General features: G+C 72.7%; 98 protein-coding genes, 1 tRNA gene and 2 pseudogenes (2 of these 101 cut by a window edge). 55 read left to right on the plus strand and 46 right to left on the minus strand.

Annotation, left to right across the window (positions count from 1 at the left end; translation table 11 throughout):
* Window positions 1–667, minus strand: the 5' portion of a protein-coding gene (locus tag EF879_RS10465; protein WP_370375489.1) for a dolichyl-phosphate-mannose--protein mannosyltransferase. 1,112 nt of this gene lie to the left of the window's left edge; only the first 667 of its 1,779 coding nucleotides appear in the window; its start codon is at window positions 665–667; its stop codon lies off the left edge, out of view.
* Between the two features lie 37 nt (window positions 668–704).
* On the opposite strand from EF879_RS10465, the gene rsmI reads away from it, so the two are divergent.
* Window positions 705–1,553 carry a 16S rRNA (cytidine(1402)-2'-O)-methyltransferase gene (gene rsmI, locus EF879_RS10470; protein WP_123558335.1) on the plus strand — a complete coding sequence of 283 codons (849 nt, stop codon included), beginning with the start codon at window positions 705–707 and terminating at the stop codon, window positions 1,551–1,553.
* A 54-nt stretch (window positions 1,554–1,607) separates the two neighbouring features.
* On the opposite strand, the gene EF879_RS10475 is transcribed toward rsmI, so the two are convergent.
* A complete protein-coding gene (locus EF879_RS10475) occupies window positions 1,608–2,738 on the minus strand; it encodes a hypothetical protein (RefSeq protein WP_148086404.1) in 1,131 nt (376 codons plus the stop codon).
* A 159-nt stretch (window positions 2,739–2,897) separates the two neighbouring features.
* On the opposite strand from EF879_RS10475, the gene metG reads away from it, so the two are divergent.
* Entirely contained in the window at window positions 2,898–4,706 is a 1,809-nt protein-coding gene (gene metG / locus EF879_RS10480) for a methionine--tRNA ligase (protein ID WP_123557335.1), read from the plus strand.
* Between the two features lie 228 nt (window positions 4,707–4,934).
* Here the strand turns inward: metG and EF879_RS10490 are convergent, their stop codons facing one another.
* Both EF879_RS10490 and EF879_RS10495 read right to left on the minus strand, forming a co-directional pair.
* Complete coding sequence (locus EF879_RS10490; RefSeq protein WP_123558337.1) at window positions 4,935–5,756, minus strand: ABC transporter permease; 822 nt, start codon at window positions 5,754–5,756, stop codon at window positions 4,935–4,937.
* Window positions 5,757–5,852: 96 nt separating this feature from the next.
* Complete coding sequence (locus EF879_RS10495) at window positions 5,853–6,869, minus strand: ABC transporter substrate-binding protein (RefSeq protein WP_123557339.1); 1,017 nt, start codon at window positions 6,867–6,869, stop codon at window positions 5,853–5,855.
* 352 nt (window positions 6,870–7,221) lie between these two features.
* Here EF879_RS10495 and EF879_RS10500 point away from each other — a divergent pair, with 352 nt between their 5' ends.
* Entirely contained in the window at window positions 7,222–7,470 is a 249-nt protein-coding gene (locus EF879_RS10500) for a hypothetical protein (protein WP_123557340.1), read from the plus strand.
* Between the two features lie 2 nt (window positions 7,471–7,472).
* Window positions 7,473–8,423: an LLM class F420-dependent oxidoreductase gene (locus EF879_RS10505; protein WP_123557343.1), complete on the plus strand. Its 951-nt coding sequence runs from the start codon at window positions 7,473–7,475 to the stop codon at window positions 8,421–8,423.
* Between the two features lie 61 nt (window positions 8,424–8,484).
* On the opposite strand, the gene EF879_RS10510 is transcribed toward EF879_RS10505, so the two are convergent.
* Window positions 8,485–9,723 (minus strand): hypothetical protein, encoded by a 1,239-nt coding sequence (locus EF879_RS10510; protein WP_123557344.1) that lies wholly within the window; start codon window positions 9,721–9,723, stop codon window positions 8,485–8,487.
* A 149-nt stretch (window positions 9,724–9,872) separates the two neighbouring features.
* Between EF879_RS10510 and EF879_RS10515 the strand changes: the two genes are divergently transcribed.
* Complete coding sequence (locus tag EF879_RS10515; RefSeq protein WP_123557346.1) at window positions 9,873–10,775, plus strand: TatD family hydrolase; 903 nt, start codon at window positions 9,873–9,875, stop codon at window positions 10,773–10,775.
* Between the two features lie 111 nt (window positions 10,776–10,886).
* Here EF879_RS10515 and EF879_RS10520 read toward each other — a convergent pair whose 3' ends face one another.
* From EF879_RS10520 to EF879_RS10550, 7 genes are all read right to left on the minus strand, one after another.
* A complete protein-coding gene (locus EF879_RS10520) occupies window positions 10,887–12,011 on the minus strand; it encodes an Lrp/AsnC family transcriptional regulator (RefSeq protein WP_123557348.1) in 1,125 nt (374 codons plus the stop codon).
* A complete protein-coding gene (locus tag EF879_RS10525) occupies window positions 12,008–12,862 on the minus strand; it encodes an alpha/beta fold hydrolase (protein WP_233604372.1) in 855 nt (284 codons plus the stop codon). Before EF879_RS10525 ends, EF879_RS10520 begins: the two co-directional genes overlap by 4 nt.
* Window positions 12,859–14,025: a Xaa-Pro peptidase family protein gene (locus tag EF879_RS10530; RefSeq protein WP_123558339.1), complete on the minus strand. Its 1,167-nt coding sequence runs from the start codon at window positions 14,023–14,025 to the stop codon at window positions 12,859–12,861. Before EF879_RS10530 ends, EF879_RS10525 begins: the two co-directional genes overlap by 4 nt.
* Window positions 14,026–14,027: 2 nt before the next feature.
* On the minus strand, window positions 14,028–14,909 hold the full coding sequence (locus EF879_RS10535; RefSeq protein WP_123557352.1) for an ABC transporter permease: 882 nt from the start codon (window positions 14,907–14,909) through the stop codon (window positions 14,028–14,030).
* Window positions 14,906–15,871, minus strand: coding sequence for an ABC transporter permease (locus EF879_RS10540; RefSeq protein WP_123557353.1), 966 nt, complete (start codon window positions 15,869–15,871; stop codon window positions 14,906–14,908). Before EF879_RS10540 ends, EF879_RS10535 begins: the two co-directional genes overlap by 4 nt.
* A 77-nt stretch (window positions 15,872–15,948) precedes the next feature.
* On the minus strand, window positions 15,949–17,559 hold the full coding sequence (locus tag EF879_RS10545; protein ID WP_123557355.1) for an ABC transporter substrate-binding protein: 1,611 nt from the start codon (window positions 17,557–17,559) through the stop codon (window positions 15,949–15,951).
* Complete coding sequence (locus EF879_RS10550; RefSeq protein WP_123557357.1) at window positions 17,559–18,767, minus strand: dipeptidase; 1,209 nt, start codon at window positions 18,765–18,767, stop codon at window positions 17,559–17,561. Before EF879_RS10550 ends, EF879_RS10545 begins: the two co-directional genes overlap by 1 nt.
* Window positions 18,768–18,982: 215 nt before the next feature.
* Here EF879_RS10550 and EF879_RS10555 point away from each other — a divergent pair, with 215 nt between their 5' ends.
* The 7 genes from EF879_RS10555 (at window position 18,983) to EF879_RS10585 (ending at window position 26,486) form a co-directional block, all read left to right on the plus strand.
* Entirely contained in the window at window positions 18,983–20,014 is a 1,032-nt protein-coding gene (locus EF879_RS10555; protein WP_233604373.1) for an ABC transporter ATP-binding protein, read from the plus strand.
* A 133-nt stretch (window positions 20,015–20,147) separates the two neighbouring features.
* Complete coding sequence (locus EF879_RS10560; RefSeq protein ID WP_123558341.1) at window positions 20,148–21,299, plus strand: ABC transporter ATP-binding protein; 1,152 nt, start codon at window positions 20,148–20,150, stop codon at window positions 21,297–21,299.
* A gap of 142 nt (window positions 21,300–21,441) precedes the next feature.
* Window positions 21,442–22,317 carry a 16S rRNA (adenine(1518)-N(6)/adenine(1519)-N(6))-dimethyltransferase RsmA gene (gene rsmA / locus EF879_RS10565; RefSeq protein WP_123557361.1) on the plus strand — a complete coding sequence of 292 codons (876 nt, stop codon included), beginning with the start codon at window positions 21,442–21,444 and terminating at the stop codon, window positions 22,315–22,317.
* 131 nt (window positions 22,318–22,448) lie between these two features.
* The gene (locus EF879_RS10570; RefSeq protein WP_123557363.1) at window positions 22,449–23,417 is read left to right on the plus strand and encodes a 4-(cytidine 5'-diphospho)-2-C-methyl-D-erythritol kinase; all 969 of its coding nucleotides are present in this window, start codon (window positions 22,449–22,451) and stop codon (window positions 23,415–23,417) included.
* A gap of 34 nt (window positions 23,418–23,451) precedes the next feature.
* Window positions 23,452–25,266, plus strand: a complete 1,815-nt coding sequence (locus tag EF879_RS10575; protein WP_123557365.1) for an ABC-F family ATP-binding cassette domain-containing protein — start codon at window positions 23,452–23,454, stop codon at window positions 25,264–25,266.
* 132 nt (window positions 25,267–25,398) lie between these two features.
* Complete coding sequence (locus EF879_RS10580) at window positions 25,399–25,854, plus strand: DUF4383 domain-containing protein (RefSeq protein ID WP_123557367.1); 456 nt, start codon at window positions 25,399–25,401, stop codon at window positions 25,852–25,854.
* A gap of 158 nt (window positions 25,855–26,012) precedes the next feature.
* Window positions 26,013–26,486, plus strand: coding sequence for a DUF4383 domain-containing protein (locus tag EF879_RS10585; RefSeq protein ID WP_123557370.1), 474 nt, complete (start codon window positions 26,013–26,015; stop codon window positions 26,484–26,486).
* A gap of 55 nt (window positions 26,487–26,541) precedes the next feature.
* Here EF879_RS10585 and EF879_RS10590 read toward each other — a convergent pair whose 3' ends face one another.
* Complete coding sequence (locus EF879_RS10590; protein ID WP_123558343.1) at window positions 26,542–27,240, minus strand: TetR/AcrR family transcriptional regulator; 699 nt, start codon at window positions 27,238–27,240, stop codon at window positions 26,542–26,544.
* A 133-nt stretch (window positions 27,241–27,373) separates the two neighbouring features.
* Entirely contained in the window at window positions 27,374–28,345 is a 972-nt protein-coding gene (locus tag EF879_RS10595; protein ID WP_123557372.1) for an acyl-CoA desaturase, read from the minus strand.
* Window positions 28,346–28,760: 415 nt separating this feature from the next.
* On the opposite strand from EF879_RS10595, the gene EF879_RS10600 reads away from it, so the two are divergent.
* From EF879_RS10600 to cysN, 8 genes are all read left to right on the plus strand, one after another.
* Window positions 28,761–28,832, plus strand: a tRNA-Gln gene (locus EF879_RS10600).
* 130 nt (window positions 28,833–28,962) lie between these two features.
* Window positions 28,963–30,477 (plus strand): bifunctional UDP-N-acetylglucosamine diphosphorylase/glucosamine-1-phosphate N-acetyltransferase GlmU, encoded by a 1,515-nt coding sequence (gene glmU, locus EF879_RS10605; RefSeq protein WP_123557374.1) that lies wholly within the window; start codon window positions 28,963–28,965, stop codon window positions 30,475–30,477.
* A 51-nt stretch (window positions 30,478–30,528) separates the two neighbouring features.
* The gene (locus EF879_RS10610) at window positions 30,529–31,509 is read left to right on the plus strand and encodes a ribose-phosphate diphosphokinase (RefSeq protein ID WP_123557376.1); all 981 of its coding nucleotides are present in this window, start codon (window positions 30,529–30,531) and stop codon (window positions 31,507–31,509) included.
* Between the two features lie 394 nt (window positions 31,510–31,903).
* Window positions 31,904–32,581, plus strand: a complete 678-nt coding sequence (locus tag EF879_RS10615; protein WP_123557378.1) for a 50S ribosomal protein L25/general stress protein Ctc — start codon at window positions 31,904–31,906, stop codon at window positions 32,579–32,581.
* A 111-nt stretch (window positions 32,582–32,692) separates the two neighbouring features.
* Entirely contained in the window at window positions 32,693–33,283 is a 591-nt protein-coding gene (pth, locus tag EF879_RS10620; RefSeq protein WP_123557380.1) for an aminoacyl-tRNA hydrolase, read from the plus strand.
* Window positions 33,284–33,441: 158 nt separating this feature from the next.
* Window positions 33,442–34,305, plus strand: a complete 864-nt coding sequence (locus tag EF879_RS10625; protein ID WP_123557382.1) for an inositol monophosphatase family protein — start codon at window positions 33,442–33,444, stop codon at window positions 34,303–34,305.
* 81 nt (window positions 34,306–34,386) lie between these two features.
* Window positions 34,387–35,298, plus strand: coding sequence for a sulfate adenylyltransferase subunit CysD (gene cysD / locus EF879_RS10630; RefSeq protein WP_123558345.1), 912 nt, complete (start codon window positions 34,387–34,389; stop codon window positions 35,296–35,298).
* Window positions 35,298–36,587 carry a sulfate adenylyltransferase subunit CysN gene (cysN, locus tag EF879_RS10635; RefSeq protein ID WP_123557384.1) on the plus strand — a complete coding sequence of 430 codons (1,290 nt, stop codon included), beginning with the start codon at window positions 35,298–35,300 and terminating at the stop codon, window positions 36,585–36,587. The genes cysD and cysN overlap by 1 nt, the downstream gene beginning before the upstream one ends.
* 18 nt (window positions 36,588–36,605) lie before the next feature.
* On the opposite strand, the gene galK is transcribed toward cysN, so the two are convergent.
* On the minus strand, window positions 36,606–37,748 hold the full coding sequence (gene galK / locus EF879_RS10640) for a galactokinase (protein WP_123558347.1): 1,143 nt from the start codon (window positions 37,746–37,748) through the stop codon (window positions 36,606–36,608).
* A gap of 198 nt (window positions 37,749–37,946) precedes the next feature.
* Between galK and EF879_RS10645 the strand changes: the two are divergent.
* Window positions 37,947–39,055: pseudogene (locus EF879_RS10645) on the plus strand (hemolysin family protein).
* Here EF879_RS10645 and EF879_RS10650 read toward each other — a convergent pair.
* Both EF879_RS10650 and EF879_RS10655 read right to left on the minus strand, forming a co-directional pair.
* A complete protein-coding gene (locus EF879_RS10650) occupies window positions 39,048–40,316 on the minus strand; it encodes a hypothetical protein (protein ID WP_123557387.1) in 1,269 nt (422 codons plus the stop codon). The pseudogene EF879_RS10645 and the gene EF879_RS10650 overlap by 8 nt on opposite strands.
* A 3-nt stretch (window positions 40,317–40,319) precedes the next feature.
* A complete protein-coding gene (locus EF879_RS10655) occupies window positions 40,320–41,039 on the minus strand; it encodes an RNA polymerase sigma factor (protein ID WP_233604374.1) in 720 nt (239 codons plus the stop codon).
* Window positions 41,040–41,360: 321 nt separating this feature from the next.
* Here EF879_RS10655 and trpS point away from each other — a divergent pair, with 321 nt between their 5' ends.
* From trpS to EF879_RS10675, 4 genes are all read left to right on the plus strand, one after another.
* Window positions 41,361–42,386, plus strand: coding sequence for a tryptophan--tRNA ligase (gene trpS / locus EF879_RS10660; protein WP_123558349.1), 1,026 nt, complete (start codon window positions 41,361–41,363; stop codon window positions 42,384–42,386).
* Between the two features lie 117 nt (window positions 42,387–42,503).
* The gene (locus tag EF879_RS10665; RefSeq protein ID WP_123557391.1) at window positions 42,504–43,058 is read left to right on the plus strand and encodes a 2'-5' RNA ligase family protein; all 555 of its coding nucleotides are present in this window, start codon (window positions 42,504–42,506) and stop codon (window positions 43,056–43,058) included.
* Window positions 43,059–43,183: 125 nt separating this feature from the next.
* On the plus strand, window positions 43,184–44,185 hold the full coding sequence (locus EF879_RS10670; RefSeq protein WP_305036045.1) for a YihY/virulence factor BrkB family protein: 1,002 nt from the start codon (window positions 43,184–43,186) through the stop codon (window positions 44,183–44,185).
* An 18-nt stretch (window positions 44,186–44,203) separates the two neighbouring features.
* Entirely contained in the window at window positions 44,204–44,641 is a 438-nt protein-coding gene (locus EF879_RS10675) for a hypothetical protein (protein ID WP_123557394.1), read from the plus strand.
* 290 nt (window positions 44,642–44,931) lie between these two features.
* Here EF879_RS10675 and EF879_RS10680 read toward each other — a convergent pair whose 3' ends face one another.
* Window positions 44,932–45,615: an alpha/beta fold hydrolase gene (locus EF879_RS10680; RefSeq protein WP_123557396.1), complete on the minus strand. Its 684-nt coding sequence runs from the start codon at window positions 45,613–45,615 to the stop codon at window positions 44,932–44,934.
* Between the two features lie 107 nt (window positions 45,616–45,722).
* Between EF879_RS10680 and EF879_RS10685 the strand changes: the two genes are divergently transcribed.
* The gene (locus tag EF879_RS10685; protein ID WP_123557398.1) at window positions 45,723–46,691 is read left to right on the plus strand and encodes a YafY family protein; all 969 of its coding nucleotides are present in this window, start codon (window positions 45,723–45,725) and stop codon (window positions 46,689–46,691) included.
* Here the strand turns inward: EF879_RS10685 and EF879_RS10690 are convergent.
* Both EF879_RS10690 and EF879_RS10695 read right to left on the minus strand, forming a co-directional pair.
* The gene (locus tag EF879_RS10690) at window positions 46,682–48,307 is read right to left on the minus strand and encodes a glycoside hydrolase family 13 protein (RefSeq protein ID WP_123557400.1); all 1,626 of its coding nucleotides are present in this window, start codon (window positions 48,305–48,307) and stop codon (window positions 46,682–46,684) included. The genes EF879_RS10685 and EF879_RS10690 overlap by 10 nt on opposite strands.
* 115 nt (window positions 48,308–48,422) lie before the next feature.
* Entirely contained in the window at window positions 48,423–49,493 is a 1,071-nt protein-coding gene (locus EF879_RS10695; protein ID WP_123557402.1) for a LacI family DNA-binding transcriptional regulator, read from the minus strand.
* 190 nt (window positions 49,494–49,683) lie between these two features.
* On the opposite strand from EF879_RS10695, the gene EF879_RS10700 reads away from it, so the two are divergent.
* The 3 genes from EF879_RS10700 (at window position 49,684) to EF879_RS10710 (ending at window position 53,470) form a co-directional block, all read left to right on the plus strand.
* Window positions 49,684–50,931 (plus strand): maltose ABC transporter substrate-binding protein, encoded by a 1,248-nt coding sequence (locus EF879_RS10700; RefSeq protein WP_123557404.1) that lies wholly within the window; start codon window positions 49,684–49,686, stop codon window positions 50,929–50,931.
* An 8-nt stretch (window positions 50,932–50,939) separates the two neighbouring features.
* Window positions 50,940–52,556, plus strand: a complete 1,617-nt coding sequence (locus tag EF879_RS10705) for an ABC transporter permease subunit (protein WP_123557405.1) — start codon at window positions 50,940–50,942, stop codon at window positions 52,554–52,556.
* Window positions 52,557–52,657: 101 nt separating this feature from the next.
* Window positions 52,658–53,470 (plus strand): sugar ABC transporter permease, encoded by an 813-nt coding sequence (locus tag EF879_RS10710; protein ID WP_233604427.1) that lies wholly within the window; start codon window positions 52,658–52,660, stop codon window positions 53,468–53,470.
* 14 nt (window positions 53,471–53,484) lie between these two features.
* Here EF879_RS10710 and EF879_RS10715 read toward each other — a convergent pair whose 3' ends face one another.
* The gene (locus EF879_RS10715; protein ID WP_233604376.1) at window positions 53,485–54,231 is read right to left on the minus strand and encodes a DUF305 domain-containing protein; all 747 of its coding nucleotides are present in this window, start codon (window positions 54,229–54,231) and stop codon (window positions 53,485–53,487) included.
* A 217-nt stretch (window positions 54,232–54,448) separates the two neighbouring features.
* On the opposite strand from EF879_RS10715, the gene EF879_RS10720 reads away from it, so the two are divergent.
* The 8 genes from EF879_RS10720 (at window position 54,449) to EF879_RS10755 (ending at window position 63,879) form a co-directional block, all read left to right on the plus strand.
* Complete coding sequence (locus EF879_RS10720; RefSeq protein ID WP_123557409.1) at window positions 54,449–54,790, plus strand: hypothetical protein; 342 nt, start codon at window positions 54,449–54,451, stop codon at window positions 54,788–54,790.
* 329 nt (window positions 54,791–55,119) lie between these two features.
* Window positions 55,120–56,184, plus strand: coding sequence for a BMP family protein (locus tag EF879_RS10725; RefSeq protein WP_123557411.1), 1,065 nt, complete (start codon window positions 55,120–55,122; stop codon window positions 56,182–56,184).
* A 293-nt stretch (window positions 56,185–56,477) separates the two neighbouring features.
* Complete coding sequence (locus EF879_RS10730; protein ID WP_370375490.1) at window positions 56,478–58,031, plus strand: ABC transporter ATP-binding protein; 1,554 nt, start codon at window positions 56,478–56,480, stop codon at window positions 58,029–58,031.
* Window positions 58,028–59,455 (plus strand): ABC transporter permease, encoded by a 1,428-nt coding sequence (locus tag EF879_RS10735; protein WP_370375475.1) that lies wholly within the window; start codon window positions 58,028–58,030, stop codon window positions 59,453–59,455. Before EF879_RS10730 ends, EF879_RS10735 begins: the two co-directional genes overlap by 4 nt.
* Window positions 59,456–59,514: 59 nt before the next feature.
* Window positions 59,515–60,792, plus strand: coding sequence for an ABC transporter permease (locus tag EF879_RS10740; RefSeq protein WP_123557415.1), 1,278 nt, complete (start codon window positions 59,515–59,517; stop codon window positions 60,790–60,792).
* A 30-nt stretch (window positions 60,793–60,822) separates the two neighbouring features.
* The gene (locus EF879_RS10745) at window positions 60,823–61,527 is read left to right on the plus strand and encodes a cytidine deaminase (protein WP_123557417.1); all 705 of its coding nucleotides are present in this window, start codon (window positions 60,823–60,825) and stop codon (window positions 61,525–61,527) included.
* Between the two features lie 130 nt (window positions 61,528–61,657).
* Window positions 61,658–62,938 (plus strand): thymidine phosphorylase, encoded by a 1,281-nt coding sequence (locus EF879_RS10750; RefSeq protein WP_123557419.1) that lies wholly within the window; start codon window positions 61,658–61,660, stop codon window positions 62,936–62,938.
* 260 nt (window positions 62,939–63,198) lie between these two features.
* Window positions 63,199–63,879, plus strand: coding sequence for a DUF4272 domain-containing protein (locus tag EF879_RS10755; RefSeq protein ID WP_123557421.1), 681 nt, complete (start codon window positions 63,199–63,201; stop codon window positions 63,877–63,879).
* A gap of 74 nt (window positions 63,880–63,953) precedes the next feature.
* Here the strand turns inward: EF879_RS10755 and EF879_RS10760 are convergent, their stop codons facing one another.
* Window positions 63,954–64,862: a putative RNA methyltransferase gene (locus EF879_RS10760; protein WP_123557423.1), complete on the minus strand. Its 909-nt coding sequence runs from the start codon at window positions 64,860–64,862 to the stop codon at window positions 63,954–63,956.
* An 89-nt stretch (window positions 64,863–64,951) separates the two neighbouring features.
* Between EF879_RS10760 and EF879_RS10765 the strand changes: the two genes are divergently transcribed.
* From EF879_RS10765 to EF879_RS10785, 5 genes are all read left to right on the plus strand, one after another.
* On the plus strand, window positions 64,952–66,028 hold the full coding sequence (locus EF879_RS10765; RefSeq protein ID WP_123557425.1) for an adenosine deaminase: 1,077 nt from the start codon (window positions 64,952–64,954) through the stop codon (window positions 66,026–66,028).
* Window positions 66,029–66,596: 568 nt separating this feature from the next.
* Window positions 66,597–70,052 carry a sensor histidine kinase gene (locus EF879_RS10770; protein WP_123557427.1) on the plus strand — a complete coding sequence of 1,152 codons (3,456 nt, stop codon included), beginning with the start codon at window positions 66,597–66,599 and terminating at the stop codon, window positions 70,050–70,052.
* Window positions 70,049–70,453 carry a roadblock/LC7 domain-containing protein gene (locus EF879_RS10775; RefSeq protein ID WP_123557429.1) on the plus strand — a complete coding sequence of 135 codons (405 nt, stop codon included), beginning with the start codon at window positions 70,049–70,051 and terminating at the stop codon, window positions 70,451–70,453. Before EF879_RS10770 ends, EF879_RS10775 begins: the two co-directional genes overlap by 4 nt.
* Before the next feature lie 107 nt (window positions 70,454–70,560).
* The gene (locus EF879_RS10780) at window positions 70,561–70,941 is read left to right on the plus strand and encodes a DUF742 domain-containing protein (RefSeq protein WP_123558355.1); all 381 of its coding nucleotides are present in this window, start codon (window positions 70,561–70,563) and stop codon (window positions 70,939–70,941) included.
* Window position 70,942: 1 nt separating this feature from the next.
* Window positions 70,943–71,530 (plus strand): ATP/GTP-binding protein, encoded by a 588-nt coding sequence (locus tag EF879_RS10785; RefSeq protein ID WP_123557431.1) that lies wholly within the window; start codon window positions 70,943–70,945, stop codon window positions 71,528–71,530.
* A 245-nt stretch (window positions 71,531–71,775) separates the two neighbouring features.
* Here EF879_RS10785 and EF879_RS10790 read toward each other — a convergent pair whose 3' ends face one another.
* From EF879_RS10790 to EF879_RS10800, 3 genes are all read right to left on the minus strand, one after another.
* The gene (locus tag EF879_RS10790; protein ID WP_123557433.1) at window positions 71,776–72,987 is read right to left on the minus strand and encodes an ABC transporter substrate-binding protein; all 1,212 of its coding nucleotides are present in this window, start codon (window positions 72,985–72,987) and stop codon (window positions 71,776–71,778) included.
* Window positions 72,988–73,478: 491 nt separating this feature from the next.
* Window positions 73,479–75,749 carry a transposase gene (locus tag EF879_RS10795; protein WP_233604377.1) on the minus strand — a complete coding sequence of 757 codons (2,271 nt, stop codon included), beginning with the start codon at window positions 75,747–75,749 and terminating at the stop codon, window positions 73,479–73,481.
* A gap of 58 nt (window positions 75,750–75,807) precedes the next feature.
* Window positions 75,808–76,779 (minus strand): DNA primase, encoded by a 972-nt coding sequence (locus EF879_RS10800; protein ID WP_123558356.1) that lies wholly within the window; start codon window positions 76,777–76,779, stop codon window positions 75,808–75,810.
* 152 nt (window positions 76,780–76,931) lie between these two features.
* Here EF879_RS10800 and EF879_RS10805 point away from each other — a divergent pair, with 152 nt between their 5' ends.
* The gene (locus EF879_RS10805; RefSeq protein WP_123557436.1) at window positions 76,932–77,294 is read left to right on the plus strand and encodes a PadR family transcriptional regulator; all 363 of its coding nucleotides are present in this window, start codon (window positions 76,932–76,934) and stop codon (window positions 77,292–77,294) included.
* Window positions 77,295–77,427: 133 nt separating this feature from the next.
* Here EF879_RS10805 and EF879_RS10810 read toward each other — a convergent pair.
* The 9 genes and pseudogenes from EF879_RS10810 to deoC all read right to left on the minus strand — a co-directional run.
* Window positions 77,428–79,413: pseudogene (locus EF879_RS10810) on the minus strand (amino acid ABC transporter ATP-binding/permease protein); the annotation flags it as partial.
* Window positions 79,320–81,155 carry a thiol reductant ABC exporter subunit CydD gene (cydD, locus tag EF879_RS10815; RefSeq protein WP_123557440.1) on the minus strand — a complete coding sequence of 612 codons (1,836 nt, stop codon included), beginning with the start codon at window positions 81,153–81,155 and terminating at the stop codon, window positions 79,320–79,322. The pseudogene EF879_RS10810 and the gene cydD, both read right to left, overlap by 94 nt.
* Complete coding sequence (locus tag EF879_RS10820) at window positions 81,152–82,231, minus strand: cytochrome d ubiquinol oxidase subunit II (RefSeq protein WP_123557442.1); 1,080 nt, start codon at window positions 82,229–82,231, stop codon at window positions 81,152–81,154. Before EF879_RS10820 ends, cydD begins: the two co-directional genes overlap by 4 nt.
* A gap of 11 nt (window positions 82,232–82,242) precedes the next feature.
* A complete protein-coding gene (locus tag EF879_RS10825; protein WP_123557444.1) occupies window positions 82,243–83,487 on the minus strand; it encodes a cytochrome ubiquinol oxidase subunit I in 1,245 nt (414 codons plus the stop codon).
* Window positions 83,488–83,676: 189 nt separating this feature from the next.
* Complete coding sequence (locus EF879_RS10830; protein ID WP_123557445.1) at window positions 83,677–84,600, minus strand: M56 family metallopeptidase; 924 nt, start codon at window positions 84,598–84,600, stop codon at window positions 83,677–83,679.
* A 5-nt stretch (window positions 84,601–84,605) separates the two neighbouring features.
* The gene (locus EF879_RS10835; protein ID WP_123557447.1) at window positions 84,606–85,061 is read right to left on the minus strand and encodes a BlaI/MecI/CopY family transcriptional regulator; all 456 of its coding nucleotides are present in this window, start codon (window positions 85,059–85,061) and stop codon (window positions 84,606–84,608) included.
* Window positions 85,062–85,159: 98 nt separating this feature from the next.
* A complete protein-coding gene (locus EF879_RS10840) occupies window positions 85,160–85,984 on the minus strand; it encodes an aldehyde dehydrogenase family protein (protein WP_123557449.1) in 825 nt (274 codons plus the stop codon).
* Complete coding sequence (locus EF879_RS10845; RefSeq protein WP_123557451.1) at window positions 85,977–87,407, minus strand: aldehyde dehydrogenase family protein; 1,431 nt, start codon at window positions 87,405–87,407, stop codon at window positions 85,977–85,979. Before EF879_RS10845 ends, EF879_RS10840 begins: the two co-directional genes overlap by 8 nt.
* Before the next feature lie 2 nt (window positions 87,408–87,409).
* A complete protein-coding gene (deoC, locus tag EF879_RS10850) occupies window positions 87,410–88,369 on the minus strand; it encodes a deoxyribose-phosphate aldolase (protein ID WP_123557453.1) in 960 nt (319 codons plus the stop codon).
* A 135-nt stretch (window positions 88,370–88,504) separates the two neighbouring features.
* On the opposite strand from deoC, the gene upp reads away from it, so the two are divergent.
* Together upp and EF879_RS10860 are read left to right on the plus strand one after the other, a co-directional pair.
* Window positions 88,505–89,137, plus strand: a complete 633-nt coding sequence (upp, locus tag EF879_RS10855) for a uracil phosphoribosyltransferase (protein ID WP_123557455.1) — start codon at window positions 88,505–88,507, stop codon at window positions 89,135–89,137.
* 115 nt (window positions 89,138–89,252) lie between these two features.
* On the plus strand, window positions 89,253–89,933 hold the full coding sequence (locus EF879_RS10860) for a GPP34 family phosphoprotein (RefSeq protein WP_123557456.1): 681 nt from the start codon (window positions 89,253–89,255) through the stop codon (window positions 89,931–89,933).
* 87 nt (window positions 89,934–90,020) lie between these two features.
* On the opposite strand, the gene EF879_RS10865 is transcribed toward EF879_RS10860, so the two are convergent.
* Both EF879_RS10865 and EF879_RS10870 read right to left on the minus strand, forming a co-directional pair.
* Window positions 90,021–91,691 (minus strand): phospho-sugar mutase, encoded by a 1,671-nt coding sequence (locus tag EF879_RS10865; RefSeq protein ID WP_123557458.1) that lies wholly within the window; start codon window positions 91,689–91,691, stop codon window positions 90,021–90,023.
* A gap of 114 nt (window positions 91,692–91,805) precedes the next feature.
* The gene (locus EF879_RS10870) at window positions 91,806–93,836 is read right to left on the minus strand and encodes a serine/threonine-protein kinase (protein WP_123557460.1); all 2,031 of its coding nucleotides are present in this window, start codon (window positions 93,834–93,836) and stop codon (window positions 91,806–91,808) included.
* 265 nt (window positions 93,837–94,101) lie between these two features.
* On the opposite strand from EF879_RS10870, the gene EF879_RS10875 reads away from it, so the two are divergent.
* Window positions 94,102–95,685 (plus strand): methylmalonyl-CoA mutase, encoded by a 1,584-nt coding sequence (locus EF879_RS10875; protein ID WP_123557462.1) that lies wholly within the window; start codon window positions 94,102–94,104, stop codon window positions 95,683–95,685.
* 461 nt (window positions 95,686–96,146) lie between these two features.
* Window positions 96,147–97,430 (plus strand): amidohydrolase, encoded by a 1,284-nt coding sequence (locus EF879_RS10880; protein ID WP_123557464.1) that lies wholly within the window; start codon window positions 96,147–96,149, stop codon window positions 97,428–97,430.
* A gap of 108 nt (window positions 97,431–97,538) precedes the next feature.
* Here EF879_RS10880 and EF879_RS10885 read toward each other — a convergent pair whose 3' ends face one another.
* Window positions 97,539–98,576, minus strand: coding sequence for a DUF4349 domain-containing protein (locus EF879_RS10885; RefSeq protein ID WP_123557466.1), 1,038 nt, complete (start codon window positions 98,574–98,576; stop codon window positions 97,539–97,541).
* A gap of 141 nt (window positions 98,577–98,717) precedes the next feature.
* On the opposite strand from EF879_RS10885, the gene EF879_RS10890 reads away from it, so the two are divergent.
* The 3 genes from EF879_RS10890 to EF879_RS10900 are packed head-to-tail and all read left to right on the plus strand — an operon-like array spanning window position 98,718 to window position 101,183.
* The gene (locus EF879_RS10890; RefSeq protein ID WP_123557469.1) at window positions 98,718–99,347 is read left to right on the plus strand and encodes an MBL fold metallo-hydrolase; all 630 of its coding nucleotides are present in this window, start codon (window positions 98,718–98,720) and stop codon (window positions 99,345–99,347) included.
* A gap of 15 nt (window positions 99,348–99,362) precedes the next feature.
* On the plus strand, window positions 99,363–100,382 hold the full coding sequence (locus tag EF879_RS10895) for a hypothetical protein (protein ID WP_123557471.1): 1,020 nt from the start codon (window positions 99,363–99,365) through the stop codon (window positions 100,380–100,382).
* 42 nt (window positions 100,383–100,424) lie between these two features.
* Window positions 100,425–101,183 (plus strand): hypothetical protein, encoded by a 759-nt coding sequence (locus EF879_RS10900; protein ID WP_123558358.1) that lies wholly within the window; start codon window positions 100,425–100,427, stop codon window positions 101,181–101,183.
* A 94-nt stretch (window positions 101,184–101,277) separates the two neighbouring features.
* Here EF879_RS10900 and EF879_RS10905 read toward each other — a convergent pair whose 3' ends face one another.
* A complete protein-coding gene (locus tag EF879_RS10905; protein ID WP_123557473.1) occupies window positions 101,278–101,733 on the minus strand; it encodes a gamma-glutamylcyclotransferase in 456 nt (151 codons plus the stop codon).
* A 106-nt stretch (window positions 101,734–101,839) separates the two neighbouring features.
* On the opposite strand from EF879_RS10905, the gene EF879_RS10910 reads away from it, so the two are divergent.
* Window positions 101,840–103,243: an NAD(P)H-quinone dehydrogenase gene (locus EF879_RS10910; RefSeq protein WP_123557475.1), complete on the plus strand. Its 1,404-nt coding sequence runs from the start codon at window positions 101,840–101,842 to the stop codon at window positions 103,241–103,243.
* 354 nt (window positions 103,244–103,597) lie between these two features.
* On the opposite strand, the gene EF879_RS10915 is transcribed toward EF879_RS10910, so the two are convergent.
* Window positions 103,598–104,047 carry a DoxX family protein gene (locus EF879_RS10915; RefSeq protein ID WP_123557477.1) on the minus strand — a complete coding sequence of 150 codons (450 nt, stop codon included), beginning with the start codon at window positions 104,045–104,047 and terminating at the stop codon, window positions 103,598–103,600.
* Window positions 104,048–104,134: 87 nt separating this feature from the next.
* Between EF879_RS10915 and EF879_RS10920 the strand changes: the two genes are divergently transcribed.
* On the plus strand, window positions 104,135–104,710 hold the full coding sequence (locus tag EF879_RS10920) for a TetR/AcrR family transcriptional regulator (RefSeq protein WP_123557479.1): 576 nt from the start codon (window positions 104,135–104,137) through the stop codon (window positions 104,708–104,710).
* Between the two features lie 69 nt (window positions 104,711–104,779).
* Here the strand turns inward: EF879_RS10920 and EF879_RS10925 are convergent, their stop codons facing one another.
* Both EF879_RS10925 and EF879_RS10930 read right to left on the minus strand, forming a co-directional pair.
* Window positions 104,780–106,219: a GuaB1 family IMP dehydrogenase-related protein gene (locus EF879_RS10925; protein ID WP_123557481.1), complete on the minus strand. Its 1,440-nt coding sequence runs from the start codon at window positions 106,217–106,219 to the stop codon at window positions 104,780–104,782.
* 91 nt (window positions 106,220–106,310) lie between these two features.
* Entirely contained in the window at window positions 106,311–108,080 is a 1,770-nt protein-coding gene (locus tag EF879_RS10930; protein ID WP_123557483.1) for a biotin carboxylase N-terminal domain-containing protein, read from the minus strand.
* A gap of 212 nt (window positions 108,081–108,292) precedes the next feature.
* On the opposite strand from EF879_RS10930, the gene EF879_RS10935 reads away from it, so the two are divergent.
* The 3 genes from EF879_RS10935 to EF879_RS10945 all read left to right on the plus strand — a co-directional run bounded on the left by EF879_RS10935 (window position 108,293) and on the right by EF879_RS10945 (window position 111,052).
* Window positions 108,293–109,033 (plus strand): PadR family transcriptional regulator, encoded by a 741-nt coding sequence (locus tag EF879_RS10935; RefSeq protein WP_233604378.1) that lies wholly within the window; start codon window positions 108,293–108,295, stop codon window positions 109,031–109,033.
* Window positions 109,034–109,160: 127 nt separating this feature from the next.
* Complete coding sequence (locus tag EF879_RS10940; protein WP_123558360.1) at window positions 109,161–110,114, plus strand: ATP-binding cassette domain-containing protein; 954 nt, start codon at window positions 109,161–109,163, stop codon at window positions 110,112–110,114.
* A 173-nt stretch (window positions 110,115–110,287) separates the two neighbouring features.
* Entirely contained in the window at window positions 110,288–111,052 is a 765-nt protein-coding gene (locus EF879_RS10945; protein ID WP_123557487.1) for an ABC transporter permease, read from the plus strand.
* 74 nt (window positions 111,053–111,126) lie between these two features.
* On the opposite strand, the gene EF879_RS10950 is transcribed toward EF879_RS10945, so the two are convergent.
* The 5 genes from EF879_RS10950 to EF879_RS10970 all read right to left on the minus strand — a co-directional run.
* Complete coding sequence (locus tag EF879_RS10950) at window positions 111,127–111,810, minus strand: nucleoside triphosphate pyrophosphatase (RefSeq protein ID WP_123557489.1); 684 nt, start codon at window positions 111,808–111,810, stop codon at window positions 111,127–111,129.
* A gap of 193 nt (window positions 111,811–112,003) precedes the next feature.
* Window positions 112,004–113,158, minus strand: a complete 1,155-nt coding sequence (mycP, locus tag EF879_RS10955; protein ID WP_123557491.1) for a type VII secretion-associated serine protease mycosin — start codon at window positions 113,156–113,158, stop codon at window positions 112,004–112,006.
* Entirely contained in the window at window positions 113,155–114,561 is a 1,407-nt protein-coding gene (locus tag EF879_RS10960) for a hypothetical protein (RefSeq protein WP_123557493.1), read from the minus strand. Before EF879_RS10960 ends, mycP begins: the two co-directional genes overlap by 4 nt.
* A complete protein-coding gene (locus EF879_RS10965; RefSeq protein WP_148086405.1) occupies window positions 114,561–115,040 on the minus strand; it encodes a hypothetical protein in 480 nt (159 codons plus the stop codon). Before EF879_RS10965 ends, EF879_RS10960 begins: the two co-directional genes overlap by 1 nt.
* A gap of 123 nt (window positions 115,041–115,163) precedes the next feature.
* Window positions 115,164–115,343 carry the 3' portion of an acyl-CoA carboxylase subunit epsilon gene (locus tag EF879_RS10970; RefSeq protein ID WP_123557497.1) on the minus strand. Its footprint extends 48 nt past the window's final position, so 180 of the gene's 228 nt are visible here — the last part of the coding sequence; its start codon lies off the right edge, out of view; its stop codon occupies window positions 115,164–115,166.

Raw genomic sequence — 115,343 nt, forward strand, 5'->3', positions numbered from 1 at the left:
AGAAGCTCAGGAAGATGTCGAGCAGCGCGGTGCGGGACAGCACCAGGTGGTACCCGTCCAGGGCCAGCAGCAGGCCGGCGGTGCAGCCGAGCACGGTCGACCGGAACATCCGCCGGGCGATCCGCACCAGCAGCAGCACGGAGAGGGTGCCGACGATCGCGGCCGCGATGCGCCAGCCCAGCTCGTTGTAGCCCCAGATCCGCTCGCCGAGCGCGATCATCCACTTGCCCAGCGGCGGGTGGACGACGTACGCGGCCCGGTTGTGCTCCTCCTCCCACTCGACGCCGTGCTGCAGCAGCTCGTACGCCTCGGTGGCGTAGTAGACCTCGTCGAAGATCTTGCCCTTGGGGTTGCTCAGCCCCACCATCCGCAGGATTCCCGCGATGAGGACGATGACGCCGGTGGCCAGCCAGGACCACGGGTCGAGCCGGGTCTCCAGCGGTGCGAGCCGGCGTCGGATGATCGCCGGCACCCCCGCGAGCGGGCGGTCGGTCCGGTCGCCCTCGGCGGGTTGCCCGCCGGAACCGTGTACGGTCACCTCGACCGCCGGGTTCGTCGGCGATCCGGCCTGTCCCAGGACCTCGGTCTGCGCTGTCGACGCCAGAGTCACCCCGTGATCGTAGGCTGCCAGGCAGTGAATTGGGGCACGACGCTCGCGAACTGCGATGACATGTATCGATGGAGGGGTCGGTTTCGTGAGGGAAATGCCCGGTGAGGGCCGGCTGGTCCTGCTCGGCGCGCCGCTGGGCGATCCGGCGGACGCCTCGGCGCGGCTGCGCGACACCCTCGCCCGGGCCGACGTGGTCGCCGCCGAGGACACCCGGCGGCTCGCCCGACTGGCCCGCGACCTCGGGGTCGCCGTCGGCGGCCGGATCGTGTCGTACTTCGAGGGCAACGAGGAGCGGCGCACCCCGGAGCTGGTCGAGGCCGCCCTCGGCGGCGCGCTGGTCGCGCTGATCACCGACGCCGGGATGCCGAGCGTCTCCGATCCCGGCTACCGGCTGGTCCGGGCCGCGCTCGACGCGGGCGTGCCGGTCACCGCCGCTCCCGGGCCGAGCGCCGTCACCACCGCGCTCGCGCTCTCCGGACTCCCCACCGACCGCTTCTGCTTCGAGGGCTTCCTCCCCCGCTCCGGCGGCGGACGCCGAAGCCGGCTGCGGGCGCTGGCCGCCGAGGAGCGGACCCTGGTCTTCTTCGAGGCGCCGCACCGGGTGGCGGCCACCCTCACCGACCTGGCTGCGGCCTTCGGCCCGGGCCGGCCGGCCGCGCTCTGCCGCGAGCTGACCAAGACGTACGAGGAGGTGCTGCGCCGCCCGCTCGGCGAGCTGGCCGCCTGGGCCGCCGCCGGTGAGCCGCGCGGCGAGATCACGCTGGTGGTGGCGGGGGCTCCGGCAGCCGCCGCGCCTCCGACCGACGCGGAGCTGCGGGCCGCGGTCGCCGAGCTGGAGGCCGCCGGTACGTCCCGGCGCGACGCCGTCGCCGCCGTCGCCGCCGAACACGGCCTGCGCCGCCGCCACGTCTACAACGCCGTCCACCCGCCCGCCGGCGCCTGACCCGGCCGGCCCGGTTGGTGGCGTGCCCGTGCGGCGTGCCGGCCCGGCGGGCGGTCAGTACGCGGCGGCGAGGAAACCGGCGGTGAGCAGGAGCGGCCCGGCGTAGCTGACCAGGGCGGCCCGGCGTCGGCCGTTCCGTTCCGGGAACCGCAGCGCGCCGCTGCACCAGCCCGTCCCGACGGTGCAGAGCAGGACCACGCCGAGTCCGAGCGACCAGTGCAGGTGTAGCGTCCCGGTGCCGGCGCCGACGTACGCCCGGGTGCGTTCGGCGTCGATGATCCGGGCGGGCAGCTCGAAGCCGACCTTCTCGGCGCCGCCGGTCACGCCCACCAGCCGGACGTCCCGGGCGAGAAGGACGCCGTCGGTGGAGACGAACTCGCCACGGCAGTGCAGCCCGAGGCCCCGACCCCGGCAGCTCTCGACGACCACCGTGCCCCGCTCGCCGTGCCCGACCGCGAGCCACCAGGGTTCGGCGCTGACCCAGGCGAAGAAGCTGGCCACCAGGCAGAAGAGGATCACGCCGGCGAGTCCGAGGGCCGGGTGCGGTGGCGGCTTCGGTGGCCTCGGTGGCCGGGGCGGGGCGGCCTCGCCCGGTCGGCGCTTCGGCCGGCCGTACCAGGTCCGGGGTGTCGGCTCCACCGGGGTGCCGTCCCAGTGGACCTCCTCGATCGGCAGCCAGAAGTCGTCGTCCTGGGCGGTGTCCGCCGTATCGGGGGCCTCCGGGCCGGTCCGGGCGGCCGGCGCGTTCCAGGGCGGCCGATTGCGGGGGGTGGCCCGGGGCGCCCGTTGCGGCAGCATGGCGAGCGGGGCGCCGGTGGTCGGCTCGATCGCCGACGGGTTCGGCAGCGTGCCGGGGGCGCTGAGCCACGGCGAGCCGAGGGCCGGTGCGGCGCCCCGGAACGGGGCGGCCGGGGCGGGCTCGTACCGGCGCACCTCCTCTGCCGGGGTCCGGGGCGTCGGCGCCGGCCCCGCCTCAACCACCGCCGACTCCGTCCCGGGTGGCAGGACCTCGCCGGCCGGTGGTGGTGCCTCGTCCGGTGGTGACGTCTCGCCGGGCCGGGGCAGGGCCTCGCCGGCCGGTGGTCCGGGCTCGTCGGGAGGTCGCGAAGCGTCGGCCGGCACCCCGGCCCCGGTCTCGGGTGGGGGTGTTTCCTCTGGTTGCTGCCCACCTGAGCTGCCCGTCACCACTCTATTGGACACCGGAACTACGCTCCGGAAGTGAAAGCGCACTCCGCGTGTCTGTGTCGGTTCAGTCGGAAATCCGCCACTTCCGGCGGGGCGGCCCGGGCGGCGCCGAGACGTTGGTTCGCGGACGCCCGACGTCGGTCACTAGGCTTGCTCCACATGAGTTACGTTCTCGCGGCGGTCGCCTGGCCGTACGCCAACGGCCCGCGCCACATCGGTCACGTCTCCGGCTTCGGCGTTCCCTCCGACGTGTTCAGCCGGTACATGCGAATGGCGGGGCACAACGTACTCATGATCTCCGGCACCGACGAGCACGGCACGCCGATCCAGGTGCAGGCGGACAAGGAGGGTGTCACCCCCCGCGAGCTCGCCGACCGCTACAACCGGGTGATCGTCGAGGACCTGCACGGGCTGGGTCTGTCGTACGACCTCTTCACCCGGACCACCACCCGCAACCACTACGCCGTGGTGCAGCAGATCTTCGAGACGCTGCACCGCAACGGCTACGTCGTGCCCAAGGTCACCATGGGGGCGATCTCCCCGTCGACCGGCCGAACCCTGCCGGATCGCTACATCGAGGGCACCTGCCCGATCTGCGGCTACCCCCAGGCGCGCGGCGACCAGTGCGACAACTGCGGCAACCAGCTCGACCCGGTCGACCTGGTCGACCCGCGTTCCAAGATCAATGGCGAGACCCCGCAGTTCGTCGAGACCGAGCACTTCTTCCTCGACCTGCCGGCCTTCGCCCAGGCGCTCGGGAAGTGGCTGGACAGCCGGGAGGGCTGGCGGCCGAACGTGCTGCGCTTCTCCAAGAACCTGCTCGACGACCTCCAGCCCCGGGCGATCACCCGGGACCTCGAGTGGGGCGTGCCGATCCCGCTGGAGGGCTGGCGCGACCGCTCCGACAAGCGCATCTACGTCTGGTTCGACGCCGTGATCGGCTACCTCTCCGCCTCGATCGAGTGGGCCCGCCGCTCGGGCGACCCCGAGGCGTGGCGCCGCTGGTGGTCGGCGGACGAGCAGGGCGCCGGCGCGGACGCTCGCGGCTACTACTTCATGGGTAAGGACAACATCGTCTTCCACTCGGTGATCTGGCCGGCGCTGCTGCTCGGCTACGACGGCGAGGGCGACCGGGGTGGCGAGCCCGGCGAACTGGGCCGGCTCAACCTCCCGACCGAGGTGGTCTCCAGCGAGTTCCTGACCATGGAGGGGCGCAAGTTCTCCTCCTCGCGGCAGGTCGTGATCTACGTCCGCGACTTCCTGGAGCGGTACGACGCCGACGCGCTGCGCTACTTCATCGCCGTCGCCGGTCCGGAGAGCAACGACACCGACTTCACCTGGTCGGAGTTCCTCCGCCGCAACAACGACGAGCTGGTCGCCGGGTGGGGCAACCTGGTCAACCGGTCGATCTCGATGGCGGCCAAGAACTTCGGCGCCATCCCGCCGGTCGATCCGGCCGGCCTGACCGAGGCGGACGAGGCGCTGCTCGCCACCGCCCGGGCCGCGTTCGGCACCGTGGGCGAGCTGATCGAGCGGCACCGGCAGAAGCAGGCGATCGGCGAGGCGATGCGGGTGGTGGCCGAGGCCAACAAGTACCTCTCCGAGCAGGCGCCCTGGAAGCTCAAGAGCGAGGCGGACAAGCCCCGGATGGGGACGATCCTGCACGTGGCGCTTCAGGTGGTCAGCGACGCCAACACGCTGCTCACCCCGTTCCTGCCGCACTCGGCGCAGAAGATCCACGAGCTGCTCGGCGGCACCGGCGTCCACGTCCCGATGCCGTCGATCGTGGAGGTCGAGGACCTCGACGGCGGACCGTCGTACCCGGTGTTGACCGGCGACTACACCACCGGCGCCCGCTGGGAGTCGGTGCCGGTCGAGGTCGGCCGGGCGCTGGCCCCGCCGAAGCCGGTGTTCCGCAAGCTCGACCCGTCGATCGTGGACGAGGAGCTGGCCCGGCTCGGTGGCTGACCACCCGTCTCCGTCCCAGCCGTTTCCCGGCCCGCTCAGCCCGGCCCGCTCGACGCGGCCGTACGAGCAGCCGCCGGTCCGGGCGGGCCGGGCGCGGCCGGTGGCCGGACGGAACCGGCGGCCGGCCCGCTCGCGACGATGCGGATCCCGCCGGTGTGCCGGCGGGTCGGCGCCGTCGTACGGGTTCGGCGGACGCGGTGCCGCCGCCGGTGCGGGTCCGGCCGCCGGTCAGCGGGCCGAGGTGGTCTCCCGGACCCAGGGCAGCATCAGCCGCTCCACCAGCACGAGGGCGTAGTAGAGGATGATGCTGAGGATCCCGACCAGCAGGATCGCGGCCCAGGCGGTCGCACCGTCCGCGACGCCGCTGTACTGGAGAATCGCGTATCCGAGCCCACCCTCGTCGCCGGCGTAGAACTCGCCGATGACGGCACCGATCGCCGCCAGCGGCATGGCGACCTTCAACCCGACGAACATCTGCGGCAACGCGATCGGGAAGCGCACCTTCACGAAGGTCTGCCAGCGGGACGCGTCCAGCGACCTGGTCAGCTCGACCAGGTCGTTCGGGGTGCTGGTCAGCCCCGTGGTCGTGGCGAGCACGACCGGGAAGAACGAGAGCAGGACGACCATGGTCAGAATCGGCTTCTGCCCGTAGTCCAGGGCGATCACCAGCAGCGGCGCGAACGTGATCTTCGGTACCGCGTTCAGGGCCACGAGCAGTGGCGAGAACATCCGGTCGGTCGTCCTCGAGGTGGCCAGGGCGATGCCGAGCAGGACGCCGCCCGCGGTGGCGAGCAGGAAGCCGAGCACCGTCTCCCGGGTGGTGATCCAGGTGCCGGTGAGCAGCTCCTCCGGGCGGTGGAGGAACGCGGCCAGCACCTCGCCCGGTGGGGGCAGGACCGCCGGGTGCACGAGCGAGGTCGCCGAGGTGGCGAGCCACCAGGCGGCGACGAGGGCCACCAGCCCAATGACCGGCCAGACCGCGGCGCTCACCGCCGGAGCAGACCCCCATCGGGTACGCGGCGCGCGGGCCCGCGATTCGATCTCAACCATGTGAACCTCTCCTCCGGTCTCCGGCACGGGCCGGAACGGCACGAGGGGTACACCCGCCGGTCGTGCCGGCGGATGTACCCCTGGCCGGGAAAACGGTCAGGCCTTCGGCGTGAAGGAGGGGTCGACGACCTGCTCCGGGGTCAGTCCGGCCGGGACCGAACCGGCGGCCTGCAGCAGAGCGATGCTGCGGGCCACCCGCGCCATGTCGATGGCGCCGACACCGATGTCCGAGCTGACGTACGCGGCCATCAGCTCCAGCTCGGCGGCGGCCGGCTCGGCGGCCGCGGCCGGAACGTTCTTGTGCAGGATCTCGCCGGCCTCCTTCGGGTTGGCGATGGAGTATTCCAACCCCTTGATGAGCGCCGCGACGAACCGCTTGACCATCTCCGGCTTCTCGGTCGCCAGCTTGCGGGAGGTGACCAGCACGTTGCCGTACAGGTCCTTCATGATGTCGCTGTAGGGCAGGACCACGGCCTTCCGGCCCTTGGCGGCGGCCTCCACGGTGGGCCGGCCGACCACGAACTGCCCGATGGCGTCCACGCCACCGCCGGCGAGCGTGCCGATCAGGGTCTGCGGGGTGCCGTTGACCCACTTAACCTTGCTGGCGTCGATGCCGGCGAGCTTGGCGTACGTCGGGAAGAGGTTGCGCACCACCGAGCTGGGGCTGTCGGCGAGCGTCTTGCCCTCCAGGTCGGCGGGCCGGGTGATGCCGTTGCCCTCCAGCGACATGATCGCGGTCATCGTCCGCTGCTGGATTCCGGCGACCGCCACGATGTCCTGGCCCTGACCCTGGCCCTTGGCGAGCAGGATGCCGGTGAGGTCGAGCGGGCTGAACATCGCCTGCCCGGTCGAGATCATCTTGAGGTTTTCCGAGGTCGCGTTGCCGGGCTTGATGTCGACGTCGAACCCGGCCTCCTTGAAGTAGCCCTTCTCCTTCGCGACCCACGCGTAGGCGTCCCGGCCGAAGTTCCCGAAGCTGGTCAGGTATGTGATCTTCTCCAGTGAGGCGGTCTTGCCGTCGCCGCCGTCGTCCGACGAATCGGAGCAGCCGGCGGCACCGAGGAGCAGGGTCGTGGCCAGAGCCGCGACCCCGAACGTACGGGCGAACTTCATCGCTGACTTTCCTTTCAAGCCGGTGGCGCGAAGCCAGCCGGAGGAGAGGTGTGCGCACAGAGCGCGGAAAGCCCCGATCCGATGTGGCCCGGTCGGAGCGGTGAGAGGCCCCACATAGGACGGAGGATGACGTCATCGTTGCCTTCGGTCGGGCCAACCTACGAGTTCATCCGATCGAAACCGCCATATGAGTTCCTCGTCGTCTACCAGCAGCACGCTGGGGCAGCCTGGTGGGGGCCACCCTGGAGTAGATCATTCGGTCCAGGCAAACACAATGGACGAGCCTCCGATTCTGTACGGTGATCCACCCGACGCGGCGGCCGTTCGCGACACCCGCTAACCTGTCGAGGCTGTGGAGAACGACGCCACCGTCCTCCTCGTCACCCACCTGATCGACGAGGCGGTGCTGTCGGCCGACCGGGCGGTCGTCCCGAGTCCACGGCCTGGTCGGATCCGCGCCGTGGCCGGCATCGACGTTTCCCGGCCGCGTCGCCTCGGCCGCGACGCCCACCTCGCCGAGGTGGCCCGGTGCAGCGCGGAGTTGCACGAACGACTGATGGAGCGGGAGGAACCGGCGATGGTCGGGGTGAGCGGGTCATGACCATGCGGGTAGCGATCTTCACCGAGCCGCACCGCGGCGCCAGCTACGAGGACCAGCTCCGGATGGCCAAACTGGCCGAGGAGTGCGGGTTCGACGCCTGGCTGCGAGCCGACCACTACCAGTCGATGAGTGCCGACCTGGGACTGCCCGGCCCCACGGACGCCTGGCTCACCCTCGCCGGGCTGGCCCGGGAGACCTCCCGAATCCGGCTCGGCACCCTGGTGACCTCGGCCACGTTCCGGCTGCCCGGCCCGCTCGCCATCCAGGTCGCGCAGGTCGACCAGATGAGCGGCGGCCGGATCGACCTGGGCATCGGCGCCGGCTGGTACGAGCGGGAACACGTCTCGTACGGCATCCCGTTCCCACCGGTCCGGGAGCGGTTCGACCGGCTGGCCGAGCAGCTCGCCATCGTGACCGGACTCTGGTCCACCCCGGTCGGGGAGCGGTTCAGCCACCAGGGCGCGTACTACCAGTTGAGCGACGCCCCCGCCCTGCCGAAGCCGGTGCAGGTGCCGGGGCCGCCGATCATCGTCGGCGGCCGAGGTCCGAAGCGGACGCCGGAGCTGGCCGCCCGGTACGGTGACGAGTTCAACCTGCCTTTCCGGACGGTCAAGGAGACCGCCGAGGCGTACGAGCGGGTCGCCGAGGCGTGCGAGCGGGTCGGTCGGGCCGAGGCCGGCCGGAAGCCACTGGTCCTCTCCGCCGGCATCGTGGTGGCGATCGGCCGCAACGACGCCGAGGTGCGCCGCCGGCTCGCGCCGCTGCACGAGGAGAGCGCCCTGCCGCCGGAGGACCCGGTGGCCGGTTCCCCGGACCAGCTGGTGCAGCGGATCGGGGAGTTCGCCGAGATCGGGGCGACCCGGGTGCACCTGCGGCTCACCGAGATGACCGACCTCGACCACCTGGAACTCATCGCCGCCGAGGTGCTGCCGCAGGTCGTCGGGCCGGCGTAGCCCTTCCGCCGGGCGGACGTGGCCGAGCGGGCCGGGACGCGGGCGGCGAGCCCTCCCCCGGTCAGCGCGGGTACGCCACGTCCCGCAGGCCGTCGTCGGTCGTCTCGGCGGCTGGTGCCCACGCCTCGTAGACACCGCGTTCGTAGCACTGTGCCCCGAGCGCGGCGACGCTGTCCGGGTCCGGTCGGCAGAGCCGGACCCGCAACCAGCCGGACTCCTCGCGGAGCACGAGGCAGCGGGCGCCGCGCCAGGTGACGTACCGGGCCAGCCGGACCAGGGTCTCCACCGGGTAGCGGGCCGCCCGGGTCCGCGCCAGCACCCGGAACTCGTCGGGTGGGTCGGCCACCGCCTCGTGCTCCTGCCCCCGGTAGGTGCCGATCAGCACCGTGGAACGGGGCGCCTCCGCGGTCGAGACGTACTCCTGGTCGGGCGAGATCCCCGGAATGCCGGCCAGCAGGTGCCGCCACCGTGGGCCGACCATCCGCAGCCAGCCGCGCTGCTCCGGCTGGTACGTGTAGAGCACCACCTCGTCCCCGTCGGAGGTGTGCGCGAGCAGGGCCGCGTTCGCCGGCAGCGGCAGGTCGGCGAAGTCCCGGGTGACGAACTCGGGGATCAGGTGCCGTCCGCTCGGGGTGAACCCGGTGCCGAGCACCGGCGGGCCGACCCGGTCGTGTGACGGGATCCGGAGCAGACCCCGGTGCTCCGGGCCGGCCGGGAGCACGTAGTCGATCGGGTCGGTCGCGCGCCAGCGCAGCAGGTAGGCGACCTCCGGGACGGCCCGGCCCGCCTCGCCGTCGGTGCGCAGCAGCGTCTGGTCGGCGGGGGTCCGCAGGTGGGCGACGTCGTACTCGCGGTAGCAGAAGCCGTACGGCAGCCAGCCGCGCAGCAGGTAGCCGGTGAGCTGGTACGCGGAGAGGGCCTTGACCATGGGGGTGCCGCGCCGGATGACGGCCGACCTGCGGACCGCCGCCAGCAGCGGGTGGTCGGCCGCGGCCGGGGTCTGGCTCAGCTCGTGGACGTCCCGCCAGGTCAGTTCCCGGTTGAGCGGCACCATCAGCGGACTCTCCGGGTCGGCGGTGCCGGGCGGCCGACCGACCTCGCTGGTGTGGACGTAGCGGTGCCACGGATAGCGCGCGGTGGGTCGGGTGTCCCGGAGGAACCCGTCGACGGGCTCCTGGCTGAACAGCTCGTACGCCGCCCCACGGGCGAGTTCCTCAGCCGGGTGCATCGCGCCGCCGTACCGTACGCGCAACCCGGCCGGCGCCTCCGGCACCTCGCTGGCCTGCGGAGACACGCTCATCGCCCGGACACTAGGGCGGTGGCGTACCGGACGGGTGAACGACAGGTTACCGACGGACGTCGATGGTGGGCGCCGCCGCCGAACTGCCGGTTCGGCCGGCCGGCGGTGTCGCTTCGGCCCACCGGGACCGGCCGGTCCGGTGATGTGTGATGCTGGCAGCGATGACCGAGCAGACCGAGTCCCGCCGGCAGCGGGCCGCCCGGCGGGCGGGAGAGTTTCCGCCGATACCGGAGCCGGTGCCGCAGCCGGTGATCGACAGCCACACACACCTGGACCTCACCCTGGCCGAGGACGGCGCCCCGCCGTGGGCCGACCGCCCCGGCGATCCGGTCGCCGCGGCCGTGGCGGTGGCCGCCGAGGTCGGGGTGGACCGGCTGGTGCAGGTCGGGGTCGACGTCGCGTCGTCGCGCTGGGGCGCCGACCTGGCGCGGCGGCAACCGGCGGTGGTGGCGACGGTGGCCCTGCACCCGAACGAGGCGCCTCGGGTCGCCGACCTGGACGAGGCGCTGCGCGAGATCGAGGCGCTCGCCGCCGAGGACCGGGTACGCGGGATCGGCGAGACCGGGCTGGACACGTTCCGGACCGGGGAGGAGGGCCGGGCCGCCCAGGAGACGAGCTTCCGGGCCCACATCGCGATCGCGAAGCGGTACGGCAAGCCGCTGGTGATCCACGACCGGGACGCCCACGCCGACGTCCTGCGGATCCTCGACGAGGAGGGCGCCCCGGAGACGGTGGTGCTGCACTGCTTCTCCGGCGACGCCGAGTTCGCCGCCGAGTGCGTGCGACGCGGCTACGTGCTGAGCTTCGCCGGCACGGTCAGCTTCCGCAACGCCGGGGCGCTCCGGGAGGCGGCCCGGGTGACCCCGCTGGACCAGATCCTGGTGGAGACCGACGCGCCCTACCTGACCCCGACGCCGTACCGGGGCCGGCCGAACGCGTCGTACCTGATCCCGCTGACGGTCCGGTCGCTGGCCGAGACGACCGGCGCCGACCTGGCGACACTCTGCGCGGCGATCTCGGCGACCGGGGAGCGGATCTTCGGGCCCTGGTGACCCGGTTCCGGCCCGCCCGCACCGGCCGCTCCGCATCGGTCACCGACCGGGCCGCCGCGGTTCGCCGTCGCCGGCCCGGGTCGCCCGCCGGCGCTCCGCTGAGCCCGGGTGTCAGGAGGAGACGCGCCGACTGCGGGCGGTACGACCGTTGCCCTTCACCGGTCCGGGTGACTCGGCCCGGGTGGTGGGCACCGCCGTCGCCACCGGCGCTGCCGAGGTCGCCCCCGACCCGGCCGCGTCGCCGACCTCGGCGGCGAGTCGCCGCGCCGCCCACGGGGTGACCACGAAACCGCGTTTGACGGTCAGCAGCTCCACCCCGGCCGTCCAGGCCTGGATCCCGTCGATCTCGCCGAGCGTCTTGGTGGTGAACTCGAAGACGTCGGCGTGGGTCGGCAGGATCACCTCGCACATCAGCGACTCCTGGCCGAGCGTCGCGGCGACGTACCGCACCCCGCGCAGCGCCGCGAGCTCGCGGGCCACCGCGTCGAGCCGGGACGGCGCCACCGAGAGCCAGAAGAGGATCTCGGCCTCGAAGCCGAGCGCCGCCGCCGGGACCAGCGTGATCACCTGGACGCAGCCGGCGGTGTACAGCGACTCGAAGCGGCGCCGGACGGTGCTCTCGCTGACCCCCAGGCCGACCGCGACCGACTGGAAGCTGGCCCGGCCATCCTCGCGCAGCGCCGCGATGATCTGCTCGTCGAGCTCGTCGAGGTGGGCGGGCGGGCAGTCGTGCACCGGAGGCGGGGCAACGAGCTGGCTCCCGGTGCCGAGCAGGTGCCGGCTCCACTCGTGGGTCGACTTGTAGGTGTGCAGCTCCAGGTCGGCGACGCTGCCCTCCACGCCGGGAATCCGCTGCAGCCCGTTGAGCAGCACGCTGTGCAGGCTGACCCCCTTCGGCACCAGCACCTCGGCGACGAGGTCGTATACCCCGGTGACCAGCGCGACGAAGCGGACCTCCGGCATCGCCGCCAACGCCTGGGCGGCGGGAAGCTGGCTCCCCGCCGCGCAGCGGATCCGGACGATCAGCAGGTCGGCCGGCCCTCCGCCGGGGTGCGGCGCGGCGGTCACCTTGACCAGCCCATCGGCGAAGAGCTGCTGGGCCCGCCGGGCCACCGTGGTCACCGAGGTGCCGGCGAGCTGGGCGATGTCGGTCCAGCTCGCCCGCCCGTTCACCTGGAGCGCGGCGACGATGCGCCGGTCGATGGGGTCGAGGTCGTACATCTCGACGGGCATCATGCCCGCAGCGCCGGTACGCCGGCCAGGAACTCGCGGACGACCCGCTGGAAGAGTTCCGCCTCCTCCACCTGGGGCGAGTGTCCGGAGTGTTCGAAGACCACCAGTCGGGCGTTCGGGATCAGCTTCACGATCGTCTCGCTGCACTCCACCGGGGTGATCCAGTCGTGTCGGCCCACGGTGACCAGGGTCGGGCAGGAGATGCGGGGCAGCAACGGCTTGATGTCGTAGTTCGGCTGGTTCACGGCGAAGGCGAAGTTGTGCGTGGCGTACCGGTAGGGGGTGTTCTCCACCCGCTGCCGGACCTTCGCCCAGTCCAGCTCGTGGTCGTAGAGCGGCAGGATCTCCGCCCAGCAGTCCCGCAGGTCGGTGTTGTCGCGTACCCGACCCGACATGATCCGGTCCAGCTTCTCCCGATCGATCTCCACCCGGGCGGAGGCGAGCGCGTTGCGGATCGCCAGCTCCTGGTTGGCGTTGTCGGCCGCGGTGTCCCGGAGCACCAGTGCGGCGACCCGGTCGGGGTACCGGATCGCGTACTCCATCGCGATGAAGCCGCCGTACGAGCCACCGGCCATCACGATCCGCTCCGCGCCGGCCCACTCCCGCAGACCGTCCACGTCGGCCGCCCACTGTTCGTGGGTGAACGGCTCGATCCCCTCGCTGGCGCCGGAGCCCCGGGCGTCGAAGACCACCACCCGGAACTCGTCGGCGAGCGGGCCGAACGTGGCCCGGGGTTCGGCCATCGAGCCCAGCCCCGGCGCCCCGTGGTGGGCGATGAGCGTGGGCTTGCCCGGCGCGTCGCCGAGGACCTCCACGTTCAGCCGGTTGCCGTTGATCTCCACGAACATGCTCATGCTCCGATCACGATGTCGGTCAGGTCCCGGGGGAAGCTGGTGAGGCGGCGCGGTCCGTCGTCGGTCACGAGGACGGTGTCCGAGATCCGGTATCCGGCGTGCCCGGGTACGTAGACGCCGGGCTCGCTGGAGAGCACCATCCCCGGCGCCAGTTCCGTGTCGTCGCCGTCGGCGACCCACGGAGGCTCGTGGAAGCCGAGCCCGATCCCGTGGCCCTGCCGGTGTCGCAGGTACTCCTCGAGGCCGGCCCGGCGGATCACGTCAAGACAGGCCCGGTTGGCGTCCGCGCAGCGGGTTCCGGGACGCAGCGCCTCGGTCCCCACCTGTTGCGCCTCCCGTACCACCTCGTAGTAGCGCCGCTGCTCCCGCGTGGGCGCGCCGAGCAGGAAGGTTCGCTCGCTCTCCACGAACCGACCGCCGACCGCGCAGCCGAGGGAGAGCATGAACGGCTCGCCGGGGCGCAGTCGGTCGCCGCCGGGAAGTCGGTGCGGCTGCGCCGAGTTCGGGCCGCCGTAGACCAGGCCGCCGGTGAGCATCGGCACCACCACGACCTCGTCGTGTTCGGCGTACATCAGCGCGGCGCCGTACCGGGTGACGTGCCCGGCCAGCTCGGTCTCCGTGGGCAGCTCCGTCCCCTCGGCCACCGCCGAGGCGACCAGGCGTGCCCCCTCGGCCAGCATCGCGTCGGCGATCCGGGCCGCCTCGGTGTGCAGGGCGATCTCCTCCGGCGTCTTGCGCAGCCGCAGGGTGCCGACGATGTCGCTGGTCACCCACGTGGTGCCGGGGAACGCCGCGCCGAGCGCGGCAACCCGACCGACCGAGGTCGACGGGGCGTGGCCGGCCCGGGCGGGCAGTGCCGGCAGCGCGTCGGCGAGGACCCGCCACGGACTCCGCTCGCCGGGGAACTCCGGGTAGACCACCAGCTCGGCGGCGGCCCGTTGGTCGGCGGCGTACTCCCGCTCCAGGTCGGGGACGAGCAGCAGCACCGGGCCGTCGAGCGGCACGTACGCCACCACCGGTCGCTCGTTCGGAAAATGGAAGAACCCGGTCAGGTACGCCACGTCGAGCGGGTCGTCGAGCAGCAGCGCGTCGAGCCCGGCGGCGTCGAGGGCGGCACGGACCCGCTCGTGCAGGGCGGGAAAGAAGGAGGGCTGCAGTCGCACGGTCACCTCGTCCGGGGGTTGCGGGCGTCGTTGTACGCCACGGCCAGCAGGGTCGTGGCCACCACCAGCAGCAGGATGGCCAGCGAGGGGAAGAGGGTCGTCCACCAGGCGGTGGCGAGCGACCCGGAGCGCTGCGCCTGGTGGAGGATCGTCCCCCACGACCAGCTGTTCGGGTCGCCGAGGCCGAGGAACGACAGCCCCGCCTCGGAGAGCACCGCCCGGGAGGTGGTCAGCACCACCGAGACGGCGACGACCGGCGCCACTCCCGGCAGCACGTGCTTGCGGATCACCCACAGGTGCGAGCCGCCGACGACGTGCGCCGCCGCGACGTACGGCATCGGCACCACGGCGAGTCCCTGGGACCGGACCACCCGGGCCACCTCGGGCCAGCTGAAGAGCGCGATCACCACGACCAGGGTCGGAACGCTCGGCCCGGCCAGCGCGGCGACCAGGATCATCAGCGGCAGCACCGGCAGCGAGAGCGAGACGTCGACGATGATGCCGAGGACCAGGTCGGCCGGGCGGAAGTACGCGGCGAGGACCCCGACCAGGACACCGATCACGATCGCCAGCAGGCTCGCCGCCAACCCGACCACGATGCTGACCCGGGTACCCCAGACCACCTGGGCGAAGACGTCCCGGCCCAGGTCGTCGGTGCCGAACCAGTGCGCCCCGCTCGGGCTGGCGAGGACGTCCTCGCCGTATCCGGAGGGGTAGTCGGCGATCAGCGGCGCGGCGAGCGCGACCAGCCCGAGCAGCAGCAGTACGGCGGCGCTGGCCAGGCCGAGGGGGTTACGCCGGAACGCCTGCCAGGTCTGCCGGCCGACCGACTCGGACGGCGGCAGGGCGGCCGGCGTGGTGCCCTTCTCCAGAATCTCGGTCATGACGTCCGCACCCTCGGGTCGAGCAGTCCGTAGGCGAGGTCGGTGAGAAGGTTGGCGACGATGACCGCGAACGCGAGCATCAGGAACGCCCCCTGCAACACCGGGAAGTCGAGCTGGCCGACCGCCTCGAAGATGGCCCGGCCGACGCCGGGGTACGCGTAGATCGACTCGGTCAGCACCGCGCCGCCGACCAGGAAGCCGAGCTGCAACCCGACCAGCGTGGTGGTCGGCAGCAGCGCGTTGCGCAGCGCGTGCCGCCACACCACCCTGCGGTTCGGCAGGCCCTTGGCCCGGGCCAGCGTGCAGTAGTCCTCGCCGAGAGCGTCGATCAGCGTGCTGCGCAGCGTCAGCACGTACGAGCCGAGCTGCACCAGCGCCAGGGAGAGGCAGGGGAGCACCAGGTGCGCGGCGATGCTGCCGTACGCCGCCAGCCCGTAGACGTCGTCGTCCATCGCGCCGCCGATCGGCAGGATCCCGAGCTGTACGCCGAAGACGTAGAGCAGGAACACCCCGACGCTGGGGACGAAGAGCGACTGGCCGGTGATGCCGCCGATCTGGATCAGTCGATCGACCGCCCCCCTGGCCCGGGTGGCGGCGAGTACCCCGAGTGGGATGCCGAGCACGACGGTGACGACCAGCGCGCTCCCGGCCAGCAGCAGGGTCCAGGGGAGACGCTCGAGCAGGATGTCGAGAACCGGCTGGTTCTGCCGGAACGACACGCCCAGGTTCCCCTGGGCGAGCTGGGTCAGGTATTCCCAGTACTGCACCGCCAGGGGGCGGTCCAGTCCGTAGTCGCGAAGCAGGTCGGCGCGGAGCTCCTCGGTCATCGTGGGGTCGGCGACCGCCAGCGCCGGATCCCCGGGCAGGAGTCGGAGCAGGAAGAACGTCACCGTCACGGCGAACCACATGGTCACCAGACCACGGAGCAGCCGGCGGACGACGAACCGTGCGCCAGCGGACATGAGTAACTCCCTCCGGGAGTGAAAGGAAGGGCCCCTTCCTATCGTTTTTTGTTGTAGAAGGGGCCCTTCCTAACGGGTCAGTCGGCCGTGGCCTGGGCCAGCGAGACGGGGTTGATGATGGAGAGCAGCTCACTCGGCTGAACCACGAAGTTGGACCACTTCGCCGAGTGGGCGATGGTGAAGGTCTCGACGTAGAGCACGTTGTCGTACACCTTCTCCGAGATGATCTTCGCGGCCTGCTGGATGGGCGCCTTCTGGCTGGCCTGGTCGAGCTGGGCCCGCGCCTCGTCGATCAGCCGGTCCAGCTCCGGGTCGCAGACCTGGGCGTAGTTGATGAAGCCGCCGCACTTGAAGGCCAGCGCCAGGTTGGCCGGCGGGTTCTCCATGATCGCCCACGAGCCCGCGTAGATGTCGTAGTCCCGCGCGGTGTACTTCTCCACGTACGTGTTCCGCTCGAGACCTTCCAGCTTGATCTCGATCCCGGCCTCCTTGCTGGAGTCCCGGACGAGCTGTGCCCACTTGGAGATGTTCGGGTCGGCCTGGTCGTAGATCATCCGCAGGCTCAGTCCGTCGAAGAGGCCGTCGCCGTTCGCGTCGGAGAAGCCGGCGTCGGTGAGCAGCTGCTTCGCCTTCGCCGGGTCGTGGACGTACTCCTTCGCCGTCGGGTCCTGCCACTGCTTCAGCGTCGGGGTGAGCACGGACGAGTTCGACGAGACCGCCTTGCCCTGCAGCGCCACCCGGCGGATCGCCTCGTAGTCGACCGCGGCGGCCAGCGCCTGGCGCACCTCCAGCCGGTCCAGCGGCTTGCGCTTGGTGTTGTACTGCATGTGCGCCCAGCCCAGCGACGGGACGCTGACCAGCTTGATCCTGCTGTCGCTCTCCAGCGTCTTCGCCAGCGGCGGCGGCAGGGCGTTCGCGATCAGGTCGATGTCGCCGTTGCGCAGCGCCAGGGCCTCGGTGTTGACGTCCGGGAAGACCCGGAAGACGACCTCCTTGGTCTTGGGACCGCCCGGCACCAGCGGGAAGTTCTCCACCCGCTCCAGCACGTACCGCTGGCCCCGTTCCACCGTGGTGAGCCGGTACGGCCCGGCCGAGACCCAGTTGGAGTCGTTGGCGAACTTCTGCACGCTGCCGACCGTGCCGAAGACGTGCTTCGGCACCACCGGCATCCAGAAGCCGACGTTCTCCAGGAAGGTGCCGTCCGGCTGGGAGAGCTGGAACTCGATCTCCGTCGGGGAGATGACGGTGGACTTCTCGTACGACGAGATGAGGCCGGCGACGACGCCGATCTTCTCCTTGGCGACGGCGTCGATGGTGAACGCCACGTCCTCGGCGGTCACCTTCTGCCCGTCGCTCCAGGTGAAGTCGTCGCGCAGGGTCACCCTCGCCGTGCGCCCGCCGTTGGTGTACTCCCACTTCGTGGCCAGGTACGGCGTTCGGACGCCGTCCATCCCCATCCCCATCAGGCGGGGATACATCAGGTTCGTCACCCAGGTGTCGGTGCGACTGTTGCCGACCAGCGGGTTGTAGTTGAGCACGTCGGCGGTGGTGCCGATGGTGATCCGGTCGGCGGAACCGCCGCCGTCCCCGGAGCCGCTGTCGGGGTTGCTGGGGGCGCAGGCGGTCGCCGCCAGTCCTATCGAGAGCGTGCCCACCGCCACGGCGAGGGCACGCCGAAACGTACGCATCAGTGCCAGACCTCCTCAAGGACGCGCAGGATGTTGCCCCCCAGGACCTTGGTGATCTCGTCGTCCGAGTAGTCGTGGCTGACCAGCCAGGAGACGATGTTCCAGAAGCACTCGGCCGGGTTCTCCAGCCCGTCGACGTACGGCACGCGGGGGTGCTCGACGTGCCCGTGCGCCTCGGCGATGGACAGGTGCGCGGCGAATGTGTCGTGCAGCCCGACGTGGTCGCCGAAGAGCGTGTCCGGCCCGAACGCGACGTGGTCGATGCCGACGAGGTCGACGCAGTAGGTGAAGTGGTCCATCACCGAGTCCAGGCTGTGTCGGGGATGGGCCGGGGAGAGGGTGGTGTGTGGCGCGGCCTCCAGACCGATCACCCCGCCCCGCTCGGCGCAGGCCCGGATCACCTCGTCGGGCTTCATCCGGTTCGTCGGCCAGACGCTCCGGGCCCCGGCGTGGGTGATGAAGATCGGCTTGGTGGAGTGGCGGATGACGTCGAGCGAGGTCCGGTCGCCAGAGTGCGAGACGTCGATGGCGATGCCGAGCTTGTTCATCCGGCGTACCGCCTTCTCGCCGAAGTACGTCAGGCCGCCGTCGTTGCGCTCCTTGAGGCCGCTGCCCAGCGTGTTCGCCTCGCTGTACGCGATACCCATCTGCCGGACCCCGAAGCCGTAGAGCATGTCGATCCGGTCCAGCTCGTTCTCGATCATGGTGGCGGCCTCGGTGGCCAGCACCAGCCCCATCCGCCCGGTCTCGTGGGCGTGGTGGATGTCGGCCAGCCGCTCGACCCGGATCAGGAAGTCCTGGTGGGCCAGGTCGGACAGACGCATGCCGAGGTCGGCGATGACGTCGGTCCATTTCCAGCCCATCTGGCTGGTCACGCAGCAGGTGCCGTCCATCATGTTGTCGAAGACGGCGGTCATGCCGGAGCGGGCCAGCCCGGCGTAGCCGGTGCGGTGGCGCGCGGTGCGGTTGTAGTCGACCGTCTCCCGGATGTTCTCCGGGAAGACCGACGGGTGGTCGTGCAGCGAGATCACGATGTTGTCGGTGAGCAGCCGACGGACCCGGTCCCGCTGCGAGTCCGACAGCGAGATCCCCTGGTACGCCGGCACCCGACCAAGCTCCGGGGCGAGTGTGAACTCCCGGTAGTCGACGCCTGGCTCAAGGTAGCTGTAGGACGTGTATCCGGTGTAGGCGGTGGCCGGGTCGAGCACGCCGTTCCCTCCTTCGGATCGTTCCCCGGGACCCCGGGCGCGCGGCGGTTTCCGGCGTCTGGGCGGATCCCGGCGTGGATTGTCGGCGATGTGGGTGCAGAGATTGCCAGGATCGGGCGCATCGTGTCAACATGGTGTCCACTTCCGGCGCGAATCTTGGATCCGATGCCAGAAATCGTTACGTCGGGAAACATCACGGAAATTCAGGAGGTGTAGTGACTAGGACGGCACCGACCGGACGCGGCGCACCGGGCGACGCCCCCGCCGCACTCCGGGTCCGGGACCTCGACGTCACCTTCTCCGGCCGCCGTGGCGAGGTCCCGGCGGTACGCGGGGTCGACCTCGACGTCGACGCCGGCGAGGTGCTGGCGCTGCTCGGCGAGTCCGGCTCCGGCAAGTCGGTCACCGCCCGCGCCGTGATGGGCCTGCTCGACGGCCCCGGCGTACACGTCCGCGCCGCCGAGGTGCGGGTCGCCGGTACCGACCTGACCCGGCTGCGCCCGGACGAGGTCCGTACGCTGCGCGGCGAGACGATGGCGCTGGTCTTCCAGGACGCGCTCTCCGCACTGAACCCCGTGCTCTCGATCGGCGACCAGCTCGGCGAGGTCTTCCGGATCCACCGCGGTCTCTCCCGCCGGGCGGCCCGGGCCGAGGCGGTGGAGCTGCTCCGGTTGGTCGGCATCCCCGCCCCGGAACGCCGCATCCGGGACTACCCGCACCAGTTCTCCGGCGGCATGCGCCAACGGATCCTGATCGCGATGGCCGTGGCGCTCGGTCCCCGGCTGCTCATCGCGGACGAGCCGACCACGGCCCTCGACGTCACCGTGCAGGCGCAGATCCTCGCCCTCGTCGACCGGCTGCGCACCGAACTCGGGATGGGTGTCCTGCTCATCACTCACGACCTCGGGGTCGCCGCCGAACTTGCCGACCGGGTCGCGGTGATGTACGCCGGCCGGATCGTCGAGACCGGCACGGTGACCGAGGTCCTGGACGCCCCGGCGCACCCGTACACCGCGGCGCTGCTGCGCTCCGTACCCGATCTGGACCAACCGGGCGACCGGCTGCGCCCGATCCCGGGCAGCCCGCCGAACCTGCTCGCGCTGCCCAGCGGCTGCGCCTTCCACCCGCGGTGCGACCGGGCCGGCGCCGAGTGTCCGATGGTCCGTCCCGAGCGCCGGACGCTCACCGCCCCCGGCCGGACCGCCGCCTGCCACTACGCCGAGGAGGCCGTCGATGCCGCCGTCTGACCACCCGGCCGCGCCCGGCCGGACCGCCGCCGGTCCAGCCTCCGCCGGTCGGCGTCCCGTCGGGCCGGCCGGGCCTCATCCGGCCGCCGCCGCGCAGGACGCCGGCAGCGGACCGCCGGCCGCCGACACCGGGATGCCCACGGTGCTGTCGGCCTCCGCTGGCCCGCGCACTCCGGGCCCGCTGACCTCCGGTCCGTCCGAGGCCGCCGGGCCCGGTCCGACCGGCCCGGCGCACCCCGGCCCGGCGCACTCCGGCCCGGCCTCCGGTCCGGCGGGTCCGGGCGAGCCGCTGCTGGTCGCCGTCGGGGTCCGGAAGTCGTACCGGGCCGGACGCAGCCTCGGCGGTCGCGCCCGGGTACGCGCGGTGGACGGGGTCGACCTGAGCGTCTTCGCCGGGGAAACCCTCGGCGTGGTCGGCGAGTCCGGTTGCGGCAAGTCCACGCTGGCCCGGATGCTGGTCGGGCTGGAACGACCCGACGCCGGGCACGTCCGCTACGCCGGTCTCGACGTCGCCACCGCCCGGGGTGCCCGGCGCCGCGAGCTGCGCCGTGCCGTGCAGATGGTCTTCCAGGATCCGCTCACCTCGCTCAACCCCCGGATGCCGATCATCGACGTGGTCGCCGAACCGCTCGACGTGCACCGGCTCGTCCGGGGTGCGGCGGCCCGGCGGGACCGGGTCGCCGAATTGCTGGAGATGGTCGGGCTGGCGCCGGACATGATGCGCCGGTTCCCACACGAGTTCTCCGGCGGGCAGCGGCAGCGGATCGGCATCGCCCGGGCACTGGCCACCGAACCCCGGGTGATCGTCTGCGACGAGCCGGTCTCCGCGCTGGACGTGTCGGTCCAGGCGCAGGTGGTCAACCTCCTCGCCGAGTTGCAACAACGGCTCGGGATCGCGTTGGTCTTCATCGCGCACGACCTCGGCGTGGTCCGCCACGTCTCGCACCGGGTCGCGGTGATGTACCTGGGCCGCGTCGTGGAGCTGGGCCCGGGCGCGGCGGTCTACCGGGAGCCGGCCCACCCGTACACCCGGGCGCTGCTCTCCTCCGTACCGGTCCGGCACCCGAGCGAGCGGGGACGGCCCCGGATCGTGCTCGCCGGAGACCCGCCCAGCCCGGTCGACCCGCCCGCCGGCTGCCGCTTCCACACCCGCTGTCCGATCGTGCAGGACGTCTGTCGGCGCGAGGAACCCGTGCTCCGTACGCCCGGCGGCGAGGCGGCGGAGACCCACGTCGCCGCCTGCCACTTCGCCGGTGCGCCCGTACTCCCCACCCCGGCGGGCTGACCGTCGCACCGGGAGTCGTCCCCGCCGAGAGCCGGGGCCGGGGTGCGTTGACGACCGACACCACGGTCCCGGGGCGACCCGGTGGGCCGACGGCCGGGTCGATGGTCGGCTGCCGTCCCGGCGCCCCGTACCCTGGCACAGCGTGGCCGTAGACCTGCTCGGCCCGGCGGAAATCCGGGAACTCGCCGCCCGCCTGGGTGTCACGCCGACCAAGAAGCTCGGCCAGAACTTCGTGCACGACCCCAACACGGTTCGGCGGATCGTCGCCGCCGCCGGCCTGGCCCCGACCGACGTCGTCGTCGAGGTGGGCCCCGGGCTCGGCTCGCTCACCCTCGGCCTGCTGCCGGTCGCCGGACACGTGCATGCCGTCGAGATCGATCCGACGCTGGCCCGGGCCCTGCCCGAGACGGTGGCCCGGCACGCCGGCCCGGCCGAGGCCGGCCGGTTGACCGTGCACCGCGCCGACGCGCTGCGGATCACCGCCGCCGAGCTGGGCGCACCCGCGCCGACCGCGCTGGTCGCGAACCTGCCGTACAACGTCGCGGTGCCGGTGGTCCTGCACCTGCTCGCCGAGTTGCCCGGTCTGCGGCACGGCCTGGTGATGGTGCAGAAGGAGGTCGCCGACCGGCTCACCGCGGGCCCCGGTTCGAAGATCTACGGCGTCCCGTCGGTGAAGCTCGCCTGGTACGCCGAGGCCCGCCCCGCCGGCCGGGTGCCGCCGAACGTCTTCTGGCCGGTCCCGAACGTCGACTCCGGACTGGTCGCCTTCACCCGGCGCGAGCCGCCCCGGGACGACGTACCCGGGTCGGCGGTCTTCGCCGTGGTCGACGCGGCGTTCGCGCAGCGTCGCAAGACCCTGCGGGCCGCGCTGGCCGGCTGGGCCGGTGGTCCGGACCGGGCGGCGGCCGCGCTCACCGCCGCCGGTGTCGATCCCGGAGCCCGGGGCGAGTCGCTGACCGTCCACGAGTTCGCCGCGATCGCCGCGTCGGCCCCGGTCGTCGCCGGCGGCGCCGAGTAGGCTGACGCCCAGTTCGAGGAGGAGGTGTCCGCGATGGTGGCGCAGCCGGTCGGGGACCGGTCCGGACCCGTCGCCGGCCGGGGCCCGGCGAGCCCGTCCGAGGCCCGGCCGAGCGTGCGGGACGTCGTCCCGTGACCGAGGCATGGGGCCCGGACGACGAGGCCGGGCCACCCCGTCGACGTCCACCCGGCCCGGTCCGGGTTCGGGTTCCCGCGAAGATCAATCTGTTCCTCGGGGTCGGTCCGCCGCGCCCGGACGGCTACCATGAGCTGAATACCGTCTACCAGGCGATCTCGCTCTACGACGAGCTGACCGCCCGGCACGGCGACACCCTCACCCTGACGATGGAGGGCGAGGGCGCCGGTGAGCTGGCGCTGGACGAGTCGAACCTGGTGATCCGGGCCGCCCGGGCCCTGGCCGCGCACACCGGGGTGCCGGCCCATGCCCGGTTGCACCTGCGCAAGCAGATCCCGCTCGCGGCCGGGCTGGCCGGCGGCAGCGCGGACGCGGCCGCCACGCTGGTCGCCTGCGACGCGCTCTGGGGCACCAACCTCTCCCGCGACGAGCTGGCCCGGATCGCCGCCGGGCTCGGCTCCGACGTCCCCTTCCTGGTGTACGGCGGCACCGCGCTCGGCACCGGCCGCGGCGAGACGATCAGCCCGATCCTGGCCCGGCCGGTCACCTGGCACTGGGTGGTGGCGATCGCCGACGGGGGCCTCTCCACGCCGGCCGCCTACCGCGAACTGGACCGGCTCCGCGCCGAGGACGCCGCCCCGCCGCCGCTACGCAACGCCGACGCCCTCCTCGCGGCGCTGCGCGGGCGTGACCCGGCCCGGCTCGGCCGGGCGCTCGGCAACGACCTGCAGGCCGCCGCCGTGTCGCTGCGGCCGTCCCTCGTCGAGACCCTCAGGGCGGGCGAGGCCGCCGGCGCGCTTGCCGGCATCGTCTCCGGCTCCGGCCCCACCTGCGTCTTCCTCGCACCCGACGCGGGGGAGGCGGAACGCGTCGCCGCCGAGCTGCGTGCCGCGGGGGTGTGCCGGACCGCCCGGACCGCGTACGGGCCGGTGCCGGGGGCTCGGGCGGGCATCGGAGCCGGGTGAGCTCCGACCGCCGACCGTGACTACGGTCAGGGCCATGGCCACCATCGTCAACCTGGACCGGGTCTCCAAGGGGTACGGCGCGGCGGGGCCGCTCCTCACCGACGTCTCCCTCGGCCTCAGCGACTCGGACCGGATCGGGGTCGTCGGGCTCAACGGCGCCGGCAAGTCGACCCTGCTGCGACTGTTGACCAAGACGGAGGAACCGGACAGCGGCCGGGTGACCCACCGCCGTGGCCTGCGGGTCGCCTGGCTGCCGCAGGCCGTCGGTCTCGATCCCGACGCCAGCGTCCGGGACGTCGTCCTCGGCACCGCCTGGCTCGCCGAGGGGTTTGGCGCCGAGCACGAGTGGGCCGGCGACGCCGGGGTCCGGACCGTCCTCGACGGCCTCGGCATGCCGCACCTCGGCCTAGACCAGCCGGTCGGGCCGATGTCCGGCGGCGAGCGGCGGCGGGTGGCGCTCGCCGCGCTGCTGGTCCGGGCCGCCGACCTGCTCGTCCTGGACGAGCCAACCAACCACCTGGACGTGGCCGGGGTCGACTGGTTGGCCCGGCACCTGATCGCCAAGCGCGGCGCGCTGGTGGTGGTCACCCACGACCGGTGGTTCCTGGACGCCGTCTGCACCACCACCTGGGAGGTCGCCGACCAGACGGTACGCAGCCACGAGGGCGGTTACGCCGCCTGGACGCTGGCCCGGGCGGAGCGGGAACGGCTCGCCGCCGTGGCCGAGGCGCGCCGGCAGAACCTGTTGCGCAAGGAGATCGCCTGGCTGCGTCGCGGCGCCCCGGCCCGGACCTCCAAACCGCGCTTCCGGATCGAGGCGGCGAACGCGCTGATCGCCGACGTCCCGTCGCCCCGGGACACGGTGACCCTGCAACGCCTGGCCACCGCCCGGCTCGGCCGCCAGGTGTACGACCTGACCGACGTCACCCTCCGGGCCGGCGGGAAGCTGATCCTGGAGAACCTGACCTGGCAGGTCGGCCCCGGCGACCGGATCGCGGTCGTCGGGGCGAACGGCGTCGGCAAGACGACCCTGCTCCGATTGCTCGCCGGCACCCGGCGACCCGACCAGGGGCAGATCCGGGTCGGCGCGACGGTCCGGCCCGCGTACCTGTCGCAGGAGCTGGCCGAACTCCCGGGCCGGTTGCGGGTGCTGGAGGCGGTCGAGGAGGTCGCCCGGCGGGTCGTCCTCGGCGACCGCGAGATCGGCGCCGCACAGCTCGCCGGGATGTTCGGCTTCGACGACCGGCGGCTCTGGACCCCGGTCGCGGACCTCTCCGGCGGGGAGCGACGTCGGCTGCAACTGCTCCGGCTGCTGGCCGCCGAACCGAACGTGCTGATCCTCGACGAGCCGACGAACGACCTGGACACCGACACGCTGGCCGCGCTGGAGGACCTGCTCGACTCCTGGCCCGGAACGGTGATCGTGGCCAGCCACGACCGTTACCTGATCGAGCGGGTCACCGACGTGGTGTACGCCATGTTCGGCGACGGCCGTCTGGTACACCTGCCCGGGGGCGTCGAGGAGTACCTCGCCCCCGCCCCGGGGCGAGCGGGCCCGGCCGGGGAGAGCCGGCCGGACGGCGTACCGCCGACCGCGGTGGGGAAGTCGGGCACGACCGAGCTCTCCGGGGGAGAGCTGCGCGCGGCCCGCAAGGAGCTGACCCGGCTGGAGCGGCAGATCGACCGGCTGACGCGGCGGGAGGCGGAGCTGCACGACCAGCTCGCAGCGCACGCGACCGACTACGCCAGGCTCACCGAGCTTGACGGCCAGCTCCGGGCCATCCGGGCCGAACGGGAGCAGATCGAGGAGGCGTGGCTGGCCATCGCCGAACAGGTTCCGGAGAGATGAGCGGTGTCGACGCCCACCCGGTGCCGGCGGTGACGGGCCCGACACGGCGCCGGGGGTGTGCGGAGACGCCCGGACGCCATGCGCGAGAATCGTCGCCGACCCTCACCCGTACGGCGTTGGAGACTCCCGACCATGTCCCACAACCCCGTCAACCATCCCGCGCGACCGATCTACCGGGCGATCGCCGGGCTGACCGGTCTCTACCTCGTGGCCTTCGGTGTCCTCGGCATCATCGACACCAGCGGCGCCGAGTTCTTCGCCCAGGACGACACCACCGTGCTGGGCCAGGGCACCAACCTCGGCAACTCGGTGATCTGCGCCGTCCTCGGCGTGATCATCGTCCTCGCCACCCTGATCGGCCGCAACGTCGACGTCGTGGTCAACAAGTGGTTCGGGTACCTCTTCATCGTGCTCGGCCTGGCCACCCTGGCGACGCTTCGTACCGACGCCAACTACCTCAACTTCACGGTGGCGACCTCGATCGTCAGCATGATCATCGGCCTGGTCCTGCTGATGGCCGGCATGTACGGCAAGGTCGGCACCGACGAGGAGCACCAGGCCTGGCAGCAGGCCCGCCTGGTGCTCTGAGCCGGGCCGGCGCACCGCGCGCCGGCCACCGGACTCGCGTCCCCGCCCGCCTCCCGGCGCGGATCTCCGTTCGCCGGGCAGCCTCCGCCGACCTGAGCGACAATCAGGACGAGGCGACAATCGGGACAAAAGTCCTCCCGCGTCGCGGAGGAGGGGCCATGGGACACATACCCGTCAACCACCCGGCCCGGCCCGTCTACCGGGTCATCGCCGGGCTGATCGCGCTCTACATCCTGATCTTCGGCATCCTCGGGATCATCGACACCGCCGGCGAACCGCTCCTCAGCCGGGGCAGCCACTGGGTCCTTGGGCTCCGCACCAACCTGGCCTTCTCGCTGGTGTCGGTGGTCTTCGGGCTCGTCGTGCTCTTCGGCGCGGTGCACCGGGGCAACCTCGGACACCTGATGAACCTGGCCGCCGGGGTGGTGTTCCTGCTCACCGGTCTGATCATGATGAGCGTGCTGCAGACCGAGGCCAACATCCTCAACTTCTCGATGTCCACGGTCATCGTGTCGCTGATCTTCGGGCTGCTGTTCCTGGCCACCGGGCTCTACGACAAGGTCGGCCCGCCCGATTACGCCGAGACGGAGGAGGAGCTCCGCGGCAGCACCTCGGTCCGCCCGGGGCGCTGACGACACCGGCCGCCGGCCACCCGGCCGGCGTCGCCCGTGCCCCGGGCCGACCCGATCAGCGTGGGGTACGTCGGGTCAGCAGGGTCGGCTTGGCCTCGAGGTGGGACAGGCCGTTCCAGGCCAGATTCACCAGGTGCGCGGCCACCGTCTCCTTACGAGGCTTGCGCACCTCCAGCCACCAGCGTCCACTCAGCGCCACCATCCCGACCAGGGACTGCGAGTAGAGCTCGGCCAGCTTCGGGTCGTATCCCCGCGCCTTGAACTCGGCGCCCAGGATGTGCTCGACCTGGTGCGCCACGTCGTTCATCACGCTGCTGAAGCTTCCGCTGGCAGAGAGGAGCGGAGACTCCCGTACCAGCACCCGGAACCCGTCCGTCTCTTCCTCGATGTAGTCGAGCAGGGCGAGCGCCGCCTGTTCCAGCAGCTCCCGGGGGTGCCCGGCGGTCAGCGCCGCGGCGATCCGGTCGAGCAGAGCCCGGACCTCCCGGTCGACCACGACCGCGTAGAGTCCCTCCTTGCCGCCGAAGTGTTCGTAGACGACCGGCTTGGAGACCTTCGCCCGGGCCGCGACCTCCTCGATGGAGGTGGCGTCGAAGCCGCGTTCGGCGAAGGCCTGCCGGCCGATGGCGATGAGCTGTTCCCGGCGCTGCGCCGCGGACATCCGTACCCGGGAACCGGCTTTCGGCGGGGGCGACGCCGAGGTCGAGACCTGCCGGCGACGGGTACCGCGGCCCGTGCCCGGGCGGTCCGTCACCGTGTCACCCCGCTGTCGTTCCGCACTGCCGTGTCGACTCGTGCCGTCCCTGGTGGTGCCCTCGCCGCGCTTGGTCACCTGGTCATCCTGCCAGGGGACGGTACGGGGCAGGATGGTGGTCAGGCGGCGCCGCTCACCGTGTCGGGGTCGCTTTGATCAGTTTCGCGGCGATCCGTTCGGGCCTCGGCCACCGCACGTCGTACGCGGCGCCGCACTTCTCGAGCAGCCAGATGGCGCGGGCCGTGATGTCGATCTGTCCGCGCAGCACGCCGTGCCGGGCGCAGGTCGGATCGGCGTGGTGCAGGTTGTGCCAGCTCTCCCCGAACGAGAGGATCGCCAGCGGCCAGAAGTTCGCCGCCCGGTCGCCCTGGCGCACCACGAACGGCCGCTCGCCGTACACGTGGCAGACGGAGTTGATCGCCCAGGTGACGTGGTGCAGCAGGGAGACCCGGACCAGGCCGGCCCAGAAGAACGCGGTGAGGGCACCCTGCCAGGACCAGGTGACCAGGCCGCCGAGCGCCGCCGGGGTGAGCAGCGAGATCGCCACCATCAGCGGGAAGAGCCGGTCCACCCGGTTGACGTCCCGGTCGGCGAGCAGGTCGGGGGCGAACCGCTCTCGGTTGGAGAGCTCCCGGTTGAACAGCCAGCCCACGTGGGCGTGGAACAGGCCCCTGGTCAGTCCCCAGACGCTGGAGCCGAAGCGCCACGGGGAGTGCGGGTCGCCCTCGACGTCGGAGAAGGCGTGGTGCCGGCGGTGGTCGGCGACCCACTGGATGATGCTGCCCTGGATGGCGAACGAGCCGGCGACCGCCAGGCTGACCCGCAGCCAGCGCTTGGCCTTGAACGACCCGTGGGTGAAGTAGCGGTGGAAGCCGACGGTGATGCCCAGCCCGGCCACCACGTACCACGAGGCGGCGATCGCGATGTCGGTCCAGGACAGCCATCCGCCCCAGGCCACCGGTACGGCCGCGAGCAGGGCGAGGAAGGGAATGGTCACGAAGCACCAGAGGGCGAGGAGAACGCCTCTGGACTGCATGCCTTCGGTGAGTGGCTTGGGGCCCTTTGCCCCGCCGGGCGGCGGCGGTTCGAGCAGGACGGACGACATGGCACCTCGCTGGAGCGTAGGGGTGACGAAAAAACTTACGCCTACGTCACCGTAACCTACGCCCTCGTAGTCTGCCATGGGTTCGAACCTGAGAATCCGCTGGCAATCATCGACCGATGAGGTCGTACGCCAGTGCGAATCTGCTGGTCGTGCGTGATTCTGGGTACCCCGGGGTCGAGTCGACGAAACCGCCGTCCGATCGGCGCGGGCGTCGCGTCCGGGCCGTCGCGCCGCGCGGGGCGGGTTGGTCAGTGCCGGGCACCGCGCGGGAGTTGTGTCGTGCGGTTTGCCTGATCGTCACGGGGCGCGCGGCAGAGCGCTCGATGGGGTGATCGGGGGTAAGATCGACGCGCTCATCGCCCCGGTGGACGCTGTGCAAGCGGGTGATCGATGAGTCGTTAGGCTGGTATGCCGATGGGGTGTGGGGTAACGGCAACCCGCAGGCCTTTGGAGCCTTGAGCTTCTGGTTCGAATCCAGACACCCCAGCTCAGCGCGATGCCGACCGCTCACCAGGGGCGCTCGCTCTCGATGCCATTCGTTGTCGGGCCGACGGTGAGGGGGGTTCCCGGCTGGTTAGCATGAGGCCGCAGACAGTCGTACCGACGGGAGCAACCTCGTGTCCCAGCCCCGCCTCCGCACCGTCGTCGTCCTCGCCGCCGGTGAGGGCAAGCGGATGAAGTCGGCGTTGCCCAAGGTCCTGCATCCGCTGCTGGGTCGTACGCTGCTGGGCCATGTCCTGGCCGCGGCCGCACCGCTGGCGCCGGACCGCACGTTGGTCGTGGTCGGCCACGGTGCCGCGCAGGTCACCGCCCACCTCGCCGAGATCGCCCCGGACGCCATCCCGGTGCACCAGGCCGAGCAGCTCGGCACCGGGCACGCGGTCCGGACCGCTCTCGAGAGCGGTCCGGAGGTCGGGGGCACGGTGGTGGTGCTCAACGGCGACGTGCCACTGTTGCGGGCGGAGACCGTCGCCGCCCTGCTGACCGCGCACGAGGCGGCGGGGGCGGCGGCCACGGTGCTGGCCGCGAAGGTCGCCGATCCGACCGGACTGGGCCGGATCGTCCGTGGTCCGGACGGCCGGCTGGAGCAGATCGTCGAGGAGCGGGACGCGACCCCCGACCAGCGCGCGATCCAGGAGATCAACGCCGGAATCTACGCCTTCGACGCGACCCTGCTGCGCAACGCCCTGAGCAAGCTCTCCACCGACAACGACCAGGGCGAGGAGTACCTCACCGACGTCTTCGGGCTCCTCGTCGCGGCCGGTGAGACGGTGGGCGTCCACGTGGCGCCCGACGCCACCGAGACCCTGGGCTGCAACGACCGGGTGGAGCTGGCGGCGTTGCGCCGGCTGCTGCGCGACCGGGTCAACACGGAGTGGATGCGCAGCGGGGTGACCCTGCTCGACCCGGAGTCGACCTGGATCGACGTCACCGTGACCCTCGACCGGGACGCGGTGGTCGACCAGAACACCCAGCTGCGCGGGGTCACCACGGTCGGCGCGGGGGCGACGGTCGGGCCGGACACGACGCTGATCGACACCACGGTCGGGGCCGGGGCCACCGTGCTGCGGACGCACGCGGTCGGGGCGACGATCGGCCCGGAGGCGAGCGTCGGCCCGTACGCGTACCTGCGGCCGGAGGCGACGCTGCGGGAGAAGGCGAAGGTCGGCACCTTCGTCGAGGTGAAGAAGTCCGAGATCGGCGAGGGGGCGAAGGTACCCCACCTCAGCTACGTCGGGGACGCGACCATCGGGGCCCGGGCCAACATCGGGGCCGCCACGATTTTCGTCAACTACGACGGGGTGGCGAAGCACCACACCACGGTCGGGGAGGCGGCCTTCATCGGCTGTGACACCAGCCTGGTAGCGCCGGTCGAGGTCGGGGCCGGGGCGTACGTCGCCGCCGGCAGCGTCGTCACCACGAACGTACCGCCGGGCGCGCTTGGGGTCACCCGGGCTCCGCAGCGGAACGTCGAGGGCTGGGTGCTGCGCCGACGGGCCGGCACGAGGTCGGCCGCGGCAGCGGAGCGTGCCGCACAGGAGGCGGCCAGCGCAAGTGAAGGTGAGGGAATCCACGAGGCGTCCGATGCGGGTGGCACCGACCGGCCAGCAGGGGATACTGCAACCGAATAGTCTCTGGCCCAACGCCGGGTGACCCACCGACAAACGGGAGCAGACGAGCCGATGGGCAGCATCGTCGCCGAAAATCGTAAGAGTCTGATGCTCTTCTCCGGCAGAGGATTTCCGGAGCTGGCACAGGAGATCGGTGAGGTGCTCGGTGTGGCGCCGACCCCTGCCGACGCGTACGAATTCGCCAACGGTGAGATTTTCGTCCGGTTCAAGGAGTCGGTACGCGGTTCCGACGCGTTCGTGGTGCAGTCCGTGACCCACGGGGTGAACAAGTGGGTCATGGAGACGCTGATCATGATCGACGCCCTGAAGCGGGGCTCGGCCAAGCGGATCACCGTCGTGCTGCCCTTCTACCCGTACTCCCGGCAGGACAAGAAGCACCGTGGCCGGGAGCCGATCTCGGCCCGTCTCATCGCCGACCTGCTCAAGACGGCGGGCGCGAACCGCATCCTCACCGTCGACCTGCACACCGCCCAGATCCAGGGCTTCTTCGACGGGCCGGTCGATCACCTCTTCGCGATGGACGTCCTCGCCGAGTACGTGCAGCGCAAGTACGCCGGACGGCCGATCACGGTGGTGGCGCCGGACTCCGGCCGGGTGCGGGTGGCCGAGCGCTGGACGGACCGGCTGGGCGGTTGCCCCCTGGCCTTCATCCACAAGACCCGGGATCCGCTGAAGCCGAACCAGGTGGTGGCGAACCGGGTGGTCGGCGACGTCGAGGGGCGGGTCTGCCTGATCGTCGACGACATGATCGACACGGGTGGCACGATCTGCAAGGCGGCCGAGATCCTGTACGAGGCGGCCGCCGCCGACGTGATCGTCGCCTCCACCCACGCGCTCCTCTCCGATCCCGCGACCGAACGGTTGAAGAACAGCCGGATCAGCGAGGTGGTGGTGACCAACACCCTGCCGCTCCCGCCGGAGAAACAGCTCGACAAGATCACCGTGTTGTCGATCGCGCCGCTGCTCGCCCGGGCCATCCGCGAGGTCTTCGACGACGGCTCGGTGACGACCCTCTTCGGCGGCCTGAGCTGACCGCCCTGAGCCGGCCGGCCTGACCCCGCCCTCGTCGTCATCTGGCGCCCGCAGCCCCGAGGCCGCCCGGTCCCGGGGCGGCGGGAAGGCCGGCCGACCGGATGATCCGCTCGGGCCGGGGCGGCGCCGGCGGCATCCGCGAGGACAGCGGTCCAGGTCGGCGGGCGGGCCGGGTGGGGACCGCCGGAAGACCCGATCGTGGCTTTAGTAGACTGGTGCGGTTGCCACGGCGAGGGTGCCCTGCGGGCCGCTGAGCAAGCGCCGCACGGACGCACCGTGATCGACGCGGTGCTCCGGGCAGTGGTCACCACGCAAGCCCCTAGCGAGCCCCTCGCCCCAGCACCGCCAATCGTCCGCCGACTAGCGCCGCAGTGACCGTATCAGGAGTCTTCCCGTGTCCGAGGTAAAGATCAGCGCCGAGCCCCGTACCGAGTTCGGCAAGGGTGGTGCCCGTCGTACCCGCCGGGCCGGAAAGGTGCCCGCCGTGCTGTACGGCCACGGCGAGAAGCCCAGGCACATTTCGTTGCCCGCGCGCGAGTTCGCCGCCGCACTCCGGCACGGTGGCATCAACCAGTTGTTCGCCATCGAAATCAGTGACGGTACCCAGGCCCTCGCGCTGCCGAAGGCCATCCAGCGTGATCCCATCAAGGACACCCTGGAGCACGTCGACCTGCTGCTGGTGCGGCGTGGCGAGAAGGTGACCGTCGACGTACCGGTCCAGCTCACCGGCGAGCCGGCCCGCGACACCCTGGTCGTGCAGGAGAGCACCGCGCTCTCGGTGACCGCGGAGGCCACCCACCTGCCGGAGAGCTTCGAGGTTTCGATCGAGGGCCTGGAGGCCGGCTCCCAGGTGACCGCGGCCGACGTCCGGCTGCCGAAGGGCGTCGAGCTGGCCGCCGACCCGGAGCAGATCATCGCGCTCGTCACCGCCGCCCCGACCGCCGAGCAGATGGCGGCCGAGGCCGGCGAGGAGCCGACGCCGGAGGAGACGGAGGAGGCCGGGGTCGAGGGTCCCGGCGCCGAGGCCGCCGAGGGCGAGGCCGCACCGGCCGGGGCGTCCGCCCAGGCCTGACCGATTCCCGTGTGACAGGCGCCCCCGAGTCGCTCGGGGGCGCCTGTCACCGTATCGGGGACGGTGGCACAGAAGACGGCAGCGAAGCGGCGGTGGTACAGGGAGAGGGACGTGGCGGACGAGGTTCATCCGTGGCTGTTGGTCGGGCTCGGCAACCCCGGCCGGGAGTACGCCCGCAACCGGCACAACGTCGGGTTCATGATCGCCGACCTGCTCGCCGAGCGTGTCGGGGCGAGGTTCGGCCGGCATCGTCGCGCGGTCGCGGACGTTGCCGAGGGGCGGCTCGGACTCGGCGGTCCCCGGGTGGTGTTGGTCAAGCCGCTGACGTACATGAACCTCTCGGGCGGCCCGGTGGCGGCGCTGGCGCAGTTCTACAAGGTGCCGCCGGCCCATGTGGTCGCGATCCATGACGAGCTCGACATCCCGTACGGCCAGCTGCGGGTGAAGAGCGGCGGCGGCGAGGGCGGACACAACGGGCTCCGCTCGCTGTCGAAGTCGTTGGGGACCAAGGACTACCTGCGGGTCCGGTTCGGCATCGGCCGGCCGCCCGGTCGGCAGGACCCGGCGGATTACGTCCTCTCGGACTTCTCGGCCGTCGAGCGTAAGGAGCTGGAGTTCCTGGTCGACCGGGCGGCCGACGTGGTGGAGGCGGTGATCACCCGCGGCCTGGAGTGGACGCAGAACGCGTACCACGGGAGCTGAGCGCGGCGACCGGCCGGGGCGGTGGGCACCGGTGTGGCGTATCAGCTTACGGCGCCCCCGGAGCTGCCCGCCGGTAGTCTGGTGCCGCGGGTGAGGAGGCGAACGGTGAGCATGGGGTATCCGAGATCCGGCGTGGCCAGCGGGCTGGGAACGCACTGATGGCCGCGCCGCCCGTGATCGATGGCGCCTTCGCCCGCTGGCTGGCCGCCCGCGCCGGCCAGGCCCTGCTCGACCTGCGGGCCGAGCTCGGGTACGCGGACCCGGGCGCGCTGAAGGCCGCCGGTGACAAGGTCTCGCACGAGCTGCTCCGGGCCGAGCTCGCCCGGTGGCGACCGACCGACGCCGTGCTGTCCGAGGAGGACGAGGGTGCCCGATCGGCCCGGGCGGCGGGTGCGGAGCCGGCGGTGGCGCCCCGATTGGAGGCGGACCGGGTCTGGATCGTCGACCCGCTGGACGGGACCCGGGAGTTCGCCGAGGAGGGCCGGACGGACTGGGCGGTGCACGTGGCACTCTGGGCCCGCCGCGGCGGGAGCTCACCGGGGCTGGTCGCCGGGGCGATCGGGCTGCCGGCGCAGCACCGGGTGCTCGCCACCGACCAGCCGCCCGCGTACCCGCCGTTGAATCTCGCCGCCGTGACCGGGCGGATCGGGACGATCGGCTCGGACGGCACCGGCCGGAGGATCCGGCTGGCGGCGAGCCGGAGCCGTCCGCCCGCGTTCCTCGCCGACCTGGCCGAGGAGCTGGGCGCGGAGCTGGTGCCGATGGGGTCGGCCGGGGCGAAGATCGCCGCGGTGATCGACGGCCAGGTCGACGCGTACGTCCACGCCGGCGGCCAGTACGAGTGGGACTCCGCGGCGCCGGTGGCTGTGGCGACGGCCACCGGACTCTTCGCTTCCCGAATCGACGGATCCGCGCTGGAATACAACAAGGCCGATCCCCGGCTGCCCGATCTCGTGGTGTGCCGGAAAGATCTTGCTTCCCGGTTGCTCGCAGCGCTGCAGCATCACCTCCGGGTACCCTAGGCGTGGCCTCTTGACTTGACCAATCGGAAAGGTTGGCAATCGCATGGGCGAGCAGCGGGCGCAGTGGAGTGGAGCGGCGGCATGACCCAGCCGGCGGCGTACCGGGTGTCGCATCTGGACGCGTTGGAGGCGGAGAGCATCTTCATCTTCCGCGAGGTGGTCGCCGAGTTCGAGCGCCCGGTGCTGCTCTTCTCCGGCGGCAAGGACTCGATCGTGATGCTCCGGCTCGCCGAGAAGTCGTTCGCACCGGCCCGGATCCCGTTCCCGGTGATGCACGTCGACACCGGGCACAACTTCCCCGAGGTGATGGCGTACCGGGACCGGCGGGTCGCCGAGCTGGGCCTCCAGCTGGTCGTGGCGAGTGTGCCGGAGGCGTTGGAGTCGGGGCTGGTCACCGAGCCGGCCGACGGGGTGCGGAACCGCATCCAGACCCCGGTGCTGCTCGACGCGGTCGAGAAGTACCGGTTCGACGCGCTGTTCGGCGGTGCCCGGCGGGACGAGGAGAAGGCGCGGGCGAAGGAGCGGGTGTTCAGCTTCCGCGACGAGTTCGGCCAGTGGGACCCGAAGAACCAGCGGCCCGAGCTGTGGGCCCTGTACAACGGCCGCCACCACCCGGGGGAGTCGATCCGGGTCTTCCCGCTCTCCAACTGGACCGAGCTCGACGTCTGGCACTACATCGCCCGCGAGCGGCTGACGCTGCCCTCGATCTACTACGCGCACGAGCGCGAGGTGGTCGAGCGGGACGGCATGCTGTACGCGGTGAACGAGTTCATCCGGCCACGGGCGGGGGAGACGCCGTTCGTCGCCCGGGTGCGGTACCGGACGGTCGGGGACGCCTCCTGCACCGCCGCCGTGCGATCGGAGGCGGACACGGTCGAGAAGGTGATCGAGGAGGTCGCCGCGACCCGGATCACCGAGCGCGGCGCCACCCGGGGGGACGACCGGTTCAGCGAGGCTGCGATGGAGGACCGCAAGCGGGAGGGGTACTTCTGATGACGGCCGCGCTCGTGTCCGCCGAGACCCGGACGATGGACCTGCTGCGGTTCGCCACCGCCGGGAGTGTCGACGACGGCAAGTCGACGCTGATCGGCCGTCTGCTGTACGACACGAAGTCGCTCTTCACCGACCAGTTGGCGGCGGTGGAGGCGGTGAGCGCGGCCCGGGGTGACGAGTACACGAACCTGGCGCTACTCACCGACGGGCTGCGGGCCGAACGGGAGCAGGGGATCACGATCGACGTGGCGTACCGCTACTTCGCGACGCCACGGCGGAAGTTCATCATCGCCGACACCCCCGGGCACATCCAGTACACCCGGAACATGGTGACCGGGGCGTCGACGGCGGACCTGGCGCTGATCCTGGTCGACGCCCGGAAGGGACTGGTGGAGCAGTCCCGCCGGCACGCGTTCCTCTGCTCGCTGCTGCGGGTGCCGCACCTGGTGCTCTGCGTCAACAAGATGGACCTGGTCGACTGGTCGTCGGAGGTGTTCGAGCGGATCGCGGACGAGTTCACCGCGTTCGCCGCGAAGCTGGAGGCGCCGGACCTGTCGGTGATCCCGATCTCGGCGCTGCACGGGGACAACATCGTCTCCCGGTCGGAGCACATGCCCTGGTACGAGGGGCCGTCGCTGCTACACCACCTCGAACACGTGCACATCGCGTCGGACCGCAACCTGGTCGACGTCCGGTTCCCGGTGCAGTACGTCATCCGGCCCCAGTCGACGACGGTGACCGACTATCGCGGCTACGCCGGCCAGGTCGCGTCCGGGGTGATGAAGCCGGGCGACGAGGTGATGGTGCTGCCCTCGGGGTTCACCAGCCGGATCGCCGCCATCGAGACCGCGGACGGGCCGGTCGAGCAGGCGTTCCCGCCGATGTCGGTGACCGTCCGGCTCACCGACGAGATCGACATCTCGCGCGGGGACATGATCTGCCGGCCGAACAACGCCCCGGCCGTCGCCCAGGACATCGAGGCGATGGTCTGCTGGATGGACGAGACCCGACCCCTTCGGGCCGGCAACAAGTACGCGATCAAGCACACCACCCGCGCCGCCCGGGCGATCGTTCGTACCCTGCACTACCGGCTCGACGTCAACAGCCTGCACCGGGACGAGGCCGCGACCGAGCTCGGGCTCAACGAGATCGGCCGGGTCCGGCTACGGACCACCGTCCCGCTGCTCGCCGACGAGTACCGGCGCAACCGCACCACCGGCGGGTTCATCATCATCGACGAGACGACGAACCGTACCGTCGGTGCCGGCATGATCGTCGAGGCCGGCTGACGCCGTCGGCAACGGCCGTCAGCCGAGGCGTTCGACGCCGGGGCCGGGGAGGGCGGTGAAGCACTCCGGAGTGGCGAAGCCGCGTTCGGCGTACGCGCGGGCGACCGCCGAGGCCACCGTGTCGGCGGCTGCCGCGTCGACCAGGGCGAGGACGCAGCCGCCGAAGCCGCCGCCGGTCATCCGCGCGCCGTACGCCCCGGCGGCCAGTGCCGCCTCGACCGCGGTGTCCACCTCCGGGACGGTGATCTCGAAGTCGTCCCGCATCGAGGCGTGCGAGGCGGTCAACAGCGGCCCGATCTCGGCGAGCCGGCCGGCCCGGAGCAGGTCGACGGTCTGGCACACCCGATGGTTCTCGGTGACCACGTGCCGCACCCGGCGGCGTACCACCGGATCGTCGAGCCGGGCCAGCGCCGCGTCGAGGTCGTCGATGGTGACGTCGCGCAGCGCCGGTACGCCGAGAGCGGCGGCAGCGTACTCGCAGGCGGCGCGTCGGGCGGCGTACTCGCCGGTGACGTGCCGGTGCGGCGCCCGGCTGTCGATCACCAGGATGGCGAGGCCGGCGGCGTCGAGGTCGAACGGAACGTGCTCCACCGCCAGGGAGCGGCAGTCGAGGAAGAGCGCCTGCCCAGCCCGGCAGCGGATCACGGCGGACTGGTCCATGATGCCGGTCGGCGCGCCGACGTACCCGTTCTCGGCCTGCTGGGCGAGCCTCGGCCGCTGGGCGACCGGCACGTCGAGGTCGCCGAGGTCGAGCAGGGCGGCCTGCACCGCCGCCTCCAGCGCGGCCGACGAGGAGAGCCCGGCGCCCAGCGGTACGTCGGAGGCGATGGCCAGCCGCGCGACGGGTACGTCGAGGTCGGCCTCGCGCAGCGCCCAGACCACCCCGGCGACGTACGCCGCCCAGCCGGTGACCCGTCCGGGCTCGGCGGCGTCGGCCCGGCCGAACGACACCCGCTCGCCGGCCTGCTCGGACCAGACCGTCCAGCGGCGTCCCGGGTCGGGCGCGGCGGCGACGACGGTGCGCCGCGGGAGCGCGAACGGCAGCACGAAGCCGTCGTTGTAGTCGGTGTGCTCGCCGATCAGGTTGACCCGGCCGGGCGCTGCCCACACCCCGGCCGGCTTCTCGCCGTACACCTCGACGAATCCGGCGGTGGCGCGGATCTCGACCGGCGTGCCGGGCTCCCCCGACGCCCCGTGCTGGTCTGTCACGGCTACCCTTCCCTGGTTGTCCGGCCCGTCCAGAACGGACCGTGATCAGTGCCCGAGCATTCCACCATGTTTCGCCAACTCTGAACAGAGCCGAACACGGATCTTCGTGGTTGCCCGCGTCGGACGTCCCCGGTGTTTACCATCTCTGCCATGCGGGCCTCCGGCAGTACCGGGCCCCGGCGACGACCGCCGGGGCGTACTCGACGGCAACCCGGCCCGCTGGCGCGCGGCCTGGCCCGGATCGTGGTGCGGGCCGCGGACGCGTGCACCCGGCTGGTGACCGCGCTGCTCGGCGCGAGCCCCACCGCCGGCCGGGAGCGGATCAGCGAGCGGGAACTCCGCGACCTGGTCGCCGCCAACACCCTGCTGGACCCGGTCGAACGGCGGATCATCGACGAGGTGCTGGTCTCCGGGGCCCGGATGGTCCGCGAGGTGATGGTGCCCCGGACCGAGGTGGTGTTCCTCGCCGCCCGGCTGACCCTGACGGAGGCGGCCGAGTTCGTCCGGGCCGAGACCCACAGCCGGTATCCGGTGGTCGACGGCACGCACGACGACGTCATCGGCTTCGTGCACCTGCGGGACGTGCTGCTCCATCCCGAGGACGATCCCCGGAACACCGTCGGCGAGCTGACCCGGGACATCAAGAAGGTGCCCGGTACCAAGCGGGTCCTCGCGACCCTGATGGAGATGCGTCGGGAGGGCCACCACCTCGCGGTCGTGGTCGACGAGTACGGCGGCACCGCCGGGATCGTCACCCTGGAGGACCTGATCGAGGAGCTGGTCGGCGAGATCCACGACGAGTACGACGTCGTCGCCGACCCGCCGTCCGGCCGGCCCACCGAGGTGGACGGTCGGCTCAACCTGGCCGACTTCGCCGAGCGGATCGGGTTCGCGCTGCCGACCGGTCCGTACGAGACGGTCGGCGGGTTCGTGATGGCCGCCCTCGGCCGGCTGCCCCGTACCGGCGACGAGGTGGCGGTGCCCGGCACGCACCCCCGCGCCCTTCCCGGGCCGTCCCGCGTCGCCGAGCTGGACGGCGGGTCGCCCGAGGGCGGCTGGCTGCTGCGGGTGCTGGCCGTGGAGGGACGTCGGGTGGCCCGGGTCGGCATCGTCCCGGTCCCGGGCCCGGAACACCCCGTCAGCGTGCCGGCGGCCCGGACCGACGAGGACGTCGACGCCTGAGGGACCGGCCCGTGGCCGCTCCCGCAGCCCGCGCCTGCTCGCTCACCCGGGCCGCCGTGACGGGCCCGATCAGTTGATCTGGAGTTTGCGCCAGGTGGCGCCGTCGGCGGAGTAGGCCGCCCAGCCGGTGCCGAAGAGGTCGTAGGCGACGTACCCGGCCGTGGTGCGGGCCAGCCGACCGACGTCCGGGAGACTCCCGCCGGCCGGGGCGAACGTGGCGCCGTCGTCGGAACTGACGTACCAGCGCTGGTCGGTGCCGGTGACCAGCAGCCGGCCGTCCAGCAGCGGCACCATCGCCCCGGCCAGCCGTTCGGGGCCGCCCTGCGCTCCGACCCGGCGGAAGGTCCGGCCGCCGTCGGCGGCGTGGTACAGCGCCCGCACGGTGCGGTCGGCGTCGAGCACCACGGCGTACGCGTGGCTGCCCAGGCTGGCCACCTCGACCGTGCCGGCCGCCGGAGACGGCGCTTCCGGCAGCGTGACGGTCCGCCAGGTGGTTCCCAGGTCCCGGGTGACCGCGACCGCGGGCCGCCCGCTGTGGAACCCGCCGGCCCACCAGGCGCCGTCGGGGCTCGCCGCGGTCGCCACCCAGCACACGTCAAGATCCGGTTGGCTCGGTGTGGTGCCGGCCCGGGGCAGGTCGGGCCGCCAGAGCTCGACGGCGTACCCGCATCCGCCTCCCGGTCCGGCCCGAAGGCTGTCTCCCGTGGTCGGCGTCACCGGCCCCGTCCCGTCGCCCGACCCGATGGCGCGCCAGCTGTGGCCGTGGTCGGTGGAAACGTACGTCGGGCCGTCGCCGGTGACGAGCAGCCGGCCGTCGGCGACCGCGGCGAGCCCGAGGCCGGGCCGGCCGGCGCTGTCCGCGGGCAGGCTGGCGTACTGCCAGGTCAGGCCCCCGTCGGCGGTGCGGGCCACCGTCGCCGGGCAGGGGGCGGTGGCCGGGCAGAGCGTCAGCACGTACCCGTGGTCCGGATCGACGAACTCGACGTCGGCGATGGCGCCTGGGACGTACGCGACGCCGGGCTCGGTGAGCCCGTTGATCGTGATGCCGGCGCCGGTGTAGACCGGCCCGCCGGGTGGTGGCTCCACCGCCCGATCCGCCACCGGCGGCGGTACGACGTCGCCGGCGACCCCGGGCCGGAGCGCCAGTCCGGCGCCGAGGGTGACGAGGAGCAGGGCAACACCGCCACCCGCCGTGGCGGCCCGCCGACGGCGGCGCCGGGTCGCCGCCCGCTCCCGGATGAGGTCCAGCGGCGGTTGGTCGATGCTCTCCAGCAGCTCCGCGCGGCCCCGCGCCAGCCGTACGTCGAGCGCGGTGCCGGAGATGTCTCGGTCAGCCATGGTTCACCCCGGTCGTACCGCCGGCCGGGTCCGCGCCGCCGGTCCGGTCGGTGCCACCGGCCTCCTCCCTGGTGCCGAATCGTCGGCTGTCGCGTGCCCGCGCGCCGCCGCGCTCGGCGGTGCCGGCCCGGTCTTCGCCGCGGGCCCGACCGGAGTCGGGTCGGTGCGGTCAAGGGACCCGGGTGTGCCGTCGCGCCCGTGGTAGTCCCCGAGCAGGGCGGCGAGCGCGGCCCGACCCCGGGACAGGCGGGACTTCACCGTCCCGACCGGTACGCCCAGCAGCGTGGCGACCTCCTCGACCGGCAGGTCGGCGAGGTAGTGCAGCACGATCACCTCCCGGTAGCCGACCGGCAGGCCGGCCAGCGCCTCCCGCAGGTCGGTGCGCTCGGGACCGGGGGCGGCCTCGACCAGGCGGCTCACCGGACGGTCGCGGAGCAGGATCGCGTCCAGCAGCTGGCGGCGCCGCCAGCGCCGGCGGACCACGTTGACCGCGACGGTACGCAACCACGCCTCCGGGTTGTCGACGTCGGTGAGCCCACGCGGCCGGGCGATCGCCCGGGCGAAGGCCTCCTGCACCACGTCCTGCGCCTCGGTCAGGTCGGTGGTGAACGCGTAGACCTGCGTGACCAGCCGGCGGTAGCAGGCGTGGTACAGCTCGGCCATCGCCTGGTCCATCGCGGTCCGGCCCTGGTCCGATCCGCCTCCGCTCCGGTCCCGTGCCAAGGGCTGTCCTCTCCGGTACGGCCGAACCCGGCCGGAGCCCCGCCGTGGCCCGACCGACTGTGGTCTCAGGCTACGAGTCCCGAGCCAACCGGCCGGTTCCCCGGAACGGTTCGGGTCGGCCCCCGGGGTCCGTCGACTCGCCGACAGACCGGGGCCCGGGTGTCCGGCCCCGCCGATGTCGGCGGCCCCGGTCCGGTCGGTCCCCGCCTCCTCGGTCCGCCGACCGTCCCCGGTTGCGTACGGGTCGCCGTGCCGACGGTGACGGAGTTGGCACCGGACCGGTCGGGACAGGGGGGCGGGGGAGCTGTCAGAATGGCCGGCATGTCCGACGTTGCCGCCCGGCCCCGGGTCCTCTCCGGCATCCAGCCAACCGCCGACTCGTTCCACCTCGGCAACTACCTGGGTGCGGTCCGCAACTGGGTGGCGATGCAGGAGACCCACGACGCGTTCTACTGCGTCGTGGACCTGCACGCGATCACCGCCGGGCACGAGCCGGAGACGCTGCGTCAGCGGACCCGGGTCGCCGCGGCGCAGTTGCTGGCCGTCGGGCTCGATCCCGAGCGCTGCACCCTCTTCGTCCAGTCCCACGTGCCGGAGCACCCGCAGCTCGCCTGGGTGCTCAACTGCCTCACCGGCTTCGGCGAGGCGAGCCGGATGACCCAGTTCAAGGACAAGTCGGCGAAACAGGGCGCCGAGCGCTCCAGCGTCGGACTCTTCACGTACCCGATCCTGCAGGCCGCCGACATCCTGCTCTACCAGGCCGACGCGGTGCCGGTCGGAGAGGACCAGCGGCAGCACCTGGAGCTGACCCGCGACCTGGCGCAGCGGTTCAATTCCCGCTTCGGGCGGACCTTCACCGTCCCGGCGCCGTACATCATCCGGGACACCGCGAAGATCACCGACCTCCAGGATCCGACGGCGAAGATGTCCAAGTCGTCGTCCTCCCCGGCCGGGATCATCGAGCTGCTCGACGACCCGGCCCGGTCGGCCAAGAAGATCCGGTCGGCGGTGACCGACACCGGCCGGGAGATCATCTTTGATCCGGAGCGGAAGCCGGGGATCTCCAACCTGCTGACCATCTACGCGGCCCTGACCGACCGCTCGATCGACGACCTGGTCGCGGCGTACGACGGCAAGGGATACGGCGACCTGAAGAAGGATCTGGGCCAGGTGGTGGCGGACTTTGTCACGCCGATCCAGGAGCGGACCCGGCAGTACCTGGAGGATCCGGCCCAACTGGACAAGCTTCTGGCGGTCGGGGCGGAGAAGGCCCGGGCGGTCGCCTCGGTGACCCTGCGCCAGGCGTACGACCGGGTCGGGTTCCTGCCGGGCGCACGGCTCGGCTAGCCGTCTCGCCGCCCTCCGCCCCGGCGCGTCGCCGCCGAGGGAGCCGGTGCCGGGCGGGGCGACGGCGGACGTGGTCGTCGGCCGGGTGGTGCCGGTCGGCGGGGTGGGGAGCGGAGGATGGTTGTCACGGACGGATCGCAGGACCCCGACACCCCGATGACTCGGGTCGGGGTCGCGGTGGACATTCCCGAGCCGTGGCGCGGGTTCCTCACCCGGCGCCGCGCGGAGGCGGGCGACCCGCAGGCGGCGTACGTCCCGGCCCACCTGACGCTGCTCGGGCCGACCGACATCCCGGTGGCCAGCCTGCCGGCGGTCGAGCGCCACCTGGCCGCGGTGGCCGCCGCGCACCGGCCGTACCGGCTGCACCTGCGCGGGACCGGCACCTTCCGGCCGGTGACCGACGTGGTGTTCGTGGTGGTCGCGGCCGGGATCAGCGAGTGCGAGCTGCTGGCCGGCGCGATCGGGTCGGCGCCCGAGCTGCGCCGGGAGAACCGCTTCCCGTACCACCCCCACGTCACGGTCGCCCAGGACGTCGCCCCCGAGGCGCTGGACAAGGTGTACGAGGATCTGGCCGACTTCTCGGCGATCTTCACGGTCGAGAAGTTCACCCTCTTCTCGCACGGTGACGACGCCCGCTGGCAGCCGCGCCGGGACTTCCGGCTCGGAGGCTGACCCGCCGGTACGACGCACCACCGGCGACGGCGACGACCCGGACGCGGCGGGTCTCCCCGCGCGGCGCGGCGCCCGGCACGACGCGGCGGCCCCCGGCTGACGGGCGGATGGGCAAGGATGGCGGCGTGAAGGCGTTGGATCGGCTGCTCGCCCGCCTCAACCAGCGGCTGACCGAGCGGCGTCGGCGGTCGCCGTGGTTCGACGACCTGGCCCGGGCGGTGGGACGCTACACGGACGTGCTCGGCAGCCGCCTCGCGGCGGCGATCGCCTACTACGGCTTCTTCGCCGTCTTCGCGCTTGGCCTGGTCTCGTACACGGTGCTCGGCGCCCTGCTCGGGGACGATCCGGAGAGCGGCCAGGTGATCGTGCACTTCATCCAGCGGAACCTGCCGTTCGTCGACCCGGAGCAGATCCGGCAGGCCAGCAGACGGCCGGGAGCCATCGGGCTCGTCCTGCTGGTGATCACCGGGATCGGCTGGGTGGAGTCGATCCGTTCGTCGCAGCGGCTGATCCACGGGCTGGCCCAGCATCCCGGCTACTTCGTGATCCGCCAGCTCATCGACCTGGCGATCCTGCTCGGCATCTTCGTGCTGCTCGGGCTCTCGCTCGGCGCGGTGGACGCGCTGGAGTCGCTGTTGCGCTGGGCGCTGGGCGCCCGCTCCGTCGGCCTCTCGATCGCCAGTTGGCTGCTGGCGTTCCTGGTCAACGTGGTGCTGGCCTCGGCGCTGCTGCTCGCCGTACCGCGGCTGCACATGAGCTTTCGGCGGTGGTGGCCGCCGGTGGGGGTGGTCGCGCTCGGCATAACGCTGCTGAACTCGGTGGGGCGCTACTACGTGATGCGATGGGAGCGCAATCCGGCGTACACGGTGGTGGCCGGCGCCGTCGGGCTGCTCATCTACCTCTACCTCCTGAACCAGTTGCTACTCTTCGGGGCGGCGCTCGCGGCGACGAGCCGGCACGGCCGGGTCGTGGATCTGGCCCGCAGCGCCCCCGTCCCCGACCCGGCGGATCCGGAACGCCGTCCACCGTCCAGGTCACCCACGCTCCAGAGCGACGACGGAGGAGGACCAACGGCGCGCGGCGACCGGCGTGGCTGTTCGGGGAAAAGCCGCGAACAGGACTTCTGACATGGTCATGATGAGCCCGTGGGCGCACTCGTGACGTTGGAACTGCCGGACGACTCCCCGACCCTCGCCCTGCCCTGGATCATCACCTTTGGTCCGCTGGACGACGAGGACGAGTGGGAGCCGGTGGTCTGCGGCCCATACGAGCGGCCGCACGCGCTCGCGCTGGCCGAGTCCGTGGTCGCCGACGAGGACCTGATGGCGGTGGTCGAGCCGCTACTGCCGAAGGTCTCTCCCGAGGAGATCCGGGCCGAGATCACCGCTGCGCAGCGCGCCGCCGAGGACGAGGCGGCGCAGCTCGACGACGCGAGCCTCTACGGCGACTTCGAGGATCTCGTCCCGGAGACCGAGGTCGGCGAGAGCACCCGTCGCCCGGCGCAGCCGCAACAGCCCCCGTCCGAGGCCGAGGTGCGCGCCGGCTTCGCCCGGATCGCCGCACTACTCACCGGAGTTCGCTGACCGGACTCGTCGCCGGCCGATGCTCCGGCGGCGCGCCCAACCCGTGGACATTCCTCGGTCCCGCGCCGTGGCCGGCGCGGTTGCCCGCCGTGCTCACCATGGACTCACACGCGAGTCCGGCCGGGGCGCGGGCATGCAGATCATCGAGGTCACGGATCTCTGGGTGCGGTCAGCCGTGGTGCGCCACGGCCTGATGGACCTCGGCTGTCGCCCTCGCGCCTTTGAGTGGCTTGTCGTCGCGGACGTGTAGCCGGTCGCGCGACGACGAGCCGTGGACCGGGCAGCGCCGGTCAGGCGGCGGCTGTCGCGGCGAGGAGCTGGGCGAGTTCGACCGGCCGGGTGTACATCGGCCAGTGCCCGGAGTTGATGTCGACCAGGTCGAGGTGCTTGGCCTTGGCGAGTTCGGGCAGGTCGCCGGCGTTGATCCACTCCTGCGCCTGGGCCGGGGTGAACTCGGGACAGACGAGCGTGACCGGTACGTCGTACCGTCGCTCGTCGCGCAGGCGTACGACTGCCTTGGACACCGCCTCCGGGACGGGGTGCGCGGCGGCGGCGATTGTCTGCCGGGTCTGCTCGTCGAGGTCGGCGGCGTCCGGCCCCTCGAACGGACCCCAGCCGGGAAAGGGCATGAGCCCGTTCTCCACCGGGAAGAAGTCGGCGTAGCGCTCGCCGTCGGCGGACGGAAAGCCGCCGATCATGACGGCCTTCGCGATCCGCTCCGGTCGTGCGTCGGCGGCCAGCCAGGCGAGGGTGCAGGCAGCGGAGTGCCCGACCACCATGGGGCGCTCCGGTGCCGCGTCCACCGCGGCGACCACCGCGGCCACCTGGTCGTCGAGGCTGGCGGTCGTCGACCCGTCGCCCTGGCCGGGGAGGGTGATCGGGACCGGGCGGTGACCGAGTTGCTCGAGTGCGGGCACGACGTCGTTCCAGGCGGACCCGTCGAGCCAGAGGCCGCCGATGAGCAGAATGTCCATGTCCGTCACTCTTCCTTTGGGCGGTTGTGGCCGGTCTCGGCACACGCTAACGCCTATTCCGGACGATCTACTGCCGGATTTTCGTCCGGACCGACTAGGGTTTCCGGGTGTCCACCGAGCCGAGCCCCACCGCCCGGGCGCTGCGTACCCTCGAGATCCTGCAGAACCGCCCCGGCACGACCGCCGAGGAACTCGCCGAGCGACTCGGCGTCACCGAGCGGGCCGCGCGGCGCTACGTCGGGATTCTCCGGGAGGCCGGCATCGCCGTCGAGTCAGCCCGGGGGCGCCACGGCGGCTACCGACTCCGGCGCGGGACCCGGCTGCCGCCGGTCGTCTTCTCCCAGGACGAGGCGCTCGGCCTGGTCATGGCCGCCCTCGACGGACATCCGGGCGCCGGCGACCCCGACAGTCCGGTCGGGGTCGCCCTGACCAAGGTCATCCAGGCCATGCCCGAGGGCGTCGGGCGGCAGGCCGCCGTACTGCGGGAGTACGCCTCGGCGGCACCCGACCCGTACTCGGCCCGGCCGGATCCCGCGACCACCGGTGCGCTGGTCGCCGCCGTCGCGGCCCGACGCCTGGTGCTGATCAGCTACCGCAGCGGCGCCGACAACGAGTGGGAGGCCGAGGTGGAGCCGTGGGCGGTGGTGACCCGGTACGGACGCTGGTACCTGCTGTGCCACTCCCGCCGCGCGGACGCGATCCGTACGTACCGGATCGACCGGATCCGCGCCGTCCGGCAGACCCCGGAGGAGTTCACCCCGCCCGACGACCTCGACCCGGTCGGGGTGCTCGAGCAGCACCTCGGCATCGGGTGGCCGTTCGCCACCCGGGTGGTCTTCGACGCGCCGGCGGCCGAGGTGGCCCGGTGGGTCCGGCCGCCGATGGGGCGGCTCGAGCCGTCGGGTGACGGGTGCGTGCTGGTCGGCAGCACCAACAATCCGACGATGTACGCCCAGGAGTGGTTGGCGCGCCTGCCGTTCGCTTTCCGGATCCAGGGCGGGCCGGAGCTGCGGACCGCGTTCGCGGCGCTGACCACGCGGTTCGCCGCCGCCCTGGGCGACCCAGGTCAGGACTGACGGAACCAGCCGGCGGCGTCGACCGGCAGCAACGGACCGTCGCCGTCGCCGTCGACCAGGGCCGCGCTGGTGAGCACCGGTACGCCGTACCCGCTGGTCGGCACCGGAGCGCTGCCGAAGTTGACCACGCAGACCAGGTCCGGTCCGCCAGCGCCGACCCGGCGGAAGGCGAGGACGTCCGACTCGCTCGCCAGCCACTCCACCCGGGCCACCGCCGGCAGCTCACGCCGTAGCCGCAACGCCGTCCGGTAGAGCTCCAGGGTCGACTCCGGACGTCCGGTCTGGGCGGCGACCGAGAGCGCCCGCCAGGTCGCCGGCGCCGGCAGCCAGGACGGCCCGCCGTCCCGTGGCCCGAAGCCGTACGGCGGCACGTCGCCGCCCCACGGCAGTGGCACCCGGCAGCCGTCCCGGCTCTGACCGGTACGCGGGAAGGCCGGATCCTGCCGTAGGTCGTCTGGAATGTCGCGTACCTCCGGCAGCCCCAGCTCCTCGCCCTGATAGAGGTAGGCGGAGCCGGGCAGGGCGAGCATCAGCAGGGCGGCGGCGCGGGCCCGGCGCAGCCCGAGCGCGCCGTCGCCGTACCGGGTGACGTGCCGGGGCTTGTCGTGGTTGGAGAGCACCCAGGTGGTCGGCGCGCGGACGACCGCGGCCTCGGCGAGCGCGGTGTCGATCACCTTTCGGAACGAGTCGGCCGACCAGGTCGCGTCGAGGAAGTCGAAGTTGAACGCCTGGTGCAGCTCGTCCGGGCCGATGTAGCGGGCCAGCCGCTGCGGGGTCTCGGCCCACGCCTCGGCGACCGCCATCCGGCCGCCCGGGTAGCTGTCCAGGATCGGCCGCCAGGCGCGGTAGATGTCGTGCACCTCGTCCTGGTCGAAGTACGGGAGCCGCCCCCTGCCGAGCAGTTCGATCTGGGGTTGCCCGGTGGTGAGCAGGCCGAAGCCGACGTCCGGCAACCCCTCCGCCTTGATCATCCCGTGCGCCACGTCGATCCGGAATCCGTCGACCCCACGGTCGAGCCAGAACCGCAGGATCTCCTCGAACTCGGCGCGGACCTCGGGGTGCCGCCAGTTCAGGTCGGGCTGGGCCGGGTCGAAGAGGTGCAGGTACCACTGGCCGTCCGGGACCCGGGTCCAGGCCGGGCCGCCAAAGATCGACTCCCAGTCGTTGGGCGGCAGTTCACCGGCCGCACCCCGGCCGTCCCGGAACAGGTAGCGGTCCCGTTCCGGCGACCCCGGCGGGCTGGCCAGCGCCGCCTGGAACCAGGGATGCGCGGTCGAGGTGTGGTTCGGAACGAGGTCGATGATGATCCGCAGGCCCAGCGCGTGCGCGTCGGCGACCATCGCGTCGAAGTCGGCGAGGGTGCCGAAGAGCGGGTCGACGTCCCGGTAGTCGGCGACGTCGTACCCACCGTCGATCATGGGGGAGCGGTAGAACGGGGTGAGCCAGAGGGCGTCCACGCCGAGGTCCCGCAGGTACGGTAGGCGGCTCCGGAGCCCGACCAGGTCGCCGACCCCGTCCCCGTCGCCGTCGGCGAAGCTGCGGACGTAGACCTCGTAGACGACGGCGGACTGCCACCAGTCGTCGCTCGACCGGGGCGGCGTGGGGGAGGGGCTCATCGGGGTGCTTCCGTTCCTCGTCTCGACCGGGGGCGTCGCCGTGCCGGCTCGGTGGCGGGCACTGCATGAGTCAGTCAAATCTTGCGCAAGAATCGTCGCGGGCCGTCGGGGCGGGTCAGACCGGCAGGGCCACGTTCGCGGGATCGGCCGGCCGGGGCGGGCTCCCGGCGGATCCGGGAGCGACCGCGGTGGAGCCGCGGACCACCAGCTCGGGGCGGAAGACGTACTCCGAGTGTGGGGCGGCGTGTCCGTTGATCTCGTCGACGAGCGCGCGTACCGCGGCGACCGCCATCGCGGTGACCGGCTGGCGCATCGTGGTCAGCGGCGGATCGGTGAACGCCATCAGCGGCGAGTCGTCGTACCCGACGACCGAGAGGTCGCCCGGGACCGACAGGCCGCGCTGCCGGGCCGCCCGGATCGCCCCGAGCGCCATCAGGTCCGAGCCACAGACCAGGCCGGTCACCCCGCGGTCGAGGAGCCGGGCGGCGGCGGCCTCGCCACCCTCCACCCCGAACAACGACAGCTCGGCCAGCTCGTCGATCTCCTCGTCGGCCATGCCCAGCAGGCGCCGCATCGCGGCCTTGTAGCCGGCCAGCTTCCGCTGCACCGGAACGAACCGGGCCGGGCCGGTGATCATCCCGATCCGCCGGTGCCCGAGCGCCACCAGGTGGGCGACGGCCAGTTCGGCGGCCTCCCGGTCGTCACAGGAGACGAAGGGCGCCGGGATGTCGGGCACGTAGCCGTTGACCAGGACGATCGGCAGGGGCCGGGAGATGAGCTTCCGGTAGCGGGTGTGGTCGGCGGCGGTGTCGGCGTGCAGGCCGGAGACGAAGACGATCCCGGAGACCTGCCGGTCCAGCAGCATCTCGACGTACTCGTCCTCGGTCACGCCGCCGGGTGTCTGCGTGCACAGGACCGAGGTGAAGCCGGCCTGCGCCAGCCCCGACTCGACGACCTGGGCGAAGGCGGGGAAGATCGGGTTCTCCAGCTCCGGCACCACCAGCCCGACCAGGCCGGCGCTGCGTTTGCGTAGCCGGGCGGGCCGTTCGTAGCCGAGGACGTCGAGCGCGGTCAGCACGGCCTGCCGGGTCTCCGGCGCCACACCGGGGCGGTCGTTGAGGACCCGCGACACCGTCGCCTCGCTCACCTCGGCCTGGGCGGCGATGTCGGCCAGTCGTGCACGCATGGCCGCACTCTAACGTATCGGCAAGATCTTGCGTAGATCCTGCAAGCCCTTCCATTAGCTGCAACGTCTTGCTAACGTCCCGGCAACACGCACCAGCAGCGGCGCGACCCGGCGCCGGATGGACAAGTCCAGAGCTTCCCCCACCGGCCGGCCGTGCGCGGCGGGCCGGCCTTGATTGACAGGAGTACCGATGCGCATCCGTAGCGCGGGCGTGGCCGCCGCCGTCGCCCTGGCGCTGGCCGCTGCCGGCTGTGGCGGCGGCGAGGAGCCCAACACCACCGAATCCCCCAGGGCCGCCGGCGGCAAGCTGGTGATCTGGGCGGACGACAAGCGCACCGCCGCCCTCAAGCCCTTCGCCGAGAAGTTCGGCCAGGCCAATGGCGTCACCGTCGAGGTGCAGGCCGTCGCCAACGACGTCCTCCAGACCACCTTCGTCACCGCGTCGCAGCAGGGCAGCGGCCCGGACATCGTCGTCGGCGCACACGACTGGATCGGCAACCTGGTCCAGAACGGCGCCATCGATCCCGTCCAGCTGTCCGCCACGCAGAAGAACGCCTTCCACCCCACCGCCCTCAAGGCGGTCACCTTCAGCGGCCAGACCTACGGCGTGCCGTACGCGATGGAGAACCTGGCGCTGATCCGCAACACCCAGCTCGCCCCGGAGGCCCCGCGGACGATCGAGGAGCTGGTCGCGACGGGCAAGCGGCTCAAGGCCGACAAGAAGGTCAGCGAGGTGCTCTGCCTCCAGGTCGGACAGAACGGGGACGCGTACCACATCTACCCGCTGTACAGCTCGGCCGGTGGCACGCTCTTCGGCACCACACCCGAGGGCGACTACGACCCGAAGAACCTCGGCGTCGGCACGCCCGAGTCGATCGCGGCCTTCCGGAAGATCGCCGCCCTCGGGGAGAAGGGCGAGGGGGTGCTGAAGCGCTCGATCACCGCCGAGAACTCGATCTCCCTCTTCACGGGGAAGAAGTGCGCCTTCCTGGTCTCCGGCCCCTGGGCGATCAGCGACGTCAAGAAGGCGGGACTCGCGTACGACGTCACCCCGGTCCCCGGCTTCGCCGGTGCGGGCCCGGCGCGGCCGTTCGTCGGGGTGCAGGCGTTCTACGTGGCGGCCAAGGGCCAGAACAAGGCCGTGGCGCAGGAGTTCGCCGCCAACTACGTCTCCACGCCCGAGCTGGCGGTGGCGCTCTACCAGGCCGACCCGCGCCCGCCGGCGCTGACCGCCGCGCTCGACCAGCTCATGGGGACCGACCCGGACCTGGCCAAGTTCCTCGACGCGGGCAAGGACGGGGCCGTCCTGCCGGCGATTCCGGCGATGGCCGCGGTCTGGGACCCGTTCGGCAAGGCCGAGGCCGCGATCATCGGCGGCGCCGACCCGGCCGCCACGCTCACCTCCGCCGGCAAGACCATCGCGGGCCAGATCAAGTAACCGCCACCATGGAGAACCGCGAGTTCGGTGCGGGGCCGGCCACGCCGGTCCCGCACCGCGGCCCGGTCCCGCCGCGCCACCACGCCGGCCCCGTCACGGTGACCGGCCTGGCCGTCAAGGTCGTCGTCCTCGGACTGACCGTCGGGATCGCCGTCTGGGCGGCCTTCCCGCTGGTGGACGCCGGCGCGTGGGCCGGGCTGACACTGCTGGTCGCCGCCACGGCGGGACTCTGCTACCTCTACCTGACCCGGCGGTACGTCCCCGCGAAGTACCTCGTCCCCGGCACCCTCTTCCTGCTGGCCTTCCAGGTGCTCCCGGTGCTCTACACCGTGGCCACCGCCTTCACCAACTTCGGTGACGGGCACCGGGGGAGCAAGCAGGAGGCGATCGTCGCGATCCAGACCGCGTCGGTCACCCAGGTGCCGGGCTCCACCGAGTACGCCCTCGCCGTCGCCACGACCGGCGACCCGGCGACCGGTCCGCTCGTCTTCCTGCTCACCGACCCGGCCACCGGCACCGTCTCGGTCGGGGACGCCGGAGGGCTGCGGCAGCTTGCCGCCGAGGACGTCACGGTCGACGCCGGCGGTCGGGTCACCGCCGCCAGGGGCTACACCCTGCTCACCATCGGCCAGGCCGGCGCGCGCAGCGAGGAGATCACGAACCTCGCGGTGCCGACCGCCGGGGGCGCGATCCGCTCCGCCGGGCTCTCTCGGGCGTACGAGGGGAAGGCGCAGCGGACGTACGACGCGGGCTGCGACTGCATCCGGGACGCGGAGAGCGGGAAGGTGTGGACGGCGGACGCCGACCTCGGCGCGTTCGTGGCCGCGGACGGGGAGCGGCTGGCGCAGGGCTGGAAGGTCGGCGTCGGGTTCCAGAACCTGACCCGGGTGGTGACCGATCCGAACATCTCCGGCCCGTTCCTGCGGACGCTGATCTGGAACCTCTGCTTCGCGGTGGCCTCGGCCGGCGGCACCTTCGCCCTCGGGCTGCTCTGCGCCCTGGCGCTGCACTCGCCCCGGGTGCGCGGCCGCACCATCTACCGGGTCCTGCTGATCCTGCCGTACGCCATGCCGTCGTTCGCGATGCTGCTGGTCTGGCGGGACATGTTCAACACCGACTTCGGTCTCCTCAACAACCTCCTCGGTATGCACGTGGACTGGTTCGGGAACGCCTGGTCCGCCCGGGCGGCGGTGCTCCTGGTGCAGCTCTGGCTCGGCTTCCCGTACATGTTCCTGGTCGCCACCGGCGCGTTGCAGGCCATCCCGGCCCAGCTCACCGAGGCGGCCTCGGTGGACGGGGCGTCGCGCTGGCAGTCGTTCCGACGGATCACCCTGCCGCTGCTGCTGGTTGCGCTCTCCCCGCTGCTGATCGCCTCGTTCGCGTACAACTTCAACAACTTCAACGCCATCTACCTGACCACCGAGGGGGCGCCGTTCCCGGCGGACAATCCGTCGGTCGGCGCGACGGACCTCCTGATCACCTACACGTACCGGCTCGCCTTCGGCGGGCAGGGAGCGCAGTACGGCTTCGCGGCGGCGATCTCGATCTTCATCTTCACGCTGGTTGCGATCATCGCGGCGGTGACCTTCCGGCGTACCCGGCAGCAGGAGGAGGTCTACTCGTGACCGCAGTCGCGCCCCCGCGAGACCGGACCGACCGCGGTGGACCGTCGGCCGGGCCGCGCCGCGCCCACCGCTCGTGGGTCAGCGAGGTCGGCTGGCGGCACCTGGTGGGGCTCCTCGCCGTCGCGTTCAGTCTCTTCCCGATCCTGTTCGTGGTCTCCGCGGCGGTGAACCCGCTCGGCACGCTCAGCTCGACCGGGCTGGTGCCGAGCGGCGGGATCTCGGGGGAGAACTTCGCCAACCTCTTCGCCCGGACGGCGTTCGGCCGGTGGTTCCTCAACTCCGTCCTGGTCGCCGGCCTGGCGTCGGCGGCCTCGGTCTTCCTCTCGGCGCTGGCGGCGTACGCCTTCTCCCGGATGCGGTTCTTGGGCCGGCGGATCGGGCTGCTCTCCCTGCTGCTGATCCAGATGTTCCCGCAGTTCCTGGCGATCGTGGCGATCTTCCTGATCTTCAGTACCGTCACCGACCTCTGGCCGGAGATCGGTTTCAACACGCCGTTCGGCCTGATCCTGGTCTATCTCGGTGGCGCGCTTGGCGCGAACACCTGGCTGATGAAGGGCTTCTTCGACACCCTGCCGAGGGAGATCGACGAGTCGGCCACCATGGACGGTGCGAGTCACGCCCAGGTGTTCTTCCGGATCATGCTGCCGCTGGTGACCCCGATCCTGGCGGTCACCGCGCTGCTCTCCTTCATCACCACGATCAACGAGTTCCTGGTCGCGAGCGTCTTCCTCACCGACACCGAGGCCAAGACCCTCGCCGTCGGGATGTACGGGCTGATCGACGGGGAGCGCAACAACAACTTCGGCATCTTCGCCGCCGGCACCCTGCTGACCGCGGTCCCGACGGTCCTGCTCTTCCAGTTCCTCCAGCGCTACATCGTCTCCGGGCTGGCGGCCGGGGCGGTGAAGGGGTGAGCCGGTGAGGCCGCTCACCGGGTCGGCAGGCCCAGGGCCTCCCGCATCCGGCCGATCTCGACGGCCTGCTCGAAGGCGATGTTCCGGGCCAACTCCCGGATCTGCGGGTCCACCCCGGAGGTGAGCACCTCCTGGGCCATCTGGATGGCGCCCTCGTGGTGTTCGGTCATCATCTCGACGAACCGGCGGTCGAAGTCGGTGCCGGTCGCGGCCGCGAGGGCGGCGATCGCCTCCGGGCTCTGCATCCCGTGCCGGGTCCGCGCGTCGTGGCCGCCGTGCTCGGCCGAGCCGGGGTCGAGCCCACGGTCCCGCAGCCAGCTTCGGAGGACCTCGACCTCGGGTTGCTGCACCGCCCTGATCCGGTCGGCGATGGCGATCACCGCGGCGCTGCCGGCCCGCTGCGGGGCCAGGGCGGCCATCGCCAGGGCCTGCTCGTGGTGCGGGATCATCATCCGAACGAAGCGGACGTCCGCGGCGTTCGGTGTCGGGCCGGTGCCGGGGCTGATCTGGTCGGGCCGGAGGACCTCGGCGGACTCGCCCGGCCGGCCGGGCCGGATCACGGGCGCGGTGCCGTCGGCCTGCGCGGCCGGGGTCGTCGGCGCCGGGGTCACGGTGGCGGTGGGGCCCGCCGCCGGTTCCGGCTCCCCGGTCAGGGCGGCGACCAGGGCGGCGCCACCGACCAGGAGCACCGCGGCCACCTCGGCGAGCACGACGAGGCCGGTCGCGCGTCGGCGACCGGCTCCGTTCCCGTTCTTCGCCAACACCACAGCGTGACTCCCGTCCGCCGCCGGCCGAACGCGACGTAGCCAGGGCCTTCGTGCCGAGGTGGTGGCGCGCCCCGGCGGTTGGCCGATGGTAGCCGACCGGGTGCGGACCCGGAAGCGTCGCGGCCTGCAAGGACGCCGGGACCAGGAGGCGGCCTCGGCGCCGGGACGGCCGACCGTGACGGTGCCGGGTGGATGAGGCAGGATGGCCGCTGTGGAAGCGCTGCGACTGATACTCCTCTACGCGCACCTGATCGGCTTCGCGCTGCTACTCGGTGGAGCCGTCGGGCAGTACGTCACCGGACGGATCCGGATCAACGCGCCCATGCTGTGGGGTGCCGGCATCCAGTTGATCACTGGGATCGGCCTCTCCGCGCCGCTGCGGGACGGGAACGAGCCGTCGCCGGCGAAGCTCGCCACCAAGCTGGTGATCGCTCTGATGATCTTCGTGATGGTCTTCTTCTCGCGCAAGCGGGAGGTGGTCAACCGGGGTCACTTCTTCGCGATCATCGGGCTGACCCTGGTGAACGCCGCCGTGGCCGTCTTCTGGCGCTGACGCCGGTTGACGCTGCGGCCGTCTCCCGGCCCGCCCGACCGGATCGGTGAACCCGTCGCCGCCATCGCGAAATGCCCGATAAAGGGTGACAAGTCGATCGGGGTCAGGCATCGGGCAGGCCGTCGAGTGATCTCGCACACGCTGAAGTTACGTAAGGGTAACGGGCGTTAAACAGTCGGGCACGATTGTCGGCCGGTGGGCAGGGGCGGGCGTACGCTCCCGTCCGTAACGTGGGACGCCGGCGGCACATGCGCAGGCCGGCACAAGGGCTGCCACCGCGCTGGGCGGTGTGCAATGGGAAGGAGACCGTCTTGCGCTCTGCGCGTGGGATGCGGATCGTCTCGGTACTCGCTGTCGGCGGGCTCGCGCTCGGCGCCGCCGCGTGTGGCGAGGCTCCGGAGGAGAACAACGCCGGCGGCGACGCGGCCGACAAGTACTCCGCCTGTATGGTGACCGACGTCGGCGGCATCGACGACAAGTCGTTCAACACCTCGGCCTGGGCCGGCCTGGAGGCGGCGAAGGCCGCGAACAGCAATATCGACATCAAGTACGTGGCGTCCAAGGCCGAGGCCGAGTACGAGCCGAACCTGCGCGGGTTCGTCAACCAGGACTGCGACTTCATCCTCGCCGTCGGCGGCCTGATGGGCGACGCCACGTCGAAGATCGCCAAGGCGAACCCGGACCAGCAGTTCGGCATCGTGGACGCGAAGCTGCCGGAGAGCAACGTCTTCCCGATGCAGTTCGACACCGCGCAGGCCGCCTTCCAGGCCGGCTACCTGGCCGCCGGGATGACCAAGACCGGCAAGGTCGGCACGTACGGCGGCATGAAGATCCCGCCGGTGACCATCTTCATGGACGGCTTCGCCGACGGCGTCGCGCACTACAACAAGGTCAAGGGCACGAACGTCCAGCTGCTGGGTTGGGACAAGGCCACCCAGAACGGGTCGTTCACCAACGACTTCGTGAAGCAGGACGAGGGTAAGAAGGTCAGCGACGCGCTCGTCGCGCAGGGCGCCGACATCGTCATGCCGGTGGCCGGTGCGGCCGGTCTGGGTACCACCGCGGCCGCCCAGGCCTCGAACGGCAAGTTCTCGGTGATCTGGGTCGACGTCGACGGTTGCGAGAGCACCCAGAACTGCTCGGTCCTGCTCACCACCGTGGTCAAGAACATCAAGGACGCCGTCAAGGACGCGGTCCTGAGGGCGGCCAACGGCGAGAAGCTGGCCCACGACCCCGGCTACCTCGGCACCCTGGCCAACAACGGCGTCTCGCTCGCCCCGTACCACGAGTTCGACAGCAAGGTGCCGGCGGAGCTGAAGGCGGAGGTCGAGAAGCTCAAGACCGACATCGCCGCCGGTACGATCACCGTCACCTCCGCTGCCCAGCCGAAGTGACGACCGGTCGGCCGTCCCCGCCACGATCGGGACGGCCGACCAGGGCCGGCGTGTCGACGGACGATCCGGCCGTTCCGGTCCGCGTGGGGACGCTCTCCCACCGGGCCGGGGCGGCCGCTTTTCGCACCGTCCACCGACGGCCGAACAGTCCGTCATGATCGCCGGACTGACCCTGTCGACCTGGCCCCGCAGCAGCTAGGCTGCACCATCCGCCCATACCCCAGGAGGTTGCGCTGAGACTCGAACTGCGCGGCATCACCAAGCGGTTCGGTGACCTGGTCGCCAACGACCACATCGACCTGACGGTGGAGCCCGGAGAGATCCACGCGCTGCTCGGGGAGAACGGCGCGGGTAAGTCGACCCTGATGAACGTCCTGTACGGGCTGCTCCAGCCGGACGAGGGGGAGATCATCGTCGACGGCCGGCCGCTGCGGGTCCGTGGCCCCGGTGACGCGATCGCCGCCGGCATCGGCATGGTGCACCAGCACTTCATGCTGGTCCCGGTCTTCACCGTGGCCGAGAACGTCATGCTCGGCGCCGAGCAGGTCCGCGGCGGCTTCCTCGGCTTCCTCGACCGGCGGCGGGCCCGCCGCCAGGTCATCGAGGTCTCGACCCGCTACAACCTGCGGGTGGACCCGGACGCGGTCGTCGAGGACCTACCCGTCGGGGTGCAGCAGCGAGTCGAGATCGTCAAGGCCCTCACCCGCGACGTCGACCTTCTGATCCTCGACGAGCCGACCGCGGTGCTGACCCCGCAGGAGACCGAGGAACTGCTCGCCGTCATGAGGGCGCTCCGGGAATCCGGCAAGTCGATCGTCTTCATCACCCACAAGCTCAAGGAGGTGAAGGCGATCGCGGACCGGATCACGGTGATCCGGCGGGGCCGCGTCGTCGGCACGGCCGGCCCGGACGCGAGCGAGGACGAGCTCGCGGCGCTGATGGTCGGCCGTACCGTCAGCCTGCTGGTCGACAAGGGCCCGGCCCGACCCGGCGCGCCGGTGCTGGAGATCGAGGGGCTGGTGGTCGACGACGACCGGTCCTGCCGCGCCGTCGACGGGGTCGACCTGACCGTACGGGCCGGCGAGGTGCTCGGCATCGCCGGCGTCCAGGGCAACGGCCAGACCGAGCTGATCGAGGCGTTGATGGGGCTGCGACCGATCCTGCGCGGCTCGGTGCGTCTGGCCGGCGAGCGGATCGACGGCTGGCCCACCAAGCGGGTCCTCCGGGCCGGGGTCGGCTACGTCCCCGAGGACCGCAGCGTCGACGGTCTGGTCCGGGAGTTCAGCGTCGCCGAGAACCTGGTGCTGGACATCTACGACCAGCCGCCGTTCGGGACGGGACTCGTGCTCAGGCCCGACGCGATCGCCGCCTCGGCCCGGAAGCGGATCCCCGAGTTCGACGTCCGAACCCCGTCCGCCGAGGCCGCCGTCGGGACGCTCTCCGGCGGCAACCAGCAGAAGGTGATCATCGCGCGGGAGATGTCCCGGCCGCTCAAGCTCTTCGTGGCCGCCCAGCCCACCCGGGGCGTGGACGTCGGCTCCATCGAGTTCATCCACCGCCGGATCGTCCACGAGCGGGACATCGGCACCGCCGTCCTGCTCGTCTCCAGCGAGCTGGACGAGGTGATCGGGCTCGCCGACCGGATCGCGGTGATGTACCGGGGCCGGATCCTCGGCATCGTCGGCCCGGAGACCCCACGCGAGGAGATCGGGCTGCTGATGGCCGGCATCACCGGCGCGGTGGACGGAGCCGGGGAGGCCGAGCCCGCCCGCCCGGCCGGCCCCGGTACGCCGACGCCCACCGGGCCCGCCCCCGCCGACGACCCTGGTAACGAGGAAGCCCGATGACCGACGTCAACACCTCCGGGGTGCCCGCGCCGCGGGAGAATCCCGATCGGGAGCACGCCGAGGCCGAGAAGGTGAGCACCGCCGACGCCTCCGGTGACGCTGGCACGACGAACGGTGACGCCGTCCACACCACCGGTGAGGCGACGCCCCTCGGCGCGACCGCCGCGACGGCCGGCGGGGCACCGACCGACCGGGACGGCGGGGCCGCGTTGCTGCTGACGCTCTTCGTCCGCAACCTCTGGTCGGCGAACACCGTCACGGTCACCGTGCTCGCCATCGTGCTGGCGCTGGTGATCGGCGCCATCCTGATCATCGTCTCCGACCCGGACGTGCTCGCCACCTTCGGCTACCTCGCGGCCCGGCCCTCCGACGCACTGAACTCGAGCTGGGCGGCGGTCAGCGACGCGTACGCCAACCTCTTCAAGGGTGCGGTCGTCGACCCGGCGGCGGTACGGGACTGGATCAACGGGACGGGTGGCTGGCAGCCGGTCTTCGCGCCGATCTCCGAGACCCTGACCTACGCCGCCCCGCTGGTCTTCACCGGGTTGGCGGTGTCGCTGGCGTTCCGGGGCGGCCTGTTCAACATCGGCGCCCAGGGCCAGGCCACCCTCGGCGTGATCCTGGCCGCGCTGGCCGGTTTCCTGCTGCCGTTGCCGCCGGTCGTCCACCTGATCGTGGCGCTACTCGCCGGGGCGCTCGGCGGCGCGCTCTGGGGCTTCGCCTCCGGCTTCCTCAAGGCCCGGACCGGGGCGCACGAGGTGATCACCACGATCATGCTCAACTACGTCGCCACGTACTTCCTGGCCTGGATCATCGTGCAGGACGGGGTGCACGCGCCGGACCGTACCGACGCGATCAGCCGGTCCGTCGACGGCTCCGCCCAGCTGCCCCGGCTGCTCGGCGGCGACCTGCGGGTCCACCTCGGAATCGTGCTCGCCGTCGCCGCCACCTGGGCGGTCTCCTGGTTGCTCAACCGCTCCACCCTCGGCTTCGAGCTGCGCGCGGTCGGGGCCAACCCGGAGGCGGCCCGGACCGCCGGGATCAGCGTCGCGAGGACGTACGTCCTGGTCATGGCGATCGCGGGGGCGCTGGCCGGGCTCGGCGGCTCGAACATGGTGCTCGGCAGCACGGCCACCGCGCTCACCCCGTTGGTGGTCGCCCAGATCGGCTTCGACGGCATCCTGGTGGCGCTGCTCGGCCGGGTGAAGCCGTGGGGGGTCGCGCTCGCCGCGCTGCTCTTCGGCGCGCTGCAGGCCGGCGGCAACCGGATGCAGTCGTACGCGAGTGTCTCGCTGGAGCTGGTCACGGTGCTCCAGGCGCTGATCGTCATCTTCATCGCCGCGCCGGCCCTGGTGAAGGCGATCTTCGGGCTCCGGGCCGCCCGGGTCGCCCGGGCCCAGATGAGCATGGCGAAGGGCTGGTGAGACCGGTGGACGCGAGGAGAGCGTGCGAGCCGCGCAGTCGCGAACGGAGGGCTGCTCTGATGTCAACCGTGACCGCCGATGACGTCGCGGTCGCCGTACGACCGGGGTTCTGGACCCGCGACCGCAAGGTCGGGGCCGGGGCCGTGCTGTTCGGTGTCGTCGCGGCGGCCCTGTTCGGCGCCCTGGCCACCGGAGCGGACGCCCGGTTCACCATCAGCGAGGATGCCGGCGGTGCCGCGGTGGCGATCGACGGCACGCTCGGCGCCATCCTCTTCGGGCTGATCGCGGCGGCGGCCGGGGCGGCGCTGCTGGCCGGGGTGCCCACGCGCTGGTTCACCCCGCTGCTCGGCGTCGCGGTGGTCGGCGTCGTGCTGTCATTCCTCTGCTGGCAGGTCTCGGCGGCCCCGGCGGGTCAGAACTTCATGCCGCTGGTCAACATCGTCCGCGGGACGTTCATCCTCGCCCTGCCGTTGATCTTCGGCTCCCTCGCGGGCGTGCTCTGCGAACGCTCCGGCGTGGTCAACGTGGCGATCGAGGGCCAGCTGCTGATGGGGGCCTTCTGCGGCGCCCTGGTCGGCACGATCGCGGCGAACGCCTGGGTCGGGCTGGTCGCGGCGGCGCTCGGCGGGGCGCTGATCTCCCTGCTGCTCGCCGTCTTCACCATCCGGTACCTGGTCGACCAGGTGGTGATGGGGATCGTGCTGAACCTCTTCGCGGTCGGCCTGACCGGATTCCTCTACGAGCGGCTGATGCAGCCCGATGCGGCGGCGTACAACCAGCCGCCCCGGTTCGAGGCGTGGCCGATCCCGGTCCTGTCCGACATCCCGCTGCTCGGTCCGGCGCTGTTCAGCGGCACCATCTTCCTCTACCTGGCGCTGGTCCTCGTGGTGGTGATCCACGTCGCGCTCTTCCGGACCCGGTGGGGACTGCGGACCCGGTCGGTGGGCGAGCACCCGACCGCCGCCGACACCCTCGGGGTCAAGGTGCTCGCGCTGCGCTACCGCAACGTGCTGCTCGCGGGCATGGTCGCCGGGGTCGGAGGCGCCTCGTACACCCTGGCGCTCTACACCTTCACCAAGAACATGATCGGGGGAAAGGGCTTCATCGCCCTCGCCGCACTGATCTTCGGGCGGTGGAGCCCGACCGGGGCGCTGCTGGCCGCGCTCTTCTTCGGCTTCGCCGACCAGCTCGGCACGTACCTCAGCGCCATCAACAGCAAGATCCCGAGCGAGTTCCTGGCCATGCTGCCGTACCTCGCCACCCTGCTCGCCGTGGCCGGGCTGGTGGGCAAGGTGCGCGCGCCGGCCGCCGACGGAAAGCCCTACATCAAGGGCTGACCAGCGGCGAGGCAGGATGGGGACGTGACTTTGGAGATTGACTGGGCCACGCTGCGGGCGGCGGCGATCGACGTGATGCGGCACGCGTACGTGCCGTACTCGAACTTCCCGGTCGGGGCGGCGGCGCTGGTCGACGACGGCCGGGTGGTCGTCGGCTGCAACGTCGAGAACGCCTCGTACGGGATCACGCTCTGCGCCGAGTGCGGGGTGATCTCCGCACTGCACGCCTCCGGCGGCGGCACCATCGTCGCGCTCTCCTGCGTCGGCGCCACCGGCGCACCGTTGATGCCGTGCGGCCGGTGCCGGCAGCTGCTCTGGGAGCATGGCGGGCCGGACTGCCTGGTCGAGGCGGAACCCGTTCCGCTGCGGGTGGCGGAGCTGCTGCCGTTCGCGTTCGGGGCCGCGGATCTGGAGGCGATGGCGACGGAGACGAAGGTGCCGAGCGTACCGGAGGCGCTGGCCGCCTGGCGGGGCCGCGGGACGGTCTTCCTGCACCCGGACGTCTCCGGCGGCCAGCAGATTTGGACCGGGTACTGGGAGCGGGCCGCGGGCGACGCCGAGGGTGCCCCGACCGGGGTGCTGGAGGAGGCGCCGACCTGGACCGACGTCGCCGACGCGATCACCTGGGCGCAGGCGCGCACGCCCCGGGTCGTGGTGGTCGACGCCGACGGCACGATGTTCTGGGCCGGCGAGGGGGAGCCGCCGGCGGAGATTCCCCGGCGCTGGGTCGGGTGACCATCCCGGCCCACCGACCGGGGTGCGGGTCACCCGCCGGACCACCAGCCGGCTGCTGGGCGGCGGCTCGCGGTCGGCACGCGGACGGTGCCGCCGCGGACGGTACGACCATGAGAAAGAAGGACGGGTTGTGAGTGGGTTCGCCGCGGTCGACGTGATCCGGACCAAGCGCGATGGCGGGGTGCTCTCCGACGCGCAGATCGACTGGGTGGTCGACGCGTACACCCGGGGTGTGGTCGCGGACGAGCAGATGTCGGCGCTGGCCATGGCGATCCTGCTGCGCGGGATGACCCCGGGCGAGATCGCCCGCTGGACCGCCGCGATGATCGCCAGTGGGGAGCGGCTGGACCTGTCGGGGGTTTCCCGGCCCACCGTGGACAAGCACTCCACCGGTGGGGTCGGCGACAAGATCACGCTTCCGCTGACGCCGCTCGTGGCGGCCTGCGGCGCCGCCGTACCGCAACTCTCCGGGCGCGGTCTCGGGCACACCGGCGGCACGCTGGACAAGCTGGAGTCGATTCCCGGGTGGCGGGCGGCGCTGACCACCGAGGAGTTCACGGCGCAGCTGCGGGAGGTCGGAGCGGTGATCTGCGCTGCCGGGGAGCGCCTGGCCCCGGCCGACCGCAAGCTGTACGCGCTGCGGGACGTGACCGGGACCGTGGAGGCGATTCCGCTGATCGCCAGCTCGATCATGAGCAAGAAGATCGCCGAGGGAACCGGGGCGCTGGTCCTGGACGTGAAGGTCGGCTCGGGCGCGTTCATGAAGTCGGAGGAGGACGCCCGGGAACTGGCCCGGACCATGGTGGAGCTGGGGACCGCGCACGACGTGCGTACGGTCGCGCTGCTCACGGAGATGTCGACGCCGCTGGGTCGGGCCGTCGGCAACGCCGTCGAGGTCGCCGAATCCGTGGAGGTGCTCGCCGGCGGCGGTCCCGCCGACGTGGTGGAGCTGACCCTCGTGCTGGCCCGGGAGATGCTCGTCGCGGTCGGCCTGCCGGACGCCGATCCCGAGCGGGCCCTGCGAGACGGCCGGGCCATGGACGTGTGGCGGACCATGATCCGGGCCCAGGGCGGTGACCCGGACGCGCCACTGCCGGCCGCTCCGGAGGTGGAGGTGGTCCGCGCCGACCGGGACGGGTATGTCTCGGCCGTCGACGCGTACCGGATCGGGATCGCCGCGTGGCGGCTCGGTGCGGGACGGGCCCGTAAGGAGGACCCGGTGAGCGCGGCGGCCGGGGTGGTGCTGCATCGCAAACCCGGCGATCCGGTCCGGGTGGGAGACCCGCTCTACGAGCTGCGGGCCGAGGAGCCGGAGCGGATCGCCGCGGCTCGGGCCGACGCGGCGGCGGCCGTCTCGATCTCGACCGACCCGCCCGAGGTACGGCCGTTGGTCATCGACCGGATCGGGTGACCGGGCGCCAAGCCACGCGTACGGCTCGTTCGCCTGCGGCGGCCCCGTCACGGCGGTCGGACCGCCGGCGGCGGCCAGGCCGCGCGGCACGCCGGCCATGGGCGGGGACCTGGTGGCGTGCCTGGTGAGAGGATATCCTCCGTCGCCGGAGGCTCCCCGGGTCCGCTGCGGCGCCGGCCCGGGCGGCCAGCCGGGGTCTCGGGCACACCGCCCGGCCCCGCACGGCGCCGATCGACCTGAACCGGACAGGATCACCAGCTGTGAGCGTGCCCGTTCCCGATCCTCGGGAGGTCCGTGCCGCCAACGTCGCCGAGATGAGCCGGCTCGGCCTGCCGCTGCCGCCCGCGCAGTTCCCGCTCGTGTGGGAACCCGGTGACACGGTGGAGCTGCGGCCCACCGCCGAGCTGGAGGCCCGGATCGCCGTTCTCCACCTGGTACTGGCCCGCTGCTTCGGGATGTCGGCCGAGGCGGGGATGAGCTGGCTGCTCAGCTCGCATCTGGTGGAGACGGTCACGCCGCCGGAGTGGCAGTTCGTGGCCGGGGACCGCGGCGACCACCGATCCTTCGTGCTGCACCACGACGCGGTCTTCGCGCTGGCCTGGCTGCTCGGGCTGAGCCGGCACCTGGACCCGACCGCGCCGACGGACGACCGGCTCATGGCCCGGTTGCCGGACCTGCGCGCGGGAGAAACCTTCGCGGAGTGGCGTTCGCGTACCCTGGCCGCGCCCCGGGACGCCGTGGAGGCGGCCGTCGTACTCGACTACTACTACTGCCTGGACTGGGGCTACCTGGAGGCCGAGCGGCGGGGCCTCCGGCTGCCCGGCCTGATCGACAGCAACGCGATCGGCCAGCGTCGGTGGGCCCTGGAGTGGGCCGTGGTCTTTCGGGGACCCTTCCACGACCCCCCGCCCGGGTGGGAAGAGGTCGACCTTTCGACCTGACCGCCTCCGGCCCGATCCTGGCGCTGTCCCACCCCGCCGGATCCGTCGGGTGTCGGGTGGGGCGCGGGCCCGGATCAGCGCGGGTGGTAGGCGGCGATCCGGACCGCCGCGGTCACCGGCACCGGTTCGACGAGCGTCCCGATCCGACCGTCGAGGCGGTCGGCATCGGTGTGCCAGGCGCTCGGGCCCATCTCGACCAGGGTGCGTACCTCGGCCCTGGTCAGCCGGAGGGTGTGCCGCCGTTCCGTGACGTCACCCGGGGTGAAGTGCGGCGTCAGGCTGCCGGCGACCCGCTCCTCCTTGGCCGGGTCCACCCGGAGCAGACCGAGGAGGTCGACCAGTTCGTGGAGGTGGTCCGCGGCCGGGGTGACCACCAGCAGGGTGCCATCCGGTCGCAGCACCCGCCGGAACTCGGCGCCGTTGCGCGGGGCGAAGACGTTGAGTAGGAGGCCGGCCGCGCCGTCGGCCAGGGGCAGCCGGCGCCAGGTGTCGCAGAGCGCGGCGCCGGCCCGGGGATGGGCCCGGGCCGCGCGGCGCAGCGCCGGCTTCGAGGCGTCCAGCGCCAGGCCCGTCGCGGTGGGCAGGGCGTCGAGGACCGCGGCGAGATGCCGGCCGGTCCCGGCTCCGGCGTCGACCACCAGGTCCGGGTACGTCGTCGATCCGCCCGGGCCGGGCGCCTGCCGCTGGGCGGCGGCGCCGGTACCGGTCGTACCGCCGGCGGCCGCGACCGCCCGGGCGGCGAGCGCGGCGGAGATGAAGTCGTAGTGGCCGGCGCCGAGAAACGCCTCGCGGGCGGCGACCATAGCCGGGGTGTCCCCGGAGTGCGGGGCCCGCCCCGCCGTCAGGTTCACGTAGCCCTGCCGGGCGACGTCGAAGCTGTGCCCGGCCGGGCACCGCAGCGCGGTCGTGGCGGCGGTCGGCGCCGGGGCCAGCGGTTGACCGCAGATCGGGCAGCGTAGGTGCCGCAGGGTCTCGGGAGGCACCCCTGCCACGATAGTGCCGCCCCGGCCGAGGGTGGCTTGGCGGCGGGGGTGTTCGGGGTGGGCCGGCGGCGGGCCACTAGGGTCGGCACATGGCGGCAATCGGCTACGAAGACATCGTCAAGGTCCCGAAGGCGCTGCTGCACGACCACCTCGACGGCGGGTTGCGTCCGGCGACCGTGGTTGAACTCGCCGACGCGGTGGGGCATCCGTTGCCGACCACCGACCCGGACGAACTCGGCCGGTGGTTCGTCGAGGCGGCCGACTCCGGGTCGCTCGAACGCTACCTGGAGACGTTCACGCACACCGTCGCGGTGATGCAGACCGCCGAGGCCCTGCACCGGGTCGCCGCCGAGTGCGCCATCGACCTGGCCGAGGACGGAGTGGTCTACGCCGAGGTCCGGTTCGCGCCGGAACAGCACCTGGACCGAGGGCTCAGCCTCGACGAGGTGGTCGAGGCGGTGCTGGCCGGGTTCGCCGAGGGCAGCGCCGACGCGGCGGCGGCCGGGCATCCGATCCGGATCGGCACGCTGCTCACCGCGATGCGGCACGCGGCCCGGTCGCAGGAGATCGCCGAACTCGCCGTACGGTACCGGGACGTCGGCGTGGTGGGCTTCGACATCGCGGGCGCCGAGGCGGGGTTCCCACCCACCCGGCACCTCGACGCGTTCGAGTACCTCCAGCGGGAGAACTTCCACTTCACCATCCACGCGGGCGAGGCGTTCGGCCTGCCGTCGATCTGGCAGGCGATCCAGTGGTGCGGCGCCGACCGGCTCGGCCACGGGGTGCGGATCATCGACGACATCACCCCCGGTGCCAAGCCGGTGCTCGGCCGGCTGGCCGCGTACGTCCGGGACAAGCGGATCCCGCTCGAACTGTGCCCCTCGTCCAACGTGCAGACCGGCGCCGCGCCGTCGATCGCGGAACACCCCATCGGGCTGCTGCACGACCTGCGCTTCCGGGTCACGGTCAACACGGACAACCGGTTGATGAGCGGCACCTCCATGTCCCGGGAGATGGCGCTGCTGGTCGAGGCGTTCGGCTACGGCTACGCCGAACTCCAGTGGTTCACCATCAACGCGATGAAGAGCGCCTTCATCCCGTTCGACGAACGGCTGGCCATCATCAACGACGTGATCAAGCCCGCGTACGCCGCACTGCTGCCCTGAGCGGGCCGCCCGGCCGGCCGGGACGGAGCGGTTCGGACGAGCCGCCACAGCCACGTCCGGTCACGGTGGCGCGTCCGGTCGGTCCACCGTCGTCGACCGGTGGTCGGGCCGTCTGCACGGAGCGCGTAATCCGGCATCTCGCCCGTGCCGTCGTCTTCGGACCGGGTCATCGGCGCTCTGTCCGCGCCGTTGTCGCCGGGGCCCGGCCGGCGGCGGTCGACCGCGCCACAGTCGGGTGGACGCGGGAGCGTAGGGTTACCACGGTTCCGGTACCGTTCGATGCGTCGCGGGTGCGGGGGCACCGGATCCGGCGCGAGCAGCGGTTTCTGGATGCGGGCTCCAACAGCCAGGATGAACGTGGACAGGACGTGTCACTACGCTGGGTTACCCCGAAAGGGCAATGTGCTGCCAGAACGTGGGGATATTTCGGTGCGCTCGCGCTTGGTGACAGCCTGGGCTTTCTCTTTGAGTTGTGGCGTGATGGAATCTCGGGGGTCCGACCCGGCCGGGTCGGTCGTGCAGCGGTGCCCTCGGTCCGCGGCGGGGCGCTGGATGGGAAGGCGGTGACGTGAGCAAGCGGCCGAAGAGACCAGATCCGGTCCTGTCGCGTCTCCGCTCGCCGATCGGCCGGCTTCGTGACATGCCGATCTGGTCGAAGCTCGGTCTGATCATGATCGCGCCGACCATCGCCGTCGTGGTGGTCGGTACGACCGGGATCATCGACCACCTGCAACGGCTCGAGGACGCCGGCCGGGCGGACAACCTGGCCGCGCTCTCCCAGGCCTCGGGCGAACTCGTGCACAACCTGCAGGACGAGCGGGCCGGGGCCGTGCTGCTGCTCGGCGCGCGTACCGAGGCGAACCGGCAGAAGTACCTCGACGGCTACACCGAGGTGCACAAGCGCGTCGACGGCGCCAAGGGGCCGTACTCGGAGCGCCGGGCAGAGCTGGACGGGCTGCCCGCCAACTTCGAGGCCCTGCTGAGCCGGATCGACCAGGGCCTCAGCGACCTGCCCGGGATCCGCAGCCAGGTCGTCAACGAGAAGCTCAAGCTGACCGACGCGGCGCAGTCGTACGAGGGTCTGATCAACGACCTGCTCGACATGCGTGACCTGGCCTCGCAGCTCGCCGGTGACACCAGCCTGAGTGACCGGATGCGCGCCGCCGCCGCGACCTCCCGGGCCAAGGAATATCTGTCGATGCGCCGGGTGGTGGTGCACCGTGCGCTGATCGACGGTCGGCTGACCCCGGCGCTGCGGACCGACTTCATCGCGACCGAGACCGGTCAGCAGCAGGCGTTGCAGAGCTTCGAGGCCGTCGCCAGCCGCGACGAGGCGGACTTCTACGAGCAGGTGGTCGCCGGCGCCGACCAGCGGGAGGCCGACACCTACAGCGGCTGGGTCCGCGGCAAGACCAACGAGAGCATGGCGGACGCCCCGTTCGACGCGGACGACTGGGACGCCGCGATGGTCGGCAACGCCCAGCTCATCCGTGAGGTCGAGGCGAAACTCGACGCCGACGTGCTCCGGCTGGCCGGTGCGCTGCGCGACGACGTACGTCAGCAGGTGCTCCTGGAGACCGGCCTGCTGCTCAGCATGCTGCTGGTGGCGATCCTCTTCGCGTACCTGGTGGCCCGCTCGATGGCACGGTCGCTGCGGGAACTGCGGCAGGGCGCGCTCGCCATCGCCGAGCACGGTCTGCCGCACGCCGTGTCCCGGCTGCGGGATCCGAAGCTCATCGCGCAGATGTCCCCCGTCCAGCTGGCCAACCAGATCGCCGAGCCGATGCCGGTGCGAAGCAGGGACGAGTTCGGCCAGGTCACCGAGGCGTTCAACGCCGTCCACCTGGAGGCGGTCCGGACCGCCGCGGAGCAGGCCCAGCTGCGCGCCTCGGTCTCGACGATGTTCGTCAACCTCGCCCGCCGGTCACAGATCCTGGTCGACCGGCTGATCGGCCACCTCGACCGGCTGGAGCGCGGCGAGGAGGACCCGGACCGGCTGGCCGAGCTCTTCCAGCTCGACCACCTGGCCACGCGGATGCGGCGTAACGACGAGAACCTGCTGGTTCTTGCCGGAGCCGACTCGACCCGGGTGCAGCGGGAGCCGGCCGCGCTGATCGACGTGCTCCGTGCCGCGCAGTCCGAGGTCGAGCACTACACCCGGATCGAGTTCGGGATGGTGGACCGGGACATCGAGGTCCAGGCACCGGCCGTCAACGACCTCGTCCACCTGGTCGCGGAGCTCTTCGACAACGCCACCGCGTTCTCCCCACCGGACTCGCAGGTGCTGGTGGAGGCGCGCCGGGTCGGCGACCGCGCGACGCTGTACGTCGAGGACCGCGGCATCGGCATCAGCCCGGAGCAGTTGGAGGAGCTCAACGAACGGCTCGCCAATCCGCCCGACGTCGACGTGACCGTCTCCCGGATGATGGGTCTGGTCGTGGTCGCGCGGCTGGCGTCCCGGCACGGAGTCCGCGTCGAGCTGCGTCCCGGCACCGACCGGGGCACCGTCGCGGACGTGACCCTGCCCGCGTCGATGCTGATCCCGCGGGCGCTGACCGGTCGTACCGGACAGGTGGGTGCTCTCCCGACCGCCACGCCGCCGCCCGCGCAGCCGGCACGCTCGATGTTCAACGCCCCGCTCGCGTTGGAGAGCGGGCCTGGCGCCTCGGTCTCCCGCCCCGCCGACCCCGATCCGGCCCCGTCGGGCCGGCCGTTCGAACCGGCCATGAACGGTGGGGCGAGCGGCCCGGCACGGGGCCTGCCGGCCTGGTCGGACCTCACCGGTGCCCGGTCCGTCCGTAACAGGGTCGACCCGTTCACGCCCCGGATCCCGGACAGCCGGGACGTGGAGCCACTGCCGCAACGGCGGGCCACCGAGCAGAGCCCGGCCGGCGAGACGATGTCCGGCTTCACCATCCCCCGGCAGCGCTCCGCAACGCCCGAGCCGCCGGCGGCCAGTGGCCCACTGGCGGTGCCCCCGGTCGCGGCGCCCGCGCCGTCGGTCCCGCCCGGGCCGCCCCCGGCCCCGGCGACACCTCCGCCGGCTCCCGCCGTCCCGGCGGCGTCGGCGTTCTCGGTGCCGCCCGTCTCAGCACCACCCGTCTCGACTCCGCCCCCGCTGGACGCGCCGTCCCCGGCGCCGTCCGCCCCCGCTGCGCCGTTCAGCGCCGCGCCCTCGCCGTCGGCTCCGCCACCGGCGACGCCTGCGCAGCCGGCGGCGTCCGCGCCGGCCGCCGGGGCACCTCCGGCGTGGCCGCCGGTCAACACGCCCGAACCGGAGTCCAGCGCGCCGCCCGTGCCCGAGCGGCTGGCGGCCGCCCTGGACATGACCGCGGAACTGCCCCGGATGGCGCGGCCGGAGACGGCTCGGCCGGCGACGGAGCCACCGGCTACTGTGGAGCCTCGGCCGAAGTTCGCCGACGAGACCATGGAACTGCCGATCTTCCGCGAGGTGGAGTCGGCCTGGTTCCGGACCCGCCGAAAGCCGGAGGAGACCGGTGCACAAAACGGTTCCGTCGCCAGCCCGGGGGCCAGCCAGGCCCCCTCGGGTAACGGCGCGGGCCCGGAGGCGGGACAGACGTCAACCGCACCGACAGGCGGCGCAGCGATGGTGGACCCCTCGATGGCCGCAGGGCAGAGCCCTGGCGGCGCCGCCGGTCATGGTGCCGGTGGACCGACCGAGACGGCGAGCGGCTGGCGAACGGCGGCCGACGAGGGTTGGCGCGCCGCCATGGCGGCCAGTGCGGCGGCCGCGGCCTTCAGCGGTCAGACCACCCGGGCCGGGCTGCCGAAGCGGGTGCCGATGGCCCAGCTGGTGCCTGGAGCCGTGGAGAGGCCGACCGCCTCGGTGCAGCGCCGTACGCCGGAGGCGGTACGTGGACTGCTGTCCGCGTACCACCGTGGGGTGCAGCGTGGCCGCACGCACCCGACGGACGACCAGTCGGCCAGGCTGGGGGCGGTCCCGGTCGAACAGGTCGACGTGGGCCCCGCGAACGCAAGCGGCCAGAAGGAGCATGAAGGATGACATCTACGCAGGATCTTGGTTGGCTTCTAGCCAACTTCGCCGATCGTGTGCCCGGCGTCGCCCACGCGGTCGCCGTCTCCGCGGACGGCCTGCTCCTGGCGGCGTCACGGGACCTGCCGCGCGATCGCGCGGACCAGCTCGCCGCGATCGCATCCGGCCTGGTCAGCCTCACTCAGGGCGCGGCGCGGTGCTTCGAGGGTGGGGCGGTGTTGCAGACGGTCGTCGAGATGGACAATGGTTTCCTGTTCCTGATGTCCATCTCGGACGGGTCGTCCTTCGCGGTGCTCGCTGCCCGGAACTGTGACGTCGGGCAGGTGGGGTACGAGATGGCATTGCTCGTCGACCGGGTGGGTGACGCGTTGACGCCACCCCCGCGGGCCGCCGCGGGGATGCTGAGCTAGCCGGTACGCGGCTGGTGCGCGCTGCCAGCCGGTGCGACGACAATGGAACGACGACGAACTCCATGGTTGGAGTCTCAGGTACGGCGAGGAGGGGGTGAGTGGCGATGATGGCCGAACGGGACGAGCCGACCGGCGCGTTGGTACGGCCATACGCCGTCACCCGCGGTCGAACCCGCCCGAGGCTCGACATCGCCCTGGAGGCGCTCGTCGAGACGACGGCGCGCGGTCGGTCCGCCGGGAGGAACGGCACTGGTGGCCAGGGCCGGGAGCATCAATACATCGCCGCGCTGTGTGATGGTCGACTGCAGTCGCTCGCGGAGATCGCGGCGCGGATGCAGCTGCCGCTCGGAGTGGCTCGGGTTCTGATCGCCGACATGGCCGCGGACGGCTTGGTGGCGGTGCACGAACCGACAATTTTGGACGACTCAAACGACGCGGTGGGCACTGAACTGCTGGAGAGGGTGCTGAGTGGACTTCGCAGGCTCTGACATGTCGCACCGCCCGCCGGCCGGGCGCGTGACATCGGCGAAGATCGTCATCGCCGGTGGCTTTGGTGTCGGCAAGACGACACTGGTCGGCTCGGTCTCGGAGATTACGCCGCTGACCACCGAGGCGATCATGACGTCGGCCGGCGTAGGCGTCGGCGACACGCGGCAGGTTCCGGGAAAGACGACCACGACGGTCGCCATGGACTTTGGCCGTATCACGATCGACCGGGATCTGATCCTCTACCTGTTCGGCACCCCGGGCCAGACGCGGTTCTGGTTCATGTGGGACGAACTGGTGCGGGGGGCGATCGGCGCCGTGGTCCTGGTGGACACCCGCCGACTGGCGGACTGCTTCGCGGCGATCGACTTCTTCGAGCACCGGCGGCTGCCGTACCTCGTGGCGATCAACTGCTTCGACGGTATGCAGTACCACGACCCGCAGGACGTGCGGGACGCGCTGGCGATCTCGAACGACGTTCCGGTGGTCCCCTGCGACGCCCGGAACCGGGAGTCGACCAAGCACGTCCTCATCTCGCTGGTCGAGTACGTGCTCACCATGCGCCGCTCCCGCGCCGTCGCGCCGGCCTGACCACAGCGCGTCGACGCGCCACACCGACCACCGGGGACTCCCGGCTGTGGTCGCTGTCATCGCCGCTGCCCGTTGCGTGGTCTCCCTGCCGGCCGGTGCTGCCCCTCCACCGGCCGGCGGGCGACAACCGCGCGGCGGACCTCCCGGGAGCCGGCGCGGTGTCCGGACGACGTCCCACCCGGGCGCACCCCGGACGTCGCGTCGGGACCCCACCGGCTCCCGGCCCGTCAGCAGCCGTCGACCGGTCAGGAGACCCGGCTCCACGCACCGCTGGCCACGGTGAAGACGCCGAGGGAGTCCGGCTCCATGCCGCCGTGGCGGATCGGGGAGAAGGAGTACGCCCCCGCGATACCCTCGGTCACCTGGGTGGCGAGATAGGCCCGGATCCGGCCGCGGTCGACACTCTTGCCGCGTCGGGCCGCGTCCGCGATCAGTCGGATCGCGTCCGCTCCGTAGGGAGCAAAGCCGCTGAACGAGCCGTGCTGGTGGAGATAGCGGTAGATGAAGTCCCGGCGGGCCAGCCCGGCGGTGGTGGTGTTCGTCAGTGAGGATCCGCTCAACGAGACCGGGTGTACGACGTACGCGCCCTCGACGGCCGAGGCGTTCTCGGCGGAGAGGAACTCCTCGCTCACCGCGCCGGCGTCGAGGAAGAGCCCTCCGGTGTAGCCGACGTGCCGGAGCGCCCGGGCCGCCGCGCCCGAGTAGGGTGAGGTGCCCCAGATGATCACCGCTTCGGGTTTCCGGGCGAGGACCGTCCGCGCTGCCGGGCCGAGGTCGGCGTCCTCGGCACGCGGCAACCGGACCACCCGAACCAGTTCCCGATCCATGCTCTTCAGGGCCGCGGTGACGGCCCGTACGCCGGAGTCACCGTGTGGCCCGGCCGCCGCCAGCAACCCGACCCGTCCGAGCCGCTGCGTGCGAATGAGCCGTACCAGGGCCCTCGCCACGTCGCGGGCCTCGGGGGTGAGCTTGTAGATGTAGGTCCGCTCGGCGAGCGGGGTGGTGAGGTTGTCGGCCGCGGCGAAGGAGATGAACGGCACCTGTTGCTGCTGGGCGGCAGGGATGATCTCCAACGAGGTCTCGGCGAGGCAGCCGCCGACGAGCGCGTGCACGTTCTCCTGGGTGGCGAGTTCGACGGTCTGCGCGGCCGCGCGTCGGGGATCGCTCGCGTTGTCTCGGATGACCAGCCGGACGGTGCGGCGCAGGTTGCCGACCGGTACGCCCTCCTCGTTGAGCGTGTCGGCGGTGATCCGCAGCGCGCGTTCCTGAAGGACGCCGAGGAAGCGGCCGGTGCCGGTGAGTTCGAGACTGGCCCCGATGACCAGTTCCGGCTTCTGCGGCGCCCGACTCCCGGACTGCCGCTCATCCCGGCCACAGGCGGCGAGCAGACCGGTGGCTGCCGTCGCGAGGAGGCCGCGGCGGCTGAGCGTCCACGCTCCGACCGCTCGTCCCGCCATCCGCTGCTGCCCTTTCTGCCCTGGTCACAGGGGTACCTCTGGCCCCGCGGGTATGGTCCCGACCGGCGCGTGGCGCCGTCAACTTCTCCCGCTGTGGCAAGAAACACCAGGTAAACCAAGGTTTCCCGCTGATTGGCCGGTCAGGTGACCGGGTCTGGCCCGATCGGTACCGCTGACCGGCCGACCGACGGAACCACGGCCGGAACGAGGGATGACCGACGGACGACCGCCACCGGTACGCCCCACGGGGGATACGGCCCAGCGTGCCGCGCGGGCCCGGCGGCCCCGCCAGGAGCAGCGGTGCCCGGCGCGCATCGCCGCCGGGACGATCGGCGGCCGAGGTCAGGGGCGGGGACGACGCACCCAGGGGTGAGGCACGGCGTCGCCGACGCGGGGAAGCTCCCGCGCCGGCGTGTCGCCGCGGTGCGTCGGCCCGGACGAGGGCCGTGCCCGGTCGTGGCGCGCCCGACCCGACGGTGCGGTGGTCGCGGTCAGGAGCGGTAGCCCGCCGACCGGAACTCGAAGTCGGGGGCCTCCTCCCGGTCCTCGTGGTCCCGGCTGAAGTCCCAGCCGCCGGCGGCCTCCCGGCCCGGGCGCCCGCCGACCGCGAAGCCGCCGATCTCCTGGCCCCGTCGCCAACCCTGGAAGTAGCCGGTCGTGTGCGCGGCGATCCGGGCGGGGTCGCGGACGATGCGCAGCGGTCGGTCGTCGCGCAGCGGTGAGCCGGGCACCAGGTTGGCCTGCGGCACCCGCCGGGGCAGCCCGGCACTGGTCGACGCCCCGACCTGTGGCTTGGCGGCCTGCTCGGCCGCCCGCCAACCGCTGTCGGCGGTGGACGACCAGTCGACCTCGGCGTTCTCCTTGCGGTTGGTGAACCACGCCGAGCGGGTCGCCGCGAAGATCAGCAGATCGCCGTCGCCATCGTCGTCGGCGACCGGAGGTTCGCCGGGCTCGACGCCGCGCGGTGCCGCACCCGACTCCGTCTCGGTGACCGGCCGGAGCGGGTTGTCGGCGGGCAGCCCGTCGCGCGATGCCGGGTCGGGGTGTGTGGGTTCGACGAGCCGCAGTGCGGGCGGCTCCGGTGGCAGGTCGTCCGCCTGCCACGGCGGGGTCACCCGACCGTCGGCGGGCGCCCCGCTGGTCGGCCGGCTGCCGGACGGGTCGCGGTCGGCAGCCTGGCCACCGGGGTACCCCGGGTAGCCGGCCGCCCGGTCGTCGTCCCCGGAGTTGACCAGCGGCCAGTTCGCCCGGGAACCCGGCGGTGCCGGCTCGGGCCGGGTGGCGGGCAGCGAGACGGTCAGACCCGCCGCCGAGATGGTGCCGGAGGACGTGTCCTCCCCGTTGGTCTTCGGCCGGGGCGGCACCGCGGTCGGTCGCTGCCGTTGCCGTTCGTTGCGGGCGTTGTTGAGCGCCGCCGTGGTGAGGGGGGCCCGGAATGGCTCCCCGGCGTCGGCCGGCGCGATCCCGCCGCGTTGGGCGGGAGGCATCGGAGTGATCCCCGGCGGGGGCGGCGGGGCGGAGACGGGCCGGTTCGCCCCCGTGTCGCCCTGCCAGGCCGGCGGGGCCGAGGAGGGCGGAGTCCCCCGGGAGTCACGGGGCGGCCCGGAGACCGGTGGCGTGGCGTGCGCGGCGGGCGCCATCGGCGCCCCGGCCGGGCTGACCGGCGGTGGCGCGACCGGCGGCGGTGCGACGGGGGGCGGCGCGACCGGCGGCGGACCCATCGGCTGCGGGCTGGCGGGTGCGGCCGAGGCCACCGGCTGGCGCCGGCCGCGGCGGCCCTGACCGGCGCCCCCGCCGCCCGGTCCGGCGTGGACCGAGGCCGCGGACTGGGCGCCCTGGCGGGCCGTACGCGGGGCGTCGTCCGTCCGGGTGCCGACGCGGTCCACCAGGGTGGCGACCAGGGCGGCGCAGCCGGCGTCGCAGGCGCGGACCGCGGCGACCGCCTGCCGCACGGTCTCGGCGGACGCGGCGATGAAGGCCTTGTTGGCGTTCCGTCGAGGGGTCTCCGCGATGGCGACCTGGAGCGCGGTCACGGCCTGGGCGAGGGTCTCGGCCTCGGCGACACCGTCGGCGGCGAGGTGCGCGGCGACGGCCTCGGCCGAGACGGAGGTGTCCCGGCCCCCGCGCGCGCCGGTGCCGGAGCCGGCCAGCATGCCCGGCTCCGGAAGGGCGTCCAGAATGGCGAGGGAGACCGGCTCGGCCGGGTCCGGGTACGCCCGCAGGGCGGCGGGGTAGAGCTCCCGGAGCACCTCGCGGAGCGCGACGGCCGCGGCGTGCCGGCCGTTGGCGAGCGCCGCGTGGGCGGCGAGGACCGGTGTGACGGAGGACAGGTCCCGGGACGGGGGCAGGGTGGCCGCGGAGAGCGCCCCGGCCTGCAGGGCTCGGGCGAGACCGACGGCGCGGCGCTCCGCCGGGCCGGACTCCCGCTCCTCCGGCGAGTCGTCGTCGGCGAACCGTTCGGCGAAGTCGTCCACCGAGTCGTCGTCGGCGATGGCCAGGGGGCGCCCCGCGGCGTTCAGCAACGAGGTGACCACGTGGTCGTCGCTGTCGGCCGCGACCGCGACGCCGCTCGGTCCGCCGCCCCGCTCGACGAGAACCGCGACGAGGCGGGCGTAGCCGGCGGGATCGTCGGTCACCTCGCAGACATGGAGTAGCCTGCCCGCGTCATCAACCACCGCAGAGGTCAGGGTCGAGCCGGCCGGAGCCGCCCCTCCCGCCGAATCCGCAGAGGCCAGACCGCAGTACACCCGCACGAGCGCCACGGCGTCGTCCTCCTCCCGAACCCAGGTGTGCCAAAGACTGATGCTCCCTGGTGAGGGGTCAGTCGCGCCAGTCCACAGCAGCAGAGATCTTGCCGATAATCGTGCGCCAACCGAGACTCGCGGTCTGCGCCCCGATCTTCCTGAGCCGACGCCGCCCCCGGAAGCCGCTCACCAGGCCGCCGCTCACGGTCGCCCGGAGCGCCTCGTCCAGGTCGTCCAGACTGGAGCCGGGCGCCAGCATGTCGAGCACCGCCGGCAGCCGTAGCGCGTACGCCAGGTCCCGGGCGATCTCGCCGGCCTCGATCAGCAGCGTGGCGTCCCACACGTCGTGGCCGCCGCGCAGATTCTCCACCACGAGGTCCAGCTCGTAGGAGTCCTGGTCGAGAGGGACGATGTCCGCCGGCTCCACCCGCTCGACGAGCTGCTCCCAGGTGTCGAGCTGGGCCAGGTCGTGCGGCGCGCCCGAGCGGATGAAGGTGACCAGCCCTTCCGGACTCTTGAAGAGCAGCAGCTTGCCGCGGTGGGTGAGGAAGATCGGCACCTCCTCGGTGTCGGCCTCCTTCTTGGCGGCCTGGTCGGCCTTGTCTGCCGGCTCCTCGTCGGTGTCGGCCTTGTCGGCACCGTCCGCCTTCGCCTCCTCCTCGTCGGCCTCGGCGAACTGCTCGGCGAGTTCCTCGTCGAGGATGACGACCGTCTCGTCGTCCTCCTCGATCTCGGTGCCGCGGGACCGGCTGGCGAACACGTCCTCGCCCTCGCGGTCGCTGATGTCGGTCGGGGTCACCTCGTTTGCCGGGCGGTAGGCGCGCAGGGTGAACCCGGCGCCGGCGGGCAGTGCGATCTCGACCGGATCGATCCGTACCTTCTCCCACAGCGACCGGTCCGCGGGTGCGGATTCGCCGGTCTTCTGGTCGGTGGTGGCGGCCTCCGGGGACTCGGCGTCGCGGGACTGCGAGTCGGTGGGGCTGTCGCTCTCGACGGGCTCGTTGCCGGGCTCGTCGGTGTCGGGCCGGTGGGACGACTGGCGGGCCACGCTGACCTCCGTGTGCACTCGGTATGGGCACCCCGACCCGGCGAGGGTGCCGGCGGATCGGTGACTCTGCGCACACACTAGTCGGCCCGCGCGGAACGCGAACGCCCGCACCCCATTGGTCCACGCCGAGCCCATTAGTAGGCTTGCTACCTATGAACGCGCAGGCGTTGCACGGCCACCTCGACGCGCTGCTGCTCGCGGTCCTCGAGGGGGGCCCGCTGCACGGGTACGCGATCATCGAGGCGCTCCGGACGCGCAGCCGTGGCGTCCTCGCCCTGCCGACGGGCACCATCTATCCGGCGCTGCGCCGGTTGGAACGTGCCGGCTACGTCAGCAGCGTCTGGAGCACCGTCAACGGTCGCGCGCGCCGCACGTACGAGCTGACCGACGCCGGGCGGCGGGCGCTGGCGGGCGAGCGGAGCAACTGGCGCACGTTCAGCTCGACCGTGGCCCGGTTCCTGGGGTCGGCCGAGCCGCTGCTGGGCAGCGCGACACCGCCCGCGGCGCCGGTGTGAGCCACCGCCGGCCCCACCCCGAGCCGTCGTCGCCTTCGATCCGAGCCGTCCACACTCGTGGCCCGGGTCCGGTCCGGGCGACGCCCGGGGCACCGCCTGCGGCAGCGCCGCGGGTGAGCGCGTCGCCGCCGGGTCAGCCGCACGCTGCCGGGTAGGCGAGCTCCGTCGTGACCTGGCGCTGCCACTGGTCCCGGTACCACCCGGGCTGGTGGATCAGCTCGGCATGGCTGCCCCGTTGCACGATCCGTCCGGAGTCGAGGACGACTATCTCGTCGTACGCGTCCAATCCGGATAGGCGATGCGTGACCAGCAGCACCGTACGGGTCGGTCCGGCGTGGGCGGTGGCCGAGGCGAGCACCCGGTCGGCGGCCCGAGGATCGAGACCCTCGGTCGGCTCGTCGAGCACCAGGACGTCGGTGGGGGCCGCGAGCAGGGCCCGGGCCAGGACGAGCCGTTGCCGCTGGCCCCCGGAGAGCTGGCCGCCGTCCTCGCCCACCACGGTCTCCCAGCCGGCGGGCTGTCGGCGTACCCAGTCGAGGAGGCCGGCGGCCGCGGCCGCCGCGGTCAGCTCGTCCTCAGTGGCCGTTCCCCGGCCGAGCAACAGGTTCTCCCGAACCGTGGCGTGAAAGACGTGCGCGTCGGCGAGCAGACCGCTGACCGCGCGGGGAAGTTCCTCCGGCGAACGCTCGCAGATGTCCACGCCGTCGAGGGTGACCCGACCGTGGTCGGGACGGACCGCGCCGGTCAGGACGGCGAGCAGCGTGCTCTTGCCGGCACCGCTCGGCCCGACCACGGCGACCCGGCGTCCGGGCGGGAGGTCGAGACTCACCCGGTCGAGTGCGGGTGGGCCGTCCGCGCGGTACCGCACGGTCACCTGCTCCAGCCGGCAGCCGGTCCGGCGGCGCGCGGCACCGCGCCGGCCGGCACCGGTCCCGGCGCGTCCGGTCGGATCCGCCGGGCCACCGGTCCCGTCGCCGGACGTGGCGGACATTCCGGCGGGGCCGCCCGGTGCCGGGGCGGTGGTGTCAACCCCGGCCCCCGCGCGGGTGCCGCCGACCCCGGTGCCGCCGGTCGCGACGGCCAGGTCCGCCGGACCGGTCAGCAGTTCGGCCACCCGGTTCAGTCCCGGACGCAGCCGGGTCCACTGTCGGGCCGCGCCGACCAGCGCCAACGCCGCCTCGACCGCGGTGAGCGCGCCGACCGCGAGTACGCCGACCAGGACCCCGCCGACCTCCGACCGCAGGGCCACCACGACCACCGCCGCGCTGGTCGCGCCGGAGAGCAGCACCCCGAGGCCGTCGACGGCCCAACCGGCCGCCGCCATCCGCCGCTCCAGCCGGGCCAGTTCGCGGGCCCGTGCCCCGGCCCGGTCCAACGCCGTCCGGGCCGCCCCGAAGGCGATCAGCTCGGCGGCGCCGTGGGTGAGGTCAACGGCGTCCACCGCGAGGGCACCCCGCACCGGAGCGATCCGGGCGGTACGGCGGGTGAGGGCGGCGGCCGCCGCCGGAAGAGCGGCGCCGGCCAGCAGCAGACCCCCGGCGAGGACCACCGCGGCCGCGACCGAGACGACCGCCGTACCGGCGACGGCGAGCAGTCCCACGACGAGTGCCGCGAACGCCGGGACCAGGACCCGGAGCAGCAGGTCCTGCACGGTGTCGACGTCCGAGACGAGCCGGCTGAGGAGATCGCCGGACCGCCGGCCAGCGGGGGCCCGGCCGGCCGCGGCCAGCGTGGCGAAGACCCGGGCCCGGACCTCGGTGACGACCCGCAGCGCGGCGTCGTGGCCGGCCAGCCGCTCGGTGTAGCGCAGGACGCCGCGACCGATGGCCAGGGCCCGGACCGCGACGATCGCGACGGTGAGGGTGTCCAGCGGGGGGCGGCCCGCCGCGCTGACCAGCAGCCAGGTCGCGGTCGCCATCAGGGCGAGTCCGGCGAGTTCGGTGCCGGCGGCGAGCAGGCCCGCGCCGGCGAGCCGGCCCAGGTACGGCCGGCTGAGCCGCCAGACGGTGCGTTCGGCGCCCAGGTTCATGCCGCGCTCCCCTCCGGAACCGCTCCGACGGCGGTGAACGGCACCGCCGGCCGCCGCTCCTCGGTCACCCGCCCGTCCTCGACCCGCAGGACGCGGTCCACCTCGGCGAGCAGGGCCGGCCGGTGCGCGACGAGCAGCGCGGTCCGGCCGGCGACGAGCCGCCGGGTCGCGGCGAGGACCGCGGCCTCCGAGCCGCTGTCGAGTCGGGCGGTGGGCTCGTCGAGCAGTACGACCGGCGCGTCCCGGAGCAGCGCCCGCGCCAGGGCGACCCGCTGCCGCTGCCCGCTGGAGAGCCCGTGGCCGCGCTCGCCGAGCCGGGTGTCCAGGCCATCGGGCAGCAGGGCGACCACCTCGTCCAGGACGGCGTCCCGGACCGCCGCGTGGAGCGCCTCGGCACTGGCCTCCGGGGCGCCGAGCCGGATGTTGTCGGCCAGCGAGGCGGCGAAGAGGTGGGGCCGTTGCGGGACCCAGGCGAGCCGGCGGCGCCACTCGTCGAGATCGACCCCGGCCAGGTCGACGCCGCCGACCGTGATCCGTCCGGCGGTCGGGGTGACGAAGCCGAGCAGCAGGTGGAGAAGTGTGCTCTTGCCGGCGCCGCTGGGGCCGACGATGGCGATCCGTTCGCCGGGCCGGATGGTCAGCGACACGTCCCGCAGCGCGGTGGTGCGGGCGTAGGCGACGGTGACGGACTCGAAGCGAATCTCTCCCTCGATCCACGCGCCCAGGGGCCGGTCCGCCATCCCGGGCCGGACCCACCCGGTCGACCAAACCGGCGTCGTGGAGCGCGCCGGAGGCGTCGAGAGCGGCGGCGCGGGGGCCGGGGCGGAGGCGGCGTCGTCGGCCACCGTGCCCGGCGTCCGGCTCGCCCGCTCCGGCGGCGCGGTCGGCGGGGCCAGCAGCGCGAGCGCCTCGTCCAGCGCGGTCAGCCCCTCCTGGCTGGCGTGGAACTGGCTGCCGGCGGCGCGTAGCGGCAGGAACGCCTCGGGGGCGAGCAGCAGGACCAGTAGCGCGGTCTGCAGGGTGAGCCCGCCGCCGAGCAGCCGTAGGCCGACCGGTACCGCGACCAGTGCCACCGAGAGGGTGGCGACGAGTTCGAGGACCAGCGCGGAGAGGAAGGCGACCCGCAGGGTCCGCATGGTCGCCACCCGGTGCTGGTCGGCCATCCGCCGAACCACCGCCACCTGGGCCCGGGCCCGGCCGAAGACCCGCAGCGTTGGTAGCCCGGTCACCATGTCGAGGAAGTGGCCGCCGAGCAGGCGGAGTCGCCGCCACTGCCGCTCGGTGGCCGCCTGCGCCTGCCAACCCAGCAGCGCCCCGAAGACCGGGACCAGCGGCAGCGTCACCGCGATCACCATGGCCGAGCTCCAGTCGGCGTACGTCAACCGGGCGAGGACCGCCAACGGCACCGTGACGCCGAGTACGAGCTGTGGCAGGTATCCGGTGAAGTACGCGTCGAGCGCGTCGAGCCCGCGTCCGACCAGGGTGGCGAGCTGTCCGGCCGGTTGGCCGGCGAGCCAGGCCGGGCCACGCCGGACGACGGCGTCGAGCAGGTCGGCGCGGAGCGCCGCCTTCACCGCCGCGGCGGCCCGGGCCGCGACCGCCCCGCGCGCCCAGGCCAGGGCGGCCCGCCCGGCCACGCTGCCCAGGAAGCCGGCCAGGGCGGTCCGGTCGAGCCGGCCGCCGGCCGCCGCCGCCAGCACCGCCGCGAGGGCGCCGGCCTGCGCGACGATCAGCCCGGCGGTGAGGACCCCGAGCCCGGCGAGCACGCCGAGCGGCCGCCGAGTGCCGGGCACTCGGCGGAGCAGTCGCGGGTCGAACGGAGGCCGGCTCACCAGTACACCGGGGTTCGCGAGTCGAGCCGGCCGCGGAAGATCCACCAGGAGAGGACCTGGCAGGCCAGCAGGAGCGGCAGGAGCGGTCCGACCAGCCAGCCGAGCAGTTCCAGCGTCGGTGCGCCGGCGGCGGCGTCGGCCACGGTCAGGCCGGTCCCGGGGTCGAGGCTGGAGACGAGCGCGTACGGCCAGGTCGTCGCCCCGATCAGCGGCACCGGAGCGGCGAGCGCCGCCGAGGTGGCGGCGAACGCGAGGCCGGGGCGCCGGCCCAGGAGCCGGCGGGCGAGCAGCAGGGTTCCCGCGACCAGTACCGGCAGCAGGAACGCGGCGATGGGCTGGTGCGCGGCCTGACGTACCCGGTCGGAGAGCAGGCCCAGCACGGTGGCCGCACCGAGCGCGGCGAGGGCGACCGGCACCAGCCGCCGGCCCAGCCGGGCGGTCCGGTGGGCCGGCCCGGTCGGGAGCCGGAGCGCCAGGAAGGCGGCGCCGTGCACGGCGACCAGCGTGACCATGGCGAGCCCGGCGGCGACGGTGAACGGGGTGACAACCTCGGCCACCCCGGCGAGGTGGGCGTCCGGGGCCAGCGGTACGCCCTGGAGCAGCCCGCCGAGGGTGGCTCCCCAGCCGGCGGCGGCGAGGATCCCGCCGAGGACCAGCAGCCGGTCCCAGCGGCGGCGCCAGCGTGGGTGGGCCGGACGGCTGCGTAGCGGTACGGCGGCGGTGACCATGACCACGCCGGCGAGGGCGACCACGACCGTGGGGTACAGGCCGGCGAGTAGTTCCCCCTCCAGCAGCGGGAAGGCGCCGAGGAGGAGACCGGCGGTCGCGACCAGCCAGACCTCGTTGCCGAGGAAGAACGGCCCGAGCGCGGTGAGCGCGCCGCGCCGGGTCGGTGTCGGCTCCGGGTCGACGGCCGGCTCCGGTTCTCGGCCGGGCTCAGGGGTCCGGGCCGGCCGCGGCCCGGCGGGTTCGGCGCGGAACCGGGCGGTGAGGATCCCGACCCCGTAGTCGGCGCCGCCGAGGACGAGGTAGGCGGCGAAGAAGAGGCCGAGCAGAACGAACCAGGCAGTGGGCACGAACGCCTCCCTCAGGCAAACACGGGTGTGGGCGCGGGTTCGGGATGGCGCACCGGCGGCCGGCCCAGCACCGGGTCGTCGGCACCCCGGGCGGCGTGTCGGGCGATCAGGATCCAGTTGGCGACCGCGAGGCCGCCGAGCAGCAGTGTGAAGCCGAGGTACGAGGCGAGGAGCAGGCGACCGTCGACCGGGCTGACGGCGTCGGCGATCGGCAGCACGCCGTACGCCGCCCATGGCTGGCGACCGACCTCCCGGACCAGCCAGCCCGAGATCGCCGCGACGAACGGCAGCGGAATGCTGAGAAGCAGCAGGTACAGCGGGGCGCGCAGCCGGATGATCCAGTCCCGGTAGAGGAGCGGCAGCAGCAGGACCAGCAGGGAGGCCAGGTAGCCGATGCCCATCATCGCCTCCAGCGGAGCCCCGATCCACTCCGGCGGGGTGTAGTCGCCGGGACCGAACTGGTCCGTCCAGCGCGCGATCAGCGCCGACCGGGCCGCCTCGTCGCCGAACTTGGTCGGCTGCATCGCACGGACCTCACCGAGCTGCGGAAAACCGGTGCCCAGCGCGATCGTGCAGCCGAGCACCCCGGCGACCACGCCGATCCGCAGCGAGGTGCGGAACGCGGGGTCGGTGGTGCGCCGTATGAGGTGCCAGGAGCTGATCCCGGCCATCAGGACGCCGCCGGTCATCAGCGCGGCGCCGAGGACGTGCGGGAGCGCGTGCCGCAGCGCCGGGTTGCCGAGCAGGGCCGCGACGTTGGTGAGCTGGGCGACGCCGTCGCGTACCTCGTATCCGACCGGGTTCTGGAGCCACGAGTTGGCGACCATCACCCAGAACGCGGAGGCGTACGCGGTGAGCGCGACCCCCCAGAGCAGCGCCAGGTGGAGACCGGGCCGGAGCCGGTGCCAGCCGAAGATCCACATGCCGAGCAGGGTGGACTCCAGGAAGAAGGCGACCAGCGTCTCGATGGCGAGGGGAGCGCCGACGACGTTGCCGACGTACCTCGACAGGCCGCTCCAGTTCAGTCCGAACTGGAACTCGAGCACGATGCCGGTGGCGATGCCGAGGACATAGTTGATCACGTACAGGGTGCCCCAGAACCGGGTGAGCCGCTCGTACACCGGCCGGCGGGTGAGGAACCCGATCGTCTGCAGGCAGACCAGCAGGGTCACCAGGCCCAGGGTCACGAGCACGAAGAGGAAGTGGATCGACGCCGTCGTGGCGAACTGGAGGCGGGCGATCAGTAGTGAGTCCATGGCAATCCTTCGGCGTCGGTGTCACCGTGCCGCGAGCCCACGCGTAGGCAGACTACCTATGCGTACCGGCCGTGACGCACCGTGCCCGACCTTGTGGAGGTACCCCTTCACTTTACTACGACGCGTAGTAGATGTGCCCCCGCGGCGCCGGCGACGTCGGCGTAGGGCAGGACGGCGCGGTGCGACGGATCAGCGCAGCAGGAGGGAGACCGGCAGGCTCACCAGCAGGGTGGCCAGGGCGAGCGCGGTCGCGCCCGGTAGCCGGGTCGGCCGCGGTGCCGCCAGCAGCCGCCGTACCCGGGCGTCCAGGTGGACGTCGGCGACGCCGAGCGCTCCCACCGGGGTGATCCGGGCACCGGCGGTGGCGAACCGCAGCAGGGCGGCGGCGAGCGGCGCGTCGGCGTGCAGCTTCCGGGCCTTGTCGTCCGCCCTCATCTCCACCAGCAGCGCGACGGTCTCGTGGGCCGCGCGTACCCAGCGCGCCCAGGGCAGCGCCCGGCACAGCGCGGTGAAGGGCAGCAGGACGAGGTCGTGGCGCTCGTCGGCGTGCGCCCGCTCGTGGCTGAGCACGGCGGCGAGCTGGGCCCGGTCGAGCAGGCTCAGCGTGCCGGCGCTGACCACCACCTGCGGGCGTACCCCGGGCAGGCAGTACGCCGCGGCGCTGGGGTGGTCGAGGACCAACGCCCCCGGCGCGGCCGGGTCGTTCCGGGCGACCAGGGCGAGCAGGTCCCGGTGCCGGCGCTGGGCACGCAGCGCGCTGAGCAGGCTTCGTACCGTCGAGCCGAGCAGGACGGCGGCTATCCCGAACCCGACGCCGATCAGGGCGAGCTGCGACACGCCCAGGCCGGGCGGCAGGTCGCCGCCACCGAACAGGTCGCCGGCGAGCGACCGCAGCGCCGAGCCGGTGCTGGTGCCGTACGGGGCCAGCCCCAGGGAGAGCGGCACACCGATCGCGGAGAGCCCGAGGGCCAGACCCACCGCCTGCCAGCAGATGATCGCGACCCGGGGGCTGTGCCAGGTCCAGGCGGCACCGAGCCCTTTGGCGCCGGAGAGCGCCTGCGCCGCACCGTAGCACCCCAGGGCGGCGATCGCGAAGCAGGCGGCGTCGGTCATCGCACTCAGACCTGCCGTTCCGGTGCGGGTGGCGGAACCTCCGCCCGGTCGTTCGTCGGACCGGCGGTGGCGCCACCTGCCGGAGCGGACTCCGGCACCCCGCCGGCCGCCTCCTCGGCGAGCGCGGCGCGCAGGATCTCGGCCTCGGTGCCGGTCACCGACCGGGCGAACCGGATCAGCGCCGCGTCCCGGCTTCCGGCCAGGTCGAGCGCGTCGAGCATCAGCCGGGCGATGTGTGCCTCCCGGCTGGCGGCCGGCCGGTAGCGCCAGGCGCGGCCCTCCCGCTCGCGCTCCACCATGCCCTTGCCGGCAAGCCGGTCCAACACCGTCATCACGGTGGTGTACGCCAGCCCGCGGTCTCGCAGCGCCTCGGCCACCTCGCGGACGGTGACCCCGTTGCCCGGCTTCTGGTCCCAGAGCACGTCCATTACCGCGCGTTCGAGGTCACCGAGTCGTGTCACGCAGCCAGTCTACTACCTTCCGTCGTACGTCCCGCCGAGGTGTAAGGAAGGGCCCCCTTTACAACAAAAAACGATAAGAAGGGGCCCTTCCTTACACCTCAGATGCCCTTGGGGTGCCAGACGGTCTTGGTTTCCAGGAAGGCGGTCATCCGGCCGAGGCCGGGATCGGCGTACCAGTCGACCGGTCCCGCCGGTGGCCGGAGGACCCGCTTCAGGTTGCCGGCGGCGGCGCGCTCCAGCTCGGCGGCGAAACCCGGATCGGTCACCCCGGTCAGGTCGAGGGCGTTCACGTCCATGTGCCCGGCCAGCCACGGCGCCGTCTCGGCTGGCCGCCCGGTGAGCAGGTTCACCACCCCGCCGGGCAGGTCGGAGGTGGCCAGCACCTCGGCCAGGGTCACCGCCGGCAGCGGGGCGGTCTCGGCGACCAGCACCACCACCGTGTTGCCGGTGACGATCGTCGGTGCCACCACGCTGACCAGCCCGAGCAGCGCCGGCTCGGCCGGGGCGACCACCCCGACCACCCCGGTCGGCTCCGGAGCGGAGAGGTTGAAGTACGGGCCGGCGACCGGGTTGGCGTTGCCGTACACCTGGGCGATCTTGTCGGCCCAGCCGGCGTACCACACCCACCGGTCGATCGCCTCGTCGACCTCGACGGTCGGCACACCGAGGCCGACGAACTGGTCCCGCCGACCCTCCAGCATCTCGGCGACCCGGTAGAGGACCTGACCCCGGTTGTACGCCGTCGCGCCCGACCAGCCGGCGACGGCGGCCCGGGCCGCCTGCACCGCGTCCCGGACGTCCTTGCGGGAGGCCAGCGACACGTTCGTGTTCTGCACCGGATACGACCGCCCCGACTCGCTACGCGGGAACTTCCCGCCGATGAAGAGCTTGTACGTCTTGCGTACCGCCACCCGCTCAGACATCCAGGTACGCCTCCAGCCCGTGCCGGCCGCCCTCCCGGCCGTAGCCCGACTCCTTGTATCCCCCGAACGGCGAGGTCGGGTCGAACCGGTTGAAGGTGTTCGCCCAGACGACTCCGGCCCGGAGCCGGTCGGCCAGCCAGAGGATCCGGGACCCCTTCTCGGTCCAGATCCCGGCCGAGAGCCCGTACGGGGTGTTGTTGGCCTTCTCGACCGCCTCGGCCGGGGTGCGGAAGGTCAGCACCGACAGCACCGGCCCGAAGATCTCCTCCCGGGCGATCCGGTGGGACTGGCTGACCCCGGTGAAGATGGTCGGGGCGAACCAGAAGCCGCGGTCCGGCAGGTCGCACGGTGGGGACCAGCGCTCGGCCCCCTCGGCGGTGCCGGCCTCGGAGAGTTCCCGGATCCGGGCCAGCTGGGCGGCCGAGTTGATCGCCCCGACGTCGGTGTTCTTGTCCAGCGGGTCGCCGACCCGCAGCCGCGCCATCCGCCGCTTCAGCGCGGCGAGGACCTCGTCGTACACGGACTCCTGGACGAGTAGCCGAGAGCCGGCGCAGCAGACGTGGCCCTGGTTGAAGAAGATGCCGTTGATGATTCCCTCGACCGCCTGGTCGAGCGGGGCGTCCTCGAAGACGATGTTGGCGGCCTTGCCGCCGAGTTCCAGGGTGAGCTTCTTACGGGTGCCGGCGACCGCCCGCGCGATCTGCCGACCCACCTCGGTCGAGCCGGTGAAGGCCACCTTGTCGACGTCGGGGTGCTCGACCACCGCCTGGCCGGTCTTCCCGGCGCCCGTGACGATGTTGACCACCCCCGGCGGCAGGTCGGCCTGCTGGCAGATCTCCGCGAAGCGCAGCGCGGTCAGCGGCGTGGTCTCGGCCGGCTTCAGCACCACCGTGTTACCGGTGGCCAGCGCCGGGGCGATCTTCCAGGCCAGCATCAACAGCGGGAAGTTCCACGGGATGACCTGGCCGGCGACCCCGAGCGGGCGAGGGTTCGGGCCGAGCCCGGCGTAGGCGAGCTTGTCGGCCCAGCCGGCGTGGTAGAAGAAGTGCGCGGCGACCAGCGGCAGGTCCACGTCGCGGGACTCCCGGATCGGCTTGCCGTTGTCCAGCGACTCCAACACCGCCAACTCCCGGGACCGCTCCTGGATGATCCGGGCGATCCGGAACAGGTACTTCGCCCGGTCCCGGCCGGGCATCGGCCCCCACACCTCGGCGTACGCCCGGCGGGCCGCCCGTACCGCGCGGTCGACGTCGTCGGGGCCGGCCTCGGCGACCTCGGACAGGACCTCCTCGGTGGCCGGGTTGATCGACGTGAAGCTGCCACCGTCGAGCGGGTCGACGAACTCGCCGTCGATGAACAGGCCGTACGACGGCTTCAGCTCGACCACCGCGCGGGACTCCGGCGCGGGCGCGTACTCGAACATCGTCAGTCCAGGGTGAAGTAGTCGGGGCCGGAGTAGACGCCGGTGCGCAGCCGGGTGCGCTGCATCAGCAGGTCGTTGAGGAGGCTGGAGGCGCCGAACCGGAACCGGTCCGGGTGCAGCCAGTCCTCGCCGGCGGTCTCGTTCACCAGCACCAGGTACCTGATCGCATCCTTGGCGGTCCGGATGCCGCCGGCGGGCTTGACCCCGACCTGCCGCCCCGTGGCGTCGCGGAAGTCGCGGACGGCCTCCAGCATCACGAGCGTGACCGGCAGGGTGGCGGCGACCGGGACCTTGCCGGTCGAGGTCTTGATGAAGTCGGCGCCGGCGAGCATCGCCAGCCAGGAGGCCCGGCGGACGTTGTCGTAGGTGACCAGCTCGCCCGTCTCCAGGATGACCTTGAGGTGGGCGTCCCCGCAGGCCGCCTTCACCGCGACGATCTCCTCGAAGACCTCCAGGTAGCGGCCGGCGAGGAAGGCGCCCCGGTTGATCACCATGTCGATCTCGTCGGCGCCGGCCGCGACCGCCGCCCGGGTGTCGGCGAGCCTGACCTCCAGCGGCGCCTGCCCGGACGGGAACGCGGTCGCCACGCTCGCCAGATGGATCCCGGATCCGCGTAGCGCCTCGGCGGCGACCGGCACCAGGCGCGGATAGACGCAGACGGCCGCGACCGCCGGACAGGACGGATCGGCGGGGTCCGGCCGCCGGGCCTTCGCGGCCAGGGCCCGGACCTTGCCGGGGGTGTCGGCCCCCTCCAGGGTGGTCAGGTCGACCATCCGGATCGCCAGGTCGATCGCCCACGCCTTGGCGGTGGTCTTGATCGATCGGGTGGCGAGCATCGCCGCCCGCTGTTCCGCGCCGACCTGGTCCACGCCGGGAAGCCCGTGTAGGAAGCTCCGGAGGGTCGCCTCGGAGCGGGCTACCTCGGTCAGGTCGGACCGCGCCGACGCCGCTGTCGCCGTCATGCGGGCAAGCATACGCACCGGGGCCAGAGTGTGATCTTGGCCATATTTGGCCGTCGGGTGGGGGCGGGGTCGGACCGGTGGCCGCCGGCCGGACGGTTGCCGGCGGCCGGACGCTTCCTAGTAGGTTGTGCGACCGTGGACGTACTCGTCGTTGACCATCCCGTGGCCCGGACGCGACTCACCGCGATGCGCGACGTCCGGACCGACTCGGCGTCGTTTCGGGCCGCGCTGCGCGAGCTCACCACCATGCTGGTGTACGAGGCCGCGCGATCCCTGCCGGTCGAGACCTACCCGATCACCACCCCGGTGGCGCCGACCGAGGGGACCCGGCTGGCGAACCCACCGCTGCTGGTGCCCGTGCTCCGGGCCGGGCTCGGGATGGCCGACTCGGCGCTGGCGCTGCTTCCGGAGTCCTCGATGGGCTTCGTCGGGCTGGCCCGCGACGAGCACACCTACCAGCCCCGCGCCTACATGGAGTCGCTCCCGACCGACCTGACCGGGCGTCCGGTGCTGGTGCTGGACCCGATGCTCGCCACCGGTGGCTCGCTGGAGCACTGCTGCCGACTCCTCGCCGAACGCGGCTGCACCGACATCGTCGTGATCTGCGTGCTCGCCGCCCCGGCCGGCATCGAGCGGCTGAAGCGCTCCGGCCTGCCGTTGCGACTGGTGACCGCGGCCATCGACGAGCGGCTGAACGACCAGATGTTCATCGTGCCGGGGCTTGGCGACGCCGGCGACCGCCAGTTCGGCGGCATGCCCCGGTTCTGAGCGGCGGTAGCGGAGGCCGTGCCGAACCGTGGCGACGGCCGGTTCTGGCCTCCATCGGGACACCGGCGGCCGGGAGGCATGCACGGGTGGCCCCGACCGGCTACCGTTCCGGGCCATGACTGGTGTTGGGTTGGCCGAGGAGTTGCTGCTGCTCGGCTACGACGACGAGTCCGGCAAGGCGACCGGGTCACGGATCGCCCTCGACCTGGGCATGGCCGCCGCCGTGCTGGTCGACCTGGCGCTCGCCGGACGGGTCGCGTTCTCTGACGGTTCGATTGTGATCACCGACCCGACGCCGACCGGTGACGTGATCGCCGACGACGTCCTTGCCAAGATCGCCAACGACACCCCGCACACCCCGGCCTCCTGGCTCCAGCGGCTCCGGCACGGGCTGCGTGACCGGATCCTCGGCGACCTCTGCGACCGGGGTGTGATCACCGACGTTGACGAGACCCGGCTCGATCACATCCACGTCCACCGCTATCCGGTGCTCGACCCGTCGGTCGAGGCGGAGATCCGGGCGCGCCTGGTCGATGCGCTGACCGGGGAACGGGTCCCGGACGAACGGACCGCCGCGCTCGCCGCGGTGATGGCGGCGATCCGGGTGGAGCCGAGCCTGGGGTTGACCGGACCGGCCGCCGAGGACGCCCGCAACCGGCTGCTGGAGATCGCCCGGGGCGCCGGTTTCGCCGACGGCGGGGTCGACCTGGAGGAGTCGACGATCCGCCCCTCGGTGGCACTGGTGATCGCCGCGCTCTCCCGGGCGATCGAGACCGCGCTCGGCATCCGGGCCTGAGCACCACCCCCGGAGAACTCCGGAACCGGTCCTGTCGGGCGCCCACCGCGCGAGATCGCGCCGGAGCGCGGCGCCCGACGGGCGGGACTACCAGACCCCCAGGGCCGCCGCCGTCTCGGTGCGCAGCGCGCGTACCGACGCGGCGGCCCGCTCCCGGGCGGCCGGCACGTCGCCCCCGACGACCGGCTCCACGACCTCCAGGTACGCCTTCAGCTTCGGCTCGGTCCCGGAGGGCCGGATCACCACCCGGGCGGTCTCGGTGCGCAGGATCAGCACGTCCGCCTCCGGCGCCCGATCCTCGACCGAGACGACCGGCTCGTCCAGCAGGGTGCCCGGGGTCTTGGTGCGGATGTACGTCATCGCGTTCTCGATCTCGCGCAGGTCGTCGACCCGGACCGAGAGCTGGTCGGTCAGGTGTACGCCGAACTCGGCGGCCAGCTCGTCCAGCCGCTCGGCGACCGTCCGCCCCTCGGCCTTCAGCGCCGCCGCCAGCTCGGCGACGGTCAGCGCTGCGGTGATCCCGTCCTTGTCCCGAACCTGCCCCGGAGCGACGCAGTAGCCGAGCGCCTCCTCGTAGCCGTACGTCAGCTCCGCCTCCCCCGCCTCGGCCCGGACGATCCACTTGAACCCGGTGAGCGTCTCGGCGTACGCCCGGCCCCGTGCCGCGCAGAGCCGGCGCAGCAGGGACGACGAGACGATCGTGGTGGCGTAGAGCCCGCCCCTGCCCCGTCGCATCAGGTGGTCGGCGAGCAGCACCCCCAGCTCGTCGCCGTGCAGCATCCGCCAGCCCCGGACCGGGTCCGGGATCGCCACCGCGCACCGATCGGCGTCCGGGTCGTTGGCGATCGCGAGGTCGGCGTCGACCGTACGGGCCAGGGTGAGCAGCCGGTCGATGGCACCCGGCTCCTCCGGGTTGGGGAAGGAGACGGTGGGGAAGTCCGGGTCCGGCTCGGCCTGCTCCGGCACCACCCCGGGTACGCCGAACCCGGCCCGGGCGAAGACCGAGGTGAGCACGGCGGCACCCACCCCGTGCAGCGGCGTGTACGCGATCCTCAGGTCCCGGGGCCCATCCGGGGCGATCACCGCGGCGGCGGCGCGGACGTACTCGGCAACGACCCGGTCGTCGAGCACCTCGCCCGGGCCGCCGAGCGGCACCGCCGCCAGCGGCCCGACCGCCCGGATCGCGGCCTCGATCTCCGCGTCGACCGGGGGCACGATCTGTGCGCCACCGCCGCGGGCACCGCCCAGCTCCGTACCAAGGTAGACCTTGTAGCCGTTGTCCTGGGGCGGGTTGTGGCTGGCGGTGACCATCACCCCGGCGACCGCGCCGAGCGCCCGGACCGCGTACGCGAGGACCGGGGTGGGCAGTGGCCGGGGGAGCAGCAGCGCCGGCCGGCCGGCCCCGGTGGCCACCCGCGCCGTCCGCTCGGCGAAGGCCCGGGAGCCGTGTCGGGCGTCGTACCCGATGACCAGCGGGCCGGGCGCGCCCCGGGCGGCGAGCCAACGGACCAGCCCGGCCGCGGCCTGGGTGACCACGGCCAGGTTCATGCCGTTGGGGCCGGCCCGCAGTGGACCGCGCAGGCCGGCGGTGCCGAAGGTCAGCGGCCGGGCGAAGCGGTCGGCGAGCTCGGCCGCGCTCTCGGGGAGCCGGTCGAGGAGTCCCCGGAGCTCGTCCCGGCTTGCGGGGTCAGGATCGTCGTCGATCCAGGTCTGGGCCTGGACGCGCAGGTCGTCAAGGTCGCTGGGTTCTGCCGCCACCCCGACTTGATAGCACGGTGCCGGGGGTGCCGCCGGGACCGGCCCCGGGATCGCGGCGGGAACGGCCGGGGTGGCGGGGCGCGGCGGCCGGCACCCCGGCCGCCGCGCCGCCGCTCAGCCCGCGTTGGTGAGCTGGAAGGACTCGACCATCGTGTCGAAGATCGCCTTGCTCTCCTCGAACCGCTCGGCCGGCGTGGTCAGGTAGAAGGAGTAGACCTTGCCGTCGGTGACGACGCCGCGCCAGATGCCGTGGCGCTGGCTGCCGTCGGGGCCGCAGGTGTACTCCAGCTGTGCGGCGGGCTTGCCGGCCAGCTCCTCGTCGGTCAGCCCGAGCTGCTGGAACGGCTTCGCGCAGCTCTTGCTGGACCTCAGCCCGTTGGCCGCGATCTCCGCCCACCGCCGCGAGCTGGTGCCCTTGAAGTCCTCCACCAGCACGCGTACCCGGCGGCCGGAGTCGTTCGGGTCGGTGTAGTCGACGTAGACCGCCTTCTTCGGCGCGGCCCTCTTCCAGCCCTTCGGCACGCTGATCGAGACGCCGCGCTCGTTGTGGGTCTGGGTCGGGAAGGAGGCGGGAACGACGTCCGGGGACTTGCCGGCCTGCACCGAGGGGCTCGGTTCCGGGTCGTCGCCGCCGAGCGACCCGACCAGAACGCCGACGAGCAGCACCAGGGCCAGTCCGCCCGCCGCGGCGAGCTGGACCTGCCGGGGCCAGCCCTTGATGCTCTGGATCAGGCTGCCGCCGGCACGGCGGGCCCCGGCCACGGCCCGGCCCAGCCCGCCGCCGCTGGCGACGTGGACGGTGCCGGGGCCGCCGCTCGCCCCGGGCATGGCGCCGGTCGGCGTGTCGAGTGGGCCCCGTCCGCCGGGTGGCGTGGTCACCCACCGGCCGGCGCGGGCGTTCGGCATCGGACCGGTCGGCAGCGCGCTGGTGGGCATGGCGCTGGTCGGCATCGCGCCCGCGGCCATCCCGGCGGTGGGCATCGCGCCGGTCGGCACGTCGGCCGACCCCGCTCCGGCGGTCGCGGGCCGGGGCGTCCCGGCCGCGGCGTCGGTTCGGGCGCTGCGGGCGATCCGGTCGGCCAGGGACTCGCCGGGGGCGAGCATCGCCCGCCCGCCGACCTGTCCGGCCGGTTCCGGCTGCGGGCGGTGCGACGGCTGGCCGGAGCCGGCCGGGGTGGGCGCCTGGGTGGCGGGCGACTGCTGCCAGGTCGGGCGTTGGGGCGCCACCACCGCGTACGGGTCGGTGACGTGGTTGCCGGCGGCCTTGCTGGCCAGCGGGCCGGCCAGCAGCTCGCGCAGCATGGTGCGGGCGGCGGTGACGTCCAGCCGTCGGGCGGGGTCCTTCTCCAGCAGACCCATCAGGACCCGGGTGAGCGGCCCGGAGCGGCTGGGCGGGGCGGGCGGGTCCTCGACCACGGCGTGCATGGTCTCGATCGGGTCACCCTTGTCGAACGGCGGCCGACCCTCGACGGCGGTGTAGAGGGTGACGCCGAGCGAGAAGAGGTCGCTGGGCGGGCCGAACTCCTTGCCCATGGCCCGTTCGGGCGAGATGAAATGCGGGGACCCGAGCACCATGCCCGGGGTGGTGAGCTGCACGTCGGTCGGCATCCGGGCGACGCCGAAGTCGGTGAGGACGCAGCGGCCGTCGGAGCAGATCAGCACGTTCGCCGGCTTCACGTCCCGGTGCAGGACGCCGTTCGCGTGCGCCACCTCCAGCGCGCCGAGCAGGGCGATGCCGATCTTGGCGACGGCCCGGGGGGCGAGGGGGCCGTCCTCGATCACCATGTCGGCGAGGCTGCGCGCGTCGAGCAGCTCCATCACGATCCAGGGCCGGTCATCCTCGGTCACCACGTCGTAGACTTGGACGACGGCGGGGTGTTGTAGGGCCGCGGCGGCTCGGGCCTCGCGCAGGGTGCGCTCGTACATCGCGTCGCGGTCGCTGGAGGCCAGCCCGGCAGGGAAGACGACCTCCTTCACCGCCACGTCGCGGCGCAGCAGGGTGTCGGCGGCACGCCACACCGTGCCCATGCCGCCGTGCCCGACCGCGGCCCGCAACAGGTACCGGCCACCGATGGTGATGCCGGGTGCTGCACGTCCGTTCGGGGGATTGACCGGTCCGCCACTCCACGTCGGGATCTGAGTCACAGAAGAGCCACCGAGAGAATCGAGGGGCATGGGACAGAACCCCCCTATATTGCGGGTTCCGACCGCAGAAGGGAAAGGCAACCGCCGGAGTCCCCCAGAACTCCACCGAACGTGTCAGCCTTCTCACCGGGTGCGTAATTGTCGGTGCTGACAGTTATTAACCCGTCACTGTGTGGTGAGGTTTCCGGTGGTTGCCCGCCGGCCGGGCCCCGGGCGGGGCCGCTCGTCGTCTGCTGTCCACTTGTTGGGATCTACGATGCCGGCTATGAGCGAACGTCGGTTGAGCGAGTCCGGATTCCCGATCAAGACGGTCTACGACGCCGCCGACGTGGCGGGCGGACTGGACGCGCGGCTGGGCGCGCCTGGCACCTTCCCGTACACCCGTGGGGTGTACCCGACGATGTACACCACGCGGCCGTGGACCATGCGGCAGTACGCCGGTTTCGGCACCGCCACCGAGTCCAACGCCCGCTACCACCAGCTCCTCGCCGCCGGCACGATGGGGCTCTCCGTCGCGTTCGACCTGCCGACCCAGATGGGGTACGACTCCGACGACCCGATCGCACACGGCGAGGTCGGCAAGGTCGGGGTCGCGATCGACTCCATCGAGGACATGCGGACCCTCTTCGCCGGCATCCCGCTGGACAAGGTCTCCACCTCGATGACCATCAACGCTCCCGCCGCGGTGTTGCTGCTGCTCTACCAGCTCGTCGCGGAGGAGTCCGGCGTCCCCGGGTCGGCGTTGAGCGGCACCATCCAGAACGACATCCTGAAGGAGTACATCGCCCGGGGCACGTACATCTTCCCGCCGAAGCCGTCGCTGCGGCTGGTGGCCGACACCTTCGCGTACTGCCGCAAGGAGGTGCCGAGGTGGAACACGATCTCCATTTCCGGCTACCACATGGCGGAGGCCGGAGCGACCCCGGTGCAGGAGATCGCCTTCACCCTGGCCAACGGTCTCGCGTACGTCCGCGCCGCGCTCGACGCCGGGCTGGCGGTGGACGACTTCGCGCCTCGGCTGTCGTTCTTCTTCGTGGCCCGGACCACCCTGTTGGAGGAGGTGGCGAAGTTCCGGGCCGCCCGGCGGATCTGGGCCAGCCTGATGCGTGACGAGTTCGGCGCCCGCGATCCGAGGTCGATGATGCTGCGCTTCCACACCCAGACCGCCGGGGTGCAGCTCACCGCGCAGCAGCCCGAGGTGAACCTGGTCCGGGTCACGGTGCAGGGGCTCGCCGCGGTGCTCGGCGGGACCCAGTCGCTGCACACCAACAGCTTCGACGAGGCGATCGCGCTGCCGACCGAGAAGGCCGCGCGGCTGGCGCTGCGGACCCAGCAGGTGCTGGCGTACGAGACCGACCTGACCGCCACCGTCGACCCCTTCGCCGGCTCGTACGTCGTCGAGGCGATGACCGACGAGATCGAGGCCGGGGTACGGGAGCTGATGGCCCGGGTCGCCGAGTACGGCTCGGCGGTGGAGGCGATCGAGGCGGGCTTCCAGAAGCGGGAGATCGAGGCCGCGGCGTACCGGATGGCGCAGGAGATCGATTCCGGGACCCGGGTGGTGGTGGGGGTCAACCGGTTCACTGTGGACGAGGAGGAGCCGTACCAGCCGCTGCGGGTCGACCCCGCCATCGAGGCGGCGCAGGCCGAGCGGCTGGCCCGGCTGCGCGCCGACCGGGACTCCGGCGCGGTGCGGCGGGCGCTGGACGAGCTGCGAACCGCCGCCGCCGGGACGGAGAACGTGCTCTACCCGATGAAGGAGGCGTTGCGCGCCCGGGCCACCGTGGGGGAGGTCTGCGGGGTGCTGCGCGAGGTCTGGGGGACGTACCGCCCCAGCGACCGCTTCTGAGCGCGGTGCGCCGACCCGCAGGTTCCGGTCGGCGTCTCGGACGGGAGGCCTGTCAGGTGCCGCGCGTGACGGACCGGGTTCGGTCGCGCGGTGACGGACACGGTGTCCGTGCCCTTCCCGGCCCCACCTGTCAGGATGCGGATCCCTGTCACCCCGCACCGTGACGGTTCGCGTTCGCTCGGTTTCGATGCTCGCCGGACGAGGTGACGTCCCGAGTCGGGCGCACGGTCCCGAGTCGGAATCGTGACCGGTAAAACCGTCACGCGTTGTAGGAGGTGTGGGAACAGATGGCGGCGTCCGACGGTGTTCTGAGCAGCGCTCGGTACGTCGACGAACGCTCCTACCAGGGATTTCGTGACGTTGTGTTGTCTGACCACTACCAGAACGAGGTTGCGCAGCGTCACCATCGGCGGTCTACGCTGTCCGGGTCCCATCCCATCCACAGTGATCGAGAATCCGACGTGACGAGTGCGTTGCAACTGCCGACCGGCGGCCGGCCGGCGTCGGCGGGACCAGCGACGGCCGAACCCGAGACGCCGGGGCCCGAGGCGATCCCCAGGGCGGAGCCGCTGCCGTTCGGGCTCGACCAGACGCTGGACCTCCGGCTGCCCGACCTGATCGCGACGCGGCGCTTCCTGCATGCCCACCCTGAGCTTTCCGGGCGGGAGTTCGACACGGCAGCACTGATCGCCCGGGAACTCTCGGTCGCCGGCCTGGCGCCGCGACTGCTGCCCAAGGGCAACGGGGTGATCTGCGACATCGACGGGCGGCCGACCGGGCCGGTGGTCGCGCTCCGCGCCGACCTGGACGCGCTTCCCCTGACGGACGTCAAGGACGTGCCGTACCGCTCCACGGTGGAGGGCGCCTGCCACGCCTGCGGACACGACGTGCACACCACGATCGTGCTCGGCGTCGGGCTGCTGCTGGCCCGCCTCGCGGAGCAGGGGGAGCTGAACGGGCGCGTCCGGCTGATCTTCCAGCCGGCCGAGGAGATCCTGCCCTGCGGCTCGCTGGAGGTCATCGAGGCCGGCGGCCTGACCGACGTGACCCAGATCTTCGCCCTGCACTGCGACCCGAACCTGCCGGTCGGCCGGATCGGGCTACGGGTCGGGCCGATCACCGCCGCCGCGGACAACATCACCGTACGGCTCAGCGGCCCCGGCGGACACACCGCCCGGCCGCACCTGACCGTCGACCTGGTCGATGCGCTGGGCCGGCTGGTGACCGAGGTCCCGGCCCTGGTCAACCGCCGGGTGCCGGCGAACAGCGGGCTGCTGCTGGTCTTCGGGCAGGCCTCCGCCGGCACCCAGTACAACGTGATCCCGAACGAGGCGATGGCCGCCGGCACCCTCCGGGTGCTCGACCGCGACACCTGGGAGCAGGCGCCGAAGATCGTCATTCAGGTGGTTCGTGACGTGATCGCCCCGACCGGCGCCACAGTCGACGTCGAGTACCTGCAGGGCCGGCCGCCGGTGGTCAACGACGCCGGTGCGATCCGGGTCCTCACCGCCGCCACCGTCGCCACGCTCGGGTCGAACGGGGTCGCCGAGACTCCGCAGAGCATGGGCGGCGAGGACTTCTCCTGGTACCTGGAGCACGTACCCGGCGCGCTGGCCCGGCTCGGCGTGGGCCGGGCGGCGGCCGACGTCGACCTGCACCGGGCGACCTTCGACGTGGACGAGCGGGCCATCGCGGTCGGAGTCCGGCTGCTGGTGCAGACGGCGCTCACGGCGCTGGCCGAGTAATCCGGGGTTGGGTAAGTCCCGAGTTCGGTCGGCCACACCCTGACCGGTACGCCGGGTACGTCTCCGGGCCGGGCGAACCCGCCCCGGGCGGCGCCGCGCGGCGGCCGGTCAGTCCAGGGTGTCCGGGCTGGGCGCGCCACCCGCCGCCCCGGCGGGGGCGGCGGCCGGTAGCTCGCCCGGCGGGCCGGCGGGTGCCGGGATCGCGGTCGGCGCCGGCCCGAGCGGAGGCCGCCGGCGCCGCAGACGCCGGAGCAGCCACCACGCCCCGAGCGTCGGCACGCCGAGCGCGACGAGCCAGGGCACCAGGGCGCCCAGCACGGTCAGCATGACCCGCAGCGAGGCCAGGAATGCCCGCCAGCCGCCCCGGAGCCCGGCGAGAAACCCGATCTCCGGCTCCGTCTCGTCCGGCCGGGCGTTCGGACCGAGCAGGATCGCGGTGATCGTGGAGAGCGCGGTCAGGTCGGCCAGCCGCCGCTTCTTCGCCTCCAACGAGGCGAGGTCCGCCTCGCGCCGGGCCAGCTCGCCCTCCAGCATCACCAGGTCGGAGAGGGACTTCGCCTGCGCCAGCAACCGTCGCCCGCTCTCCACCCGGGCCCGCTGGGTGGCGATCCGGGCGTCCAGGTCCAGGGTTTCCTCGGTGACGTCGTCGGTCATGACGTCCCGGCGCAGCTCCTCACCGAGCCGGGCGAGGTCGTCGACGGCCGGATGGAACCGGTCGGCCGGTACCCGCAGTTGCAGGGTCGCCTCCGCATGCTCCGGGTCGCTGCGCCGGTTGTCGCCGCCGACGAAGCCGCCCGCACCGGTCGCGATGGCGGCCGCCTGGGCCGCCGCCGCGTCGACGTCGTCGACCCGTACCGTGATCGTGCCCGTGTAGATGATCGCCCGCTGGTCGGCCGCCAGGGCCGTCGGATCGTCCGGGTCCTTGGCCGGCTGGCCCTGCGCGGCCCCGGCCGCCGTTTCGGACTGGTCCTGCTCCGCCTGGGCCGCCTGCTCCTCCTGGCCCCCCGCCGGGGCCACCGCGTCCGAGGAGGCCCCGGCGCCGCCGCAGCCAGCCAGCGCCACCACGGCGACCGTCGCCGCCACCCCCAGCAGTACGGCCGGCCGGCGGGTCCGCCCGGCCGGCGTCCCGCTACCGCGCCCGTCCATCGTCCTGTCCCTTCCCGTACGTTCCCAGCGGGCGTCCCGCCGGGGTGGCGACAGTGTGATCCGTCAGACGTGCCGCGAAGGCGGCCCGGTTCCGGCAGACTGCCCAGGGGTACATCACGATTCGGCGACCGAGGAGTCTCGATGCGACTGACCAAGTACGGCCACTCCTGCGTACGGATGGAGGACGACGGCGCGGTGCTGGTCATCGACCCGGGCATGTTCACCGAGCGGGCCGCCCTGGACGGGGTGGACGCGGTGCTGATCACCCACGAGCACGCCGACCACCTCGACGTCGACGCGCTCGCGGACACGCTCGGCAAGCGTCCGTCGGTGACCGTCTACACCCATCCCGAGGTGGCCGCCAAACTGGACGCCCTGGACGGGGTGGTGACCACCGTCCAGTCCGGGGACACGTTCGAGGCGGCCGGGTTCCGGGTCCGCGCGTACGGGGGCTGGCACGCGGAGATCCACCCGGAGATCCCCCGGGTGGTCAATCTCGGCTTCCTGGTGAACGACTCCGTCTACCACCCGGGCGATTCGTTCGACGTACCGGAGGGGGCGCACGTGGAGACGCTCTTCGTGCCGATCTCCGGCCCGTGGCTCAAGCTCTCCGAGTCGGTCAACTTCATCCGGGCGGTCAACCCGCGCCGGGCGTACGCCCTGCACGACGGGTTGCTCGGCCCGGCCGGGCTCAACGTCTACGACGCCAACCTGGCCCGGCTGGCGAACTGCGACTACGCCCGACTGGAGCCCGGAACCGCCGTCGACTGAGCGCGGCGGCGCAGCATGGCCGACGTGCCCCCGAACCTCGTCGAGCGGCTCTACACGACTCCACCGGACGGCTTCGTCGCCACCCGGGCCGAGGCGGTGGCCGCGGCCCGGGCCGCCGGTGACGCCGCGGCGGCGCGGGAGATCGCGAAACTGCGCAAGCCGACGATCGCCGCCTGGCTGGTGAACCTGCTCGCCTGGCGTCGCCCCGAACTGATGGCCGAGCTGGTGGAGCTGTCGGCCGAACTCCGCGCGGCACAACGGGAACTCAGCGGGGCGCGGCTGCGGGAACTCTCGGCCCAGCGGCGGCGGGCGGTCGCCGCGCTGGTCGGCGAGGCCCGGACGCTGGCCCGGGCGACGGACCCCCGGCTCGCCGCCGGCAAGCTGCCGCTGGCCGAGGTGGAGACCACCCTCAACGCCGCGCTGGCCGACGCGGAGGTCGCCGAACAGGTCCGGTCCGGGAGGCTGGTCCGGGCGGCGAGCTACGCCGGCTTCGGCGAGGTGCCCCGACCGCAGCTGCGGCTGATCGTCGGCGGTCCGGAGGGTGCCGAGCCGGCCGGACCGTCCACCCCGGAACCGGAGGGGGCGCCGGCCAGGCGTGCCCGGCACGGCGCTCCGACGGCCTCGGCGGGTGCGGCGGCCCGGCCCGAGCGGGCGACAGCGGAGGAGCGGAGGGTCGAGGCCCGAGCCGCCCAGCGGCGTGCCCTGGAGCGGACGCTGGCCGAGGCGCGTACCCGGCAGGAGCGGGCCGAGGCCGAACTGGAGCGGGCCAGCCAGGCCGAGCGGGACGCCGCCGCGGCCCTCGCCGAACTCGACGCCGCCCTCGCCGAGCTGGAGCGGCGACGCGACACCGCCGGGCGGGAGGCCGACCGGGCCAAGCGCGCCCGCAGGACGGCCGAGCGGGACGCCGTCGCGGCCCGCCGCCGGGTCGGTGAGATCGAGGCTGCCATCGAGGCACTGATTGCCGAGGGCGAGTCTTCCGGAAAACGGGGACGGCTTCCCGGAAAATCGTTACCCGAGGCAGACTCAAGCGGGTGACGCGGGCGGTACGCCCGTGCCCCGGACCGGAAGGCGGTGTCGTTGACCCCCGAGCAGGCCGCCGCGGCGGCCCGGCCGAACGTGCTGGGGTTGGGCGGCGCGTTCCTGGAGTGTCCCCGGACGCTGCGTCGGGTACGTCGGATGGGCTTCTCCGGTTGGGCGTTCTCTGTCACCGGCCGGGGTGCGGTACTCGGCGACGTCCGAGCCGAGACCGTCGCCGCCGCGATCGGGATCATCGCCCCGGACGCCGTCGCGGACTGCTGGGACAGTGCCGCCGAGGTGGCGAAGCCGAGTAAGGTCGCCGAGGTGAGCCGCGCCGAGTGCTGCCGGTGGGGCACCGACCACCTGGGTGGCCTGCCGCAGGTGGCCCGCCTGGCCGAGCTCGCCGAGTCGGTGGTGACGGCTGCCGACCCAGCCGGGATGCCGCTGTTCGCGGCGTGGCGGGGACTGCCGCCGCCGGTCGACGCGCCACCCGCCGCCCGGGCGGCGGTGCTGCTGCACCTGCTCTACGAGTACCACTCGGGCGCGATCCTGATCGCGGTCCGGGCGGCCGGGATGAGTCCGGTGGAGATCGTCCTGGCCGGGCCGGAGGGAGAGTCGGGCGCGGTGGCGTACGGCTGGTCGCCGCCGTACCCGCCGGTGGGTCCCCTGGTACGGCGGCGGCTGTGGGTCGAGTCGGTCGCCGACCGGATCGTCTCGCCCGCCTACGGGGTCCTCGCCCCGGCGGAGCGGGTGGAGCTCGTCACCCTGCTCGACACCGCGCTGACCGCCGTCCGGAACGCACCGTCCCATCCCGACTGACGGCGGCAACGGGCGCGGGGGACCGCTCCGGGACGGCCGCCCGGGTCCGTGCCGCCGTCGGGGTAGCCCACGGATCCCGGGTGGCGGGCCGGGGTCAGGTGGACGCGGTGCCCGTGGGACGGGCCCGCAGCGCGGCCACGTAGTCGTCCGGGGCGCCGGCCTTCTCCGCCGCGTTGGCGATCTCCGAGAGGTACCAGGCGGTCGGCAGTCCACCCTCGTAGCCGGCGAAGACGTACACCCAGGCGGTCACCTCGCCGTCCAGGGTGACGACCCGGACGTGCAGCTTGCGGTACGTGCCGGAGGTCACACCCTCGACCTCGTCCAGCTGCGCGGCGTCCCACGGGTGCACGTCGTAGAGCGCGACGAAGACCCGGTCGCCGGGGGACTCGACGATGGTGGTGACCGCTCCCTCCCAGCCGAGTACCCCCTCCCCGGCGAAGGTGAGACGCCAACCTTCGATCCAGCCGGTACCCACCATCGGCGAGTGCGGACAGTAGGCCCGCATCCGGGCGGGGTCGAGGTTCGAGCCGTACGCGGCGTAATGACGCACGGCGATGACGATAGCCTGATGGAGGGTCCGGGGAGAATACGACCGTGCGTGTCGGTCGGGTTGTGGGCAACACTGTCACTCTGAGCAGCCACGGAGGGCGAGCGCGGTGAGCCGAATTGTGATCATCGGCGGCGGACCGGCCGGTTACGAGGCGGCGCTGGTGGCGGCCCAGCTCGACGCCGACGTGACGGTCGTCGAGGCGGACGGGGCCGGCGGTGCCTGCGTCCTGCACGACTGCGTCCCCTCCAAGACCTTCATCGCCAGCTCGGAGGTGGTGACCGGCTACCGCGACACGGAGGAGTTCGGGGTCCACTCCGACGGGCTGGAGGCGATCACCGTCGACGCCGCGACGGTGCACGGCCGGGTGAAGCGGCTCGCCCTGGCACAGTCGGCCGACATCCACGCCAAGTTGGTCAAGGCCGGTGTGACCGTCATCTCCGGGCGGGCCCGGCTGGGCGAGGACACGCTCGGTCACACCCACCGGGTGCTCATCACCCCCACCGACAGTGACTCGACGTACTCGGTGGACGCCTCCACGGTGCTGATCGCCACCGGGGCCACGCCCCGGGTGCTGCCGACCGCCGTCCCGGACGGCGAGCGGATCCTGACCTGGCGCCAGGTGTACGACCTGCCCGAGCTGCCCGAGCGGCTCATCGTGGTCGGCTCCGGCGTCACCGGTGCCGAGTTCGCCAGCGCCTATCTGGCGATGGGGGTCGAGGTGACCCTCGTCTCCAGCCGCGACCGGGTGATGCCGCACGAGGACGCCGACGCGGCGATGGCGATCGAGCAGGTGTTCCGGGCCCGGGGGATGGAGATCCTCAACAACTCGCGGGCCAACGCCGTCCGGCGTACCGCGGACGGGGTGGAGGTGGAGCTCGCCGACGGCCGGATCGTCTACGGCTCGCACGCGCTGATGGCGGTCGGCTCGGTGCCGAACACCGCCGACCTCGGGCTGGTCGAGTACGGTGTCGCGGTCTCCCCGAGCGGACACGTCACCGTCGACCGGGTCTCCCGGACCAACGTCCCCGGCATCTACGCCGCCGGCGACTGCACCGGGGTGTTGCCGCTGGCCAGCGTCGCCGCGATGCAGGGCCGGATCGCGATGTGGCACGCGCTCGGCGAGGCGGTGTCGCCGCTGCGGCTGCGGACGGTCGCCGCGAACGTCTTCACCGATCCTGAACTGGCCACGGTCGGGGTGTCGCAGAACGAGGTCGACTCGGGGCGGGTGCCGGCCCGCCAGGTGATGCTGCCGCTGGCCGGCAACGCCCGGGCCAAGATGGCCGACCTGCGGGACGGGTTCGTGAAGCTCTTCTGCCGGCCCGCCACCGGCCAGGTCATCGGCGGCGTGGTGGTGGCCCCGAAGGCCAGCGAACTGATCCTGCCGATCACGATGGCGGTGGAGAACAACCTCACCGTCGACCAGCTCGCCCTCACCTTCACCATCTATCCCTCGCTGTCCGGGTCGATCACCGAGGCGGCCCGGCAGCTGATGCTGCACAAGCTGGAGTAGCGGCGGCACCCGCCGTACTCGGGCGTCGGAGCGGCATGGTCGCGCCCGGTGACGGCGGTCCGGCGTACCGTTGTCGCCGGCGTGAGCCGTGGCCCGCCGGGTCCCCCGTTCCTGGTGGTGAAGCGGTTCGCCGCCGGGCCGCCGGTGGGTCCCGCACCGGCGGCCCCTCCTCGCCCGCCGGGCCGGGTGTCCCCTCCAGCCGGACGTTTACGGCCGGACGGTTCGACCTCGGGAAAGCGGGAGCGGCCGGACAGGTGTCGCCGCGGCGTCGAGAGGGCCGGACGCTGACCGCCGGTGGCGGTGGGGACGACGCGGGGTTGATCGGCGGAGGTGGGGCGGTCTGCGGCGGGCGGGCTACTCGGGCAGCAGGACCACGAGCAGCGCGACCGTGAGGTAACCGAGCTGGATGAGGGTACGGAGGCCCAGCGGGGTCACCGGGCGGCCGGCCAGGGTCAGGCGGCGGCGGGCGGCGGAGACGTTGGCCGGGAACATCGCGACCATCAGCAGGGCGAGCCCACCGGCGGTCCAGCGGGCGGTGGTCGGCACCAGGAGGCCGATCACGCCGGCCAGTTCCAGGACGCCGGTCACCGTGACCAGTAGCTCCGGGTGGGGGAGTCGGGGCGGGACCATCGCGACGAGATCGCCTCGATGGCTGCGGGCGAAGTGGGCGTAGCCGGTGAGCAGGAACATCAGCGCCAGCCCGACCCGGAGGGCGGGCTGCCAGCCGTCCAGGGCGGTGACACCGAGGAGGCCGGCGATCCGGGCCAGGAGGGAGCCGGCGAGCAGGGTGATCAGCGGGGCCATCGGGGTCGTCCCTTCACAGGAGGACTTGTCGCTGTCAAGATTGCCCCACGGTGGCGCATCTTGTCAATGTAAAGATATGCTCTCGCCATGACCCAGGCGAAGACGGCCGGACGGCCGTACCACCACGGAGACCTGCGGCGAGCGCTGCTGGCCGCCGCGGCCGAGGCGATCGAGGAGGCGGGGCCGGCGGCGCTGAGCCTGCGGGATCTCGCCCGTCGGGCCGGCGTCTCGCACGCCGCGCCCGCACACCACTTCGGCGACAAGGCCGGGCTGCTCACCGCGTTCGCCGCCGAGGGGTTCGAACTGCTGGCCGCGGCCCTACAGCGGATCTGGGCCGAGACCGGCAGCCTTCGCGAACTCGGGGTGGGATACGTCCGGTTCGCCGTCGACCACCGCGCCCACTTCGAGGTGATGTTCCGGCCCGACCTCTACCACCGGGACGATCCGGAGGTCCTCGCCGCCGGTCGGCGGGCCCGCGACGCGCTCCGCGTCGGCGTGGCCGCCCACCGGCCAGGCGGGGACGAGGCGGAGCGGGTCGACCTCGCCGCCTGGTCGATGGTGCACGGGTTCGCGACGCTCTGGCTCGGTGGGGCGTTCTCCGAGCGGGAGGTGGGGGACGATCTGGAGGCGGCGGCCCGCGAGGTCATCCGCCAGGTGCTGTAGGGACCGAGAGGCCGGTGGTGGACGCCCGGCCGAGCCCGGTCCACCGCGTCGACGCCGCCCCGCAGGTGCCTACCAGTTCGTCGGGATCGGCATCCCCTCGGCGAAGCCGGCGGCGCTCTGCACCCCGATCACCGCCTTGGCGTGGAACTCGGTCAGGTTGGCCGCCCCGGTGTACGTGCAGGCGCTGCGGACGCCCGCCACGATCTCGTCGATCAGGTCCTCCACGCCGGGACGGTCCGGGTCGAGGTACATCCGGGCGCTGGAGATCCCCTCCTCGAAGACCGCCTTGCGCGCCTGGTCGTACGGGCTGTCCTCCGCGGTACGGGCGCTGACCGCCCGGGCCGAGGCCATGCCGAAGCTCTCCTTGTAGCGTCGGCCGTCGGCATCCGTGTAGAGGTCGCCCGGTGACTCGTAGGTGCCGGCGAACCAGGTTCCGATCATCACGTTGGACGCTCCGGCGGCCAGCGCCAGCGCGACGTCCCGGGGATACCGCACCCCGCCGTCCGCCCAGACATGTCGGCCGAGCTGCCGGGCCGCCGCCGCGCAGTCCAGGACCGCGGAGAACTGCGGCCGGCCCACCCCGGTCATCATCCGGGTGGTGCACATGGCGCCCGGCCCCACGCCGACCTTGACGATGTCGGCGCCGGCCTCGACCAGGTCCCGTACGCCCTCGGCGGTGACCACGTTGCCGGCCACCACGGGCACCGGCGGATCGAGGGCCCGGACCGCGCGGAGCGCCCGGAGCATCCGTTCCTGGTGGCCGTGGGCGGTGTCCACCACCAGGACGTCGACCCCGGCCGCGAAGAGCGCCGCCGCCTTCCCGGCGACGTCGCCGTTGATCCCGATCGCGGCGGCGATGCGCAGCCTCCCCCGGTCGTCCACGGCCGGGCGGTAGAGCGTGGCCCGGAGCGCCCCCTGCCGGGTCAGCACCCCGACCAGGCGGCCCTCGGCGTCGACCACCGGCGCCAGCCGACGACGGCCCCGGGAGAGGAGGTCGAAGCCGGCCCGGGGATCGGCCTCGGCCGGTACGGTGTGCAGCTCGGTGGACATCACGTGCCGCACCTGCGTGAACCGGTCCACGCCGACGGTGTCCGCCTCCGTCACCACGCCGATGGGGCGGCCCGCCGGGTCCACGACGATCACCGCGCCGTGGGACCGCTTCGGCAGCAGGTGGATGGCGTCGCCGACGGTGTCGGTCGGGCCGAGCGTGATCGCCGTGTCGTGTACCAGGTGCCGCTGCTTGACCCAGGAGATCACCTCGGCGACCACGTCGATCGGAATGTCCTGCGGCAGGACGGCGAGCCCGCCGCGCCGGGCCACCGTCTCCGCCATCCGGCGGCCCGCCACCGCGGTCATGTTCGCGACCACGATCGGGATCGTGGTGCCGGTGCCGTCGCTGGTCGACAGGTCGACGTCGAGCCGGGACTCCACGGCCGACCGGACCGGCACCAGGAAGACGTCGTTGTAGGTCAGATCCTGCGGGGGCGTCGCTCCGGTGATGAACCGCACCCGGTCATCATGCCCCGAGCCCGGTCCGGTACGCGGGCGCCTGTCCGCGCTGCTCACACCGGCGGGCCGGCCGGTCGGCGGGTCGTCCCGGTCAGGCGATCGTGCAGATGGTCTCACCGGCCCGGAGAACCGCGCCGACCTCGGTGCGCAGACCGCTCACCACTCCGGCGCGGTGCGCGTGCAGCGGCTGCTCCATCTTCATCGCCTCCAGCACCACGATCAGGTCTCCCTCGGCCACGGTGTCGCCGTCGGCGACCGCGATCTTCACGATCGTGCCCTGCATCGGCGAGGTCAGCGCGTCGCCGGTTCCACCGGACCCGCCGGCCGTGCCACGGCGGCCGGCACGGCGGGCGGGACGTCGGGACGCGCTGCCGGCCGCGCTGCCCGGGGCGCCGGCCGCCCCCGCGGCGTAACCGGCCGGGACGGTCACCTCCAGCCGCTTGCCGCCCACCTCGACCACGATGGTCTCCCGGGCCGCGGGTTCCGCGGCCGGGGTGGGGGCGGTGAAGGCCGGGATGGTGTTCTGGAACTCGGTCTCGATCCACCCGGTGTGCACCCGGAACGGTGCCTCGGTGAAGGCCGGATCCCGGACGACGAGTCGGTGGAACGGCAGCGCGGTGGCCATCCCCTCCACGACCATCTCGTCGAGGGCGCGGCGGGCCCGCTCCAGTGCCTCCGTCCGGGTCTCACCCGTGACGATCACCTTGGCGAGCAGCGAGTCGAAGTTGCCGCTGACGACGTCCCCGGCGACGATGCCGCTGTCGACCCGTACCCCGGGGCCGGAGGGCAGGCGCAGCGCGGTGACGGTGCCCGGAGCGGGCAGGAAGTTCCGGCCCGGGTCCTCGCCGTTGATCCGGAACTCGATCGCGTGGCCGCGCGGCGTCGGGTCGGTGTCGAACCGCAGCTTCTCGCCAGCGGCGATCCGGAACTGCTCTCGGACCAGGTCGATGCCGGTGGTCTCCTCGGTGACCGGGTGCTCGACCTGCAGCCGGGTGTTGACCTCCAGGAACGAGATGGTCCCGTCGGCCCCGACGAGGTACTCGACCGTCCCGGCGCCGTGGTACCCGGCCTCCCGGCAGATCGCCTTGGCGCTGGCGTGAATCCGGGCCCGCTGCTCGTCGGTGAGGAACGGCGCCGGCGCCTCCTCGACCAGCTTCTGGTGCCGGCGCTGTAGCGAGCAGTCTCGGGTGCCGACCACGATCACGTTGCCGTGCTGGTCGGCGAGGACCTGCGCCTCGACGTGGCGGGGCCGGTCCAGGTACCGCTCGACGAAGCACTCGCCCCGGCCGAACACCGCGACCGCCTCCCGGGTGGCCGACTCGAGGAGCTGCGGGATCTCGTCCATGGTCCGGGCCACCTTCAGGCCCCGGCCACCGCCGCCGAAGGCGGCCTTGATCGCCACCGGCAGCCCGTGGTCGACGGCGAAGGCCAGCACCTCGTCCGGCCCGTTCACCGGGTCCGGGGTGCCCGGGACCAGCGGGGCACCGGCCCGGTGCGCGATGTGCCGGGCAGTGACCTTGTCGCCGAGGGCGCGGATCGCCTGCGGGCTCGGTCCGATCCAGGTCAGACCGGCGTCAATCACCGCCGTCGCGAAGTCCGCGTTCTCGGCGAGGAAGCCGTAACCCGGGTGTACGGCGTCCGCGCCGGACCGGGCGGCCACGTCGAGGAGCTTGTCGATCCGCAGGTACGTCTCCGCCGCGGTCTCGCCGCCCAGCGCGTACGCCTCGTCGGCCAGGGTGACGTGCAGCGCGTCCCGGTCGGCGTCGGCGTAGACGGCGACGCTGGCCAGGCCGGCGTCCCGGCAGGCCCGGACCACCCGGACCGCGATCTCGCCCCGGTTGGCGATGAGTACCTTGCGCACGCGGCTGCTCCTCCTCGGGTTGCGGCTCCCGGGACGCCGATCCGCCCAGGGTGGCGGGGACGCCGTCACCGGGCGAGGGGACGGCCCCGGTCGCCGGCCCTCGGACGCGGTGTGGTCAGGACATTGTCGGTGACCGGGCCGATCGTCGACGGCTGGGGGCGCGCCGCACCTCGGCTCGGCATTAGTCAAGTTTGGCTATTACGCTGTGCCGTGTGTCAGCTACCCGAATGATGATTCTCGGCCTGGTCCGATGGATGCAACCGGTGCATGGCTATGACGTGCGTCGCGAGTTGTTGAGCTGGAACGCGGACAAGTGGGCGAACGTGCAACCCGGCTCGGTCTACCACGCACTGCGGAAGCTGACCGAGGAGGGGCTGCTGCGCGAGGTGACGACCGAGCAGGTCGGCGCCCGGCCGGCCCGCACCACCTACGAGATCACCCCGAAGGGCGACGACGAGTTCCACAACCTGCTGCGCGGCCAGTGGTGGAGCCTTGCGCAGGTTGTCGACCCGTTCTTCGCCGCCTTCTCGTTCCTGCCGGTCCTGCCGCGCGACGAGGCGTCGGCGGCGTTGCGTAACCGGGCACGGCTGCTCCGCGCCGAGGTGGAGAGCCTGCGCGCGGCGATGGACTCGGGCTGGCTGCGGCACGGCAAGCCGACGCACGTGACCTGGATGTGGGAGCTGTCGATCGCCCGGGCGGAGGGCGAGATCGCCTGGTGCGAGCGGATCGCCGACCTGATCGACTCCGGGGTGTCGTACCTGCCCGAGGGCTTCGTGCAGACCCCGGACTGGGAGGGGTTCATCACGCACGACGGCGCGAACATCCGACCCGACTCGACCGGGCGCGGCGGGCCGGACGGGACGGCGGAGACGCCGGTGGGCCGCGGCGTGGCCGGACCCGGTGGCGGAGCGGACGGTGAGGTCGCGGCGGAGGTGGTCCCGGCGGACGAGTAATAATCAACATTGACTAGATGAGTTATATCGCGTTAGCCTTCCCCGAGTGATTCGGGGTGGGTGCCGACTGGCGTCGCCCCGGGGGGATCGGCCGGCGCGTGCCGGCCCAGGCCAACCTGGAGTGGGCATGATCGAGACCAGGGGACTGCGGAAGTCGTTCCGCTCCCGGCAGGGCAGAGAACAAAGGACCGTCGACGCCGTACGCGGAGTCGACCTCGTGGTACGAGAGGGCGAGATCTTCGGCTTCCTCGGGCCGAACGGCGCGGGCAAGACCACCACGCTGCGGATGCTCGCCACCCTCATCGAGCCCGACGGCGGCGAGGCGACCGTGGCCGGGGCGAACCTGCGGACCGAGCCCGGCGAGGTGCGGCGCCGGATCGGTTACGTGGCCCAGGGCGGCAGCACGTGGGACGAGTCGACCGCCCGGGAGGAGCTCGTGCTCCAGGCGCGGATGTACGGCATCGGCAAGGCCGAGGCGCAGCGGCGTGCGACGCGGGCGCTCGCGGCGTTCCAGCTCACCGAGTACGCCGACCGCAAGTGCAAGACGTACTCCGGTGGCCAGCGCCGCCGGGTGGACATCGCGCTCGGCATCATCCACGAGCCGAAGGTCGTCTTCCTCGACGAGCCGACAACCGGCCTGGACCCGCAGAGCCGCGCGCACATGTGGGACGAGATCCGCCGACTCCGCGCCGAGGGGATGACGATCTTCATCACCACGCACTACCTCGACGAGGCCGACGCGCTCTGTGACCGGATCGCGATCATGGATCACGGCGAGATCGTCGCCGAGGGGACTCCGGCCGAGCTGAAGCGCGAGATCTCCGGTGACGTGGTGCTGGTCTCCGTCGACGGCCCGGCCACCGCCGCGGCCAAGGTCCTGGAGGCCGAGCCGTACGTCAACCGCATGGAAACCCTCGACGGCGGGGTACGGCTCTACGTCAACGACGGGTCGCGGGAGATGCCACAGATCCTGCGTACCCTCGACGCGGCCGGCATCATGCTCGACTCCATCGAGCTGCACCGGCCCAGCCTCGACGACGTCTTCCTCACCAAGACCGGCCGCTCGCTGCGCGAATCCTGAGTGGCCGTCCGCGGCACGGATCCCGCGTGCCACGCACGGGCCGCGATGACGGCCGCGTACCGGCCGGGACCGGCCACCTCCCGCAATCGCCGGCCAGGGCCGCCGCCCGCGTATCCCGTCGCAGGGCGGCCGGGCCACCGCCGGCCATCTCTCACCCTGACAGGAGACCTCTGATGAAACTCGTCCGTGACACCTGGCTGATCTTCCAACGCCAGTTCCTGCTGCTGGTCCGCCAGCCGGTCTGGCTCTTCGTCGGCGTCTTCCAGCCGGTGATGTACCTGCTGCTCTTCGCCCCGCTGCTCAAGCCGGCCCTCAGCTATCTGGGCGTGACCACCAACGCCGAGGCGTACCGGATCTTCGTCCCCGGGTTGCTGGTGCTGCTCGCCATCTTCGGCGGACTCTTCCAGGGCTTCGGTCTGATCGCCGAGTTGCGCGCCGGGGTCATCGAGCGGTCCCGGGTCACCCCGATCAGCCGGCTCGCCCTGCTGCTCGGCCGCTCGCTCCGCGACGTCGTCTCGCTGATCGCCCAGGCGGTCATCATCACCCTGCTGGCCCTGGCCTTCGGACTCTCGGTGTACATCCTGGACCTGCTGCTGACGTACCTCATGCTCGCGCTCATCGCGCTGATGACGTCCGCGCTGTCGTACGGCATCGCCCTCGTGGTGAAGAGCGAGGACGCGCTGGCGCCGCTGATGAACACCATCGCGCAGCCGGTGCTGCTGCTCTCCGGCATCCTCCTGCCGCTGGCCTCCGCTCCGGGATGGCTTCAGGCGATCGCCGACTGGAACCCGTTCTCCTGGGCCGTCGACGGCGCCCGGGCCCTCTTCGCAGGAGATCTCGGCAACGACGCGGTCTGGCAGGGGCTCGGCATCATGGCGGTGATCACCGTGCTGGCGGTGACCTGGGCGGCCCGCGAGTTCGCCCGCAGCGTCCGCTGAGCCGCGGGGGCGGGGCTGCCCGGTTGCTGGCCGACCCGCCGCGAGCCGGAGCCGCGACGGCCCCGCCCCGGACGTCAGCGCGAGCCGTTCCCGTTCGCCGCCCCGGGCGTCCAGAGGTCGGTGATCCGCACGCCGAACTCGCCCAGCATCGTCCGGAGGAGGGGCAGCGAGAGCCCGATCACCGTGCCCGGGTCGCCGTCCACCCGCTCGACGAACGGCCCACCGAGGCCGTCGAGGGTGAAGGCGCCGGCGACGTACAGCGGCTCGCCTGTCGCCACGTACGCGGCGATCTCGTCGTCGGTGACGGCGGCGAAGTGGACGGCGGTGCTGGCGACCCGGCCGAGTTCCCGACCGGTCGCGAGGTCGATGAGGCTGTGCCCGGTGTGCAGTACGCCGCTGCGCCCGCGCATTCTCCGCCAGCGCCGGACCGCCTCGTCGTCATCGGCCGGCTTGCCCAGAATCGTCCCCTCGAAGGCGAGGACGGAGTCGCAGCCGAGGACGAACACCCGGGCCGGGTCGCCGATCTGCCGATCGGCCTCCACCCCGCCGGCCCGCTGCGTGGTGAGCCGGTCGGCGACGGCCTGGGCCTTGAGCCGGGCGAGGGCGAGGCTCACCGCCTGCGGAGTCGAGTGGTCGACCTGCGACTCGTCCACGCCGCTGACCAGCACCTCCGGCTCGATGCCGGCGGACTGCAGCAGCTTGCGTCGGGCCGGACTCGCCGAGGCGAGCACCAGGCGCGGCCGGTTCGTCGTGTCCACGGCGGCCTAAGGTACCCGGTGCCAGGATCGGATCTGCCACGACGGGGCACGCGAGGCTGGGGGACGCCCGGGATTCGTGGTCCTCGGCGGCTCGAGGAGGGATCGCGGCGGGGGGATTCTCGCGTTACGGATACCCCGGCGACCCGATGGCCGCGCCGCGCCCCGCGCCACGGCCATCGGGTCGCGGACGCTCCTAGCGCGGCGCTCTCGGGGCGGCTCTGTTCCGGCGAAGCAGCGCGACGACCAGGAAGGTGACGAGGAGCCCGAGCACGACGAGCGCGCCGCAGCCGACGAGCGCGACCGTGGTGACGACGCTGCCGGCGTTCTCCGGTTCGGGAGCGGCGTCGTTGCCGTCCTCGGCCTCGGTCGGGGACGGCGTCGCGGACGCACTCGGCACCGCATCCCCTGCCAGCGGCGGTACGTCCGCGGTGAGCGCGGCGACGATGTCGAGTACGCCGTAGCCGTACTCCTCGTCCCGCCCGGGCGCGCCCTTGTCGTCCGCGGTCGCCGTCAACCGGTGGACGACCTCCTTGGCTGGCATGTCCGGGTATCTGCTCCGGATCAGTGCCACCGCCCCGGAGACGATCGCAGCCGCACTCGATGTACCTGAGGCCTTGCGGTATCTGCCATTAGCGCTGGTGCTCTGAATGTCGACACCCGGGGCGCTGATGAGGATCTCCTTGCCGGTCTTGGAAGTTGGGGAGATCTCGCCATCCTGCTTGATCGAGCCAACGGCGACGACACCATCCATCCTCGCGGGATAAGGCACCGCGAAGTCAGCAGAGTTTCCTCCTGCGGCAACGACGACGATATCAGCGTTGATTGCTGCTTCCACTGCTTCCCGCAATTCAGTGGTTGGCGGGACGGCGGCAGAAATATTGATTACGTCTGCGTTGTGGGATATAGCCCACCGTATACCTGCGGCGGTGTCCTCGGATTCGCCAACGTTTTTGTTTCTTCCGTCCTGGATTGGAAGAATCTTCGCCTTGGGGGCGATGCCGAGGACGCCGGATCCGCCTCGGCCGTGCGCGGCGATGAGGCCGGCCATGCCGGTGCCGTGTCCACTGGGGTCACCGTCGCGCCGGCCGTCGCCCGAGCCGCCGGCATAGGTGACGGTCCCAGGGAGCAGGTTGTTCCGTAGGTCGGGATGAGGGTCGACGCCGGTGTCGACGACGGCGACCGTGACCCCCGCGCCCTGGCTGATCTTGTGCGCCTCGGCGATCCTCAGGTAGCGCAGGTGCCACTGATTGTCCCGCACCTGGTCGGCGCGGGCCGGAGCAGCGGGCAGAACGGCGACGGCCGTGGCACAGAGAAGTGCCACGGCCGCGCGGGTCGTGCGAGAGATCACCGGTTGTAGCCAATCGCGGGACCTGGGTCAATGCGGCCCGTCTCGCGACTGGGCAGCATGACCGGCGCCACGCCCTCGTCGGTCTCCCACGGGTTGTCGGGATCCCAGTGCTGGCCGTTGTGCTCCTCATCTCGGGTCCTGCCGGCGCCGCGGGCGCCCGGCACCATCCCGAACGGCTGACCAGAACGGCCCAGCCCAACGCCGGGACGCTGGCCGGCTCCGGGACGCTGTCCGGCGCCGCCGAGCGGAGCCGAAGGTGGGACTGTTCGCGGTGAACCGGCGCCGCCGCCACCACCGCCACCGATGACGCCACCCACCGGGTTGATCCGGCGGGCTGCTCCGACGCCCGGGGCTGGCTGCCCCAGCCCGGTTCCGGGTGACCCGCCGATCAGGCCTCCCGGCGGCATCGCCCGGGGCGGTAGCCCGGCGGTTGGGGTCAGACCGGGCTTCGGCACTCCGCCAGGCGGGGTGTGCGAGGGAAGCGGGTAGCCCGAGCCGGGGGGCAACCCCACCACGGGCGGCGGGACCGGGGGCAGGCCCGGAGTTGGGGTAGGGGCTGGAGACGGCGTGATCACTGGTGGCGGTGCAGGCTGCACGGGCGGCGCCAGTGGCCCGGTGCCACCCAGGATCGGCCCGCCCGGTGCGGGTGCGACGGGGGGGACGACCTGGGGCGGCGGGGCCGACGGCGGCCGGGGTGTGGAACCGCCGCCACCACCCGGCGATACCGGCACGACCGCTGGCAGGACCGGCGGGCTGCCGCTGAACCCACCGCCTCCCTCGCCACTAGCCCCACCGGGATCGTCTCGGCCAGTCCTTGCCGGCTTGTACTCCGGAGGCTTCCTGATCTGCATCTGAGCCAACCCGAGCTCGTTGCTCAGGTTGTACATGATGGTCCGCGCCTGGTTGTTCAGTTTGTCCAGGTCAGCCTGGGTCGCGGGTGGATCGCCCAGGGTCGTGCCGGGCAGCATCGAATCCTTCTCGGCGGCGACCCGCTCGTCGTACTCCTTCTTGGCGGCCTTCTTGGCGACGTAGTCGTCGTAGATCTTCTTGAGCTTGGGCTTGGCGTCGCTGATCGCCAGGGCGACGTTCTTGACGGTCTGGTAGTTGGCGACCGCCGCGTCGTAGATGCCCTGCACGGTCAGGATGAGGTGGTCAAGCCGTTCGACGTAGGCGCGGGCGGCCTCGTTCTTCTCCGGCGGCCACGCCTCGGTGAGGCGGTCGCGGTAAATCTTGAGGCGCGACAGGTGCGTCGAGCTCAGCTCGTATGTCTTCTGCCACTGGGTGACCCGCTGCCAGTGGCTGTTGGTGTCCTGGTTGGCCAGCTTGGCCCACATCTGCTCGACGTCCTGGCTGTACCAGTTGGTCGAGCCGGCGTAGCCGCCGCCTCCACCTGCGATATGCATTAGGACACCCCCGAATTGTTCGTGGTACCGGTCGGCGTCGTCGGCTCACTGCCACTCTTCGGCGGGCCCTGGGTCTCGCCGTTGGTCGGCGGCGCCACGCCGGTCTGGTCGAGCGCCCGCTCGACCTCCGTGACCCGTGCGTAGGAGAATGCGTCGGAGTTGGCGTAGTTCTGGCTGACGATCTTGGCAGCGTTGGCGATCCGGCCGGTACCGTCGCCGACGCCCCAGATGCTGTCGGACGCCACCTGCTGAACATCCCGGTGAGCCTGCATGAAGGAGTACAGCTCGGTGAAGTCGCTGGCCACCTCAGGGCGGTCAGCGACCATTTCATCCTGTAGCTCCCGCATGTGGGGGACGTAGTTCTTCTTCACCTCGGCCTCGAGGCTGGCAGCGAACTCCTCCATCCGCTGTATGTCGGCTTCGATGGTGCCGCCGTAGTCCCGCAGCCACGCAGGGCCCCGGTCTTCCTCAGGTATCACGTGTTCTCCCCAGGTGCTACGTACTGCCCCACTCGTAGGTTAATGGGTGCGGCACAACCCGGGCAGCCCTGCTCGGCGACCCGGAGATCACGACACGGTAGCGGCCGGCGGCATCCGAAACCGTCAGCGCGGAAGGCCGGAGACCCGCCACGCGTCGCGTCCGGCCTGGGTCGGCAGGCCGGACGGAGACACCGTACCGGGCCGGCTGAGGCGCACCCAGGTCGACACGGCGGCGGGTGCGGCCGAGGCGTTCCGTTTGGGGCACCGCAGGATCACCCCCACCAACGCGGCCACCTCCTCGGC

Source organism: Micromonospora sp. HM5-17, assembly GCF_003762835.1.
In the GTDB taxonomy this organism is placed as follows: Bacteria; Actinomycetota; Actinomycetes; order Mycobacteriales; family Micromonosporaceae; genus Plantactinospora.

What these genes read in the sequence shown, in the direction of transcription:
- EF879_RS10520 (WP_123557348.1), bottom strand. Translation starts at nt 12,011, where the DNA reads ATGATGCCCGTCGAGATGTACGACCTCGACCCCATCGACCGGCGCATC.
- EF879_RS10505 (WP_123557343.1), top strand. Translation starts at nt 7,473, where the DNA reads ATGCGGGTAGCGATCTTCACCGAGCCGCACCGCGGCGCCAGCTACGAG.
- EF879_RS10735 (WP_370375475.1), top strand. Translation starts at nt 58,028, where the DNA reads ATGACCGACGTCAACACCTCCGGGGTGCCCGCGCCGCGGGAGAATCCC.
- metG (WP_123557335.1), top strand. Translation starts at nt 2,898, where the DNA reads ATGAGTTACGTTCTCGCGGCGGTCGCCTGGCCGTACGCCAACGGCCCG.
- EF879_RS10515 (WP_123557346.1), top strand. Translation starts at nt 9,873, where the DNA reads ATGCTGGCAGCGATGACCGAGCAGACCGAGTCCCGCCGGCAGCGGGCC.
- EF879_RS10580 (WP_123557367.1), top strand. Translation starts at nt 25,399, where the DNA reads ATGTCCCACAACCCCGTCAACCATCCCGCGCGACCGATCTACCGGGCG.
- EF879_RS10960 (WP_123557493.1), bottom strand. Translation starts at nt 114,561, where the DNA reads ATGCATATCGCAGGTGGAGGCGGCGGCTACGCCGGCTCGACCAACTGG.
- EF879_RS10765 (WP_123557425.1), top strand. Translation starts at nt 64,952, where the DNA reads ATGGCGGCAATCGGCTACGAAGACATCGTCAAGGTCCCGAAGGCGCTG.
- EF879_RS10860 (WP_123557456.1), top strand. Translation starts at nt 89,253, where the DNA reads ATGACTGGTGTTGGGTTGGCCGAGGAGTTGCTGCTGCTCGGCTACGAC.
- EF879_RS10940 (WP_123558360.1), top strand. Translation starts at nt 109,161, where the DNA reads ATGATCGAGACCAGGGGACTGCGGAAGTCGTTCCGCTCCCGGCAGGGC.
- EF879_RS10725 (WP_123557411.1), top strand. Translation starts at nt 55,120, where the DNA reads ATGCGGATCGTCTCGGTACTCGCTGTCGGCGGGCTCGCGCTCGGCGCC.
- EF879_RS10495 (WP_123557339.1), bottom strand. Translation starts at nt 6,869, where the DNA reads ATGAAGTTCGCCCGTACGTTCGGGGTCGCGGCTCTGGCCACGACCCTG.
- EF879_RS10790 (WP_123557433.1), bottom strand. Translation starts at nt 72,987, where the DNA reads ATGGCGGGACGAGCGGTCGGAGCGTGGACGCTCAGCCGCCGCGGCCTC.
- EF879_RS10875 (WP_123557462.1), top strand. Translation starts at nt 94,102, where the DNA reads ATGAGCGAACGTCGGTTGAGCGAGTCCGGATTCCCGATCAAGACGGTC.
- EF879_RS10625 (WP_123557382.1), top strand. Translation starts at nt 33,442, where the DNA reads ATGGCCGCGCCGCCCGTGATCGATGGCGCCTTCGCCCGCTGGCTGGCC.
- EF879_RS10825 (WP_123557444.1), bottom strand. Translation starts at nt 83,487, where the DNA reads ATGGACTCACTACTGATCGCCCGCCTCCAGTTCGCCACGACGGCGTCG.
- EF879_RS10785 (WP_123557431.1), top strand. Translation starts at nt 70,943, where the DNA reads ATGTCGCACCGCCCGCCGGCCGGGCGCGTGACATCGGCGAAGATCGTC.
- EF879_RS10805 (WP_123557436.1), top strand. Translation starts at nt 76,932, where the DNA reads ATGAACGCGCAGGCGTTGCACGGCCACCTCGACGCGCTGCTGCTCGCG.
- EF879_RS10540 (WP_123557353.1), bottom strand. Translation starts at nt 15,871, where the DNA reads ATGTCCGCTGGCGCACGGTTCGTCGTCCGCCGGCTGCTCCGTGGTCTG.
- EF879_RS10585 (WP_123557370.1), top strand. Translation starts at nt 26,013, where the DNA reads ATGGGACACATACCCGTCAACCACCCGGCCCGGCCCGTCTACCGGGTC.
- EF879_RS10840 (WP_123557449.1), bottom strand. Translation starts at nt 85,984, where the DNA reads ATGTCTGAGCGGGTGGCGGTACGCAAGACGTACAAGCTCTTCATCGGC.
- EF879_RS10545 (WP_123557355.1), bottom strand. Translation starts at nt 17,559, where the DNA reads ATGCGTACGTTTCGGCGTGCCCTCGCCGTGGCGGTGGGCACGCTCTCG.
- EF879_RS10690 (WP_123557400.1), bottom strand. Translation starts at nt 48,307, where the DNA reads ATGAGCCCCTCCCCCACGCCGCCCCGGTCGAGCGACGACTGGTGGCAG.
- EF879_RS10845 (WP_123557451.1), bottom strand. Translation starts at nt 87,407, where the DNA reads ATGTTCGAGTACGCGCCCGCGCCGGAGTCCCGCGCGGTGGTCGAGCTG.
- EF879_RS10945 (WP_123557487.1), top strand. Translation starts at nt 110,288, where the DNA reads ATGAAACTCGTCCGTGACACCTGGCTGATCTTCCAACGCCAGTTCCTG.
- EF879_RS10610 (WP_123557376.1), top strand. Translation starts at nt 30,529, where the DNA reads ATGGGCAGCATCGTCGCCGAAAATCGTAAGAGTCTGATGCTCTTCTCC.
- EF879_RS10650 (WP_123557387.1), bottom strand. Translation starts at nt 40,316, where the DNA reads ATGGCTGACCGAGACATCTCCGGCACCGCGCTCGACGTACGGCTGGCG.
- EF879_RS10895 (WP_123557471.1), top strand. Translation starts at nt 99,363, where the DNA reads ATGGCCGACGTGCCCCCGAACCTCGTCGAGCGGCTCTACACGACTCCA.
- EF879_RS10780 (WP_123558355.1), top strand. Translation starts at nt 70,561, where the DNA reads ATGGCCGAACGGGACGAGCCGACCGGCGCGTTGGTACGGCCATACGCC.
- cysD (WP_123558345.1), top strand. Translation starts at nt 34,387, where the DNA reads ATGACCCAGCCGGCGGCGTACCGGGTGTCGCATCTGGACGCGTTGGAG.
- deoC (WP_123557453.1), bottom strand. Translation starts at nt 88,369, where the DNA reads ATGACGGCGACAGCGGCGTCGGCGCGGTCCGACCTGACCGAGGTAGCC.
- EF879_RS10575 (WP_123557365.1), top strand. Translation starts at nt 23,452, where the DNA reads ATGGCCACCATCGTCAACCTGGACCGGGTCTCCAAGGGGTACGGCGCG.
- EF879_RS10560 (WP_123558341.1), top strand. Translation starts at nt 20,148, where the DNA reads ATGCCCACGGTGCTGTCGGCCTCCGCTGGCCCGCGCACTCCGGGCCCG.
- EF879_RS10510 (WP_123557344.1), bottom strand. Translation starts at nt 9,723, where the DNA reads ATGAGCGTGTCTCCGCAGGCCAGCGAGGTGCCGGAGGCGCCGGCCGGG.
- EF879_RS10490 (WP_123558337.1), bottom strand. Translation starts at nt 5,756, where the DNA reads ATGGTTGAGATCGAATCGCGGGCCCGCGCGCCGCGTACCCGATGGGGG.
- EF879_RS10705 (WP_123557405.1), top strand. Translation starts at nt 50,940, where the DNA reads ATGGAGAACCGCGAGTTCGGTGCGGGGCCGGCCACGCCGGTCCCGCAC.
- EF879_RS10525 (WP_233604372.1), bottom strand. Translation starts at nt 12,862, where the DNA reads ATGAGCATGTTCGTGGAGATCAACGGCAACCGGCTGAACGTGGAGGTC.
- EF879_RS10915 (WP_123557477.1), bottom strand. Translation starts at nt 104,047, where the DNA reads ATGGCCCCGCTGATCACCCTGCTCGCCGGCTCCCTCCTGGCCCGGATC.
- EF879_RS10700 (WP_123557404.1), top strand. Translation starts at nt 49,684, where the DNA reads ATGCGCATCCGTAGCGCGGGCGTGGCCGCCGCCGTCGCCCTGGCGCTG.
- EF879_RS10535 (WP_123557352.1), bottom strand. Translation starts at nt 14,909, where the DNA reads ATGACCGAGATTCTGGAGAAGGGCACCACGCCGGCCGCCCTGCCGCCG.
- trpS (WP_123558349.1), top strand. Translation starts at nt 41,361, where the DNA reads ATGTCCGACGTTGCCGCCCGGCCCCGGGTCCTCTCCGGCATCCAGCCA.
- EF879_RS10775 (WP_123557429.1), top strand. Translation starts at nt 70,049, where the DNA reads ATGACATCTACGCAGGATCTTGGTTGGCTTCTAGCCAACTTCGCCGAT.
- cysN (WP_123557384.1), top strand. Translation starts at nt 35,298, where the DNA reads ATGACGGCCGCGCTCGTGTCCGCCGAGACCCGGACGATGGACCTGCTG.
- EF879_RS10695 (WP_123557402.1), bottom strand. Translation starts at nt 49,493, where the DNA reads ATGCGTGCACGACTGGCCGACATCGCCGCCCAGGCCGAGGTGAGCGAG.
- EF879_RS10830 (WP_123557445.1), bottom strand. Translation starts at nt 84,600, where the DNA reads ATGACCGACGCCGCCTGCTTCGCGATCGCCGCCCTGGGGTGCTACGGT.
- EF879_RS10665 (WP_123557391.1), top strand. Translation starts at nt 42,504, where the DNA reads ATGGTTGTCACGGACGGATCGCAGGACCCCGACACCCCGATGACTCGG.
- EF879_RS10680 (WP_123557396.1), bottom strand. Translation starts at nt 45,615, where the DNA reads ATGGACATTCTGCTCATCGGCGGCCTCTGGCTCGACGGGTCCGCCTGG.
- EF879_RS10740 (WP_123557415.1), top strand. Translation starts at nt 59,515, where the DNA reads ATGTCAACCGTGACCGCCGATGACGTCGCGGTCGCCGTACGACCGGGG.
- rsmI (WP_123558335.1), top strand. Translation starts at nt 705, where the DNA reads ATGCCCGGTGAGGGCCGGCTGGTCCTGCTCGGCGCGCCGCTGGGCGAT.
- EF879_RS10885 (WP_123557466.1), bottom strand. Translation starts at nt 98,576, where the DNA reads ATGGACGGGCGCGGTAGCGGGACGCCGGCCGGGCGGACCCGCCGGCCG.
- EF879_RS10595 (WP_123557372.1), bottom strand. Translation starts at nt 28,345, where the DNA reads ATGTCGTCCGTCCTGCTCGAACCGCCGCCGCCCGGCGGGGCAAAGGGC.
- EF879_RS10920 (WP_123557479.1), top strand. Translation starts at nt 104,135, where the DNA reads ATGACCCAGGCGAAGACGGCCGGACGGCCGTACCACCACGGAGACCTG.
- EF879_RS10890 (WP_123557469.1), top strand. Translation starts at nt 98,718, where the DNA reads ATGCGACTGACCAAGTACGGCCACTCCTGCGTACGGATGGAGGACGAC.